Below are 90,500 nucleotides of genomic sequence, written 5' to 3' on the forward strand. Positions count from 1 at the left end.
GTGCTCTTGGTGCGGGCCCTGAACCACCAGTCCATCCCCATGCCGCAACGCTTGTCCCCCGAACCCTGGCCAACGACACCGCCATACCATCCCGAAAGAAACGAACGTCATGACGCTCCCTCGGCCCGTGAATAAAAAAACCTACCCCCAAAAGGGCCCCTGGCCCCCGGCCCTGTAGGGGCACCCCTTGCGGGTGCCCTGGTGGGGTGCATACACGGAAGATGCAATCGCCCTGTGGGGGGCGTGAGACAGAGACCGGGCCGCTTTGAACGCAGAGGGGCGTGAGGCATGTGCCGCCTGCTTGCCCGCTCGGTTTGACGCAGAGGCGCAAAGGGTCATTGCGATCTTTGCGCCTTCGCGCCTTTGCGCCAAACTAACTACCGTGGGTCGATCCCCTGACCCGGCGTGATATACGATAAAGCCCGCTGGAAGCCGATGGATCCCATCCACTGGCACGGTGGGAAGTCTGTGTCGCGAAGCAGCGGATCTTTTCTTTACGCTGGTTCAAGCAAGGCTTCAACTTCGCTGACGGTAGGCAGGTTGCCGCGCCCGCCCAGGCCCTGGCAACTCAGGGCGGCGGCGGCGCTGGCAAACCGAATCGCTAGGCGAATCGGGTCATCACGGAGCAATGCATAGAGCAGCGCGCCATGAAAGACATCGCCGGCCCCTGTGGTGTCAAGTGGCTCGATCTCGAAAGCTGGGGTGTGAAAGAGTTCGCCCTTGTTGGCGCACCAACTTCCCTCGGCCCCGCAGGTCACAATCACTAGTTGTTCTTCGTAGCGACTGTGCAGGACACGGGCGGCTTCCCAGGGTTCAACAACGCCGGTGGCCTGGCGGGCAAATTCGGCTGAGACAACGATCAGATTGCAGAGCGGCAGCAGCTCGAGCGTATGCTCACGGACGCGCTCGGCGTCGATCATGACGAGGCCCCCGGTGGCCTGCATGGTACGCGCTGCGTGCAACGCTACCTGGGGCATGTGCGTGTCAATAAGCAGCGCCCGTGCCGAGCGGATCAATTCGTGCTCGAGCGGTACTTGTTCCAATACCGTGGGATCATTGTGCCACCAGACGGTACGACGGTCACGACCTGGCTCGGCCAGCACAAAGCTGACGTGCGAAGTCCCTGGCCGCACATGCATCGCCTGCGTATCGATCCCGACGGTTTGCAGATCGGCGAGAATCCGTTGCCCATACCCGTCATTGCCCACGGCCCCCGTCATTGCGACTCGCGCCCCCATGCGCGCCAACGTTGCCAGGGCCGTCGCAACTGGCCCCCCGCCCATTTCGTGCCAACCGGTCAGCGACTGCTTTGCCCCAAAGAGCGGTTGCTCTTCAGTCACCCCAATCAGATCGAGTGAGGCGATGCCCAAGCCTACCACATCGTAGCGCATACTGCTGCCTTCTCTCTTAGCTTACCCAATGACGGTGCCGTGTCCGTCGAGTGCGAGTGAGACCGAATTGGCTCGCCGCGCATCACCAATGATGACCCGTCCAACACCGGCGGCCAGGGCTTCCTGCGCCCCAAGAATCTTCTTTTTCATGCGCCCCTCGGCATAGGGAAGCACGGTTTCAATCTCATCAGGTGCGATCTGAGTGATGAGCGACGTTTCGTCGGGGAAATTGCGGAGCAGACCAGGGATATTCGAGAGCAAGAGGAGTGTCGTTGCGCCGAGGGCGGCGGCAATCGCGGCGGCGGCGCGATCACCGTCAACATTCAGCGCCTCGCCTGCCTCAGAGCAAGCCAGGGGCGCAATCACCGGCAGATAACCGCCCTCGAGCAGTGACCGCAGCAGGGTCACATTTGTCTGCTCGATCGTCCCGGTCCAGTCATCACGCAAGAGTTTCTGGCGTCCCTGTTCAAGAATCCGAATCGTCGCCTTGCGTCGCCCTTCGAGCAGGCGTCCATCGAGTCCACTCAGACCAACGGCATTGCATCCACGGGCTTGCAGGCGTTCGACCAGCCCTTTGTTGACGAGGCCACCGGTCGCCATCATAAAGAGTTCGAGCGTGCGTCGGTCGGTATAGCGACTGGTGTACCCACTCGGTGAGGTGACAAAGCGGGCCGGATGGCCTACCGCATCGCCCAGGCGATTTGTCTCGTGGGAACCGCCGTGAACGAGCACCAGACTTTCGCCTTGTTTGTAGTGTGCGGCGAGATCATCACAGAGGGCGTCGTAGTTATTGCCAGCGCTTCCCCCGACTTTAATAACAATCATCGAATCCTCATCTTTTGCAAGGCTTTTGTGTGTTATAACCACTGTTATGGTACGCTATTATAGCAGGCCTGCTTGGATTGTATCCATAAAGGTTGGCGTATGAAGCTTCATTAAACCTTAGCGCCTCTGCGCCTTTGCGTCAAATAATCCGTCTGCTTGGCAAGGTATTGCTTCTAGTCCGCAAAGGTTACATAACATGCTACGTTCGGTTCGTCTGTTGCCGCTGGTTCTTCTTTCTATCGTGCTCCTTGCGGCCTGTACTCCCGTTTATGCGTTGGCGCCGACGCCGACGGCCGTGGTGCCTGATCCCTCACCGGTGGCGCGTGCGGCGCCGATCCTTGCGGCACCAACGCCGCCGCAAGCCGTGCGTTCGTTTGATCCGGCTCCAACGAGTGCGGTAGTTCCCTCACCGGTCTCCCCCACTGCCGACGCCGCTGATGAGCAAGCGCCGACTGAGGAGGCTGCGGAGGTGCCGGCACCTGAGGATGCGCCAGGTGCAACGGGGGTTCCTACGCCGACTCCACGCGATCCCGCAACCCCGCCCCGGGTTGGCCTCCAGGTGGGCCACCTGCGTTCCAATGAATTGCCCGACGAACTGGCGCGTCTGCGCACCTCGACCGGTGCACGCTGGGGGCGGATTACCGAAGCCGAGTTGAATCTCGAGATTGTCAATCGGATCACGCCCTTGCTCGAAGCTGAAGGCGTAGTCGTAGACATTATTCCTGCGACGGTGCCACCTGGATATGATGCCGATGCGTTCCTTGCCATTCATGCCGATGGTTCGACCAGTGGCGGGCCGCGTGGCTGGAAGCTCGCCACGCCCTGGCGCGCCTCTGAGGCGAGCAAGGCCCTGATGGCTGCTGTTGGATCCGCGTATGGCCCAGGGACAGGCATGCCAGAAGATGTTGGCGGCGTGACCTTCAATATGAAGGGCTACTATGCGTTTAGTTGGCGGCGCTACACCCACGCGATCACGTCAACGACGCCAGCGATCATTGTCGAGATGGGCTTTATGACCAACGCCGCCGACCGCGAGATCCTCTTTGGGCAACCTGATCGCATTGCCAACGCTATTGCCACCGGCATTCTCGACTACTTGAAGGCGCGTGATCCCAATGATGGCGCGGCGCTCTTGCCGCCTGATTATCCCGTCATGCGGGCGCTCGCCGACGGTACGATCATCCGCGCTATCCCGCAGGATAACGGGCGCATCCTGGCCCGTGTTGGCCCCGAGGCGCGCATTGTGCCCTTCGATCTTCAGGATGGTTGGTACCAGGTCTTTACCCGCGTCGGCGATCAGCGCATCGTTGGTTGGGTACGCGAAGATCAGGTCGCGCCCACCAATGAACAATCTGTCTTCCCTACCCCCACCAATCCCTAACGTATCTGACCAGTTGTTGTGTGCGCAAAAAAAGCCAGCTAGGCTGGCTTTTTTTGCGCACACAACTCACCTCCCCACCACGGGTAAAAAGATCGCGCCCGCTTCCTGGTGGATCTGCAGGATCGTGAGTGGATCACCAAGCAAGACAAACGTGCGCAGTGACGCCTGGCAGCAGCGGGTGGTGCCAAAGAGTTCGAGCGATCCGGCGAGCGTCAGGCGCCCGAGTGAAGCCTGCTGCGGTGCCGCCCAGAGCGCCCGATAGAAGCCGCGTTGCAGCGCGTCGTGTCCATACAGTACCCCTAATCCAGTTGAACTCCACGCGGCAATGGCACCGCCATCAGCCTGGATCACCAGGCGTTCGTCAATCGAGGTGCCCCGCGAGGCCGGGATCTGGAAGGAACCGGTGAGACAACTCATACTCAGTACCACCGGCAACCGCGTCTGATTGCCGAGGCTGTCTACGTCAAAGAGGCCAAGCAAATACTGGTGCTGATCGGGTTCGCCCGGGTTCAGCGGTGGCCCGGTGTAGGCCCATTGGTATTGGAGCCCATGCCCAATGTAGTGGACAATGGCAGCCCCGTCGCGGAAGGCTTGCATCGTGCGGTCACGGGCTACGAGCGGATCGCGTTCGCGCCACGGATCACCAGGCGGGGCTGCGGGATCATAGAGCATGCGCGTAAGCCGAAGGCCCGCCGGGTGCAGCGCGGCACTCTCGGCAACGGCTTGCGCAAAATTACCAGCGAAGTCGTTGTTATCGGCAATGTAGGCAATCGTGCGCTGCCACGGTTCATTTGAGAGTGTCTGTTCGTACGTCAAGATTTTGTTGACGACGTCTTCTACTTCAACTCCACTCTTTGCTGGAATGCGCCCGATCCACATATCTTGCAAACTGTCGCTCTGCGGATCATTGCCGTGTAACTGGACATAACATGTGTCGCAAGCGGTTTCGCCGAGCCATGGGTCAACAAAGGCGAGGTAGGGCGGGACGCGGATCGGCTGGTTGAAGCCAAAGTAGTTGCGGGGATCGCTGCTGCCGTCACCCACGAGGGTCACACTGGTTGGCGCAACCGCCCAGGTCTCGGCGGCATAGCGCAGGAAGCTCCGGATTGCTTCAGGATCAAGCTGGCCGTGGCTCCAGGTTGCATAGATCGCCTCGGTTGCCACGGCGGCCACTGTGTGTCCCTGGCTGCGACGGTGCGCAAGCAGCGGTTCAAGCGCGGCGATAAACTCTTGCGGGGCAAGGTAGAGGGCTTCAGCATTCAGGGGTTGTGCCAGGTCAACTGGGATTGTACGCCGTAGTTCGGGCGTGTGCAGGGTGCCTTCGCCGGTGACAAGGTAGTGCCCAGGCGTGCTTGCCTCATGCACAAAACGTGGCCCGGCAAAGTGCAGGCGCACCGGGCGGGTGCGATCGTCAACGAGATAGATCGCAGATGACGTGGGCCGTTCCTGGAGATGATAAATAAATTTTCCGGTCTCACCAAGAAAAGTCGCCCCGCGTTGCGCCAGATCCAGGGTGACAGGGGCTTGCCAACTGACCGCATCAACATGGACGCGATCAGATCGAATACCTGGCAAAAGCGCCACCGTCACCGTAGGCCCACGGGTTGGCATCAGCGTCTCGACCGCCCAGAGGCCGCTGCCTGACCATTGTTGGCGAACAGTATGGTCGGCGAGCCGTACTTCGAGGGTATGCTGCTCACGCGAAAAGGTGTCGCCCTCAACCGTCAGCTTAACCGGGCCTGGTGCGGCAGGCAGTTGCGTGGACAGCGGAACCTCATACACCGGTGGGACAGGTTTGGTATCACTTGCGTCCACCCGCAGATCCCGACTGAAAAAGTGATCGCCATCATGCCCTGGCAAACGCGACTCATAGACCCTATTCTCGCGCCATGTTCCTTGTTCCAAGGCGGTGGTGCGGATCGGGATCAACAGACTGGCCGGGCCTGGCTGGGCCTCAAGGTGGGCCATCCGCAGACCGGGGGTGGCACCACTGGTCAGCCAGAAGATCGCCGTGTCTGACCAACGATCACCTGGCTCGGCATAAAAGCGCAGTTCAACCAGGGTGCCCTGCGCATCGCGCACCTCTTCCAGGGCGACCGCGTTGCCACGATGCATCAGGTGGGCATTGGCGACTGCCTCAAGCGGGAAACCTGCGGCAACGAGCGAAGCGACGGGAAGGCGCTGCATCCCCGTGGCCGTGACATGCACATGCCAGGCTGGCTGCGTGGCAGCAGGGTCTGGGGGCGGTGCGCCCGTGGCAAACGGTGTTGTCGTCAGCGTGGCGAGCTCGTGCAGATCGGTCACGCGACCAGCTCCAACCACTTCAACTTCCAACGCCCCATTCCCGGCATCAAATACGCGCACCTGCTGACCACGGAGCCAGCCCTCACGGACGAGGGTGTTGGTCGGGTTGACGTACGTAGCCGAAGCAGTGGTGCCAGTGAGGAACAGAACGAAGAAGCTGAACCAGGCAAGTGAGCGGAGGGCTGTGGCATGGCGAAACCAGGCCACAGCACCCCACCAGGTAATGCGAGCACGCCTTCCTCTACGCTGCACGGCGACGCACAAGGAAACTCGCGGTAATCAGCGCAAAGCCAAGGATCAGCGCAAGCAGCGGCGCAAAAGCCGAGGACGCCACCCCAGTTTCGGGCAGCGTTGCGGGAACCTCAACAACCACCAGTTCAACGCTCGACTCATTATTATTGGGATCGCCATCGGGCGACGTGCTTGAGACAACGGCGAGATTCGTATTGTTAGGCGGCGACACCATCGCCGTGACCGTCGCAGTCACCGTGATCGTCACCGTCTCACCGGGATCGAGCGTCCCGATCACCACGCGCACCCGCTGACCATCAACCGTCACCTCACCACGGCTCGCCACGACTTCGACTGGGGTCACGAAAGTCGGCAACACATCTTCCACGACCACATCAACCGCCTGCAAACCACCGCGATTTGTCACCAGGATCGTATAGACAACCTGGGAACCAACGGTTGCTACGGGCGGTTCAACACTCTTGGTCACCGCAGGATCGGCGGGCATACCAGGGACTGGTGTCGGGCTCGGCGTCGGCGTCCGCGTCGGTTGTGCGGGCGGCGGAAGCTCTCCACCAGGGGTAGGCGTGTTGGTAGGCAATGGGGGGGCAGTGGAGACGGGGGTATTCGTAGGCGTATTTGTTGGTGCCGGTGTGTCGGTTGGTACCGGTGTGTCGGTTGGTGCCGGTGTGTCGGTTGGTACCGGTGTGTCGGTTGGCGTAGGCGGCTCAACCGTAGGAACCTCGGTGACCAACAGCGTAGATGACGCCTGTACCGGTGTCAAACCAACGGGCAAGATACCCCATGCAATCAGCAACAGACCCATTGAGAGCAATAAGATGCGCAGACTCACAGCCTTCATCGTTGGCTCCTGGCAATAGTTGAGATAGACTTAGCTACTATAGAAGCCTATCATATCATAGATCGGGTGTTTTTTGCGCATAAAACAGTGGATGGGCAGGGCTGCCTTATGACGCAAAGGCTCAAAGCTTCGCATAAAGTTTCCTCAAACCTTTGCGCCTCTGCGCCTTTGTGTCAAAACATCAACCTTCTGGGCATGGTATGGCACCGAGGTACAGGCTTGCCCCTTCGTCATGAATCAGGTAGACTAAAAAGAAAGCTTTATCATGCAATAAGGAAAGCAGATGACTGACAAACAATCCGAAGTCGTTACCCTTGGTGGGGGATGCTTCTGGTGTCTTGAGGCCGTTTTTGATCAACTGGTCGGCGTTGAAGATGTTGTTTCGGGGTATATGGGCGGGCATGTGACCAACCCGACCTACGAACAGGTCTGTGGCGGGCGGACTGGCCATGCCGAAGTTGTGCAGGTACGCTTTGATCCTGCGCAGCTCAGCTTTCGCGAGGTACTCGATGTCTTCTTCACTATTCATGATCCGACGACCCTGAATCGTCAGGGCAATGACGTCGGTCCTCAGTATCGGTCGGCGATCTTCTACCATTCATCCGAACAGCAGGCGACGGCGACCGAAGTGATCAATGACCTGAATCAGCAGCGGCTCTGGCCGCGTCCGATTGTCACCGAAGTCGCGGCTGCGAGTCATTTCTACGTTGCCGAGAACTATCACCAGGAGTATTTTGCCCTTAACGGCAGCCAGCCGTACTGCCAATGGGTAATTGTGCCCAAGGTCGCCAAATTTCGCAAACAGTACGCCGCAAAACTTAAGTAAGCGACGTCATAGCATGGAAGCTTGGCGCGCCAAGCTTCCATGAAACTCAATACCTTTGCGCCTTTGCGCCTTTGCGTCAAAAAAATCGTGCCTACACGTGTTTGCCCAGTGCAGCGGCGACTGCGGCGACCTGCGGCATCAGTTTCGCGAAATTCTCGAGGCTCAGCGACTGGCCGCCGTCCGAACGAGCGCGGTCGGGGTCGGGATGGGCTTCGATGATGATCCCGTCGGCACCGGCGGCAATGCTCGCCAGGGCCAGCGGTGGCACGAGGTACCACTTGCCGGTTCCGTGGCTCGGGTCGGCAATGACGGGCAGGTGCGTGCGGCGCTTTGCCAGCGCGACAGCATTGAGATCCATCGTATTGCGGGTCGCCGTCTCGAAGGTGCGAATGCCCCGCTCGCAGAGGATCACATTGGGGTTGCCCTGGGCGGTGACATACTCAGCTGAAAGCAGCCACTCCTCGATCGTCGCCGAGAGGCCGCGTTTGAGCAGGACGGGCATGCCGGTGCGCCCGACTTCTTCGAGCAACTGGTAATTCTGCATATTGCGGGCACCGATCTGCAGCACATCGGCATAGCGGGCAACGAGGTCAACATCATTGATCGTCATCACCTCGGTGACAATCGGCAACCCAGTCTCGTCGCGGGCCTGGGCCAGCAATTTCAAGCCCTGTTCACCGAGCCCGCGGAAGGTGTAGGGCGACGAGCGTGGCTTGAAGGCCCCACCACGCAACATCGACGCCCCGGCCTCGCGGACAGCGCGTGCTGTTGCCATAATCTGCTCTTCGCTTTCGACCGAACACGGGCCAGCGATGACGACACAACGCTCGCCGCCAACCTTGACCCCCCGCACATCAACAATGGTGTCCATCGGGCGCAGTTCACGCGACACCAGTTTGTAGGGCTGCGTAATACGCAACGTCTCTTTGACCCCGGTGAAATGTTCGAGTTCCTCTTTGAGCGTGGGCGGAATCGCCGCTCCCACCACCCCGATCACCGTCCGCTCGGCGCCATAGACCATATGGCCGCGCAAATCATATTCGGCCAAGCGTTCCAGCACACTCTCGATCTGCTCCTGAGTTGACCCCGTCTGCATCACCACAATCATTGCTTCGACTCCTTCTCCCTGAACTATCGGTGGATGGTATACGGCCTGCTGTGGCGGGGCGACCAGGCGCAGCGCCACGGATGGATCGGTTGGTTGCGCACTCATGCTTTACGCTTCCCCATTGGTTGCCCGAAAAGCCGCCAGAGCAGCAGTCCGGTCGGGGCGCAAGTTGGTTGCCCCACGGACATAGACATGAACGACTTCCTCGGCACTGCGGGTGGTATTCCAGTGGATCAGCACCCGAATACAGTGGGGCAGACCGCCAGGCACCTTCATCTCGTGGCCGCAGAGCAGGGCGGTATTGGTCCAACCAATGGCGCGGGCTGCGACAGCGGGATATTCGGCATCAAGATCGGGCGTAGTCGAAAAGATCGCACTCGCAATATCCTCGGGCTCCATCCGATTCGCCTCAATAATCATCTCCAGCAACTCGCGGGTCGCCTCAAGGATGGCCTCGCGGGTATTTGCCTCACATGTCGTCGCGCCACGGATCCCTCGACACCTGACCGTCATTTAGAGCCTCCCTGACTGGGGCAAACAGACAGAGAGGGCGTGAAGCCTGGTGCTTCACGCCCTCTTGATGAGTTGTCTGTTGACCGAGGTTTCTAGACAATGCGAAGCGACCAGCCCGTATGTGGGTGGGTAAAATAGGAAGCAAAAAAGAAGTTGTTGTGATGAACTTTCACGCGCCAGACTTCCTTTGCAAACCTTTGCTCGCAGTGGTGGGGAATATATCACAGGTGCAGGGATCTGTCAACTGGGTTGTCCTGCTGGGGTGCGGAGCAGACCAATATTCGGCACAAGCGGTACTTGTTCGTATATTTCGGCAAGCGGTATATGGGCATCTAATGCCTTCAGCGGCAACGATGCTTCCATACCGACAAAATCTGACAAAACCCATTCACTCGTATCTTGGCGGATAAAGCGTTCGATATGATATGTACGTTGTGAAACGAGAATATATTCTTGTAGGGTTTCAATCGTACGATAGTGTTGGAACTTTTCGCCGCGGTCATAACTTTCGGTTGAAGGCGAGAGGATTTCAATAATAACCGTCGGGTTAAGCAACGTGTCACGTTTTTCAGGATGAACAAATTGGGCTTGGCCGCACACAATAGTGAAATCAGGATATGTGTTTAAGCCAGTGTGAGTTACTTTGACCCGCATATCACTTGGATAGGCGCGGCAATTGCTTCCGCGTACAAGAGCACGAAGGATAGCAGCAAGATTCATCGCAATTAAATTATGTTCTTCACTTGCGCCGGCCATGGCATAAACGCGACCACCATAATATTCATGTTTTGTTGTGCTTACTCGTTCATGCTGAAGATAGGCTTCTTCAGTGACATATATATTGGGCTGAGCAGTCATAAAGCCCCCTTGTATGTGCAATTTCTATGCGTATTTTAGCAGGTAGAGGAAGTAGATGCAAGTACAAATGTACGCATGCAGGATGCATCTTTTGCTGCGCCCCTGTTATCCCCTGGATGCACCCGGAGGGAGCGATGCCCTCCAACGCATGCATCTCTGGCGACCCGCTGCACGGCGACGTTTGCCGCATGCACGCTGGGCTGCATGAACGACGTTGCCCTCATAGGCTCGCCGCTGGGTGCCGTCGCGTGGCGGTGGCGGAACGGATGACCGAACCCGGTCAGCGACGCCATATGCGCAGGGGATGATGAGCGCAGGCGGGTGGAGGTGGCAAAAGCGCCGCGTAGAATGGGTACGGCAACGGCATGCATCAGGGCGATTGCATCTTCTTCCGTGCATGCACCCCACCAGGGCACCCGCAAGGGGTGCCCGTACACCCGGTCCGGCCCCGCCGGGTTGCGCCAGGGCCGCGCACACCACCACGACGGCCCGGACGACCCGTAGGGGCACCCCTTGCGGGTGCCCTGATAGAGCGTATTTTTATCCGATTTCGTATGATGCAAGCGCCCTAGCAACGGCATCGGTACTGTTTGCATATGCCGAACAACCCTACTATAATGTTCTTGCTTCCTTGCATGGACAACTTCGGCGCAAGCCATGTCGCGTCTACCCAAGCGATATGCGGGTAAAAGTCCTGCGGAGATGTAGATGATCTTCCCCTTGATCCTCCAGCAGAGTACTTCTATCAAATCCGCAGTTTGTTGTGAGGCACGTGCGATGCAACTCCGTAACCTTGGTGCGTCTGGGTTAGCTGTGACGCCATTGGGTCTTGGTCTCGCCGCGCTCGGGCGCCCCGGCTATCTTAATCTGGGCCATGCCGAGGATCTTGCGGCGAATTATGATGTGGCGGTGATGCGGCAGCGGGCCTATGCGGTGCTCGATGCGGCCTGGGCCGCGGGGGTGCGTTATTTCGATGCGGCCCGTTCGTATGGGCGCGCTGAGGAGTTTCTCGGTGGCTGGTTGCACGAGCGCCAGTTTGATCCGGCAGCGGTGACGGTTGGCTCGAAGTGGGGCTATACCTATACCGCCGGTTGGCAGGTTGTGGCCGAGGCCCACGAGGTGAAGGCGCATGAGCTTGATGTTTTTGAGCGCCAATTGATCGAGAGTCAGGTTCTGCTCACGCCCTACTTCAATCTTTATCAGATCCATTCGGCAACCCTCGAAAGTGGCGTGCTCGATAACCTTCCGGTGCTCACTGCCCTGGCTCGGCTCAAAGCTCAGGGGGTGGCAATCGGGCTGTCGGTGAGTGGGCCGCGTCAGGCCGAGGTGATCCGTCGGGCGCTGGCGGTGATGATCGATGGGGTGCGCCTCTTTGATTGTGTCCAGGCGACCTGGAATCTGCTCGAGACTTCGGCCGGGCCGGCGCTCGCCGAGGCGCACGCCGCCGGGGTGGGCGTGATTGTCAAAGAGGCACTCGCCAATGGGCGGCTCACGGATCGCAATGCCGATCCTGCGCTTGCTGCGCTCGATCGGGTCTGTGCCGAGCGTAGCGCGACCCGTGATGCGCTGGCGCTCGCCGTCGCCATGGCGCAGCCCTGGGCGGATGTGGTGCTCAGTGGGGCCGCTTCGGTGGCCCATCTGCAGGCAAATCTGCGGGCAGGTGAAGTGGCCGATGCGGAGACTGCCGCCTCCGCCCTGGCCGCCCTGGTCGAGTCGCCCGCAGCGTATTGGGCGACTCGTGCCAGGTTGGCCTGGAATTAGTTGCTCCCTTGCCAGACCGGTTTGCCATCAGGGGTGCGCAGGTCGAGCCGTTCACCCGTGGTCAGGTTTTCGATCCAGTTGAGTTCCATGTGGCCTTCGCCTTCAAAGCCCTCAAGCGCAATGCGATCACCAGGCCGCAACGCAATGGCGTTGGGTTCCCACCACCAGGGTGGCCCGAGCATTGCTTCGAGGTTGCTCCGGCTGGCCTCGTCGTAGAAGGTCAGGGCGTTGCTTTCGACGCTGACGACAGTACCGCGATAGGTGGTGCTCGGCGCACTCTGCTGTGGCGTTTGCCCATTCTGGCCCTGTTGTCCCTGGCCTGATTGGGTCTCGCCACGTGCCCAGGCGGGGCCGCGGCCCTGCCCCTGCCCCTGGCCTCTGGGCTGGATGGGATTCGCGGGGTCAGGCGTTGCTTGCAACCACGGAGGCCCGCCGCCACCCTGTTGCGTGCCGCGTGGATTGGCGACGACGGGGGCGTTCTCCTCCAACGAACGAATATAGCTCACGAGTGCGGCAATCTCGACCGAGGTGAGCCGCTCGCCAAACGCGGGCATGGCCGAATTGGGGCGGTGCCCGCCTTCGGTGATCGCCTGCGTGATCGCCGCATCGTCCTGACGACTGAGGAATTGCTGGCTGTTGATCGCCGGGCCAAGGCCGCCTGTCCCATTGTCACCGTGACAACTGGTACAAGTTGAGACAAAGAGCCGCTCGCCGAGCGCGAGGATCGCCTCGGGATCGTCGAGATCGATCATTTGCGGGGCGGGCATCTCGAGCGCAATGCCTTGGGCTTCGAGTTGATCCCAGTGCTGTAGGAAGGCAACCAGCGCGTCCAGTTCGCTCGCTTCGAGCAGGGTGCCCCACGCGGCCATCATTGTGCCCGGCACGCCCTCGACAATGGTCTGGGTGAGACTCGCCGCATCTTGCGCCCGCACTTCGGGTGTGTTCAGGGGCACGCCGAGCGTTGAACCTTCGCCGTTGGCCCCGTGGCAGGTCACACAGGTATTGGCATAGAGCTGAAACCCCTCTGACCAGAGCTGGCCTTCGGGGCCGAGGGCGCTGATCTGGGCGAGTTGGGCCTCGGTGACATCGGGAACCGCCAGGGTTGCCGGGATCATGCCTCGTTGCGCCGCCAGTTCGCGAATCTGACCCCAATCGGCATACCGGATCTGGGCCACGAGCTGATCAATCTGATAATCGGTCAGAATCCCGCCCTCGTCCTGGTGCCAGGCGGCCATGGGTGTATTGTAAAGCCCACGGGCAATAATCTTGAAGAGCGCATCGTACTCCATCGTACGCAACGCCTCGCTATCGAGCGGCGGGATCGAGCCAAGCCCTTCGCCTGAGGCGCCGTGACAGACAGCGCAGTTTTCGACATAGATCACCGCCGCGTCACTCACCGCCTGTTGCCGCAAGGTTGCCTGGGCGTCAGACAAACGCCCCGCTTCACGCGACGAATAGACCCCGAGGCCGACTACCAGGACCAATAAAGCAACAAAACCTATAATCAAATAGCGTTGCATATGCTTCTTTCTTTTTGCTGAGCGTATAACCCTTTGCGCCTTTGCGTCAAATCAACTGAAGACCTACGCTCCAGCCGGATAGACAACCTGTGTCGCATCAAACGCATCACGCTGGCGTGGCTCGGCGGTGTCAACGATGACAGTGCCATCGGTGATCGTGATTGCAAAAGTGTCAAGTGCTCGTGGCGCCGGCGGATTCTCTACATCGCCCTCCTGGTCAAAATAGGAACCATGGCACGGGCAGGCAAACCGGTTCTCGGCAGCTTGCCAACTGACGGCGCAGCCGAGGTGGGTACAGCGGCGATAGACAGCCAAAAAGCCGCCGTCGGCCAGGCGCACGAGGAAAAAGCGTCCATCGGGAAATTCGGTGACTGAACCAGGCGGGAAACTCTCGACCAGACCGGCTTGCACGACGCCCCCAAATTCACCGTCAACGCGACGTGGCCCCAAAAACTGCACGGTCATCACCCCGGTCTGCAAGAGGCCGACCAGACCGAGGGCGCCCAGGCCAAGACTCAGGAAATTGCGTCGACTCATCGTTGTCTCGGGTGCAGAAGGCACAGGTGGTGGTGTCATCATTGTTCCTTACCAGGGCCAGACGAGGGCCATATTGGGGCCGCGAAAGAAGATGCCAATCAGCGTCAGCACCACAAGGGCGTTCATCGTAAAGCTAAAGAGGCCAACCAGGGCTTCGTTGTGGCGGGTGCGCAGAGCAAGCCGGATCAGCCAGTAGATGCCGGCGAGACCAGCGAGGGTCAGGCCGAGTGGGATCAAGCCATTGGAGACAAGGGTGGGGAGACCGGGCAAAAGCGCAGGCAGATCAAGCCACCATTCATCAATCACCACGAGCAGCGGCGTGAGGAGCAGACTAAGTGCGACGCCGAGCCAAGCGGCCTTGCGGCCACGCGCCGAGCGCCCGCCGATCCCGATGGCGCTATCGTCGCGATCCCAGAAGGGCACTGCGGCAAGCCCGAGCAACCCGATGGCCGACAAGGTGAGCGCTGCCAGGGGATGCATATGCAGCAACAACTCTTGCACCCCAAGGAAATACCAGGCCGCCTTGGCCGGATTCGGCGGATGCGCCGGATTTGCCATTGCCTCCAGTGGTGCCGGGACAAGCATCGCAAAGAGCATCACTGCGGTGAGGGTGACCAGTGCGATGCCGAGCTCGATGCCAACGAGATGCGGGATCGTGGTCAACTTCTCGATGGGGCCGGTCTGGTCGGGTAGCGCTACCCCGCCATCTTTGCGCACCCGCCAGAAATGGTACGAGAGCGCCAGCATCAAAACGACCGGCAAGACAGCAACGTGCAGCGCGTAAAAATTCCGCAGCGCCGCCTGCCCAACCTCGCGCCCACCGAGCAGAAAATTGGCGACCAGCACCCCGACCACCGGGACATAATCAAGCAAGCCCGTGCCCACCGTGATCGCCCAGAACGCCAGTTGATCCCACGGCAGCAGATAGCCGGTAAAATTGAACGCGAGCACGATCAGCAGCAGGAAGAGCCCGAAGATCCAGTTGCCTCGGCGATCACGGAAAAAGCCGCCGGTCAGGAAGACCCGGACAAGATGGAGCAGCACCGTAATCACGAGCAGATTGGCCGACCAGTGATGAACATTGCGCAACAACGCCCCAAAAGGCACCACCGTCTCAAGTGTCTGGATCGAGGCATAGGCTCGCTCGACACTCGCATCATAGCGAAACATCAGCAGTACCCCGGTGATTACCAGGATCACCGTCAGCAACGCCGAAATCCCACCGAGCCCCCAGGTATGCGTGAAACGCAATGCTGGTGCGGGGACACGGGTGGGATGCAGGTGCAAAATCAGATTGTTGGCGACCGCACGCATCCGGCTGCGATCATCGACAGGTGGACGAGCACGAAACCGCAGACGGTCAAATGCATTGCTCAACCATGACATACGCTACTCTCCCACTATCGTTCCAGGTGACATCGTTCTGTGTCTGGATCTACGATAGCAAGAGAGTATGGAGGAGTTGTGGAGAAATGGTAGAAGAGTTCGCGAGATGCCGACGCTATACCATCGGGTAAAAGACATAGCCATACGAGGATGCATACCGCCGATAGAGTTCGATCTCGGCCTGTTCAAGATCGAGGATGCGCTGAGCCTCGGCGTTGTCGTGGTATTGCGTGCGGAGTAGGGCAATCCGTGCGGCCATCGGGCGGTAGTAGTTCGTCCACCACGCTTCTTCGGGGAGCACGAAATGGCCCAGCGACCGGTAGCCTGCCGCTTCGAGACGGCTCACGTTTGCTTCGATCGTTGCCATGCCCGGATAGGCCTCTTGCCAGAATTGTTGCGCTTCAGTGGGCGGATCAGGCTGCAACCACGCGAGCTCGCTGACGACGATGTATCCACCTGGTTTGAGGTGCCGTCGCCAGGCCGTAAGGCCCTCGGTGAAACCCATGATATAGATCGCGCCTTCAGACCAGATCAGGTCAAACGGCTCCTCAAAGGGCAGATCAAACATCGAGGCTTGCACCGGCGTGATCTGTTCGTCCACCCCCGCTATGGCGGCGCGGCAGGCCAGTTCATCGAGGAATGGCTGATAGGTGTCAACCGCAGTGATGTGCGCCTGGCTGGCCTTGGCAAGAGCCAACGTCTGTGCCCCCGGGCCACACCCAACATCAAGGATGCGTGCGTTTGTGGGGAGATCCGGCAGCATCGCGAGCGCTTGCAGGGTCGCTGCATCGCTGCCCGGTGCTTCGCGGGGCAGATCGCGGTGAATCTTCCAGAAGACGTCGTGTTCAAGGGGATTGGTCATTGGTTGTTCCTTTGCTCGTATTACTCTTTGCGCCTTTGCGTCAAATCATCAGCCCTGCATGCACCCCACCAGGGCACCCCTTGCGGGTGCCCCACCAGGGACGGGGGCCGGGCCCGGTGTAGGGGCACCCGCAAGGGGTGCCCCACCAGGGACGGGGGCCGGATCCGGTGTAGGGGCACCCCTTGCGGGTGCCCCACCAGGGACGGGGGCCGGGCCCGGTGTAGGGGCACCCCTTGCGGGTGCCCCACCAGGGCACCCGCAAGGGGTGCCCCTACTCGTCTGCGAACGATGTAAGATCTAGTGTAAGATGATGGTTACGCTGCTATTTGATTGAATCAGTTAAGGATAACACGCTATGGCTTCGCTTGCATCCGGGTTGGCTCGTATGGGCCTGATGATGGTTCTGTTTGCTTTGCTCGCCGCCTGCGCCGCTTCGCCCGCGCCGACCCCAACCCCCACGCCTGCTCCCCCGACCGAGCCTCCGGCGGCGGTGCCGATGACGGCCCGCCCCTACGCGCTTGGTACGACCGATGTGCAGGTCGATGTTGGTTTTGGCGCAACTGAGTTGCTCGAATTGCGTGGCACGGTCGCCTCCCCGGCGAACCCTGGGCGCTACCCGCTTGCTCTGGTGCTGCACGGGAGCCACACGGTTTGTCCGACGCCGCCCGATCAAGAGGAAGAGCCGTTTAGCTGTTCACAGGTCGTGCAGCAACGCAATGATCCGGGTTTTGCGTACCTGCTTGAGGCGCTGGCCGAGCGTGGTTTTATCGCGCTTGCGCCTGATCTCAATATGGCCTTCCGGAGTCCATTCGATGGCGAAGCCAATGCCTTGGATACGTCACGGGTGCAGTTGATTCTGGACCGTCAGTTGGAGGCGTTGCGCACCGGGGATCAGGCTTTTGCGTTGGCGAATGAGGTTGAGGCCGATCTCACCCAGCGCTATTTGATTGGTCATTCACGGGGTGGCATGGCCGCCTATGGGGTGGGCGTCACATGGGATGCTGACGAAGCCACCGAGGTTCGCGGTCTTTTGCTGCTTGCTCCAATGATTGAAACACCGCTTTTCCAGCCGGTGCCCTTTACAACCGCGCCAGCGGTTGATCTGCCCCTGGCCGTGGTTTTGCCTTCGTGCGATGGCGATGTTGGGAACCTCGATGGTCAACACTATGTGGAAGCCGCCCGCATCGACCCGCAGCGCCAGCAACCCGCAATCAGCATCTTGCTCCCTGGAGCCAACCATAATTTCTTCAATGATGGCCTGACCGTCGATGACTCACGCTCGGCGTTTGGTTTTTGCGACCCTGAGACGCCGCGCATGCCGCGTGCCGATCAGCGGGGCTTTCTTGAGGCTTTTGCGCCTGCCCTGTTTGAGGCCTGGCGCACCGAGACGATCTTTGATCTTGAACTCGTTGCGCCTGCGCAACCAGTGCCCGCAACGATCGCCGGTGTGCCAACCCAGAGCTTCGTTGTCTACCCGGCGGCGCAGCGCCGTCCGGTGCTCTCTGCGTTGCGTAGCACGGAACTTGACGTTGGGCCACTGGGTGGCGCAGTGACTGTGCAAGATGCGACCCTCGAATTTTGCGCCTATCAGAGTTTTGGTGCGGGCATCCTGTGTCGTCCCTTTGTCCAGATCCCCGGCGGCCCTGCCCAGATGCATTTTGCTTGGGAAAGCGCTCAGGCACGCTTACGGGTTGACCTCCCGCCAACGGCAGGCGATACGCGGGACGCAACGGCTTTGCAATTGCGGTTGGCCCTTGACCCGACCGACCTGCGTATGCCCACGGGTGAGGCGCAACGTGTGCGTGTTGTACTCCAGGATCAAGCGGGCGCAATGGCGGAACAGGTGGTCAGCATCGCTTTGCCGACGGGCCGCCTGGGCACAAATCGTTGGAGCGATCCGGTCTATCTTAGCAGCGTGCGTCTGCCGTTGAGCCAATTCGATGGCGTTGATCGGGCGCAACTCGCGGCGATCGAACTCTATCCCGAAAGCGCGGGCGGCGCGCTCTTCCTGGCTGATCTTGAACTCGTTAGCGCCACCGAAGTGATTGAAATCGCTGCGTTGCCGGAACCCTTTGGTACCCTGGATGTTCAACTCACTGGCGCGAACACAGACCCGTTCCCGCCTGAAAGTCAACTCTTTGTGCGCTTGCGGATGGCTGGCGTTGCCGAAGAGGAACCGGATCTTGTGGTTGTTCAGACCTATGATGTCAGTGACCAGAGCTTACCGCTTGAGGTGTCGGTTCCATACAACCGTGCGACGCTTGACGGACGAAACGACTATGAACTTGAAGCAGGGATCCTCGTGCCCGACGGCACCCAATACAACACTCCTCAACCTGTGCTCGCGATCAGGGCTGGCGAGATCCAGACACCTCTGGAGTTGATCGTGGAACCGATCGTCATTGTCGAGGCACCAACGCCAACCCCCGACGCAACCCTGCGTGTTGTCATTCGTGCCCCAGAGGGGCAACCCTTCGTGCCGGGGCTTGATCTCTCGGTGGTGCTGCTTGAACGCGAGACAGGTGCGCCGCTTGCTGGTGCAACTGAAGTAACCACCGAAGCCACGGTCGAGACGTTCGAGCTTGAACTGGCCTACAATACTGCCGACGTCAAAGAGGGTGGAGTCTACGCCCTCAGCGTCCAGGTCTTCCAAGATCTTTTCACCGTCATCGCGTCGAATGACGACCTGGAACCGATTGATCTCAACGCAGACGTCGTTGAACTGCAACTGAAGGTCGTTCAGCCCTAAAACCCGTGTCGTAGCAGGTCAAAAACGCCAGCATTGCTGGCGTTTTTGACCTGCTACGACACAATGCTTGGGGGCCGCAGGCCATATTTGGCAAAGCCCCTCCCCTCCTTTATAATCGGGGCCATCATGGTGAAGAAGTAGCAAGCGCAAGCCAAAGAAGGTAGAACGATGAGCAATGAATCTTTTCGTGCCCTGGTCGTCGAGGAAGACGCTGGTACGCGCCGCGTTGAGTTGCGCGACATGCAGGTGGCCGATCTGCCTCCCGGTGAAGTCCTGGTGAAGGTTGCCTATTCGACCTTGAATTACAAAGATGGGCTAGCGGTGACCGGGAAGGGCAAGATTTTGCGGGTCAATCCGATGGCCCCGGGGATTGATTTTGCCGGTACCGTGGTCGAGTCGCAGTCACCCGCGTATAAGCCTGGTGACGAGGTGGTGCTGACGGGGTGGGGCGTCGGCGAACGCCACTGGGGTGGCTTCAGTCAGTTCAACCGGGTCAAGGCCGGCTGGTTGGTGCCTTTGCCCAAAGGGCTGACGCTGCAACAGGCGATGGCAATCGGCACGGCCGGTTTCACAGCGATGCTCTGTGTGCTGGCGCTGGAACGCCACGGCTTGACCAACGATGGCCGCGAGGTCGTGGTTACCGGGGCCGCTGGCGGCGTGGGCAGCGTTGCCGTTGCGCTGCTGGCCCGTGCTGGCTACAAGGTTGTCGCTTCGACCGGTCGCCCCGAAGAGGCAGATTACCTCCGTGACCTGGGGGCCGCTGATATTCTTGACCGTTCATTCTTTACCAATCCTGGCCGCCCGCTCGAAAGCGAGCGCTGGGCTGGCGCGGTTGATACCGTTGGTGGGCCAACCCTGGGCGGCATCTTCCGCACCGTTGCCTCGCATGGCGTCGTTGCGGCCTGTGGCAACGCTGGCGGCGTTGAGTTTACCTCCTCGGTCTTCCCCTTTATTCTGCGGAGCGTCAAGCTCGTCGGGGTCGAGTCGGTTATGGTGCCCTTGCCCGAACGCCTTGCCGCGTGGGAACGCCTTGCCCGTGATTTGCCGACCGACGTGCTTGATCGCATGACCAGCGTGATTCCGCTTGCCGCCGTGCCCGAGTATAGCGAAACGATTACTCAGGCACAGGTGCGCGGGCGCATTGTGGTTGATGTGCAGGCGTAACCGCTTGCTGGCCTATCCGTAAACAAGCCAAAAAGCCAGCAAACGCTGGCTTTTCGGCTTGTTCACGACTATCCTTTGCGCCTTTGCGTCAAATCATCGGGAGACTTCGTTCCCAGAATAATAAGCGTGCCTCTCAGCGATCCTGCAGCGCCGCAACTCCAGGCAACTTCTTGCCTTCGAGCAATTCGAGCGAAGCACCGCCCCCGGTCGAGACGTGCGACATCTGGGCGGCGAGACCGGCCTGTTCCACCGCAGCGACCGAGTCCCCGCCACCAACAATCGTGATGGCACCACCGGCGGCAGCCTCGGCCATGGCACTGGCAATCGCCCGTGTTCCACTCGCAAATGGGTCAAGCTCGAAGACACCCATGGGGCCGTTCCAGATGACCAGTTGCGCGGCGGCGACTTCACTGCGATACTGCTTGGTTGTCTCGGGGCCAATATCGAGCATGCGCCAGCCTGCGGGGATGGCATCAACACTGACCACCTTCGTGTTAGCCTCGGCGCTGAACGCATCGGCAATCACGGCATCAACGGGCAGCAAGAGACGCACATTGGCTGCCTTGGCCTTGGCGATCAATGTCCGCGCCGTCTCAACGCTCTCAGGTTCGATGAGCGAGTCGCCCATCTCCTTGCCTTCGGCCAGGAGGAACGTATTAGCCATGCCACCGCCGATCAGCAGCGCATCAACCTTGCCAAGCAGATTGTCAATGACGCCGATCTTATCACTGATCTTGGCCCCACCGATGATCGTTACAAAGGGGCGTTTTGGTTGTTCCAGCGCCCCGCCGATATACTCTAGTTCCTTCTCCATCAGGAAGCCGGCGACGGCAGGCAAGTGGTGCGCCACCCCTTCGGTGGAGGCATTGGCACGATGGGCTGCACCAAAGGCGTCGTTGACAAACACATCACCCAGGCGGGCCAGTTCGGCGGACATCCCGGCGTCATTCGCCTCTTCACGTGGGTCAAACCGCGTATTCTCTAGCATCAAGACCGTCCCAGGCTGCAGTGCCGCAGCGGCAGCCTCGGCGGCCTCGCCCGTCGTAACTTCGGTTTTGCGTACTTCGTGAGCCTCGGGCAGCAACTCAAAGAGGCGCTCAACAACTGGGCGCATACTGTACTTTGCATTGACCTTGCCTTTGGGGCGTCCCAGGTGTGACATCAACACCACCCCATTGGCACCCTGTTCTAACAGGTACCGAATTGTCGGCAACGCGGCGCGAATGCGGGTATCATCAGTGACACTGCCCTCACTATCCTGTGGCACATTAAAGTCTACGCGTACCAGGGCACGCTTGCCATTCCATTCGATATCACGGACGGTCTTTTTATTCATCAGGGAAGCTCCTTCTGCGGTTTCTCCCAACGGTGAGTATTGTAGCATATCTGTGATGGTTTTCGAGGGCGTACGCCCTCGAAAACCATCGTGGCGAAGGCTAGTGGTCTTCTTTGTTGCACAGTAGATCCCGCAGATCGGCGACGCTGTGGACGAGGGCGTGAGGGTTGGCTTCGGTCAGTTCGTCCAGCGTGCCGTAGCCGTAGGTGACGGCAATACATGGCAGGCTGTGCGCGCGTGCGCCTTCGATGTCATAGACCGTGTCGCCAATCATGAGGCTCGCGCTGCGTTCGGTTGGGCTGAGTAGATCGAGCACCGCGCCAATGACTTCGGCTTTGGTGCCAATGCGATCGTCAGGGGTCGAGCCAATGATGGCGACGAAGAAGCGCGTTAGGCCAAAATGATCGAGAATGCCCTGCGCCGGGACAATGAATTTCGAGGTTGCAACATAGAGGCGGATGCCGCTTGCTTGCAATTCGGCGAGCAACTCGGGGATGCCTTCGTAGAGCTGGTTCTCGTACATCCCGATAGATAGATACCGCTCGCGATAGATGGTGACGGCCTCTTCCGCCAGCGTGTCATCGCCAAGATACGCCCGTAAACTGGCGCGCAGGGGTGGGCCGATCCAACTGCGCAGCGTCTCAGCGTCAGGAAGGGGCTTCCCCAGGGTGTTGAGCGTATGGCGAAAGGTGCGGGTAATGCCCTCGTAGGGATCGGTCAGGGTTCCGTCAAGGTCAAAGAGCAGGGCTGGGTGGCGGGGCTGTCGCATAACTGTCTATTTCTCGAAAACGGGACCAGGTCTGGTCGAAGTTCAGCACACGCACGATGTGTGCGACTCATCCTTCTCACTATACCACCCGTTTTTCCAGGTGACAATCCTGTTGTTCCGATAGGCATCGTGGTATACTGAAAGTGTTCCCCCTCGATTTCTAGCTCTTCCATGCTCGCCAGGGTTGCCCTGCGAGTGGTGATCCCAACAGAAAGGCGGCGTTGCGCATGCTCAATTCGATAACCGATGTGCGTGAGATCCTCGCGACCCAGCAATATATTGCTTCCGACGAGATTTGTACGGCGATGTTTCTGGCTGATAAACTCGGCAAGCCGTTGCTCGCCGAAGGCCCCGCCGGGGTCGGCAAGACTGAACTGGCCAAGAGTTGGGCGCTCGCGAACGGCCGCGAGTTGATCCGTTTGCAGTGCTACGAAGGCCTCGATGAGACCAAGGCGCTCTATGAGTGGGAATATGCCAAGCAGTTGCTCTATACGCAGTTGCTGCGTGAGAAGCTGAGCGATCTGCTCGGTGATTCGCGTACCCTGCGCGAGGCCGCTGATCGCCTGGCAAGCGAAGAAGATGTCTTCTTCTCCGAGCGTTTCCTCTTGCCGCGTCCGTTGCTTCGCGCCATTACGAGCGACCAGCCGGTGGTGCTGCTGATCGATGAGATCGACCGCGCTGATGCCGAGTTTGAAGCTTTTCTGCTTGAGGTGTTGAGCGATTTTCAGGTCAGTGTCCCGGAACTTGGTACCCTCAAAGCCAAACATCAACCGACCGTTTTGCTCACCTCAAATAATACCCGCGAGTTGAGCGAGGCCCTCAAGCGGCGCTGTCTCTATATTCATATTGATTATCCTGACCTTGAAGCCGAGTTGCGCGTGATCCAGTTGAAGGTGCCCGGCCTTTCGCCCAAATTGGCCCGCCAGGCCATTGAATATGTGCAACGTCTCCGCAAAATGGATCTAAAAAAACACCCGAGTGTCAGTGAAACGATCGACTGGGCCCGGGCTTTGCTTGAGCTCAACAGTCGGCAGATCGACAAGACAACCCTCGATACGACGCTGAGTGTGCTGTTGAAGTATGAGAGCGATATTCAGCGGGCCAAACGTGCGCTGCAAGGCGGTGAGCGTGGTGACCGCCCCGAGCGCCCCGAGCGCGGTGATCGCCCGGATCGCCCGCGGAACCGTTATCCGGGTGGTGAATGGAATAACTAAGTATGGATCGACGTATCACTGAATTTATTGCCGCCCTGCGGGCCGCTGGTATTCGGGTCAGCCTCGCTGAAACGGCTGATGCGATGCGGGCGATTGAGCAGGCAGGGATTACCGATCGCCGCCTCTTTGAACTGGTTATGCAGACGAGCCTGATCAAGGATGCGAAAGATTTTACGACCTTCCGCGAGCTCTTTCCGCTCTATTTTGGCAAAGAAGCACCCCCCCCGATGCAACAACCCGGCGGTGGTCAGCTTTCTGAGGAAGAGCGTGAACAGTTGATGGAGCAACTCGCCCAGATGCTGGCGCAGATGAGCCCGGAACAATTGGCGCAACTCTTTCGCTCGATGATGACTGGTCAGCCCCTCTCGGCCCAAGAGATGGGCCAATTGATGGATGGCATTGCGCCGCCGCATGTCTCGAATCCACGCTATCGCGATTGGATGACCCGGCAGGCGTTGCGTGAGTTGAATTTCAACCAGTTGAATAAGGCGCTCCGCGAATTGCTCGATGCCCTGCGTGCCGAGGGCATGTCGGAAGAGGCGCTGCAGGCGATCGAGCAGGCTGCCCGTGAGAACCAGGCCGCGCTCGCTGAACAGATCGGCCAGCAGGTCGCCCAGCAAATGGCCGAGCAGTCGCGTGGCGATGGGCAGGCGATTCCGCGTCAACGCTCCGAAAGCGAGTTGCTCGACCGGCCCTTCGATCAGTTGAATGAGCGCGACGCGGAAGATATGCGCAAGATTGTCAATCGCCTCGCGGCCCGTTTGCGCACACGCCTTGCGTTGCGCCAGCGTCGGGGCAAAACAGGTACCCTTGATGCCAAGACGACGATCCGCGCCAATCAGCGTTTTGGAGGGGTGCCGATGGTTGTTCGCCATCGCAAGCGCCATCTCAAACCAAAACTTGTGGTGCTCTGTGACCGTAGTGTCTCGACCGAACGAGTGATGACCTTTATGTTGCTGATGGTCTATTCACTCCACGACCAACTGAGTCGCACTCGTTCCTTCGCCTTCATTGATCGCCTGCACGATATGAGCCGCTACTTTAACGAGGCTCGCCCCGAAGCTGCGCTTGCTCAGGTAATGGACGAGATCCGTCCAACCCGCAGTTACAGTACAGATCTTGGCTATGCCCTCAATGAGTTTGTCCGCGATCACCTGAGTTGCATTGATCAACGCACGACCGTGATTCTGCTCGGTGATGGGCGCAATAATGAAAATGATCCGGGGCTTGCCGCGTTTGCCCAGATCTGCCGCCGCGCCCGACGGGTGGTCTGGTTTGCGACCGAAGAACAGCGGAAGTGGGGCGTCTACGATCCTGGCTCATTGAGCAGCGACATCTATAAGTATGCCCCGATGTGCGATGCCATGCACGAGGTGACCAACCTGCGCCAACTTGCCGACGCGATTGACCGCCTCTTTGTCCGGGCGTAGCTCAGGTAATGGTAAGATAGGTGCGGTGACAAAGCGGTGCAACCGCTTTGTCACCGCACCTATCTTGCCATTTTTGTAATAGGATCGCGCCCATGTTTTTTTTGGTGACAGAGGTGCATAACTTTGGCGGCTTTTTTGGTGGTGATACGGTCTCGTTGAGCGGCAAAGCCTGGCGCGATCCTGAGGCTGCCGAGCAGACCTTGACGATTGACGAGGCGGCCCTGGTCAACCTCACGGATCGGCACCTGGTGGCGGCGGGGATGTTGCTCGAACTAACCTTTGCCGGTGCGCGGGTCGAAGCAGCGGTTGTGCGGGGCGCTTCTGAGCATGCGACGTTGCGGCGCGCTCTTGGTGAACCTGAACTGCCTCCTACGCTGAGCGAGTTGGTGCTTCTGAGTTGCCGTTGTGCGGCGTGCAAGCTCTGGGTTACGCCCGTGCGACGCGACGACACCGAGCTTTGCGCCCTGTGCGGGCGAGGGGTCGCGCTGCGCTAGCGTGTCTACATACGATACGTATCGACTTCGCCCCGCACGGGTGCGCCGCACGGCGCACCCGTGCAGGGCAACAAACCCTTGACACCTGCAAGACGCGACTCGTATAATGCAGGCGAAGGGAAAGAAGCTTATGCGTCGTCGCGTCTCATTCGTCTCGTTGCTCCTGGGTCTCCTCTATCTGACCGCACTTGGCCTGGCAGGTGTGCTGATCTGGCAAACCCTGATGCTGGCCCGTGCTTTGCCGGAGGTTCAGGCGGCTGCCGCAGAAATTGCGCTGGCAACGGCAACCCCGGTGCCGACAGCCGTGCCCATGATTGTCTTGCCAACCCCGGTGCCGCCAACCCCGATGCCAACAGTTGAAGTGCCTGATCCAGGCCCGGTCAATTATCATCCCAAGAGTGGCCGCTATATTGTTGCCTGGTTGCCGCCCCTCTTTGAAGGTGGCGCACGTGACTCCTTCTTTGCGAATGCCGATATTATTGATGATATTAGTCCGTTCTGGTACTCGACGGATGCCAGTGGCCGCCTTTTTGGCACCCGCAATGATGACCTGGTGCGCATTGCCCACGAGCATAATATCCGCATCATTCCGTCGATCCATAATGTAACAGCAACGCCTGGTGTCGTCGCCGGGGTGCTGCGCAATCCGGCTATCCGCGCCCGTCATGTCCAGCATATTGTTGATGAAGTCCTTGCCCGCGGCTACGATGGCATTGATATCGACTACGAAAGTCTCGATCCTTCGCTGCGCGCTGATTATACGGCGTTTATTGTCGAGTTGAGTACGGCCTTACGCCAGCACGAGAAGCTCTTGACCGTGGCTGTCCATGCCAAGTCAAGTGATTTCGGTGGACTTGGTGGCTTTCAAGATTGGGTCGCCATTGGACCCTATATTGACCAGTTGCGCATCATGACCTACGATTATCACTGGCGTGGCAGTGGTCCCGGGCCGGTTGCCCCAGCCTACTGGATCAATGCAGTGGCTGAGTATGCGCAGTCGGTCATTGATCCGGCCAAAGTCTTGATCGGGGTCCATTTTTATGGCTATGACTGGCCCCCATCTGGGCGGGCGACCGCACGTACCTGGCGGGTGATCGAAGAGATTATTAATTCCCAGGGGTCAACCGTCAATTTTATGGAACGCAATAGCTCCGGGCCGGTCGAAGAGAGCTATTTTTCGTATCGCAGCGCCGAAGGTACGCGCCAGGTCTGGTTTATGACCGAGACCGGGCTTGGCTCCAAGATCCAGACGATCCAGGCGATGGATCTGGCCGGCATCGCGATTTGGCAACTCGGTTATGAAAAACCTGAATACTGGCGCATTGTGCGCGAGAGTATGGTCAAAGATACGGCGCACGTTCAGCGGGCGTTGACCCCACTGATCCCCGATCATTAAGCTATGGCACCTATTGTGGAACCTGAAGTTAAGGTTGATGTTACTGAAGCGCACCTCCTCTATGAGCGTGGTGTGGCGGCGGCTCGTGCCGATAATCGGCGGGTTGCCGCTGGCTTCTTGACCCGCGCGTTGCGCCTCGATCCCCGCAACGAGTCGGCCTGGCTCTGGTTGAGTGGCGTGCTTGATGATCCCCACGAGCGCGCTTTTTGTCTACGCTCGGTTCTTACGCTGAATCCGCACAATACCCACGCGCAGCGCGGCCTACGCTTGCTGGAAACACGGGGCCTCCTTAACGGGCAGGCTGATAAAGCGCCTGCTATGACGCTCCCTTCACTTCCCGTGGAAACCAAAGAGCGCCCGGTTGACCGTGATGCCTGGTGGATCAATTGGCGTCGCTCGAACCGTGAGTGGAGCCGGAGCCGCCTCCTCTTTTGGATCTTTCCGATTCTTCTGCTCGTTGTTGCTATTGGTCTCTACCAGAGTTTTGTGGTGGCTGTCGAGCGGAGTGCGGCCGTGATTGTTGCGCCTACTGAAGATTTGGCAAGCGTGGCACTGTTTGTGCCGCCACTCGTGCCAACCATTGAACCAGTGCTCGAGGCCGAGCCACTAGCCGTCGTTGAAGGCCTGACTATCGGCTACCTGGGGGCACTCGAAAGCCTGCGTGCCGATCTCCGGGTTGCCACCGAGACCTATCGCGAGGCGACGACTATGCTTGCGGGCGGCTCGGTCGGGGCTGTTGCGGCGACGCAACGTCTGCGTGCGACCGTAGCTTCTTCACGTGAGGCCATGAGCCAGTTGCGACCCCCGGGCACGTTGCAGCCTGCCCACGATGATTATCTGACCGGGCTTAACCTGCAACTCGAAGGTCTCGATGCCGTGCTCGATTTTTATAGTGGCTACGATGTAGCCTACGCGAACCGCGCCGCGCAGCGCTTCCAGGAAGCCCGCGCGTACCTCGAACGTGCGCAGGCCACCTTTGCCACCGAAGCACGCCAACTCGCCGACCTCAGCAGCACCACCGCCCAAACCCCACGGTAGGTACACGGTGGCGCCGTGCCCCTACCCCCTAGGGCAATTGCATCATACAAAACCGGATACAACAAGACGCTCTATCAGGGCACCCGCAAGGGGTGCCCCTCCAGGCCGAGGGCCGGATCCGGTGTACGGGCACCCCTTGCGGGTGCCCTCGCGGGGTGCATACACGGAAGATGCAATCACCGTGTCCCTACCCCCCGACGGGAAACCGTACAGCTGCGAGCCGTTCACCTGCGGCACGCAGCGTTTCCAGCTTTTTGGCAAAGCAGAAACGGGCGAGCAGCGGCAACGGTTGACTGCTCCCTTCCGATTCCCTCGGCGCATAAAAAGCCGAAGGCGGGATCGCCGCAACCCCAATCTCGCGCGTCAACCAGCGACAAAAGGCTCCATCATCGGCAAAGCCAGTCTCCCTCAGATCAGCCATCACAAAATAACTGCCTTCGGTCGGTAACGTTGGGAGACCAGCCTCGTGCAACAGCGTTCGCAAGAGCGCGTAACGCTCAAGGTACTCGGCCCGCAGGACCTCGTAATAGTCATTCGTGAGGGCCGCTTCAAGTGCCGCCGCCGCCGCATCTTGCAAAGGCGTGGCGGTCGCAAACGTAATCCACTGATGCGCGGCCCGCAACGCATCGTTGAGCGCCGCCGGCCCAACGGCATACCCGATCTTCCACCCAGTGACACTGAAGGTCTTGCCAATGCTGTTGATCGTCAGGGTACGCTCCCACATCCCCGGTAGGCTCGCAATATCCTGATGCACAGCATCGCCAAAAACCAATTGATCATAGACCTCATCGGCAATCACGGTTACATCATACTCAATGCAGAGCGATGCAATGAGCTCGAGTTCAGCCATGCGAAAGACTTTGCCGGTTGGATTATGGGGCGTATTGAGCATCAAGATCCGTGTGTGTGGGGAGAAAGCCGCCCGCAACGCCTCAGGATCAAACCACCACGCATGTTCAGGCACCCCGGTGAGCGGCGAAGCTTGCCCTTCCCCCGGGGGATGCAGCCGTACATAACGGGGCACTCCACCTGCCATTGTTACCGCAGGCACATACGCATCATAGAATGGCTCAAAGATAATGACCTCGTCCCCAGGATTGACAAGCGCTTGTATTGCGCCAAAGAGCGCCTCGGTGGCCCCACTGGTCACGGTGATCTCGCGCGCGGGATCAACTGACGTGCGCCCCTGGGCCTGCCAGGTTGCCGCCACCGCCTCACGCAGCCGGGGTAAGCCCTGATAGGGCGCATACTGGTTCAAATCGGCCGCGACCGCCGCGACCGCCGCTGCTTTTACCCAGGCTGGACCCGCAAAATCCGGGAACCCCTGCCCCAGATTGACCGCACCACACTGCACGGCCAGCGCACTGATTTCGGCAAAAATCGTGGTTCCAAAGCCACGCACACGCTCGGCGGGGTGACGACTGCTCATAGATAGGCTCCTGCTCTTGAGGGTGATGAATTGTGCTGTATGGTACCATATCCGCAAATCCCAGTTTTTGGTTCGTTTTGGCGGCGAAGCCGCCAAAACGAACCAAAATACCTCGGTGAGCGGCGAAGCCGCTCTACCATAGGGTAGCGGTTTGACCAACTGCTACCCTGTGGTATTATCATAGCCATGAATACACAAACTTATCCTCATGGAGTCCTGACCCTCGATACACTCCATCTTGGACGGCCAGGTGTTGTCGCGACGTATCTGCTGCTTGGTGACGAACTGGCGCTCGTTGACCCAGGGCCTGCCGGTACGTTACCTACTGTCGAGGCCGCGCTTGCCCAGCATGATCTGAGTTTGCAAGATCTGCGCCATGTCATTCTGACGCACGTTCATCTTGATCACGCTGGGGCTACGGGCACGATCCTCGCGCAGAACCCCCACGTTCAGGTGCATGTTCACGAGCGTGGTGCGCCACACTTGATCGATCCGTCGCGCCTGGTCAAGAGTGCTGGCCAACTCTGGGGCGACCAGCTCGAGATGCTCTGGGGGCAGACGATCCCTGTGCCGCCAACGGCGATCACGACCCTGGTCGGCGGCGAACGGCTCCAGCTTGGCACGCGTGTGTTGCATGCCTACGATGCTCCTGGGCATGCCAAACATCACCTCGTCTGGTACGACGAAGAGAGTGAGGCGGCCTTTGTCGGCGATAACACCGGTGTCCGCCGTCAGTTGCAGCCCTTTACGCGCCCAGCAACTCCGCCACCCGATGTTGATCTAGTCGCCTGGCAGAGCACGCTTGATCTGATTAAAGGCCTGCGCCCGCAGTGGCTGATGTTGACCCATTTTGGGGCCTATCATGATGTCGAGTTCCACCTGGCCGATGTTCGTGAACGGTTGCTGCGCTGGGGTGAGTTAGTGCGCACCGGCTTGACCAGTGGCAAGAGTGAGGCCGAGCAACTTGCGGCCCTTGAAGCACAGGCGCTTGCCGAAGCGGCGAGCCTTGATGAAACAGAACTGGCCGCTCTGACGCAGCAGTCGGGCGCGGTCGAGTTAAGTTGGCGTGGTCTGGTGCGCTATTGGCAGAAACAGGCTGCCTCTTGAGGGGGGACCGTGGCTATCGTGATTGTTGGCGGTGGAGCTATTGGCCTTCAGGTGGCCGGACGGTTGGCGCTGTCCGGCCGTGAGTGTGCTGTGCTGGCACGCCCTCAGACGGTTGATGCCTTGCTCGATCGTTCGTTGAGTATCACCCTCGAAGGCGAAACCCGTCGTGTGCGCCTTGATGCGGCTGCATTACCCGACGATCTGCTGGGATCGTATCACAGGCCCGAGTTGGCGATTGTGTGTGTCAAGGGCTACGATACGCCGGGGGTGATTCCAACGCTGCGTGCGCTCAAACCCGGTCGTATCCTGACCCTTCAGAATGGGATTGGCAACGAAGAATTGCTTGCCGAGGCCTTTGGTCAGCAACAGATCATTGCGGGCAGCATTACCACCTCGGTGGAACTCCCCGGGCCAACCGAGGTGGTCGTGACCAAAGCCGGAGGGATTAGTCTGGCTGGCATGACCCCGGCAACGCGCGTCAAGCAGTGGGCCGAGATCTTTACGCAGGCCGAGTTTCCCGTTGAATTGCACCCTGACTACCGCTCGATGAAATGGTCGAAAGCACTGCTCAACATGCTTGGCAATGCACAGGCCGCCATTCTCGATATGCCGGTACCCGAGATCTACGCAAATTCGCGTCTGGTTCATGTTGACCTGACCGTTGCGTATGAGACGCTGGCTGTGATGGGGAAACTGGGCATCCATCCCGTGAACCTCCCAGGGTATCCGGCGGCAACCATTGCGCGGTTTGCGCCGTTCACACCGGGTCCGATCCTGCGGATCCTGATGCGTCGCATGGTTGGCGGTGGGCGCGGAGGCAAAGATCCTTCGCTCTTGCGCGATTTGCGGGCTGGACGAACGCGTTCCGAGGGTGAACAACTCTATGGTGCGGTGGCGGCGGCAGCAACGACAACCGGGATGTCGGTTCCTGTTACGGCGGGCCTCTGGCGGATTCTCGGGGCGATTGTCCGGGGTGAACGACCGTGGCAAGAGTTTCGTCGTCAACCCGAACGCCTACTCGCCGAGCTCGGGCTTTAGCAAGTGAAGGTTCCAGGCTGTCTTATGGTGTTCTGAATCATGAAACCTTGTCGAAGCCAACTTCGCGTATAATGCATTGATATGCTACCATCTGTGCTATCGGAGCCTGACATATGTATCGCCAGCATAGCTATTGCTCATTTTGCGGACGCCCCTTCCTTGACGGTCAGCGCTGGCCACGTGTCTGTGCACACTGTAGCAGCACGACCTATCGTAATCCACTGCCGGTAGTCTTGATCCTGCAGCCCGTTGATGATGGCATTCTGGTCATTCGCCGTGCGGCAGCACCTCGGCAAGGGCAACTTGCCTTGCCAGGTGGCTTTATCGAGATGGGCGAGAGTTGGCAAAATGCAGCGGCCCGCGAACTTCGCGAAGAGGCTGGCATTACGATTGCGCCGGAACAGATTACTGACTTTGGTACCCGCAGTACCCCAGACGGGTATCTCCTCGTCTTTGGCCTGGGGCCTCAACTCCACAATAGCGATCTATCACCCTTCCGGAGCAATCGCGAAGCCGAAGCCCGCCTGATCATCACCAATCCGGTCGAACTGGCTTTTCCCTTGCACACCGAAATGGTGCATCGTTTTTTTGCCCGTCGTTCATAGTAGTGACACGGCGCCGCCGTGCCCTCGCCCATCCCCCCACGGCCTTGAGCACGAAGGATCCTTCCAGAGTCTCATCCAAGGCTCAACTATCACGAAGCGCGCGTACCAATCCAGGATCGCGACCACGGAGAGCTAGTTGCTCCGGAGACGAAGCGACGTGATATCGGAGCCCCACCTCGCGTTCGGGGTGCGTGCGGTCGCTCCGCAGAACAGGTTGGGATAGATGTGATGCTGTGCGACCTGCTTGCTCATTGCTCAGTGGGTATGTGCGCGGCCCGGGGCGCTGAGCCAAGGGGGGCAGGGGCTTTGGAGCGCAAGCGTGGCTTGACCAGCCACCTCACCCGGTTCAAACAACGGGAGGACAAAGAAGCTCAGCGCATCGCCGGCGCTCAACGCCGCGGGGAGCCTGCTCGCGCTAGAGGCGACGGCGTAGCGGGGAGCCAACGCTTTTCAGTGCAACCCACAGGGCCGGACGGTGCTGGCCCTGTGGGTTGCTCATCGATACGTTCTTGACCTCATCTTGAACATGACCATACGTCATCTTGAGCTAGTGTATGTATACTGCGCTTTAGACTGTCTTTTTCAAGCAAAGGATGAACTTCGATGCGCCTCAAAACACTCTTGGTCTCATGGATACTTCTCGTTGCAGCGGTGCTGACCGTCGCGTGCGGTGCGGCCCCGTCGACCATCGCGCCTTCCGCCACCGGCACGCCGGATATGGCCGGAATGGATCACGCCACGATGCAGAACACCGGCGATACGCCCTATGATGCGCTTTTCATCGATAGCATGATTGTCCATCACGAGGGTGCAATTGTTATGGCGCAACAGGCGCTTGAATCGTCCGAACGCCCGGAAATTCGGCAATTGGCCGAGGCAATTGTCAGCGCACAGCAAACCGAGATCACGCAGATGCGCGACTGGCGATCCGCCTGGTATCCCGATCTGGCACCAACCAGTGGCATGCAGATGGACATGGGGCCAATGACGGTTGCCGCAGGAAGTACGCCTTTCGACCAGCGGTTTATTGAAGCGATGATCCCGCATCACGAAGGCGCGATCTTGATGGCCGAAGACGCCTTGCAGAACGCGGAACGCCAAGAGATCAAGAACCTCGCTCAGGCGATCATCACGGCGCAGGAAGCCGAAATCGCCCAGATGCGCCAATGGTTGCAGGAATGGTACAGCATCACGCAATAGCATATAGCAACCCTAACGGGTTTGCAAAAGCGGTTGTATGCTTGCTCGCGGCGTAGCCGCGAGCAAGCATACAGCACCTTCACAAATGAGTTAGGGTTGCTATAGTATCATACCTGTATGATGCTCGCAGCTGTTTCGATTGATGAGGTAACGTGACGTGACGGCGACTGCGCGAACGATCCTGATTGTTGACGATGAAGTACGACTTGGCACCCTGATCATCGATCTTGCCCGCCATGAAGTCATACTCGAGGATGTGCCGCTCGGACTGACGAACCTGGAATACGAACTGCTCACGGTCCTGGCGTCAGCGCCGGGGCGCACCTTCACCCGCACGCAACTGCTCGACCGGGTCTGGGGCACCGATTACTTCGGCGACGATCATGTCGTCGATGTCCATATCGCCAACCTGCGCAAGAAACTCGGCGAAGACTCCACGCAGCCCCGCTTTATCAGTACCGTCCGTGGCGTGGGCTATCGGTTTGGAGATCGACGATGATCCCCACCACACATCGGGGGAGCCTGTATACCCGGCTCTTCCTCGCCCACCTGCTGGTGATCGTCGCCGGCACGGCGACCCTCCTGGCAGTGACATTGCTCACCGCGCACACCCTGCACGACCGACTGATGATTGCCATGCTCGGCCCGGAGCTAGCGCTCGCGGCTGACCCTGCCATGGACGCAATGGAGCGGGCGACGAACGATGTCTTTGAAGCGGCCATGATACAGGCGCTGTTGATCAGCAGCGGCGCGGCCAGCCTTGTGGCCGTGGTGGTCAGCCTGCTCCTCTCACGGCGGATTGTATGGCCGATCCAGCGTCTGCTCGACGCCAGCCGCCGCATCGCCATGGGGCACTACAGCGAGCGGGTGCCCGCCGCCGGCAATGATGAACTGGCCGCGCTTGCCAGCCAGTTCAACACCATGGCTGACGCCCTTGAGTCAGCCGAACGACGGCGTGTTGCGCTGATCGGCGATGTAGCCCACGAGTTGCGCACGCCCCTGGCAACGATCGAAGGCTATGCCGAAGGTGCGATCGATGGGGTGGTTGCAACCAATGATGCGACCTGGGCGCTGATTCTGGATGAGGCTGGTCGGCTGCGGCGCCTAGTGACCGACCTCCAGGAGCTCTCGCGTGCGGAGGCGCGGCAACTGCCGCTTCACCCCACCTTGATCCCACCGGCAGCCTTGGTCGAGCGTGTCCTCGCCCGGCTCGCACCGCAGTTTGCCGAGAAGGGCGTCATTCTACGGCAGGAACTGTCGGCATCCGCCCCAGCGATCCTGGTCGACCCGGATCGCATCACACAGGTGCTGATCAATCTATTGGGCAATGCCCTGCAGCACACGCCGCCCGGCGGGATCGTCACCATCAGCGTCATTCCTGAGCCGTACGCCATGCGCTTTCAAATTCAGGACACCGGCAGCGGAATTGCTGCCGAGCACGTGCCCCATCTCTTTGAGCGCTTCTACCGGGTTGACAAAGCGCGTGCGCGTACGACTGGCGGCAGCGGGATCGGCCTGACCATCAGCAAGGCACTGATCGAGGCCCATGGCGGCACAATCTGGGTGGAGAGTGCTGGGTTGGGTCAGGGCACGGTTGTTCGTTTCATCCTACCCACGCAGCATGCTTGACCAGATCTTGGACGTGCGGTTGCTCTTCGTAACCCCCGACATCCCTCGAAAACGGGCCAGGTCATCCTGCGTCGTGCGTGAGGTCGACGCCCAGCGGCGTTGGCGGTGATGTGAGTACCATCGACGGCGCTGGTTGAACCACACCTGAGTGAGCGCCCGAGCATCCACCCGAGCGCACGCATACAGGCATGTCGTCTCGGCAGTTGGACTGAAATTGGGCCAGAGAGCGAACTGGTCGAGAGCGAATTTGGCGACTATAGCTACTGTGCGGGCGACAACCAGATTATCTATGCTACGATTGGGCGCTTCTGCTCGATCGCCTCGCATGTGCGGATCAATCCTGGCAACCACCCGGTCGAGCGGGTGACTCAGCATCATCTGACCTACCGGCGTGCCCAGTACGGCTTTGCCGAGCGCGATTATACCGACTTCTTCGCCTGGCGGCGGGCGCACCACTGCCTGGTTGGCCACGATGTCTGGATCGGCCACGGCGCGATCATTTTGCCGGGGGTTACGGTTGGCATCGGGGCCGTGATTGGCGCAGGTGCGGTGGTGAGCCGCGATGTCGAGGCGTACATGATTGTGGGAGGCGTCCCGGCTCGTCCCATCCGGCGACGTCTTCCCGAGGCGATCGCGGCGCGGTTGCTCGCGATCGCCTGGTGGGATTGGGATCGCGCTGGAGTGGTTTGCCACCCGGCTGAAGGGAGGCTTAGGGGCACGCGTGTGATCAGGATGCGACGAAGTCATCGCCAATCCGAACGTGGGGAAAGTTCGCCATTACGTGCGTTCTCCTCATTGAGATGCAAAGACTCGCCCCTTGACAACCGAGCATCCTCTCGGTCGCAATACCTGCCGCCCCATCCACTGTCGCTGGCATCCCAAGAGCCTGCTCCAGGCGCGCACCCGAGAAGGTCGAAGCACTGACCTTCGTGTGACAGCGCCAGTACACCTCACGCCCGGAGACGTGAAGATCGTCGAGCACGGTCTGGAGCGCCAGCAAACGTTGCTGTGCCGCCTCATCGGGCACGGTGGGCAAAAACGCCACCGATAACGCATCCTCGGTGCCGTCTGGCTCGGTCGGTGGTGCTCCCGGCAGGTCTGAGTCGGCCCCTACCGCACGGGCCGAACACCGCTGATGCTCGGCAGCAGCTATTTGTGCTTTCATGATGACCTCATGTGTTGCCACCGGGCCAGTAAAGCCAACCCTACCAGCGGCATACTGGCGGCCAGATAATACCAGGGTATTCCCAACGCCAATGCTGCCGGTGTCGCGCCGGTGATGTCGAAGGCGGCCAGCCCGTTCAGCGGGCCGAGGTACCAGAAGCTGAGCAGCAGGATTTGCAACGGCCGTTCCGATCTTCCTACCGCGCCTAACCCCAAGGCCAGTGCCGGAATAAACCACGCCCCAGCCCAAAAGCCGGGCAGTAACGCCGGTTCCGCTAGGAACCGGCGCAGTACCCCGCCGCCCAGGATCACGTAGAGCACCATCCCGGCCGTCCAGGCAGCAGGCAGCTGCCGCCAGAGCGGGGCAGGGGCGCTAAAGAGCAGTTGTTCCACCCCATATTTGCGCTCGCGCACGCCCAATTCCGACCAGAGCGGTAGCGACCAGAGCCAGATAATCGGCAGCAGCCAGCGCTGCACGGTGGTCAATTCGGCTAGCAAACTCGCCAACATCAGGCCAGCGGCGACGACGTACCAGAGCAACGGACGTCCCTTGAGCAGCAATTTCAATTCGGTGGCGACCACGCGGGCAAAGAGGCCCAACGGATTCGTCGCGGTCGTAACTGGCGTTAATTGCGCAGCCCGCGCTGGCCCGTCACCTGGCCGAGCCAGGCGTGCGGTGCGGCCAAACCCCGGCCAGAGCGTCGCCAAGCGTGCTGGGAGTCGGCTTCTCGCGCGCTGCTTTGCACGGGGCGCGTGCCCCCGCGACGGATCAAAGCGGTCAAAGGGCAGGGCCGCGATGGCTGCCAACAACAGAGCTCCAACGCCTACCAACAGGCGTGGTCCGGCGACGGCCCGCCAATCAAACCCCGTCCACACAAACGTCTGCAAGGTGGCCAACTCTGCCGTACCCAGGACAATACCGCCGCTGTAACTCGCCCCCTGCGCTTGGAGCGCGGCCGTCATTTCGCGCTCAATGGCCGTAAAGCCGATGACCTGACCGCCCAGCAAGGGTAGGGTAAACAGCCAGAGGAAGAAGTAGAGGACATTGCCAGCCGTTTCCTGCAGCCAGGGGATGCAGTCGAACAACACGGCCAAAGCGGCCACCAGCAACGCGACCGGCGCGGCGAACAGGAGGAAAGGCATGAGCAGGTGTGTCAGGTTGAGGCTTTTATCCTCGCCGTGAATCAACAGCATCGCCACGGACGCCAACACCAACACGCCGACGATGACCAGCAGGACGGCCGTATTGCTGACGAATTTGCCCAGGGTGTAGGCCGCTTTGTGCAGCGGCGTAGCGGCCAGAATCTGACCGACGCCGGTCTGCCGGTCTAAGGTCACATTGCCCCGCGTGACATAGAAGCCGATCAGTGAGAGAAAAAAGGCCAGCGTGACAGCCATCAGCATCCCAATCCAGGCGGCGTTGTAGACGCCCCGGTAGGCACCCAAGCGCAACATGAAGAAGCCGTCCAGCACCTGGTAGCCGAGCAGGACGGCCAGGGTGATGATCATCACAAAACTAAAGCGGCGCGTCCGCTCACGGAAGTCGGCCAGGGCCAGGTGGGCAAGAGCGCTCATACGGTTGTCTCCGGTCGCTGGGCTACGCAATAGAGATACGCGTCCTCCAGGCTAGGCGGAAGCGCGGCGGCGTCGGGGTGGGGCGGGCTGTCGCTGACGATGCGGGCCAAAGCGCCATCCGGGCGGCGGACAATGTTGACGACGCGGTGGGTTTGGCGAACAGCCGTCAACGCGTCGCTCGGCAGCAGCCAACCCCAGACCTTGCCGGCCACCGCTTGCAGGAGTTCCTCTGGCAGGGCGTGGCGTAGCAGACGGCCACCCGCAATCAAGGCAATGCTCGTAGCCGTCGCTTCCACATCGGAGACAATGTGGGTCGAGAGCATCACAATCCGCTCGCCGGCTAAATCGGCGATCAGGTTGCGGAAACGGGCGCGTTCCTCGGGATCGAGGCCGACGGTCGGCTCGTCCACAATCAGCAGATGCGGGTCGTTGAGCAGCGCCTGGGCGATGCCTACCCGCTGCCGCATCCCGCCGGAAAAGCCGCCAATCGGTCGGTAGGCGACCTCGCTCAGATTAAGTAGTTGCAGCAGTTCGTCAATGCGGCGGCGCGCCTGTTTGCGTTCCAGCCCCTTCACCGCCGCCAGGTAGCTGAGAAATTCCACCGCATTCAGGTTCGGATAGACGCCAAAATCCTGGGGCAGGTAGCCCAACACCCGGCGCAAAGCGTCAGGCTGGCGGGCGATGTCGGCCCCGTTCCAGGCAATCGCGCCGCTGGTGGGTTGGGTAATGGTGGCGATCATGCGCATCACCGTGGATTTGCCCGCGCCATTTGGTCCCAGCAATCCCACGATGCCCGGCCCCAGGTGCAAGCTGAAATCGCGCAGCGCCCAAACACCGCCCCGATACTGTTTGCTGACATGCTCAAGCTGTAACTGCATCATGCGCTCCTTGCAATGTTTTCCAGCGCCAACTGGCCTGGCACGCACACCACGTCTACGGCTGGCCGTAATGACGGGCAATGGCGCGGAAGACCTCAACGGTTTCGTGACAGACCCAACACCCCTTACTGAGCGAGCCGGCTCACATAAAAATCCACCAAAGGTATAGCTATCCAGAACATCACCGTCCATGCGCCGATGGCATAGGCCAGGGGAATACTTAGCAAGCACAGCAGCACGGAGATCGCAGTCCGCCATTTCTCTATCCTGAGATGAGGTATGGGCAAGGCAACACGCAAGAGCTTTTTCCGATGCGCATGCCAGAACACGATACCATCAAGTGCATTGATTGCTCCAATGACCACCGCATAAAGCGCATAGGCCATTGGTTCGGTTGAATAGTCGCTCAGTACCGCTTGAAAAAAAGGTATTAATGCCACTAATGCCAAATAAGGGATATTAAGCGCCAGCAAGGTACCATCAAGCCGCTGAATAAGACTCAATTGCCGATTTGGTTGTGTCCATCTGTTACCTCGTATCTTCGCGATGGGCTAAGCGTCGATAAATTGCTCAGTCTCTTCCGCGCTACGCAACCCGTGAGTTCTGTCAGTGGTGACAGCCATAGCGCTAGTTGGCAATGGCACCGATTTGATGTCGGCCACTCGCAGGCCAATTGCTTTCATCACGCCGATTTCGCGGTAGTCATCCTCGATTTTCGCCAGTAAGGTGAAGCGAATGCACAAGAACGCAATCGCAAGCACCAGGACACTGACCAGCAGGATCACCGCGATCATCAATCCATCGGAGAGCCCATTGAGTAATCTGAAGAGCGGATACGTGATCGTCGGACCATTGGCATCAAGGGCTGCGGCAGTGTACGCGGTTTCGAATGCGCCAAGGGTGGCGAGATCGTGTAACCGGAACTCAATCAGGTATTCGATACTGCCATGCTCCCTGAGTTGCGCAAAGTCGCTCGGACTCACGAGAAAGCGCTTTGATGAGGCGAGCAGCGGCTGCATCTGTGAGTCGCGGAGCGCTCCTGCGATCAGAAATGCTGTACCAGCCACCTCAACCGTGTCGCCGATCCTGGCGCTGCCATCTTGTACATAGCTGATGGGAACATAGATCTCCCCATCGGATGGCTGGATGATGTTTCCATCAAGATCGAGCAAGAAGTCGAAGGTTTTGCTTTGTACCGCGAGGCCGTTATCCTGAACGCTCCCCGCAAGCGAACGCTCGGCAAACCTGAACTGCGCGCCCTCGATGTTGAGAAATTCGAGCACCTGAGACTCCGCGATGAGGTCGTTTTGCGCCGCAAACGTTGCCAGACGTGCTGTATCCAATTCGCCTGTGTGCATTTGCATAAAATGCGGTGTTTTCGCCCGCGTCATGAGTGTGTCGATGGCCCCGGCAAGGTTCACGACCAGGATGGCTGCCAGGGCAACCAGCAGCGCCGCCGCCGCGATAAAGAGCATGGTCGTCAGCGTAATCGCTTTACGCTTGAGCATATCGTTGCGGATGGCCCGGTAATACATTGCGTCCCTCGGTATTTCTGTAGCGCGATCCGAAGACCCTCCAGATCGTCAGTTTGCTGAACTACGGGCTGAGCGCTCACTTCTCACGTCATTGGGAACGCCAGTAGGTTCCAGTAGCCTAGCACCGCCAGTGTCGCCAGCCCCAGCAGGGTCAGGCCGGTGTAGTGCAATCGTCCCGGCAGGCTCCAGTAGGCGTTGCCCGCGTTCCCTGTACCGCGCCAGGCCATGCCGGTGAAGAGCACCATGCCTAGGCCGAGCAGGGCCAGGAGCCAGGGGATGGTCAGCATCACCTGCAGTAGCGGCGTGGGGCCGAAGAAGACGCGCGGCATGACATTCGCCGGGTCGCTGTCGGTTAATGTGCCGACGAACGTCACCACAAAGCCCAGTAACCCAAGGCCGAAGGCACCGGCGTTCCAGCGCGCCAGCCGCGCCGCAAGCGGCTGTGCCTGTTTGCGCCGCCAGGCGCCAATTAGCCAGCCGACGCCCGACAGGAGGCAGAGCAAGATCGTGCCGAGCAGCAGCAGCGCCGTCACCGGCGTTGTGGCGTACCAGGGCGCACGAAACGCCGCTGTGCCGGTGAGGCCGACGAAGGCTGGGTTACCGTCGAGGCTGAACCAGGTACGCCCATCGGGGCCGCTGAAGAAGGCCAGGTACGCGGCGCGCTCGCTGTGGCGGAACAGCCCCGGCGCAACAGCGAGGTACGCCTCCGTCGCGCCTTCGACCATGAGCTGCAGTTCGCCCGCCGGACCAGCGCTGACGTGAACTGCTTCGAGCAGACGCAACACCTTGCCGCCCCCGCTAACCTCGGCGCGGGCCAGGTGATACTCGCCGGCATAGGCGCTGATGAGCGCGGCGGTATCGGCCGACGGCGTTGGGGCGGGTGCAGGCGAAGTCGGGTAATAGCGATCCATAAAGGCGTTCCAGAGTTCGTCCGTCGCTGCTGCGCCGCCCGGCGCATTGTAGGCCACATACAGGCCCAGACGTTCCTCGGGCAGCAGATACATGCCGGCGCTGAAATGCACGATCGCGCCGCGATGGTAGAGCACCCGCCGACCGTTGCTCGTACGCTCCATCCACCCGTGGGCTATGCCGTCGATGCGTGGATCGGGTGTATAGAGCCGCTGCTGCATCTGTTGCACCGTCGTCGGCTGCAAGATGCTCGTCGGACTGTCGGGCAAGTGCGCCAGCATGAATCGCGCCATATCGGTGGCGGTCGTGCTCATCGATCCGGCTGGATACGGCCCGACGAAAACGAAGTTGCCGCGCAGGATATCGCCGTTGTATGGCGCGTAGCCCCCGGCGAGATCATCGGCAAAGTGTGCGGGCGGCGGCTGATCCAGCGTACTGCGCTCCATGCCGAGCGGCGCAAAGATCTGTTCCGCGACGTACTGATCGAACGGGATGCCGCTGACGCGCTCGACCAGATACGCCGCGAGCGCCGTGCCATAGTTCGAGTAGGCCTGCACCTGGCCGGGTGGGAAGACACGCACCGGCTGTCGGGTGATCAGGTAGTCGCGCAGTGGTAGGGTCGCTTCCGGCGTCAGCACGAACAACCCCTCGCCGACATCTTCAAAGCCCGGCGTGTGGCTCAGCAGGTGGGCCGGCGTGATTGGCTCCGCAAATGTCGCTGGAATGCTGAAGTCGAGATAGGTGTTCACGTCGGCGTGGCGATCGATCCGCCCCTGTTCGACGAGTTGCATCAGCGCCGTCCAGGTCACCGGTTTGGCTGCCGAACCAGTGCGGAAGAGCGTCTGCGCCGGATCGACCGGCCGGCGCGTCTCCAGATCGGCGTAGCCGTAGCCCTGCGCAAACTGCACCTCGCCGTCTTTCACCACTGCCAGCGCCGCGCCGGGGATCTGCGCTTGGGCAAGCTGTTCAGTCACTACTTCGTCGAAGAACGTCACCAGATCCGCCGGATCGACCAGATTGGAGCGGGCCGCTGTTACGATCGGCGGGCTGAACAGGCTGAGCAGGAATGCGACCAGTGCGACCCCTGCGTAGCCACGAGCGGAGCGCCGCGAGCCGAGAGTTGCGATCTGCTGCATTTCGTTGCTCCTGCATTCGTCCGGATGGCCTGCCTCCACCATACCGCCCATTCCCGGCTAGATCGATACGCAGAAGCGCGGATCGTGCCGGTGCGCAAGACCGGGGTGTACTACGTACCGCGCTACGCGCTTGTGCGTATGACATGTGCGAGCGCACCGTGCTAGGCTGGGGGCAGGGCAAGCGCACTGAGCAACGGGAGGGAACGATGACAACTTGAACTGCTCTCGCTGGGCGTCGTCATCGCCACGACGGTCGCCGTATGCCTGGCCTTCCCGCAGACATCAGCGCGCTCGTCTGGCGCACTTGCAGACCACGAACAGCTAATCTAAGGCCGACAGAAGCAGTAGAAGCGGGGAGGATGTATGAACACGATGTGGCAGAACTGGCTTGCCGTCAGCCGTCTCGCGGCACGGTTAGGCTATCGACGTGGTGAACCGCTCCAGTTCTTGAACCAGCGTCTCTGTGGCCTCTGGCTGATCTGGATCGGGGCGGTGATCCTGGTCAGTACGGCGCTGGGCGGCGCATGGTTGATCAACCCGATCATCTTTGGCCTGGGCTATGTCGGCGGCATGGCGGTGATCTTCGGCATGCCGGCAGTGACGCAGCGTTTCTCGGATGGGCCAGAGTCGCGCTTTCAGGCGAATATGGGTACGCTCGCCATCGTGCTGATGTTCGTCTTGATGGCGCTGATCGCTGGGAGGTCGTTCGCGACGCTCGATTTCCGCACGATCTGGCTCGGTGCACTGCTGGCGACGGCATTGCACTTCATTCCATTCGCCGCAGTCCACGGGCCGCCGATGTTCCGACTGGCGATCCCGCTGACAATCAATGCACTGGTCGGGTTGCTCGTGCCCGCCGTTCCGTTTATGCTCATCGCCGTGATCGACGGCCTGATCAAGCTCGGTTTTGGTGTAGCGCTGGTTCGTCGAAAGTGAAGAAAAGCCCCGTGGTAGAGCGTCAACCCGCCGGGTCGGCGCTTCACCACCCCCAATACGCACCGTCATACGCGAAAGTCTGAAGGCGTACGCGCCGCCAACCCGGTACGCTAGGGATAGCGGAGAGACTGTGGGCTGCGATACGGCAAAACAGTCTTGCAGCACACCAAGGAGAATGCCCCAATGCGCGGATCACAGACCCTCCCCGCCATACCGTCCGATGCGCCATCTAACCGCTTCTGGCGCCCATTCCTCGCGCTCGCCGCGCTGGGCCTGGCCGGCTTGCTCGGCCTGCCGCTGATCCTGGCGCCGCAGATCGAGGCCATGATTGCAAGCGGCCTTCTGCCGCCCGACTCCAGCGTGCGCGTGCGCGTGCTGGCACTTACGGCACTCTCGCTCGTCGGGCCGGGGTTACTGCTGCTTATCGCCGTAGCGGTGGGTGTGCGCCTTGCGCCGCGCGTGGGGTTACGCTCCCATCTGGCCGCCCGCTTTGGCGCCGGTGAACCTTCAGCGCAGAGCCTACGGAGCGAAGCGCCACTGGCGATCGGCTTGGGGCTGGGCGCGGCGCTGGTGATTGCCGCCATCGATGCGGCATTGATGCCGTTCATGCCTGGTCTGGAGTCATTGCAAACCGCACAACCGCCGCTGCTCGCGCGCCTTGTCGCCGGCATGCTCTATGGCGGCATCGTCGAAGAGTTGCTGTTGCGTTGGGGCGTCATGACCCTACTCGTCTGGCTCGGCTGGCGGCTGCTTCAGGGTGGGCGCAATGCGCCGCGGGCGAGCCTGTTTCTTGCTGCGGCGTTGATCAGCGCGGTGCTGTTCGGCGCATTGCACCTGCCGGCGCTGGCCGGCCAGATCGTGCTCACACCCCTGCTCATTGCCCGCACAATCGGGCTGAACGCCCTGGGCGGCATCGTCTTCGGATGGCTTTACTGGCGGCGCAGCCTGGAAGCGGCAATGCTGGCCCACGCTGCTACACATCTCGGCTTTGCGCTGGTGGAACTGGCGCTGCTGGGGCGCGCATAGTTACAAACTCGGAAGGAAACGTATGACCCCCTTAGTCATTGACCAGATCGCCAAATCGTTTGCCCAGACCGTCGCCGTACGCGACGTCAGTTTTCAGGTGAACGCCGGGGAGATCTTCGCCTTGCTTGGCCCCAATGGGGCAGGGAAGACGACGACTATTCGCATGGCGCTCGACTTCTTCAAGCCCGACCATGGTGAGATTCGCCTGTTCGGCGAACCGCCCGGCGCGCACACCTTCGACCGGATCGGCTATCTGCCTGAGGAGCGTGGACTGTATCGCAACCTTAATCTGCTTGATTGTCTGGTCTATCTCGCCGGCCTCAAGGGGCTGCGTACCGCCGAAGCGCGCCGGCGTCTGCAGCACTGGCTGGAGCGCTTTGACCTTGCCGCTCATACCGGGAAGAAGGTCGGCGACCTGAGCCGTGGCATGCAGCAGAAGGCTCAGTTTATCGCCGCGCTCGTCCACGAGCCAGATCTCTTGATCGTCGATGAGCCGTTTGCCGCACTTGATCCGGTGAATACGCGCTTGATCAAGACCGTCCTGGTCGAACTGGCTGCGCAAGGGAAGACCGTGATCATGTCCACGCACCAGATGCACCTAGTGGAAGAATTGGCCGAGCGGATGGTGATGATCAACCGCGGCGAAGTGGTGCTCTACGGCACAGTTGCCGACGTCCGGCGCCAATTTGCCGCCAATGCCGTCGTGGTTGAAGGGCGCGGTCAGCTCGACTGTCTGCCGGGTGTCGCCGCAATCGAACCGGCGGCAGGTAACGATACGCTGTTATTGCGCCTGGAGGAGTACGTGACGCCGCAGGAGGCGTTGCGCAGCTTGGTCGCGCAACCAGCGTTTACAGTGGAACGTTTCGCCGTTGCCGTACCGAGCCTGGACGATATTTTTGTGCGCGTCGCTTCCGGCGAGCAGATGGAGGGGGTCGCGTAATGCGCAGATTGATCTGGATCGCCCGCCACGAGTACTGGCACCATGTGCGCCGGCGAGGTTTTCTCCTCGCCACCCTTGGTTTGCCGATCCTCGTCATCGGCGGTATAGCGGTGTTGATTCTGGTGCTCGCCAATACGGTTCGCTCGGAGGAGGCGATCGGCTATATTGATGAGGCCGGTTTCCTGGTGGGCGCAATCCCATCTGCCGAAGCTGAGCGCACGACCGTACCACTGCTGGCGTTTCCCGACGCGGATGCGGCGCAGGCCGCTCTGGACGCTGAAACGATCGCGGCGTATGTTGTGCTGCCGACCGATGATCCGTTGCTTCGCGAGGTGGCGCTGTACGGCAAGGAAACCCTCTCGCCTGAGGGTCGGCGCAGCCTCGAAGCGGTGCTGAACCGCAGCTTGCTGGTGCGCGAAGATCCGCCGCATGCAGTTGTGGATCGTGCGCTCGACCCGCTTGGTGCGCTGGAGACGCGCACGCTCACCGGGGAAGTCGTTCGGCCTGAAGCTCAGATCGACGCAGTTGCTGTGGCGATCCTCGGCAGCCTGCTGTTTGCGCTGACGGTCTTCTCGGCGGCTAGTTATCTGCTTCAGGCGCTGGTCGAGGAGAAAGAGAACCGCACAATGGAGATCGTCACTACGTCGGTGACGCCCTGGCAATTGATTGGCGGCAAGACGCTCGGCCTGGGTCTGATCGGGTTGACGATAGCCATGGCCTGGTTTGCTGTGCTAACGCTGGCTTATGTGATCGGGCTAACCCGCTTTGCGCCGCTGCGTGAAGTGCCGTTGCCGCTGGGTCTGCTGGGGCCGGCCATGCTCTTCCTGGTGCTCGGTTTTCTCCTCTTCGCGGGAATTATGGTTGCGATCAGCGCTGTTGTGACGACGGCGCAAGAAGGACAACAGTTCGCCGGGGTCCTTACCCTTGCGGCGGTTGCGCCGCTCATGTTCAACTGGCTGTTTTTCAGTAATCCTGACGGCCCGTTTGCAACGACGCTCAGCCTCTTCCCGCCATCGGCGCCGATCGCGATGCTGTTGCGCCTGGCGGTTGGCACGGTTCCCGTCTGGCAGTTGGTGTTGAGCGTGACGCTGCTCACGGCGACGGCGCTCCTTACCGTGTGGAGCGCAACCCGCCTGTTTCGCCAGGGAATGCTGCGCTATGGCAAACGCTTGCACCTGCGCGACATACTCGGCGCACTTCGCGCCGCTGGAGGGCGAGTCTGATGCGTAAGACGTTGCTTGTGATGGTCCATGAGTTCTTCCGCCATGTGCGCCGGCCCAGCTTTTTGCTCACCACTGTGATGGTGCCGCTGATTCTCGGCGCAATTGTCCTGATCCCATCGATCGCTACCGACCGGTTGGGGAGGGAAGATGCGAGCGTACGTGATGCGCCGGCGCTGATCGGCTATGTTGATGCGAGTGGGGTGCTGCCAACAGACGCATCCTCACCCAACATGCGCGCCTTCGCGACGACCGAGGATGCCGAACGTGCGTTGCAGGAGGGTGTGGTCGTGGGCTTTTACCACTTCCCGCCCGACTACCTGGACGGCGGCGTGGTAACGTGGGTCGCTGCTGACGGGTCAGGATCAGGCCCGCAAGGCCGCTCGGCGATGACGGATCTGGTGCGCACTGGTCTGCTTGAGGCCGAGCCGGCACTGGCCGAACGCCTTGCAACGCCGCTTGCGCTGCGGTATGTTCCTGTCGAACCAGTTGCACCCGAGGTGCCCGCCGAATCCGGCGATGAAACTGGGGTGCTCATCTCCCTGGATTTCGCTCTGCCGTACGTCCTTGCCCTGTTGCTCTACATAACGATCTTTTCGTCGGCAAGCTTTCTCCTGCAAAGCGTGACCGAGGAGAAAGAAAACCGCACGATTGAGATCATCCTCAATGCCTTGCCGCCATCCCAGTTGCTTATCGGCAAGGTTGTCGGACTGGGCTTGCTCGGCGTGGTGCAGGTGGTGGTCTGGATCGGCTTCGGCGCCCTGTTCCTGACGCTGAGCGGTGCAGCGCCGGCTACCGCCGGGTTAACCATTTCGTGGGGGCTCGTCGGTCTGGCGCTTGTCTACTACAGCTTGGGCTTCCTGGTGTACGGCAGTTTGCTGGCGGCGATCGGCGCAACCGTAACGAACATGCGCGAGGGTTCGCAGCTATTGGCCGTGCTGATCATTCCCTGCTTGCTCCCGCTCTGGATGATGGGCGCGATTGTCGCTACGCCGCATAGCCTCCTGGCAACAACCTTGAGCCTCTTCCCGCTTACCGCGCCGGTAACGATGATGATCCGAGCGCCCCTGACCACAATTGCGCCCTGGGAGATCGCCCTGAGCATCATCACGCTGACGCTGGGCGCCGGACTAGCGCTGTGGTTGGCGGCGCGGCTCTTTCGGGCTGGCACGCTGCTGGCGGGGCAGCGATTAAGCATGAAAGCCGTATTCGCGGCATTACGAACAGGTTAGCCTGCAGGAGAAGACCATGGATCATCCGCTCACGACCCTCCGTGCCGATTTCGATGCTCAGGCCGGTCGTTCGCTCGCTTTGCCGCTTGCCGGCGCGATCGTCTGGGCAGTGATCGGGTTGGCTGCGCTGTTGCTACCGCAGCGCCCGGCAACCCTCTTGCTCCTGTTCGGTTCAGGCGCGATCTTCCCGCTCGGCCTTGCGCTTGCGGCGCTTCTGCGCGAACGTCTGCTGGACAATACGAACCCGCTCGCAAAGCTCATGGGCCTGTGCGTCCTGATGGTCAACCTGCTCTGGGCATTACATCTCACCCTGCTGAGCCGCGATCCTGCGCTGCTGCCGTTGAGCCTCGGCATCGGGCTGGGCTTGCATTGGATCGTGTTTTCGTGGATCATTCAGCACCCGCTGGGGATTGTGCACACGGTGCTGCGGACAGTGCTGGCAACCGGGCTCTGGTGGCTCTTTCCAGTGCATCCGATCACCGCTGTTGCGGCAGCTGTCGTGCTCGCTTACCTCTATTCCATCGTCGCATTAGCAACGCGTCGGCGCAACAATCAGCCCGCTGGGCAAGCGCAACCCGTATAAACCAGGATCCAGTCAATGCTCTTTCCTACGCTCAGAACCAAGCGCCTCGTGTTGCGTCCAATCGCGCGCACCGATACGCCCTTCATCGTGCGCCACTTTCTCGATCCGCAGGTGCAACGCTACCTGCTCGACGAAGAGCCCTTCACGACGGAAGCCCAAGCTGCAGCGATCATCGATTTCTACCTGGAGCGCCCCGACCTGCCCTACAACCGCTGGATCGTCGTGCGGAAGAGCGATGGTGAGCCGCTGGGCACCTGCGGCTTCCACCGTTGGAACCCACAGCATCGGCGGGCCGAGATTGGCTACGACCTCAGCCCGGCTTCCTGGGGGCACGGCTATATGCGCGAAGCCGTGCGGGCGATGCTGGCCCACGGCTTCGGTACGCTCGAACTCCACCGCATTGAGGCGATCGTGGCTGTGGCGAATGCCCCTTCAGCCAACCTTCTGTGCCGCCTTGGCTTCCAGCGCGAAGCTATCCTGCGCGACTACTACTTCCGCGACGGCGTGTTCCACGATCATCAGTTGTTCGCCTGTTTGCGCGGGGAAGAGCGCTGACAGGCGAGCGGAGCGCGGGAGAACGGGAAAGCGGAGGGCGGACAAACCTTGCAAATCGGGTGCGCCCAACGAAGGAACAGCTATGACCAACCCTACACCAAAAGCCACCCATCTGTGCTACCGTATCCGTGTACGTGGGCACCTACCGCCCGACTGGGGCGACTGGTTTGATGGCTTCAGTCTGGCGCACACCGCCGATGACGCTACGCTGCTCACGAGCCCACTACTCGACCAGGCCGCCCTCCACGGCGCGCTGGCGACGATCCGCGACCTCGGGCTATTCCTTGAGGCGGTCATCCCCATACCGTCGGAAACACCCGGCCCGCCCCGCAATGGAGGTTGACAGGGTATGCTATTCTGAGAGAACATACATGTGTCCAGGCTACATCGCAACCTCTCAACGACGCAACAGCGACGCGGAGGTTATTCGTGTCTGAAGGAAACAGGGCGCCGCGCATGGCGCTTGATACGATTGTCCAAACCAAGCTCCACATCCCCGCAGTCCCCCATAGCTACGTTGCCCGTGCGCGGTTGCTGGTTCAGCTTGAAAGTGCCCAGCATGCCCGCCTGACCCTCATCACTGCCCCCGCTGGCTCTGGCAAGACGACCCTGGCGAGCAGTTGGGCTCACCAACAGGCCGATGCGGTTGTCTGGCTGGGGCTCGACCCTACCGACAATGATCCCGCCCGTTTCTGGTCATATGTGTTGCACGCCCTGCATGGCCTCGATCCCACCGGTGTCGCACCATTGCTCGCCGCGCTGCGCTCGCCGCAGCCCTCGCCTATCGAGGCTATTCTTGCGGCACTACTCAATGCCCTCGCAGCCCGTCCCGCACCCCTGGCCATTGTGCTCGACGACTACCATACGATCGAGACGCCGGCCATCCACCGCGCCCTGACCTGGCTGATCGACCACCTGCCGCCCCAGGTACACCTGCTCATCGCCAGCCGCGCCGACCCGCCCCTGCCGCTCGGCCGCTGGCGGGTTCGCGGTCAACTCTGTGAACTACGCGCCCACGACCTGCGCTTCACCCACACAGAGGCGGCCACGTTTCTGACCGACGCTATGGGCCTGGCTCTTGGCCCCGCCGAGGTGGCCGCGCTCGATGACCGGGTCGAGGGCTGGGCCGCCGGTTTGCAACTCGCTGCCCTGGCGCTGCGCGGCCACGCCGATCCGATTGCGCGCATTGCTGTCTTCAGCGGGCGGCATGCGTATGTGCTGGCCTACCTCGTGGACGATGTACTCGCAGGCCAGCCGGAATACGTGCAACACTTCCTGCTGTGTACCGCCATTCTCGACCAGATGAGCGCGCCGCTCTGCGATGCCGTGCTGGGGGCGGTGGTGAGCAACGCAAGCGCTGCGATCCCGACCTCGCGCTTTACCCTCGACTACCTCCGCGAGTGTAACCTGTTCCTCGTGCCGCTCGACGACGAGGGCAACTGGTTCCGCTACCACCATCTGTTCCGCGATGTGCTGCGTCATCGCCTGCGCCAGACCAACCCGGCCCACATCCCCGAACTGCACTGCCGCGCTGCCGCGTGGTTCGCCGCGCAAGGGCTGATCGACGCGGCGATCCAGCATGCGCTCGCCGCCGGCGATCATCTCCTCGCCGCCCGCTGGATCGAGCGAGCCGTGGATGTGGCGCTGCGTAGCGGCGACATCGCCCCCCTGCGCGGCTGGCTCGCCACCCTTCCCGAGGCGCTTGTCCGGGCCCGGCCGCAGCTCGCAGTCGGCCAACTCTGGCTCCTCTTCATTACGGGCCAGGAAGATCTGGTGCCGACCTGGATCGACGCACTTGCGGCGGCTCTGACTGCTGAGCCCGACGGTGACGCGGTGCGCTCGGCTGAGGATCAGGCTCGGCTGCGGGCCGAGCTCGCGGCGCTCCGCGCCCAACAGGCCATCCACATGGGTGAACTGGACGAGGCAGTGGCGCAGTGCCGCGCTGGTCTGTCCATCGCCCCCAGCGGGGCGCTGCGTACCCGCGGAGCACTGGAGCTCCTTCAGGGAACGGTGATCCGCCTAATGGGGGATTTCACAGCGGCGGTGGCCCACTTCACCGCCGCACGCCGTCTGGCGGAGCAAGGCGGCGAAGAGCTTCTTCTGCTCCATGTGGCGGAAAGCCTCGCCAATCTGGCCGAAATACGTGGGCAACTCGCTGCCATGGTCACCGAATATGCGCGCATGCGTCGCTTGACCGTTGATGCCTCTGGACAACCCATGCCCCTGGCGGGGATGGCGCTGATCGGCATGGGCAAGGTCGCCCGCGAACGCAACGATCTGGAGGCCGCGGCAGCGCTGCTCGCCGAAGGAATCGACATCGCGAGGCGCAGTGCGATCAGTGGGGTCGCCATCGATGGACTGATGGTTCTGGCGCTGGTAGAGATCGCAAAGGGCAACCAGGCCGGTGCAGCGCTGCACCTTCAAGAGGCGGCAGCCCTCGCCGAGCGTTGGCACTCGGCAATGGTCGAAGCGCGGGTGGCCGTGTTCCGGGCGCGCCTGGCCCTCGCCGCCGGAAACGTGAAGGACGCGGTACGTTGGGCGATAACAACGTCGGAGCAACCCGCTGCATCATACTCCGACCAGGGCGAAATTGAGCAACTAACCCTGGTGCGGGTCTGGATCGCTCAAGGTCGCACCCGCCAGGCGCGGACGTTGCTCACACGGCTAGAGCAGAGCGCTCGTGCGGGCCTTCGCCACGGGCGGCTGATCGAAATCCTGGCCCTGCGAGCACTTGTCGCCCAAGCCGTCGGCGATGATGCCACCGCGTCCGCAACGCTGGCTGAGGCGCTTGCCCTAGGACAGGCCGAGGGCTATGTGCGTGTCTTCGCCGACGAGGGTGTGGCCATGGGCAACCTGGTACGGCGGGTGGCGGCGCAGCGCGGCGGAGGACAGGCATTCGGGCTGCGGGCCGACTACCTGGCCGCAGTGCAGGAGGCATGCACGGGGCCGCAGAGCCCACCTGTAACCACGAATGAGCAACTGGTCGAGCCGCTGAGCGTCCGCGAGCAGGAGGTGCTGGCCCTGATCGCGGCGGGTTGCTCGAACCGGGAGATCGCCGATTGCCTGATCATTTCGGTGGCCACGGTGCGCAAACACGTCGAGAACATTCACGGCAAGCTCGGTGTGCAAAGCCGTACCCAGGCCGCCGCGCGCGCGCGTGAGTTCGGCCTGGCATAGCTGGCGAGGTGCGTGCGGCGCGGCGTGAGCATCCGGGTGTAAAGGGATGCGCTACAGGAGTATCGTCGAGGAGTTGCTGCTGCGCTGGGGCTTCTTGCCATACGGCTGTAGGCAACGCAGACGGCTACCGACAGCAACGCGTCAAGGCCGATCGCTCGCGTTGAATGCCTCAAGCCAGTTCCTTAGCGCTGCCTTGGCACCCTCATCCGTCAGGAGCCCAATGTGGGTCACGCCCGGCAGCACGATGTAACTGCCGGTGCCGGTATGAGCGGTGATCGTTGGCTCATACTGTGCAGCGATGAACGTCTCATCGGCGTCACCGGCGATCACCAGAAGGGGCTGCCGGATCGCGGCCAGGTCGGCACCGTAATTGGGGCGCGGCGCATACGCGGTGTTCAGCCGGTAGCTGTAGGCCGTGGTTACACTCGCGCCTAATGGCCCTGCGAGCACTGTTTCAGGCATCGCGAACTGGATGACCGTCAGGTGGTTCAATTGAGTCAGGCCGAAGGCGTTGAGCATGCTCAGCCCGACGATCCGCCGAACGAGAGGACGTGCCCAACCGCCCGCATTGGGCCGCGTGGTTGGCGCATCGTGCTTGAGGAATGGCGCCAGCAGCACGTATCCGTCGGCGAGGGTGCCGTGTGGGCCGCCGGCGAAGCGCACTGCCAGTCCGCCGCCCAGCGAGTGGCCACCCACAACCACGCGTGCCCCCGGGAACCGTGTCTGGGCCCGTTCGATCAAGTCGGCCAGATCGTCCTCGAACTGGCCAATGTAGTCCACGTCACCACGTCGGGTCGGGGTGAAGCCGTGGCCGCGCAGATCCGGCGTGACCACATGCGCCAGTCCTTGTTCGCTGATCGCCCCGGCCAGCGGAGCAAACTGGAGGCTGTGCCACGCCGAGCCATGGAGCAGCAGCAGCACCGTGTCGGCCTCGGCGTTGCTCTCGTACAGCCGGAAAGCCAGTTGCGTGCCGTCGCGGGTGGTGTAGAATTGGAGCACCGGTACCGCCGTGGTGCCGGTGCCCTCCAGCGCCGAAAGATCCAGGTCGGCTGGTTGCGCCGCTGCTGTAGGCAGGTTCGTGGCGACCAGAGCCAAGGCGAGGGTCAGGTAGATTCCCAGACCGATCAGCACCAGCCGACTAACGCGCCAGATCGGTGCTATGAACGCCTCCATGTTCAAGCCAGATCGTGAATGGAAGGGATGGTTCATGCTGCCTCCTTCTGAAATCGCGGTGGAGCGGCCTTGCACCGTGTCTGTCATCGGTTCTTCTTCGTCGGCAGGCGTACCCCGTCGTGATCCGTGTGCAGCCGGCGCAACGCCAAGGCTGTGATCGCAAATCGTCTGCATCACGTTCCCAAAGGCGCTCACGGAACTAGCATAGCGCCACTGCCGGTGGCGCGCATACGACAAAGCGCGTAGCCGTGGGCGTAGCTGCACCTATGGCCCTTACGCATCACAATACGCGCTTCCGCGCAGGCGTCACCTGGTACGCTCGATTACTCTGGCGATAGCACTGGCACTGCTGAGGAGATTAAGGGAAAGGGTGGGAGACTCTTGCCGAATGAGCGTTTTTGTATGATCAGACCAAAAGGCATGACGACCGGGCCGCACGGGCCGTGCCCGCTTCTCGCCGTGCTATTGAGTGGGTTTGCGGTTGGCTGTCTCGTAAAGCTCGCGGACGAGTCTGCGCTTGCCAATCAACTTGGACTGAACGACCTCGGCACCTTCTTAGGGCTCTGGGTTGTCATCGTTGCTGCGCTCGCCGCCTGGAGTCCGTCGGCAAGACAGGCGGCGCTGCGTGTCTCAGGCTTTTTGGTGACCATGGTGGCGGCCTACTACGTCGTTACGTGGCAACTCTTCGGCGTTTTTCCCGTCTTCTTCTGGCTTGCCTGGACGGCAGTCGCCCTCAGCGCGGCGCCGCTGCTGGCGATCCTTGTCTGGCAAGCGCAGGGGAGGCAAGGTGGGTGGCTAGGCGCCCTCGGTGCGGCGCTCCCAGTTGGGTTGCTGCTGTGGGAGGCCTACAGCCTGCGTTTCGTCGCAACACGCTACCTCGTCCAGATCATCTTTGATCTCGTGGCGGCGGTGATGCTGGTTGCGCTGCTCCCTGGCGATCGTACAGAGCGAGCGCGGGCAGTGTTGCTTACGCCGCTTGTGGTATTCGCAGCGGGAGTGGGTTTCACGCGCATCCTGCCACGCCTCCTCGCATTGCTGCTAGGGCGGATCATGGCGCCACTCTAAGGTGGGCCTATCTGCCGGCCCAAAGCCTCGCCAAAATTCCGCAACCGCCTGCATCGCCACCGTACCCGCCTCAAAAAAGCGCACACCGACAAGCAGTTCGTTCAGCGCACCCGGATAGTTGTTGCAGATCGTCACGATGCTGAGCACATCGGCCCGGCTCTGGGCGTGGCGAGGGATGGCATTGCGCACGTGGGCCTCAAGAAAGGCGAGCACACTTCCCGCGCTGGTGGCTATCTTGCATCGCGGGGCAGGCCAGCAAAAGCTCAACGAGCTGGCCGCACTCTTGGATCGTCAGTTGACGCATGCCTTCTCCTTTGGGTGAAAGGTCGCCCCCGCGTGCTTGCAGGCACCGGCCAACGAATAGCTTTGCCCCATCCGCGTCATGGTTTTTCAGTACATGATCCGCTATGCACCCGATGCCGTCGGGCTAAAGCCCTCGGCTAGGGAATGCGAAGGCCACCTTCGTGGCCTGGAGCGGATTCATTTCTGAAAGACCATAACACCATCGGCGTCAACGCCGTCGGCTACCGTATGCGAAGCCGGCCTACGCCGGCTGGATCAAAGCTTCGCGCCTTTGCGCCTTTGCGTCAAAAAAGGGTGGCACCCACCTGGCACTACCGCAATGAGGGCCGCCCGCATACAGCAATCAGCAATCAGGATTCAGCACCGGGCAGCGGAGAATGACTGGCGACCCGCAAGCCGACGTAGTCGTAGCGGGAGCGCGGGTAGACGTCGTAGTAGCGGTACGAAGCCCGGACGAATTTCTGTACGCCCCCATAACTTCCGCCGCGCAGCCGTCGAAAGAAATCTCGTTCCACATAGGCCTCGGCCCACTCATCTTCTTGTTGGTAGGGGTAGTTCTTGCCGTCCTGCGTCGCGCACCACTCCCAGACGTTGCCGGCCATATCAAAAGCCCCATATGGGCTGGCTCCGGATGGGTACTGATTGATAGGTGTCGTTCGACCAGTAAAGGCTCGGCCAACCGAAGAAAAGAAATCCTTCGCACTGTTACAACGCCCAGCTTCCCAAGTATTGCCCCAGGGCCAGATGCGCCCATCCGTCCCCCGTGCCGCCTTTTCCCACTCCGCCTCGCTGGGCAAACGGAACGGGTGGCCGGTCTGGGCACTGAGCCAGCGGCAGTAGGCGACTGCCTCGAACCAGCTCACCCCAACCACCGGGTAGTCGTTGCCGTTCCGCTTCGCATCGTCCCAGTACCCTGGCTTGACAATGCTCTCCTTCTCGCGCCACGCCCATCCCACCTCAGTCCAGTAGGCCCGGTTGCGATAGCCATCGCCCTCGACGAAGGGTCGAAACTGCGCGTTGGTCACCGGGGTTTTGCCGATCCAGTAGTCGGGCAAGGTCAGCGTGTGCTGGGGTTTCTCGTTCGCTGTAGCCATCGTATCAGCGTCGCTGCTGCCCATCAGGAAGGGGCCGGCGGGTACTTTGACCAGCGCGGGAACCCAAGGCGGCAAGGCGGCCCTCGTTGCCTGGCCCTGAGGCCTGGGCGCGGGCTTTTTCGCGCCAGGCTCAGGTGGTTGCGTTGGTTGCTCGTGTGGTTTCGAGATAGGCGGCGTTGGGGCGGGTGGTAGTGGCTCTGCTACCGCGGGCGGTGCGCGATCCGCCGGCGTCGGCGCGGCCTCCGAGCTTGCTGCGCCAGGATGGGCCGTCGATGCTTGCCCGGCGCGGCGCAGGTCCTCGATTTCCCGGTGCAGGTCTTCGATCTCGATCGTGATGTGGGGCGGCGTATCAATGCCGTAGCGCGCCGCCGTGAGCTCAAGCGCGTGCAGACGGCGACGTTTCTCGGCGAGGATAAGCTGATCCGCCGTTGGAGGATCATCGGGTGCAACGGTCGCCGGGCGCGCCTGCTCGGGCGTCGGCGCGGCCACCCCAAGCAATTGGTGAAATACCGCCGCGAGCAACGGGTTGCGCGGTGCCCAGTACGTGCCGTCACGTTTCGCGAGGCCAATCAGTTCCAGGCGCACCATGTCGTCGTCGAGGCGGCTGAAGGGCGGGCGGTCGCGCAGCAGGCGTCGGGCGGCCTCCTCCAACTGGTGCGCACGCAGGTCGTCGCGGATGCGGCGCAGCAATGGCGGCGCGTCGGCGACAATCTCGGTCGCGGCAAGCTCCACGTTAGCCACGCTCAGCGCGGTGCCTGCCGCGTGGGCGCTTGCCAGCAACTCGCCCATGCGCTGGGTCAGGTACGGGTGGCCGGCCACCTGCGCGTAGACCGCCCGGCCAAGCGTTTCACTCAGGGCAGCTTCGACGCCTGCCGCCTGGAGGCCGTCGGCGATCAGCGTGACCGCCTCAGGCGCGGGCAGATCGGGCAGGTAGATCTCTTCGCACACACTATGCAGCGACGATACCTCGCTCACGACCATGGTGTAGAGCTCGACGCCGCCGCTGAAGATTATCTGCAACTTCTGGAGCGGCGGCGAGACCAGTCGGTCGTGGAAGAACGAGCGCACCGCGTTGCCCAGGGCTTCACGCGAGGCTGGCGGCAGCGCACCGAGCTCGTCGAGCATCAACACGAGCCGCCCGACCTCGGGCCGCGCCAGCGCCTCATTGAGCCGGGCCTTCAGCCGTGGCGCACTGACGATCAGCCCGAGGTCACGACCAAGCGGCACGACCGTGTCGATCTGCTCGGCCAGATAGGCAAACACCTGCTCCGGTCGTGCGCCCTGGATCGCCTGAAAATCGATCCGACACAACCGCGTCGGCTGCTCCACCGCGCCCAGCAACTGGAAGAGCAAACTCGTCTTGCCATTCTGACGCCCGCCATAGACCACGCCGTAGCGCGTCACCTCCTCGCGGCAGAGGCGCACCAGGCGTGCCAACTCGGCGGCGCGCCCGCGAAACACGGGGCTACCCGGGCCAAGGACGGTGGTTGAGAACAAGACCATACGTGCCGCGCTGCTCCATGAACCGTGTCCGGAGGATATGACTCCATTGTAACAGACGAATCCGTGCGTGCGTACGGATCAGCGAGGGAAAGAGGAAAGCTGAAAGAGGAAAGCTGAAAAGGCGTCGACACAGCCTGGGATAACTGTGTCAGCACCTTATGCCGGGTCTCGCGGTCAGAAGCACCCAATGTTCAGCCCGATCACCGCGGTTCGTTCGGGGTCGCCGCAACGACGGCATCAGCCACGCCGTCGTTATGCCAGCGATCGCGTTTCTCTGCTTCTGGACGAAGGATAGTAGTTTCGTGCGTGCGCGAGATAAATTGACAAATTCGCGGGGGCGGTGTATGCTTTTTTGCATAGATCTTATACACGCCGATATCTGCACGTATCGTCTCGCCACCCCGATTCCGGCGCAAAATGTTTTACATGTTGTGGTGTGACACGGCCCAACGCCGGGCCAGCCTCACCGACGGGTGATCACATGGCGACGATCGATGAGGTTGCGCAGCTCGAAAGGGTCTCGCCTGCGACCGTATCAGACGTACTCAACCAGCACCTTTACTTGAGTACGGCGACCCGGGCCAGGGTCGCGTGCGTGACCGCCGCGATGGGTTGCGCGCCCGGATCGTGGGCGCGGTTGCGCGGCCCGCGCCGCTCGTGCATGCCCGGTCTGCTCATCACTTCCTCCTCAGACCGCTTCTTTGCCGATCCGCACCTGTTCGCGATCATACGCGGCATTGAGGCGGCGGCCACCTGTCATAGCTACAACCGGCTATTCTCGACCGCACACGGCACGAGCGGCGGCGCCGCTCGGCTTGATTGCCCGCTCTCGCCCCCTGCCATTCTGGCCCTGAATGAGCGTATCATCAGCAGTGAGGTGTGGGCGACGCAATCGCGGCGTGACGGTTCCCGAAAGGAGGTGGTTGAAATATAGAGCGTAAAATACCGAACACAGAGCACCGGGCAGGACGATGGACCGCCTGATGTGCTTGGCACACGTTCTCCCTTCCCACACCGATGTTCAGTTCTCAAGGTGCGTTCCAACCGTCTCCACCGGCGAGCCAGTTTCGTGCCTTCGCACAAGAACAATTGTACCATATATTGCGGTTTAGCGCAACTCAATGGGCGAAAGCCGCTCAAGCAGGGCGCTTCCTCCCAGCCGTAAACGTGCTGGGCTTCCGCGCCTAAAGGCAAGCACCTGTGAAAGGACACAACCTCATGCAGCGTATGCAACGCAGATTTTCGTGGATCAGTCTGATCGCGATTCTTACCCTGGCTCTTGCGGCCTGTGGCGGCGGAACTACCGCGCAGCCTACCACCGCCCCGGCGCCTACGGAAGCGTCCGCCGCCACGGAAGCCCCGGCACCTACGGAAGCGGCTGCCGCCACGGAGGCCCCGGTGGCCATGGACGAGGTCGCCCTTCGCTGGCGCACTCGCCCCGACAACCAGGCCGAGATCGACGTGTATAGCCAGATCTCCAGCGAAATCGACGCCCAACTCGACAACATCAGCCTGACCTACGAGCCCGGCGGATCTGAGACATCGTCGTACCAGGATGTGCTCAAGACCGAATTATCGGCCGGCACTGCCCCCGACGTCTTCTGGATCCCCGGCACCGACATCGCCGACTTCGCCACTCGCGGCCTTATCCTCGATCTCCGCGACCTGGCCGATGCCGACTATAACGACAGCGACTTCTATCCTGGCCCGATGTTCCACTTAACCTTCAATCCCGAGACCGGCATGACCGGCGAGACGCTCTGGGGCCTGCCCCGCGACGTCTCGACCTTCGCGCTCTACCTCAACAACGACCTGATCGAGCAGGCCGGCGCCGAGGATCCGCGCGTGCTGGCGGCTAACGGCGAGTGGACCTGGGACAAGTTCCTTGAGACGGCCATAGCGGTCAACAACCTGGGCGGCGACGTCAAGGGCTTTGGTATGAACGCATGGTGGGCCAACCCCGGTCTGTTCATCAACTCGGCCGGCGGCGGCTTCTTCAACGAGGATCGCACCGCCTGTGCGCTCGATAGCGATGCATCGGTGGCGGGCATGGAGTTCGCCTCGCGGCTCTACAACGAATTCGGCGTGGCCGTGCCCTACGGCGAAGACTCCGAGCCACCCTTCCTAGCCGGCAATGTCGGCATGTTCCTCAACGGCCGCTGGGCCACACCCGGCACCCGCGCAAGCGCCGAGTTCGACTGGGACGTTGTCGACGTGCCGATCGGCCCCGGCGGCGCTCGCAGCTGGCTCTTCTGGGGCGCCTATGTGGTCAATGCCAACACCGCGCATCCCGAGGAGGCCTGGCAGCTCGTTCGCGCCCTGACCACTGCCGAGACCCAGAGCAAGATCGCCGAGTTGGGCGCCAACATTCCTTCGCGTGTCTCCGATGCGGCGATCCAGGCCTTCCTGACCTACACCCCACCGGCCAATAATCAGGCGTTCATCAACAACCTCGCGAACGACCCGGCCATTGAAGGCCCACTATGGGCCGGCTCGTGGCCTGAGTTCGACGCCGCCACAGGCTCGAAATTTACCGCATTGCTCAATGGCGACCTGACTCTCGAGGACTACCAGGCTACCGTCTGTGAGGAGGCTAACCAGGCCTTTGATCAGTAGCGGTTCATGCGTGAGGGGTCGCAAGGTGAGCCCGGCTCACCTTGCGACCCCATAAAAGGGAAGCCCATGGCAACCACGACCGCACGGAAGCCGGCCACAACGGCCGGCGCGGCCCTTGTGATCAGGCTTGGCGCGGCCTGGCACGCCCTGCTCGCTTTCGGACTCGTCGCCGCGGCCTGGGCGCTGCTTCAGGCCCGCTGGGTGCAGCGCGACGGCCTGCGCCTCTATGTTGCGGGCCTGATCTTGCTCGGCGCGGTCGCCAGTGTTATCGCGCTCGTACTGCTGCTCCGTCGCGACGGGCGGGGCCGTGCGATCAGCCTTGGCCTCAACTATATTTTTGGGGTCGGGTCATTGCTCAGCCTGCTCGGCGTGCTGGGCCTCTACATCAGCCTTGACGAAGTCGCCGCAAGTTTCAACCGCTGGGTCTGGCTCCTGCTCGGGGTGCTGGTGGGCTTTCTGATCGGGTCCGTCGGCGATCGCTTCACCCACGCGCCGACAACACAGGCTGCCTTCCACCGTGCCGGCGGCTGGGTCATGGGTGCCAGCGCGATCATCCTGCTGCTGGCGATGGGGCTGATCCAGGGCGTGATCGGGCTGCTCAGCGGGCTCGGCAACCCATTGGCGCTGGTGCTCCTTTCGGCCACGGTGCTCTTCGGCCTGTTCTTCTGGCTGATGCTGCGGCCACAGATTGCCGTCGCTTTCGGGGCAGGCGAGCGCGATGCCGAGGCAGTCAGCGGCTTCCTGTTCATCGCGCCGAACCTGCTTGGCTTCATGCTCTTCTTCGCCGGGCCGCTGCTCTTCTCGCTCTACCTCAGCTTCACCAACTCCGACTCGTTTACGGCCGAGTTCGTAGGCCTGCGCAACTATATCGAGATCTTCAGCCTACAGTTTGCCCAGGTGCCGCCCGGTCAGCGCTCGGGTGCGGTCTTGAGCAGCGGCTATATCGAGCTCGTGCGCCTGGGTGACTTTGTGGTCGGGGCGAAGGATCGTATCTTCTGGATCGCACTCTGGAATACGATCGTCTACTGCTTCTGGGTGACCATGCTGAGCGTCGTACCGGCCCTGCTGGTGGCCACGATCCTCAACAGCAAGATCCCCGGGATGCAGTTCTTCCGTGCGATCTATTTCATCCCCAGCATCGCCGGCGTGGTCGGCGTCGCGGTGATCTGGAAATGGCTCTACAACTCGAATATCGGCTTCCTGAACTATGGCATCAACCAGGTGCTCGGTCTGTTCAACCGGCTGCCTTTCGTCGAGATTGCGCCCGTCCAGATCGCCTGGTTGGCCAGCCAGCAGACCGCCCTGGCCTCGATTATTATTATGGCGGCATGGCAACTGCTGGGGTTCAACACGATTCTGTTCCTGGCCGGACTCCAGGGCATTCCCGGCGAGATCTACGAGGCCGCGACGATCGACGGGGCGAGCAACCTGCAGCGCTTTCGCTATATGACGCTGCCGCTTCTGGCGCCCACAACCTTCTTCGTTGTGACGACGACCCTGATCACCACCCTCCAGGTCTTCAGTGAGCCGTTCGTGATGACGCCGCCCCCCGGCGGCGGCCCGAACAACTCGACGATGACCGCCGTGCTCTACCTCTACCAGCGCGGCTTCAACCGCTTCGAGCAGGGCTATGCCGCGGCAGTGGCCTGGGTGGTCTTCCTGTTCATCTTCGCCGTCACCCTGGTGCAGTTCCGGCTCCAGCGCCGCTACGGCGACATGTAGGGGAACATCATGAAGCGTGCCCGATCATACCAGACCCAGAAGTGGCTCACCTATATCGCCGCCTACGCCGTGCTGACCATGTTCGGGTTGTTGATCATCTTCCCGTTCATGTTCATGTTTTTTACCTCGTTCAAGGCTTCAGGCGATGTCTTCCGCTCGCCGCCCCAGTTGCTGCCTTACAGCGTTCAGACGGCCAGTGTCAATGGTGAGACGGTGCCGCTCTACCGGGTTGAGACGCCGGAAGGCTTGCGTACTTTGGCCCTGGTCGATCAGGGCGCTCTGCTGGTGATCTTTGCCAGCGTCGATGATCCGAGCCGGACGTTTGAACGAGCCCCTCGTGACGCGAAACCCGTCGGCGGCTTCACTGCTCAGGAGCAGATCACGGTCGACGGAGAGACGAAGCTGCTGTGGGAAATCGAGGAGGGCGGCCAGACCCTGCCGGTTTTCGAGTTGAGTCGTGGGCGCATGGGCGTTTTCGTCGACCCGGACGACCCGCAAGTCACTTTCGATGCGAGCCTTACTGATGCGACACCGGTCGAGCGGATCGATCTGCAAATCCAGAATTACCAGCGTGTGCTTGAGTTGCAGAACATCGATCGTAGTTTGACCAATACCATGCTGGTGACGATCCTGGTGGTGATCGGGCAGGTAGTGACCTCGGTGCTGGGCGGCTACGCCTTTGCCCGGTTGCGCTTCCCCGGGCGCGACAGCCTGTTCGTGGTCTACCTGGGGACGATCATGATCCCCTTTGTGGTGTTGATCATCCCTATGTACCAGTTGATGGTGATCGTCGGCTGGGTCGACCGCATCGCGGCCCTGGTGATGCCCTGGATCTTCACTGCCTACGGCACCTTCCTGATGCGCCAGTTCTTCATCAGCATTCCAAAAGATCTGGAGGAGGCGGCGCTGATGGATGGGGCCTCGCGGTTGCGCATTCTCTGGCAGATCTTCGTGCCGCTGGCCGGCCCGGCCATCGCGACCCAGGCCACCTTCACCTTCCTCTATGCCTGGAATAGCTTTGTCTGGCCTTTGATCGTGATCAATACGGGCAACTTCGGCAATCAGGTACTGACCCTCTCGCTGATGGTGCTACAGGGTCGCGCCGCCGAAAGCCCGAATCTGGTAATGGCCGGCACGACTATCGCCGTAAGCGTGCCGCTGCTGATCTTCGTGCTCGCTCAGCGCTATTTTGTCGAGGGCATTGCAACGACCGGGATCAAGTAGAGGCGTCGTGCGCATTATACGTCGATCGTAACCACATCACGCTCGCCGGTGACGCGATCCTCGATGGAAAAGCTGGTGCTGGAGAACTCCTGTGGGCTCATGCGATGCAGCTGCATCCTGACGCGCAGGCGGAGTTCCATTGCCAGCCGCAACAATAGCCGCGCATCGTCTTTCGTCATCTCGCCTGCCGGGAAGATGAGCTTGGTCAAGCCAGAGAAGGTGCGGTTGATACTGCGCCGATCGCGAGCGCTCCACTCACCCGAAGGGGTCGTAAACCATTGCTCCCATAGGGTGCCATAGTGCCCGATCCGGCGCAGTTCGCGGTGGAAGATCTCACTGGTGTAGTCGAGGATGAACCCCACATGGCTGGTGATGACTTCGGGCGTGAGCTTCGGCATCTCCCAGCCAGGCAGATAGGCAGCCCAACGATCATGGAAGGCCGTGTCATCGGCTATCCCCATGGGCAGTGGTTTGAAGAGGTGCTCTGCTAACGTCGCTTGCCGGGGATCGTAGTTAATATTGCCGTTGAAGACAAAGCCGGCCTCGCCGGGCACGGTGATGGTGCCCCGGTTGATCTGGCCGCTCTCCATATAACTCTTATAGAGATTCTTATCCTGCTCGGCATCAAAGGCACCACCGGCGATCTCATCAAACCCAATGACATCGCGCTGGGCGATCAATCCGAGTCGCGGTGGGTTCGTATTGGTCACAAACAGTTTGGGCACACTGACGGCACCACCAGCGAGCAGCGTGCCATAGGGGCTAAACTCGGTGAAACAGAATGACTTGCCGGTCTGACGTGGGCCAAGCTCGATCATGTGGTAGTTGCTCTCGACCAGGCTGATCATCCGAGTGAGATAGAGCAACTTGATCCGCTCGGTCATCACGGGGTGCTGCGGTTCATAGCCCATGGTGCGGATGAGCGCATCAATCCATTCATCACGGGTAAACTGTGCTCGCCCAGCCTGATACTCGGCCAGATCAACATGACCAACCTGCACGGGCTCCAAACGTTGCACCACGAAGGGATAGGTGCGATTGCCAAGCTTGAAGCTGTCGTCGTAGTCCACGCGCACATTGCACCACGCACCGGCCATAAGCAGTCGATCATATTTGGTCACAATATCGGTTGAAATGCGTACCCGGTTGATATTGGCGGTGATCAGGGTCGCCCAATAGACACCATCATCGAGTTTTTCATCAAGCTCGACCTTGACCAGATCGATCACGCGGCGGGGTGGACGTTCGCGGATTGCGGATTTGATGACTTCGGTTTCGTCACCGCGCGGAATATACTCGGCGACTTCCTGCTGAACGAGTTGCAGCCCTTCACGCACTTCTTCATCATCAAACAGGTTGGCGCAGTACCGACCCAGCATGAACTCGATCACATAAGATGGCGCTTTGCTGGTGCCACGAATGGCCTGCGTCAGGTCTTTGCGCATGACCAGGCCGGGAAAGGCCGCAAACAACTTGCGATCCAGGGCATCTGGGGTAAAGGCGGCTCGTGAGAGTGCGGTATGGGTCATTGATCGATTTCTCTCTGATGATCGTCGGACGCCAGCAGTCATGCGCGTACGAATGTTCCTATTTTACCACTCATCCAGGCGAACGCGGAGGAGGCTAGGTGTTTCATCAAGGGTTTCTTCGGTCGAGACATCGCGGACTTCGATCCGCAGCGGCGCGTCCCACTCGGCCGTCGCGCCCGCCTGTTGCTTGAGCGTCACCGAGCGCTGCTCCTGGTTGGGTGTGAGTTCCACCTGGGATGAGCGAAACAGAATCGCCCGATTGCTGGCATGTCGAATCAGCACTTCGACATGGCGACTGAGCCAATCCTCAGCAAACAGGCTGGTGCGGGCCATCAGCAGCACGATCTTTGGTTGCGCAGAGAGCACAAAAGCCAGTGGCTGAAGACGAGCGCCCACCGGCTGCGCTGTCCCGGGCCAACCCACCTGGACACATGGAATGATCCATTCCTGGAGTGCTGCGCCGCCATGGAAATAGCCCAGACCACCATAGGCACTCCAACTCGATGCACCGCGTGCGGTCAGAATCCGCCAGTCGCCGCCAGGTGCAAGCGCGTGTGGTTCGGCCAGGGTGAGCTTGGCGGGATAGGCCAGGGCGCGCCGGGAGCGATAGAGCGCACCGGGAAGCGGTGGCGGTTGGCGCTTCTCGGTACTGCCCGACCATGTGATGTAGCCATGGTCGGTGACGATGCAGATATGCCGCCAGTTGGCATCGCGCAGTTGCCCGATCAGATCGCGATAGCGTGTGAGGGCGATCCCGGCTCCCAACCCTTCCAACTCATCATCGTGGCCCAGCCGGTCAATGATCGCATCGGTGATCAGGAGACGCTGGAGGGTGCCACCTGGTTTCGGAATGCGCCCCTGGAGGGCATCCGTGAGATTCAGCAATCCTTCTGCTGGCACGATCCCACGATCCCGCAGCCACGCCCGCCGATTCTCTGCGATGCTCAAGTTGATGGATGTGCTTGTCTCGGTGACGCGCCATTCGCTGCCGACGAACTCGGCGCGCAGGTGCTCTTCGGCAATTGGCAAGGCACATGGCATGCCAAGCGCGGTAATGGATGGCAGCGGTGCGCGGGCGGCCACGACCGTTGCCCGCGGTATGCCCTCCTGCTCGTTGATCTGCTCAGCCAGCCGTGCGGCCAGGTCATAGCGAAAGGCATCGATGACGATGATGGCAATTGGATGCGCCATGGCAAGCTGGGCTGCCAGCCAGGTTCCTGCGGTGGGCAGTGCTGGTATGGGACAGCCAGCGGACGTCCAGAGATCCGACCATTGGATCAGCGATTGTTCCCAGCGTGCCCGGTAGGCCTCGCGCAGGGGGGTGATCAGTGCCAGCAGTTCGGGTGTTGAGCGGCTGAGTTGGCGCAGCAGTTCATCACCGGCCTGATCGAGCCGCCAGCCACCACCAGTTGTAAACCACGTTATGGCCTCAGCAATGGTCGACCAACTGCGCTCTGGGGCCGCGCTCAACAAGTGCTGCGCAGCGTGACTGAGCCGCAGCAGTTCATCCCAGGGGATCGTCAAGGCGGGAGCGACTGCGCCATAGGCCTGACCCCAGAAGCCGTGGACATGCGGCTCAAGATCGGGCTGGAGGGCAACCAGTGCATGTAATAGCTCCTTGCCGCTCTTCTTGGCCAGGCGGGTACAGGTGTTAGCGAAAACAACCGCCTCGGCGGCCCGAGAAAGCAAGGGCGCCAGTTTGCAGGTGGACTCACTGAGCAGGCTGGCAAGGGTGGCGATCTTGTCGGCATCGAGAATCGCACCAGGCAGTTTTTTACTGAGGCGCAAACTGTCCTGCCAGCGCATCAGGAGTTCGAGTGCCGCACCACGTTGGCCTTCGGCAATCAACAGCTCATGCTGTGCGGCAATTAGGCGCGGTGCGACGGAGTGGGCCTGGGTGACGAGCAGGCGGGCAAGTGCGCGGGCGCGCCAGCGATCCAGTGCCTCGTTCTGCAGTGCAGGAAGCCCGGTTTGCTCAATGGTCAGATCGAGCACATACTGCTCATCGGCACTTGGCACGGCCCCACCAGCGAGCACTTCTAACAACAGGGGCAGATCTGGCTGAAGCCCGCCACCACCCCAGGTTGCCGGATCGTGTTGGAGGCCCTGGCGCGCCAGGAATGCGATCTCGTCTTCACTGGTCGTCGGGCTTTGTGGTCGCCAGCCCCATTCCAACAACTGTTCACGGAGTGATTTGTGATAGCGTTGTTCGGCCAACAAGGCATGCCCCCACAGCCACCCAAGCTGATCAGGGGATGTCTGGGCAACCACCACGAATGATTCGCCCGCATCAATATGGGCCTGGATGGATTGGCGGGCCTGCAAGCCACCGATCGCCTGGCTCAGGTGTTCCGTCACCAGCACGAGCGGAAAGCCGCCCATGCGCTCATCGCCCGCAACCCGCTCTAGCAGTGGACGCCAATCGCCACGCGGATCGCACCAGAACAGCCATGCGCCAGGATAACGCGCAAACACCTGGCGTACCAGGGTGTCAATGCGCTTTTGCAGAGTGAGGCTGGGCATAGAGGTCTCCCGATTTCGGCGATTGGCCCACGGTGGTGCGCTGAAAGCATCGACGCAGAAGCCTGAAGATGGCGCGTTGTTAGGGCACCAGGGGCACAACCTCGATCAGGTGGTTGTAGCGTTCAAAGTCACGGGCGTTGTGGGTGAGTACACGGTGAACACTATGGGCGAGCATGGTGGCAACGATATTGGTATCGTGGATCTGGCGACCAGCAACGACGGTTGTACGAATCAGATCAACGAGATGGTCAAGTACGAGTGGTGTGTCATCGAGAACATCGAATGTGGCACGAAATACCGCAATATTCTGAAGAAGATCGTCTTTCGAGATGTTGCTGCCATTGAGTGCAGCGCGTGTCGCTGCCGCCAGAAACTCGCGCAGAATCTGCTGGCTGATGCACAGCCGCTGCCCACCAGATCTTGCACGGTCGAGCGCTGCCTCCGCAGTGGTTTGCCATGGCGAGAGTGGATCGGTCAGATAGATCAAGATATTCGTATCGATGAATAACGCATTAGCGGCCACTGTCGTCATAGAGCTCCTCCCGTCTGAAGGTGCTGTCCGCAGGCCAGGCCGACCAATCGAGCATCTTCAGCTTGAGTGGCACCACAGGTTCACGAGAAGGTATCGGGTGCTCCTCGATCACCAATACCACACGATGCTCACCTGGGAGAAGATCGGGACGTGGCGGTATCTGAATACTCCCGTTTGGTAGCACCGTGATCGTTGTTTCAATTGTTTTCATTGTCATACCTCCCCCCGCAGCGTTATCATGGCCCATGTGCCATTGCGTTCTCTGCCGATCAATCAGACTGATGCACACTATTGTACCATCAAGACAGTCGCGTTCCCTCTTCTGTCGCTACTCCCTGCCGGGTTGATGCAAACTCATTTCGATCATCCGCAGATTACGCAGATTACGCAGATGCGGAAGCGGTAATCTGCGTAATCTGCGTAATCTGCGGACTTTATCTAACCCTCCTGAGACGTTGCATCAGCCCTGGCTACGCCCTGCCCACCGCGCTCCACGACGGCCCGACGCTTTTCTGCGAGCTTCGCCTGCTCAGCTTCGCGCTGTGGGGCCAGCACCGTCCACTGCGGGCTTTCGGGGATGTCGTCGGGCATCCAGCCGCAGCGCGGCAGTTTGCCCTGGCGCACCCAACGCCGCTCGTCCGAGCGCCAGCGCGCCCGGTCGGCAAGCGCCTTTTTGGCGTCGGCAGCTTTGAGTACATCAGCAACCAGGAGGCCGGCCTGCTGGATGGGGGCGATATTGACCCGCACGCCGTCGTTGAGGTCAACGCGCCAGCTCTGTTCCTGGCGCAGCAGATCCGCGTGGTCGGGCAAGGCGATCAGTCCGTCGCTGCTCCAGCGATCAAGCGGTTCGTCGGCCAGGCTCTTTTCCAGTTCGGGGGTGGCAAAGCCCTGCTCGGCCACGCTCTGCAGGCGACGGTTGAACTCTTCCAACTCCTGGATACGCGCCTGCGCCTGGGCACCCTCGGTCTCCTGGTTGCTGCGGCGGGCGGCATCGAGGCGCTGGCGCTCGGCGCGCAAGAATGGCTCGACATATTGGGTGCGGATACGCGCCAAAAGATCGCTGCTACAGGCATGATAATAGACCAGGCACTCGAAGGCGGGTTGGGTGCGTCGGGCGGATCGCGCTCCGCCACTACCGCCCTTGCCGCGCCCTTTGCCGCCCGTGGCGGTGGTCGGGTCGCTGGCGAGGTGCCAGGCGATCGGGCGGTATTTGAACTGGCGCATGTGCCGTTTGAAGAATTCGCGCCGGAGCCATTCCTCTAGGCTCAGTCCGGTCAGTTCGGCCAGCAGCGCCTCGGCCTGCTGTGCGCCGGTTGCGCCATCTTCTGCGCGTAAACGCAGGCGCAAGCGTTCGGCAAGCGTTGGCTGGCCGACGCCAGCAGTGAGCGGGATGATGCCATCTTCATCGGCCCACGCGGGCAACGGCTCACCCGCTTCGATCTGTTTTGGCCAGCGGTGGCCGAGCAGGCGCAGGATCAGCACCGACAAGCGATCTTCGAGCAGGCGCTGTTCTTCGGGTTTGCAGCGTGTACCCTCAGCACGTAGCTGCTCGAGCAGCCAGTAGACCGCGATCGGGTGGAGTTCGAGCTTGACCGACAGTTCCTCCAGGAAGGTTTCGGTGGGGATGGGAATGTGTGCGCCCGAAACAGCCACATCCTCATCGCCCTCGCCACCTTCCGCTGCCTCGGTCGCTTGCTCGCTCTCTTTGACGCCCGGTCCGGCCTCGTACAGCCCGCGGAGCCGCTGCTTGATGCGCTGCAATTCCGCCGCCGATGGCACAATGCGTTCGTGGGCGGCCAGGTAGTCGCGCACTTCGGGTGGCAGCGGTGGCAAGTCGAGGTCGGCGGGCAGATCGGGCAGGGTATCGTAGCCAGCGATCAGCGGGTGGAAGCCGGCGGGGATGCCGGTTTCATCCAGTACCGCCTGCATATCATCGCCAGCAACTTCATAGGCCGCAAAGACCTCGCGCTCGTTGAGGCCTTCCAGCGTGTGGAGCACTGCGGCCACAGCATCGAGCTGGGATAGATCGCCGATGACCCCGCTGAAGCTGCGCTCGGTCGCGTCGGTGGCGACGAGGTGGCGTTTGAGGGTGAGGCAATCAGCTTCGATCTGTGGTAAGAGGAGAGGAATATTTTCCGGGAATGGAACGCGTGCAACGTAACTTTCTGTAAGCTGAATCTTTGCACTAATTGAGCGAATTACAGAGCTTGCAAAGCGAGCGTTAAGAACTGCCGCAGTGCCGAGTAGAGGCGAAAAAACAGCTGAAGCTAGGTGAGAGAAAAAACCTTCTATTTCTAGTCTGCGTAATCCCAGGCTTCCTCGCGCCATATAGCTATAAGTCCAGCCGCTACTGAAATAATGATATTCGTTACGAATTGCTGACCCCGGGTGAAGTTTAATAAGGATACCGTGATACTTCCAATTCACAACCCAAAACTGATGACCAAACCATTTTCCGTATCCCCCACCTTTCTCGAATGGCACCCAACGAGATGTATCAAACGTCTCCCATTGAAACCGCACAAATCGACTATCATCGGCTGTAGCCAGTCCCTGGCACACATCAGCAACATCTCCAAGCAATCGACCTGTTAGCAACTCAAAAAACTTCGGCCTGAGCCAATACACCACCGGACTCTCCGGGATCGCCAGGAAATCGCTCTGTTTAGGCGTTGAGACGGCGGGGTGGTTCATGGTTGGTGGTCGCTCCTCAGGGGTGCAGGTTCGGGTTCTCGGCGGCAAGGCCCTCAGCGCGAGCGGCGGCGAGCAGATCATCGTCGGCGGCGACGAATGTCAGGGGGGAAAAGCCAGCAGCCAGGGCAGTCGTATGCATATCCAGCGCTGTCGCAAGCTGCACGGCGTCATAGCCGCGCAGCCGGTGAGTCTGTGTGAGCCGCACGGCCTGATCGATAATGAGATTGCTCAGTGACGAGATCACATATTCTGCATCAAAATGATACAGCAACAGCCCTACCAACGCATCTCGCTCATCGCGTGAGATGCCGCGTACGGTTCGATGCCGCGCTGCGATTGCCGCAGATACCTCGACGCGTGTGATATCGGCAACCACGATTGAATTTCCAGCGGCAGGGTCAGTCAGTGATCCGATCCAGGCACTGCCGATCTCGGTCAGATACCGTTTCACAAGGGCACTTGAGTCGAGGAAGAACAGCATCATTCTTTGGGTCCGCGCATTTCAAGGACAACCTCGCTCAGGGGCTTGCCCTCGGCGCGGTCGAGAATCGTGCGGGCCTCCTCCAGAGTAAGCGTCGATTGGGCCGCACGCTGCTTTTCCTCCGGGCTGAGTTCGCCCAACCTGCCGGATGCCCGTAGAACTTCTCGTAGCCGCTCGCGCTCGCTCATCAGTGTACTCGCCGATTTCTCTGTCAGCCATTCCTGAGCGACCGCTTCGATTGCCACCTGCTTCTGCTCGGCTACGGAGCGCAGCCGTTCATAGACCTTCGCTGGTAGATCAAGCGTAAGAGTTGTCATGGCAGGGTGTCTCCTTTCGTGCCGTCATTGTAGCATGCTGCCTCCCGCAATACCTTCGCCTTTTCTTGCGGACTCTTCAACCCGACCAGGCGGAAGGCGACGATCCGGTGCGTGGATGTCGGGCGGGCGTTGCCCAACATGGCGTGCTGGACCTGTTGCTGCGCGGCAAAGGCGGCGAAATCCAGGCCGGCGCTGTACTGCTCGATGGCCTCGATAGCTGCGAGCATATCGCGGAGCCGCACGATATCACTGCGTGGGCTACTCATATGATGATCACCTCAGCCAGGATGCGCTCACCGATCCCCGGTTTGAGGTCGGGCCGATGCACCAGATCGACCGGCACCCGAAGCAACTCAGACAGCCGTTCCTGTAACTCAACATACGTAAACAGCCCGGGCATCTGCTCGAACTCAACAAGCACATCCAGATCGCTGTTCGGTTTTTGTTCCTGCCGCGCATAGGAGCCGAACAGCCCGAGTGATCGAATATGGTAGCGCCGCGCCAACTCGGGCAAATGCTGGCGCAAAATCTCGAGTAGTGAAGAAAGCTCACCAGGCGCGCTTGCCTGCGCAGAAACGTTGCTCATGCCTACACCTCCTGGCTCTCTAGTATAGCAGCCCGCGCTGCCTCGCGCAGCACACGCGCCTTTTCTTGCAGGGCTGATGCAATGTCATTTCGATCGTCCGCAGATGACGCAGATTACGCAGATGCGGAAGCGGTAATCTGCGTCATCTGCGGACTTTATCTAACCCTCCTGAGACGTTGCATCAGCCCTGGCTACGCCCTGCCCACCGCGCTCCACGACGGCCCGACGCTTTTCTGCGAGCTTCGCCTGCTCAGCTTCGCGCTGTGGGGCCAGCACCGTCCACTGCGGGCTTTCGGGGATGTCGTCGGGCATCCAGCCGCAGCGCGGCAGTTTGCCCTGGCGCACCCAACGCCGCTCGTCCGAGCGCCAGCGCGCCCGGTCGGCAAGCGCCTTTTTGGCGTCGGCAGCTTTGAGTACATCAGCAACCAGGAGGCCGGCCTGCTGGATGGGGGCGATATTGACCCGCACGCCGTCGTTGAGGTCAACGCGCCAGCTCTGTTCCTGGCGCAGCAGATCCGCGTGGTCGGGCAAGGCGATCAGTCCGTCGCTGCTCCAGCGATCAAGCGGTTCGTCGGCCAGGCTCTTTTCCAGTTCGGGGGTGGCAAAGCCCTGCTCGGCCACGCTCTGCAGGCGACGGTTGAACTCTTCCAACTCCTGGATACGCGCCTGCGCCTGGGCACCCTCGGTCTCCTGGTTGCTGCGGCGGGCGGCATCGAGGCGCTGGCGCTCGGCGCGCAAGAATGGCTCGACATATTGGGTGCGGATACGCGCCAAAAGATCGCTGCTACAGGCATGATAATAGACCAGGCACTCGAAGGCGGGTTGGGTGCGTCGGGCGGATCGCGCTCCGCCACTACCGCCCTTGCCGCGCCCTTTGCCGCCCGTGGCGGTGGTCGGGTCGCTGGCGAGGTGCCAGGCGATCGGGCGGTATTTGAACTGGCGCATGTGCCGTTTGAAGAATTCGCGCCGGAGCCATTCCTCTAGGCTCAGTCCGGTCAGTTCGGCCAGCAGCGCCTCGGCCTGCTGTGCGCCGGTTGCGCCATCTTCTGCGCGTAAACGCAGGCGCAAGCGTTCGGCAAGCGTTGACTGGCCGACGCCAGCGGTGAGCGGGATGATGCCATCTTCATCGGCCCAGGGCGGCAACGGCTCCCCCGCTTCGATCTGCTTCGGCCAGCGGTGGCCGAGCAGCCGCAGGATCAGCACCGACAAGCGATCTTCGAGCAGGCGCTGTTCTTCGGGTTTGCAGCGTGTACCCTCGGCACGTAGCTGCTCGAGCAGCCAGTAGACCGCGATCGGGTGGAGTTTGAGCTTGACCGACAGTTCCTCCAGGAAGGTTTCGGTGGGGATCGGGATGTGTGCGCCCGAAACAGCCACATCCTCATCGCCCTCGCCACCTTCTGCTGCCTCGGTCACTTGCTCGCTCTCTTTGACGCCCGGCCCGGCCTCGTACAACCCGCGCAGCCGCTGCTTGATGCGCTGCAATTCCGCCGCCGATGGCACAATGCGTTCGTGGACGGCAAGGTAGTCGAGCACTTCGGGTGGCAGCGGTGGCAAGTCGAGATCGGCGGGCAGATCGGGCAGGGTATCGTAGCCGGTGATCAGCGGGTGGAAGCCAGCAGGATAGCCCACCTCGTTATACATGGTAAGTTCGTCTTCAATTTGTAGACCAAAAGCTCTATTTACTCCATCTTCGAGGAATTTCTCAGCAGTTAGCAACATTGCTATCAATATAGATTTGGTCTTACAACTGCCTTCGCCAGCATACCAATAGAATATAAGTTCATATTTGCAAAGGGTTTCCTTAATTTGGAAGCAAAACTTGGATGTGCTATATAAGTTGAGAACTGAGTGTACTGGTGGTACCGGAAGCCTACGAACATAATTCTCAGTGAAATGGAAATTTGGAGTAAGAAAACGAAGAAAGTACGTGAACACCCTTGAATTCAGAACACCTCCCAATAAGAAGGTTGCCCATTCTCTGCTTATCGGTCTTACAATTGGGCCCATATGTCCATAGAGCTCATCTTTGTATAGACGGCGCAATCCAAAAGAGCTCATTCCGACTTCACTAAACGTGAGGCCATCTGTAAAGTAAAATTCCGGACTGGCAACAACAGATGTGGGATAGTTTTTAATCCTTGCTCCTCCATGATCCCACCTGCTAACAGACGATAGAAAGCCACTCCATTTGGAATAACCTCCTCCTTTATGATACGGAAGCCATCCGCTACCACCAGGAGCTTCCCAAAAAAATACAACAAATTGATCATTTCTACCAGTCATGAAACCTTTTCTAACTTCAGCAATAGATCGCACTGTAGCTGCAGATCTGAGAAGTGCTGCAAACCTTTGAGATATCCAGTACACTAGAGGACTTTCTGGAATATTCAAGAAGTCATTTTGTTTGAACTCACTTATACCAATATCTTTGCTCGCATCCAATAATGCCAAAGCTTTCTCTGTATGGCTATTTATGCTTACGAGTCTCACTGTCAATAAATGATGATTCGCTGTAGCATATCGGTTTACGAAGGTGAATAAGACTGTGTTTACCACCTCTCCGCTGATCTCTTCAAATGCATGTGAGCCAAGATGCACTAAACATTCGATCCCGGTGGATTTAAGAAGACCTGTGAAATGCTTTTCATTCTTTGATAATACTGTTTCTTGATATTGGCCACGGAGCTCAACATAGCTCTTCATAAACATCCACGACTGTTGTGTTACCATCGCAACACGCCCGTTAAGGCGACACAGCTCCAGACATCGCATTATGAACGCTGCATACAGGTCACGTTTCCCGGCTTTATAGTGCTGCTCGACATATTTCTTGAGCGGCGTTTCCATATTCTTGCTACCCATATACGGCGGGTTCGTCACCACCACCGCATACGTGCGGTCGAGCAGTTGCAGCAGGCGCACGCCACCCTCGGCCTCGCGCCCAAACAGCCGTGCGGCCACGTCGTCATCACCGGCTTCGGCGGCAAAGCTGTGCGCCACGCGGTCGAGCAGTTGTTTCTTGAGTTCGGATGGGTCGCTGTTCGCCAGCGCGGTGACGGTTCGGCGCAGGGTGGCATCGTCGGCGTCAAAATCCATCTGGATGGTGTGCGGCTGCTGGAGCGCCTTGATCGCCGCATCGACATGCTCAGCCGGGCGCAACAGGCTGCCCAGGATGTCGGCCTGTTCCAGCGCGGCGAACACCCCTTCCAGGAGCGGTTTGAGCACCCGGTCACCAGGGTGGCGGCGCAGATGGCGCTGTAACGCACCAGTGCTCAGGCCAGTCGGGGTGCTGGCAATATTCAGGGTGGGCGGGCGGTAAACAATCGTTGATAGCCGCTGGCCGATCCTCTTTTTGCTCTCGGCGCGCACAAACTCCCATGCGCGTAGGTAGAGCGTGAGTGCCGCCAACTGCGCCGCACGCGGGTCCAGGTCGATCCCATGCAGATGCCGCTCCAGGATGCGGTCGGCAATGGCGGTTGCGCTCATGTCGGGGTAACGCTCGCGGTACATTGCCGCAAACATGTCGAACGCCTCGCGCAGGAAGTGACCACTGCCACAGCATGGATCGATCAGGTCAAGCGATTCCAGCGGGCGCGGGTGCGCGGGTGGCTCCTGGCCCTCGGGCCGATTACCGATAAAGTAGGCCCAGGTCGCAGGCAACTGCGCATCCGGATAGGCCTCGTGGTAGGAGCGGCCCAGGCTGTTCTGCAAGAGCCACTGCACCATATAGGGTTCCGTGAACAACTGGGTCGCAGCGGCGATCTCGCTGCGGGTCGCGGCCTTGCCACCACTCCCCAACTTGACATAAACGCGTGCCTTGGCGGCTTCCTGGTAGAACTGGTAGCACCACCCGATCGCATCCGGGTCGGCAAAGGCCGCATCGGCCTCCTCGATAGTGTAGCCCTGCGGCGCGCCGCCAACCAGCGCCACACAGCGCAGCAGCGCCGCCACCGAAGGCCGCAGGGCCGCCGCTGGATCGCGGGGGTCGAACAGGCCCGGCAAGGCCGCCGCCTGGGCAAGGCAGGCATCATCGATCACCGCCCACCAGCCGCCGTCGGCCCCGCTCGTGCGGGCGGGAGCTTCGTGGCGCAACGCATACAGCGCCTCTGAAAGCCGGTCATACTCCGGGTTAGCGCGCAGCGTCTCATCGATCAGGCCGCGCGTCTCCATCGCCCGCAGCGCCAGCAGCCGGTTGATCCAGGTATAGGCCGCCCGCTCGACCACCTCGGCGCGCGCCAGTTTGCGCTTCTGCTCGGCCTCGCTGCCCTTGCTGCCATTCACCGCGGCCTCAATGAACGCCTCGGCGGCAAGCCGCGCCGGCATCGAGGCAGGGTCACGCACGACATCATACGGCGCAAGGCGGCCATCCTCAGCAACCCCCAATCGCTCCAGTTCGCGATCCAGGTCACCGCGCTGCCATGCGCCCGCGCTATCGGTAGAACCGGCGAGTATGGCGCGCAGCGACGAAACCAGTGGGCGGAGCAGATCTTTCTGGCGCTTGAGCATGGTGATTATTCTCCCTGTGGCTGCACCGCAGGTAATTGCCGAAAGGCGCGGATGAGTGTCTCAAAGGTAGTGGAGGAGAGTGTCATGGGATGTGTATGCCTACATTTTTGAATGCTTATCTGCGTGATGTGGCGCGTGCTATCACCATCACTCTAACACAACAATCTGCTGTTTCTCAATGACAGCTAACCATTGCTCACGAAGCTCTGCCAGCACCTGCTCAACATCGGCTGGTGTGCTCAGTCTGCGTCCACCCACGTGATCGCTGAGCGCCATGTGTACCTCACCGGTCGGCGGTTTCACTGGTGCATAGCGTTCACGGAGTTCTGCAATCTGCTGCTGCAACTCAAAGGTCACATTGTTGAGTGCGGTGAGTGCGCCACGAGCCTCGCTCAAGTTCAGCTCGGCGGTAGTGAGGCGCGTTTGGAGGGGCGCGTAGATCTGCTGCAAGGCATGCAGCTCCTGATCAACCTGCTCCGCTGGCACACCGGCACGACGCACCCGATCGGGCAGCGTCTGCTCCAGTTCGCTCAGGGCTACCTGGGCTTGCTGCCGCCATGCCGCCGCCTGATTGGTGAGCGCCTGGCGTGCCGCCTGGTAAGCACGGTTGATCTCATTCCAGCGTGCGGAATCAGTAATGCTGCGCTCTTGGGTCACCACCCGCCAGTCACTTAGGAAGCGATTGACCTCGGTCAGGCCGATTTCGGCATTGACCATACTGGTGTAGAAGTCGCGGATATTGGCAAATTCGCTCCCATGGTCACGCTGGTACTCGCTCAGTTGATGCAGCAGATTATGGTAGCTGGCCAGCGTCTCAGCCTGTTCGCGAAAGCGCGGCAGCCGGGCCTGTGGTGCGGCGGTGTTGAGCAGTTCGGCAATCAGGCTGCGGCCCGACTCGAAGGTCGGTGGCAGCGGGCAGCGTGCGGTCGCGGCCCAGCGCTGTACGTCTGCGGCTTGCTGATCACTCAGTTGGAGCTTCTCACCCAGGGCGGTGTTCAGGCTGGCTTGCACCAGCGCTGGTCGAGCGCCAAACAGCGCTTCAAGATAGCCGCGAATCTCGCGCAACTCCTCCATCGTCAGATCGGAGCGCACACCCTGGACGCGCAAACTGCGGAAGCGGGTCTCTTTGGTCAGCACCTGGACCACCTCGGGATCAGCGGGATCGCTGAGCGTGCGACTGTTATCAATCAAGCGACAGGCCGATGCACGGATCAGCAGAGCCAACCCGACCTTGACCGCATTGGGATCCCAGCCAAAGGGTGGCCGCTCCAGATCGCTGCGGAGCGCCTCGGCCTGGACGAACTGCTGATACTGATCGTCTACCGGTAGCCGGGAGCGCAGCGCACTCAGCAGCGGATGGGCATCGTTGAGGGTACCATCGCTGCGATACACCCCCAGTTCGCGCAGATCGGCATTGGATGGGTTATTGGCCAGTGCCGCCTTGACCGCCGTTTCCTCATTCGTAATCCGATAGGGCATATCGCTGAAGCGCGCATAGATCTGCGGCAGGATCTCAGCCAGGGTGTTGCGAATGGCGCTACTCGCGCTGTCACCCGCAATTGGATCGTAGCTGGTGCCACGGAAGAATAGCCGTGCCCCGCGCACCGCCTGGGCGAGCAAGCGGCGCACCTCGGCCCGATGGCTGGCCAGATCAACCTGTCGCGCCTGACGGGCCACATCCTTCTCGGTCTCATTCGACGTGGTTGCGGACAGCAACTCCTGTGAGACCTGCTCGGTCGCCAGCGCCAGGGCCAGCATGGAGCGCAAGCCCTGGACATCATCGAGGCGGATCAGAATGGCATGCGGGCTCTCATTCGAGCGCTGCTTCATAGCGGTGTCATTGCTCAGTTGCGTATCGATCGCCCGCTGGAATGGACTAGAGATCTTCAGGGTGACATGGGCGGTGGCATTCCGAACCACACGGTTGTCGATCTCCAGTTTGAGCGTCAGTTCCCGTCCTTCGATCGGCACCCGATCAAAGCGCAAGGCCTCCTCGCTATCATAGCTCTTGAGCGCTTCGATCAGTTCGTGAGTCTCAATCTGGATGCGCTCCTGTTTATCGCGTACCTTATCCTGAAAGCTGCGCTGCTGGGTATTCAGGAACACATACAGCTCGCCAACGCGCTTGGCATAGCGCGCCTCAACCAGCCGATCCAGTTCGACCCTGGCCCATGATCGCACGCTGGTCAGATCGGTATCAATGCTATCAGCCAGCGCCCGCGCAACATGGTCCAGGGTCGTGGGAATATACTCCGCCTCGCCCAGCAGATAGAGCGCCTTGGCCACCCGTGGCGTGCGCTCGGTCGCGCCCGGTACGCTCTCGCGAATGCGATTCAGATCCGTTTTGGTTTCGATGGGTGCATCGGTGGCCAGTTGATCATACAGATCGGCCAGGCAGAGCAACCGACCGATTGATCCCTCTAACAGGCCGGGGGTCTCAATAATCGCACCCTGCACGACACCGATCATGGTGCGGTTTGAGCCCGTCAGTGCCTCATCGCGCCCAGCTGCCTGAGCAATGCCTTTGACCACATCCGGGATGACCGTCACCGTCCAGGGCATATACGGATAGAACAGCGCAAATTGCTCGGCATTCGGCGCAGGATATTGGCGCTGGCCCTGAATCGTGCCCATATCGGTCAGATCGCCGCTGCGATCCTGAAAGCGTTGCTCAAGCAGCGTGCGCGCCTGCTGGGTCTTGAGCAACAAGCGTTGCTCGACCACCAGGCTGATGTCTTCATTGCTGAGCTTGCATTTGCTGGCGAAGCGCTGGTTGATCTTGGCGTACTCCTCCTGTTGGAGACTCGATTGGAGCGCCTGGACATCGCCGTGGGCGGTCACGGCAATCCAGATCCGGCCAGCACCCGTCGCGGCGGCGGTCTCGATCAGCGCCTGCACCTGCTGGGCACGCTCGGTGCGCTGGCCACCGGCGATCCACTGGCCTAACTCATCAAGCTGAATAAAGAGTTTGTGGCGACGGCCACCGCCATCGCGAACCTCACACCAGCGCCGGAAGCGAGCAATCAGATCGGTGGGGGTGATACCACGCTGCGCGACCATCGTCACGGCGCGTTCAACGGAAGCCGGGCCATCACGGAAGTTCTCGGGCAGGAGGGTGGCAGCAACCTGGTAGAGCCCTTCAAGATAGAACTCGGGATCGGCGCGCACTTCTTCCCAGCTTGTGCCAGTCTGCTGGGCCACCTGCGCCCGAAAATCGCTGGTCAGGCTGCGCTCATCGATCTGGTATTCAATGGCCCAGGCCAACGGCCAGTTCTGGGTGTAGCCTCGGTCGTTGGCAAACAGCTTGAAGGTAATCAGGGCTAACGTGTCATCCCGCGAGGCCACCAGCGCGTGCAGGTTGCCACCCACCACCGTGGTGGTCAGTTTGCGCTTCAGGATGGTCAGGTAGCGACTCAGTGCCGCCCGGTCGGGACTTATCGAGGGTAAACGGGTCAAGAAGATTTCGTGGATGGGCTGATCGTTGAGATCCTGGCCTTCGAGCAGCGTCCCGATCACTTTGACCAGCAGGGATTTGCCGGATCCAAAGAAGCCGCTGATCCACATACCAATGCCCTGCTCATCCACACGATCGGCCGACTCGGCGTAGACATCCAGGAAGCTCCGCAGATAGCGCTCCCACTGAGGGGTCACCACCAGATTGCGGATCTCATCCAGAAGAACGGTTGGTCGCCGATCAACAACCTTGACGACCGGTTCAATCCGCTCCTGAATCGTGGTTGCAAAGGTATCACGAATGCGCATAAACTATCCCTCTAAACGGCATGACAAACGAGATCGATCTTACACCTCTTCGCCACGATAGAAACTCTGCCGAAGCCGCTCTTGCCCAAGAAACAGGTAGGTGCGACTCGATTGCGCCGGGCGAACACCCGGAACCAGCAACACAATCGGGATAACCTTGTTGGTTCGCGGATCGCGAGGCTCCTGCTCCGCCAGCGCCTCCATCATACTGGTCGGCGTCCCAAGGGGATGCAGCGCTGCCAAACCCCGTAACACGATGACCGGGCGGCCGCTCTGCTCAGGCTGCAGCGTGGTGGTGATCGCATCAGCCACTCGGCGTGCCCAGAGCCGCATGATCGAGTCCGCCGCACCGGCTCCTTTGACCGGATCAGCCAGGAGTTGTTCACGGCGCGCCTCCTGACCGGCGGTGCTCTGCAACACAATGGACAGGACATCCAGGTGGCAGAACGTCAGCGATGCTTCGTTGCGCAACTCCTCATCAACCAGTCGCCGCACCGTGCGCTCCTGCTCGGGTGGATAGACAAAGTAGACGTACGGTCGACCATGGCTATGTCCGATTCCATCGTAGGCCTGTTGCAGGCGCTGTTTGAGGAACAGCATTCGATCAGCGAGATCGCTCATGGAGCACCTCCTCATCGAGTATGGCACGAACGATCTTCTGGGCACGCGCAGCATCCCATAACCAGATCTGCCAATCGGGATGGCGGGCCAGATCAGCGTTGGCAATCCCTTCGGCACGCAGCAACCGGATCAAGTGTTCGGCAGCAGATAACGGGACGAGTGGCTCAATAATCCGCTTCGATGCGCGTCCGATCAGCAGGCCATAGTCACGCAGAATCGAGAGTACATTTCCCGCGAGCTTTTCTCGAGTCGAGTGGCTCCAACTCAACAGTTCAGCGTGCTCGGACTCGCGTTGATCGAGGAAGCGCTGCACATCTGCGCGTACCAGCACATGGTCACCCTGCTGCCAGCGTGGCACAAGCTCGTGTTGGATGAACTCATACATGAGGGTATCCTGGCGCGCCGTATGGAGCAGCAAGACCGATGGCAGTGCGGCCTCTCGGCTAGTGGCCGCAAATCCCACTAGGTCGTCCAGCACCCATGCGGGAGGCGACCAGCGCGTCAGGCGGCGTTGGATAACTTCAACAATCGTGACCCGAGTCGCACGCGCACGCTGCGGAAGCTCACCGTCAACGAGCGCCCGTCGCGCAGCAGCGAGGCTCTGGAGACGCTGATAGGTCAAGAGAAATTGCCGGGTCTCATCGAGCAGACCCGCCTTTGACGCATTTGTAGGGAGATAGTCGCCGGAAACACGCCAGCGCACCAACGGCTCGATGCTCGTCGTCACGGTACTCTCAATAGGTTATTCCAAGTGATCTACATATACGCCAGTATAGCATGCTCAGGTTCGGCATTTCCAGCATGCAATCGTAACGATTCCGCAAGCGGAACTCATATGGACTTCTACCGTTCATATACCCCGCCAGACCTTCGGATTTCGTCCATACGCCCGCACCATTGGCGTCAACGCCTCAGCTACAGCATACGAAACTGGCCTGCCCTGTCTGGATCAGGCCGCGAAGGCGATCTGTGCGAGCCAGCAGCCGAACCGTTCACGGCGATGACCGTAGATGCCATCGCTCTCCCCTACTCCCCAAACGGGTCATCCCCTGCGTCAGCATTGCCATACCAACTGTAGGCCAACCGCCGGGCCGGGTCGCTGAAACGCACCGCGGCGGGGTCGAAGCGGGCCGGGTCATACCCCTGCGGCAGCCAGGTGCGGAGATCTTCGTCCAACGTGTCATCGGCGAGGTCACGGAGGATCTCCGCAAAGCGATACATGCCTCCACAATCCTCGGGTGGGCAGGCCCGCGCACCCCCAACGCAGCGCGGATACCTGGCGGTGAAATCACGGCGAAGCACGTCGACCAGCCGGACGGTGTGCTGCCAGTTGTCGCCGAAGTCGTACTCATACCGGGCCGTGTCGTTGCGGAGGGTGAACATCGACGCAACCTGAGACGCCCAACTCGGCGGGTCGTCGCAATCTTGGCTCAGGTTGTGGATACCGAAGACCCGTTCCTGCTTCGTGCGTGGATGGGGGATGGTGAAACGGTGCAAATGATAGTCGAGCCAGCCCATCGCATCCTGAATCGCGACGTGCAGATCCCAAAAGGTAGCGTCGCCGGGCACCTCAATTTCACGCCAGATCAGCGGCTCCGATCGCTGAAGCTCAAGGCGAAAGCGGAGCACCAGCGCCTGGGTCGGCATCAGCAGTTCGCGCCCGCCACGCTGCAGTTTCGAGCGTCCATCGGTGGTCGTCATCATTGCTCCTGTCGTTTGGGAACACGCAGATTATGCTGTTGCCACCCATGATACCTCATGCCCACGCCAACCGCCGCAGCGAGGGCAGCGTTCCAGCAGTCCACCGTGCTCCCAGGCCCCACAACTCCCTCCAGTGTTCCAGCGAACTGGCCTCGTCGCCGAGCCATCCTACCGTGCAACGAAGCTCACGCGAAGGCGCGAAGGCGCGAAGGCGCGAAGGGTTCGCGCACCTCCGCGAAAACCTTTGCGCCTTTGCGTCAAAAGAACCGCCTTCGTTGCAAGGTATTGGAGCATAGACAACACGTAGTTGCCTGAACGATGATTGGTGTGTCGGTACATGTGTGCGTGTGGTATCCTATCGGCAGATGACGATGAACGAAAGGTCTACCCCGATGACGATGTATGTCTTGATTGAACACCACCCTGAAGGTACGATCACGGCCTCGCTGATCGGCTGGCCTGCGATCACCGCCCAGGGTGGCACGGAGGCGGAGGCCTTGCATGCGCTCCGGCGTTCATTTGCTGCGCAGCTTGGTGATGCGAAAATCTTCCCGCTTGAGTTTGAGGAAGCACGACCGTGGCTCCAGACGGCAGGCATGTTTCACGACGATCCTTAGCGTAGCGGCGATCCAGCGCGTTTCAGTGCATCACACAGGGCCAGCGCCAGGCGGCGCTGGCCCTGTGGTGTTTTGTCACTAAAGTACGATCGATATCTCCGGCCTTATAAAGGGGGACGCTGAAATGCTCCACGGACGGCGTTGAGCGCTGGTATCATGTCGTTATCTTCAAGATGACGCTTGCTACTCAAGGTACGATAGGTCACCTCACTGCTTCCGCTATGGAAGCGGCTCAGAATACCATAAGCCCGTTGAAGCATCGTGCGTTGGGTTCCTCGGAGCGCTTTACCCGTCGCGATGAGGGTTGCACCTTGCTTGACGAGACTGCCCAGACTGTCAATTTGCAAGGCTGTCCAGACGAGATTGCGGTGATAACATCCCAACGAGGCACGTGTTTGCGTCTGCATAAAGTGTCGAGGCATCCAGATCGCTCGGCTGCGCGCATGACCATAAAGAACATCACCAGCCTGCACGTCGGCCGTTCCAAGCGGTATGCGAGTCTGCGCCAGGTCGGTCAGTCGGCGATTGTCCGGGGGGCTTTGCCAGCGGGTCAAGGCTTCGAGGGCGCTGTGGATGGCACCGCCTTCAATTGCAGGTAATGTTGTCATCGCACCTGTACCACGAATGATCGTGGCGATACTGAATGGATCAAGAGCCACCCCATGCCCCCGTGCGGTTGCCACCCCAGTGCGGAGTTGGGTCAATCTGCTCAAGGTCATTTCCGCGAGATCAGTCAATGTAGAGCTGCTCAGATTGCCGGATTGTCGAAGGGTAACAATGCTAGCACGTCGCAGCATTGGGGCAAACTGGATAAGCTCAGACAAGTTGAGTTGCTCGGTGCAGCTGAGACTGATGATGCAGGCGACTCCGTGAGGATAACAAAATCCTTCAAGCTCAAGAGTGCCATCGAAACCGGTGATCGCAAGCCCCCACCCGGCTCACGCACCCGGCCAGGCGGCGCAACAACGGGTACGATCTTTCGTGAGTATGGTACGCTTTTTCGTGAGGCAACGAGTCCGCCAAAGTAAGATTCTCTTGTGAGGCAGAACGGGCGGCAAATCTAGTTGACATTCAACAGCCGAAACCGCACCCAAGGTCTGCAGGGCACGCAGGCTCTGGGCGCGCTGCTGGTAGGCGTCGATCGCGCAACGCGCTACCACATCGTCACGAAGATCGTTCGCTGTCTGCTCGAACCGCTGGAAGACCGTCGTTTCACGCAGCGCGGCAGCGAAGGCCTGCGTCGCCGCGTGGACATCCGTGGTCTGCGCCACGGCGTGGGCTTGATCAACACTCACTGGGCGTACTCCTTTAGACAAGGTTCAAACGGACTTGACCGTCTAGCAAGGCTCGTAGGAGGGGCTTCAGCCCCGTATGGGCGTAGTAACGGGGCTGAAGCTCCTCCTACGAACGGTCAAGCTCAAAGGCTCTTTCGGAAACCTTATTATTCGTGCTCATTTGCGGCGACGATGCCCGTGCCGTACAACTGCTCACCCAGATCGCTTAGGAACTCCAGCCCGCGCACTTCCTGGGCCAGCAGCGGGATGGGCAGCACCGGGGCGGCAAAGCGGCTGGGCAGTTCGCTCAGGTAGCGCCCCTGCATCGCCCGCCGGGCCTGTCCAAAGGGCGTCGTGGCGGCGGCTTCCGTCAAGACGTAGTTGGCAACGATCAGCCCCGGCGCAATGCCGAGCGAACTCAGTTCCTCGACCGCCCGCGCCGCCTCAAGGATTGGGGTGGCCTCGGGGTAGAGCACAAACGCGAAGGTACTCTGGCGCGGGTCGCGCATTAGGTCAATCACTCCGCCGAAGCGGGCCTTGGCGACCTCATCGGCCTGCGCTCCATCCACACTCGCAAAGACCTTCACATCGATCTGCTGGCTCCAGTCCATGGGCAGTTCGAGCATGCGCAGGGTGTGGCCAGTTGGGGCCGTATCAAAGACAATGACCTCCCAATCGGCCTGGGCGGCGTACTCAATGAACAGATCGAAGGCCGCGATCTCCTCGGTACACGGCGAGTCCAGCTCCTCTTGCATCACGGCGATTGACTCGGGGCTGCGCCCACGGGCCTGGGCATCCGCGAGAATGCGCGTTTTGTAGGCTTCGCCGGCGGCTTTGGGGTCGATTTTGGTGGCAAACAGGCCCGGTACGCCGGCGACGGGGGCAATCGTATCGCCGACCGGCACGCCCAGAACATCACCCAGGTGTGCCGCCGGGTCGGTGGTCAGCAGCAGGGTCTTGAGGCCCTGATGCGCCAACCAGACGGCGGTCAGGCACGAGGTAACGGTCTTGCCGACGCCGCCCTTGCCCGCAAAGAAGATCGTGCGCCGTCCCTGATCGGGCAGCAGGCGCGGCAGAATCGCGGCGAGATCCGCCTCGAACGCGGGCAGCGTGGCCCCGTCGCTGACCTGGGCCACCAGCGCGGACGCATCACCGTAGAAGAGTAAGCGCCCCACCGCACGCAACCGCGCCATGCCCGTAATCTCGCCCGCCAGCAACGGCATCTGGCGCGTCGGCAGTGGCAACTCGCGGGCGATTTGGGCCAAGTAGCCCTGCTGCATCGTGCGCCGCGCCGCAAAGAGCGGGTTCGCGGCCTCTTCAGCGGGAATGATCGCGTTGACAATCAAGTGCTGGCTGGCAATCCCAAGCTTGCTCAGTTCATCCATGGCCCGCCGGGTCTCTTTGAGCGAGGTGGCTTCGGGTTGGAGCACGAAGGTAAAACTGGTCGCTGCCGGGTCGCGCATGGCGGCAACGGCGTGTTCGTATTTGTGCTTGGCATCCTGGATCGCCGCCGACGGGCCGATGCAGGTCTGCCCGCTGCCCTGATCCGCCGCATCAATCGCCCGGCTCCATTCGACCGGCAGTTCAATCAGGCGCAGGGTGTGACCGGTCGGCGCCGTATCGAAAATCACCACATCGAACTGGCCCTGGGCGTCGTGCGGGGCCACAATAAAGTCGGTGAAGCGATCAAAGGCGGCGACCTCAGCGGTACACGGGCCGCTCATCTGCTCCTCCATCACCGCGACCATAGCTGGCGGAAAGGCGGCGCGAATGGGGGCCAAGGCGCGATCTTTGTACTCCTCGGTCGCCTGGTCGGCGTCAATCTCCATCGCAAAGAGGTTTGGCGCGGCGTGGATGGGCGTAATCGCGTGACCAATCGCCTGCTCAAAGACATCGCTCAGGTTCGAGGCCGGGTCGGTCGTGACGATGAGGGTGCGGAGGCCGGCATCGGCGTGATGAACGGCGGTGGTGCAGGCCATGCTGGTCTTGCCGACGCCGCCCTTGCCCGAAAAGAAATGAAACTGGGTCACGCGGGCACTCCTTCCAGGGCCTTCTCAATCTCAACGACGGTGGGATAGCCCCCGCTCTTGATCACCGTCCCGCGCACCGCCGTAATCGGCAGTGCATCCATGTTATGGGCACGCACTAGGCGCATCACCTCGGCGTTGCCAATGAAAGCCTGCGGCGCACTCGCCATTTGGTAGCGCTCGACGCGCAGCCCACGGGCCTTGAGCGTGACGACCAGTTCATTGGTATCGAGCAGGGTCTGATCAATCGCAGGGCCACACAGCCCCGTCGAGCAGCACATCGGCGGGTCGTAGATCGCCACATCGGCCTGGGCGGTGGGCGCGGGTGGGGTGGTATCGAACAGTGAAATGGAACTCATAAAGCGGACTCCTCTTCTGGGCGATGGCGGCGCAGCAACGCGCACACGCGATGCTGAACCTCGTCCTGGGGTGCATCCGCCAGCGCCCCATCAGCGTAGCCCAGCATGTGCAGCTTGGCGATGCCGAGCACGGCGGCAGCGGCGCGTAACTCGGCCTGGCGGATGGCGACGACCTGGACGGGGTCACCACCCGCAATCCCCTGCTGACCATCGGTGGCCGTTACCAGGGTCAGAACCGCGCCCTGGGCCGCGTAGGCCGCCAGGGTGCCGCCAATCGGGAAACTCTCATCATCGGGATGAGCCAAAATGACCATCAGAGAACGGCGCGTCATTGCGAAACTCCCGCTAGCTTGGGTAGCTACCCATGATCAGCTCGTCGGACACAAACGTCGCCTGCGGGCCGCAACTGGGCTGGCGGGGCAAAATGCGGGCCGGATCAAAGAAGCTGGCAAAGGCAGCGGTGAGCGCCTCCAAGTTCGGGCGATTGATCGCGTAGTAGACCCAGCGCGCATCCCCGCCATCGCGCTCCACCTCGACCAATCCGGCTTTGCGCAGCACGCTCAGGTGGTGCGAGATCAGATTGGGGGCCAGATCCAGATGTGCGCCAAGCTCACAGTTGCACTGCACTCCGGCCATCAGTAGGTTCAGGATCTGCAAACGGCGCGGCTCGGCAAGGACTTTGAGCCAATCGGCGAGTTGGTGGGTGGTGGGCGATTCGGTTGCCGTCATTGGAGCCTCAGGATAATACTTCAACCACGATTGAAGTATATCTGATCGTCAGCGCCAGATCAAGGGCAACGGAGTTACCATCACGCAACCGAACCAGGGCATGCCTCACGCAACCAGGAGCAACCAGACCCGCTGGAGCGCAAGCGGGTACGCTTCGGCCTTGTTGACCCTGCGGCTGGGCTGGCCGGTCGAGCTCGCGATCCTGGCTGCCGGGCTGATCACTGCGGGCCTCGGGGTGCTCTTGGTGTTCCCAGCCTTTCGCCTGCGCGGCCACTACGTCGCCATTGCCACGCTCGGCATGGGCGAGATCGTGACCCTGGTCATTCTCAACTGGGCGGCCCTGACCAACGGCCCGATCGGGCTGCCTGGCGTCCCGCCGCTCAGCCTCTTCGGTGCGGAATTGGGCTCGACCCAAGCGATCTATTGGCTCAGCCTGGGGGTATTGCTGGTTATCCTGCTGCTCCAACTGCGCCTTGACCGCTCGTACCTCGGACGCACCTTCCGCGCCATTCGCGAAGATGAGGTGGCCGCCCAGAGCTACGGGATCAGCCTGAACCGCTATAAGGGGCTGGCCTTCGCCTTCGGCGGCTTCGCGGCGGGGCTGAGTGGGGCGATCACGGCCCATATGTACTCGTACATTAACCACGAGACCTTTGGCAACACGATCTCGATCCTCGGCCTGACCATGGCGATCCTCGGCGGGATGGGCAACGCAGTCGGCGCGGTTCTGGGCGCGGCGGTGCTGATCATCGCCCCTGAGTTGCTACGCTTCCTCGGTGACAGCCGCATGCTCTTCTATGGACTGGCCCTCGTCCTGCTAGTACGCTTCCGCCCCCAGGGCTTGTTGGGGAGCGTGTAAGTGCTGATGCGGATAACCTGATTATCCACTTACTTTTTGGGAAGGTGAGGGAAAGCAGAGCGCTGAAAAATGAAAGCAGAAATTTCTGCTTTTCGCTTTCCCTGGCCCTCCCAAACTCTCGCGAAGGAGTGAGAAGGAAGCCATGCCACTGCTTGAGATTACGGGACTGACGCGCCGCTTTGGGGGTCTGACCGCTGTTGATGCAGTCAGTTTGCACCTGACTGCGGGCGAAACGCTGAGCATTATCGGGCCGAACGGTGCTGGCAAGACAACGCTTTTCAACCTGATCAGCGGCATCGACATACCCGACACTGGCACGGTGTGTCTGGGCGGGCATAGCCTCGGCGGGCTAACCCCAGAGCGCATCGCCGCCCTTGGCCTAGCTCGCACGTTTCAGCACGGGCGGGTCTTCGGCAATCTGAGCGTGCGCGATAATGTACTGATTGGCGCGCATGCACGCCTACGAGCCGCACGCCCTGGCTTGCCGCTGGTTGGTCCACTGGTTGAACTGGCTCTCGCTCTGGTGCGCCCTGCTGCCGTGGCCGCTGAAGAGCAGGCGCTCGCCGACGAGGTAACCGCTATCCTGGGTCGCTTTGGTGAGCGGCTGCTCCCACGGATCGACCAGCCAGCCCATAGCCTCTCCTACGCCAATCGGCGTCGCCTGGAGATCGCCCGTGCCTTGATGTTGCGCCCACGCCTGTTGTTGCTCGACGAGCCGACCGCTGGCATGAACCCGACCGAGACCGCTGAAATGCTCGAGGTCATTCGCGGGCTCAAAGATGACGGGCTGAGCATGCTGCTGATCGAGCATAAGCTTGAGTTGGTCATGGCGCTCTCTGACCGGGTGATGGTGCTCGACGGCGGAGCCGTGATCGCCGAGGGGATGCCGGCAGCGGTGCGCGCCGACCCGCGCGTGATCGAGGCATACCTCGGGCGGCGGCATAGCGCGGAGCGCGAGCCGCCACCGCTGGCAGCACAGCAATTTGCGCATCAATTGGAGGCAACATCATGACTCAGGCACCAACCGCCCGTTCTGGGCAAGCAGCGGAGAACACGGGTGGAGAACACCGTGCTTCCCCCGCTATCCTCGAGTTGCGCGGGATCGCGACCTTCTATGGGCCCGTGCAAGTCCATTTCGGCGTCGATCTGGAGGTACGCACGGGCCAGATCGTCTGTCTGCTCGGCGGCAACGCCAGCGGCAAGAGCACGACGATGAAGGTCATTCTGGGCCTGGTGCGCCCGCAGGCGGGCCAGGTACGCTTCGATGGGCACGAGCTTACAGGCCAGCCAACGCCGCAGATTATCCGGCGCGGCATCGGCTCGGTGCCCGAGGCCCGCCGCATCTTTCCCACCATGAGCGTACGCGAGAACTTGCTGATGGGGGCCTACATCCGCCGCGACCGTGCCGCCGTCGGCGAAGATCTGGAACGTGTGCTGGAGCTATTCCCGCGCCTGGGCGAGCGGCTGGCCCAACGCGGCGGGACGCTTTCGGGTGGCGAGCAGCAGATGCTGGCGATGGCCCGCGCCCTGATGGGCCGCCCACGTCTGATCGTCATGGACGAGCCGACCATGGGCCTCTCGCCGCTCTATGTCGAGAAGGTGCTGGAGCTGATCCAGGTAATCAACCGGCAGGGCGTGACGGTGTTCATGGTCGAGCAGAGTGCCAACCTGGCCCTCCAGATCGCCGACTACGGCTACGTACTCCAGACCGGGCGGATTGCGCTGCACGGCTCCGCCGAGGCGCTCCGCCATAATCCGCAGATCCAGGACGCCTATCTTGGCGGGGCCAGAGCCGTCTGATTGCTCCGTGTGTGGCTGGTACGGTACTAGCCAGCAGATGGAGATAGGTGTGCCGTGCTGACCGCATCGAGTTGGCGCAGCAGCCTGGTTTCGTCGGCAAAACCCTGATTGAGCGCACGCACGGCCCCTTCCGGGTCGAGGATCGCGGTCGCCGGGACGGTCATAATCCCCAGGCGTTCGACGAGCGTCGCGTGGGCGTCCGCTGACAGCGTGGTGATCTGAACCGTCGTGCCAAGCTGCTGGCGTAAGCGCTCGAGCGCTGGCGTTTGGCGGGCGCGACACTCAGCACAGGTTGGCAGGGTAAAAGCCACAATCGCGGGGCACCCTATGGGAACGAGCCCGGCGAAGGGGCGTTGGCTGGCCAGCACAGCGAGTCGCCGTGCCTGGTGCTGGCGCAGCAGCACCCAGATCACACCAAGCACTGCCGTGAGGGCTACGAGGATGAGCAGACGTTCAAGCATCGCCTAGCCCTCGCGCCGCAGCCGGGCCAGTTGGAAATAGACGAAGCAGCCAGCACAGAAACCGAAGAGCAGGTTGACCGCGGCAAGCGCCACGACCAGCAGGGTCAGCGCCCAACCGAGCAGACTCAACCCGGCGAAGAGAGCGAGCGCAGCGACGACGAGCACACTTCCACCCATACCCTGCGCGAAACGGTGCGGGGCAGGCTCTTCGACGTGCAGATCAGGTTTCAACCACCCGGCGGGCTTCAGTATCGCGTGGTAGAGCCGCTGGAATAGGGCCAGCTGCGGGTTGATGGTACCAACAACCATCACGGCGGCGACGAGCGCGACCAGCCAGGTCAGGTTGCCGACAAAGGCGATCAGCAGCAGCGTGATGATCGCGGCTTGGTTGACCTTCAAGGCGGTACGGTCGACACGGGCTACCGTGTCGGCAGGTGAATGGTGAGCAGTGACAGCCATAGGGCTTCCTTCTCATTGGAGTGTGACCAAATGTTTTGTGGGGCTGCGCCCCATGCGCATGAACGTAAGGGCTGCCGCCCTTAAACCCGCTTATATGGTAGTGCTTTTTGCCAGCGAAGCTGGCAAAAAGCACT

The 90,500-nt window shown here is 60.9% G+C and carries 79 protein-coding genes and 1 pseudogene; 35 read left to right on the forward strand and 45 right to left on the reverse strand.

What is annotated here, in order from left to right; all coding sequences use genetic code 11:
- Positions 1 to 494 precede the first annotated feature (494 nt).
- Together A9Q02_RS04430 and A9Q02_RS04435 are read right to left on the reverse strand one after the other, a co-directional pair.
- Complete coding sequence (locus A9Q02_RS04430; RefSeq protein WP_097651153.1) at positions 495 to 1,391, reverse strand: PfkB family carbohydrate kinase; 897 nt, start codon at positions 1,389 to 1,391, stop codon at positions 495 to 497.
- Positions 1,392 to 1,412: 21 nt separating this feature from the next.
- The gene (locus A9Q02_RS04435) at positions 1,413 to 2,216 is read right to left on the reverse strand and encodes a [LysW]-aminoadipate kinase (RefSeq protein ID WP_097651154.1); all 804 of its coding nucleotides are present in this window, start codon (positions 2,214 to 2,216) and stop codon (positions 1,413 to 1,415) included.
- Positions 2,217 to 2,412: 196 nt separating this feature from the next.
- Between A9Q02_RS04435 and A9Q02_RS04440 the strand changes: the two genes are divergently transcribed.
- A complete protein-coding gene (locus tag A9Q02_RS04440) occupies positions 2,413 to 3,597 on the forward strand; it encodes an N-acetylmuramoyl-L-alanine amidase (RefSeq protein WP_097651155.1) in 1,185 nt (394 codons plus the stop codon).
- A 66-nt stretch (positions 3,598 to 3,663) separates the two neighbouring features.
- Here A9Q02_RS04440 and A9Q02_RS04445 read toward each other — a convergent pair whose 3' ends face one another.
- Entirely contained in the window at positions 3,664 to 6,108 is a 2,445-nt protein-coding gene (locus A9Q02_RS04445; protein ID WP_097651156.1) for a C25 family cysteine peptidase, read from the reverse strand.
- A 34-nt stretch (positions 6,109 to 6,142) separates the two neighbouring features.
- On the reverse strand, positions 6,143 to 6,994 hold the full coding sequence (locus A9Q02_RS04450; RefSeq protein ID WP_097651157.1) for a DUF7507 domain-containing protein: 852 nt from the start codon (positions 6,992 to 6,994) through the stop codon (positions 6,143 to 6,145).
- A gap of 283 nt (positions 6,995 to 7,277) precedes the next feature.
- Between A9Q02_RS04450 and msrA the strand changes: the two genes are divergently transcribed.
- A complete protein-coding gene (gene msrA / locus A9Q02_RS04455) occupies positions 7,278 to 7,820 on the forward strand; it encodes a peptide-methionine (S)-S-oxide reductase MsrA (RefSeq protein WP_097651158.1) in 543 nt (180 codons plus the stop codon).
- A gap of 91 nt (positions 7,821 to 7,911) precedes the next feature.
- Here the strand turns inward: msrA and aroF are convergent, their stop codons facing one another.
- The 3 genes from aroF to A9Q02_RS04470 all read right to left on the reverse strand — a co-directional run bounded on the left by aroF (position 7,912) and on the right by A9Q02_RS04470 (position 10,299).
- The gene (gene aroF, locus A9Q02_RS04460; RefSeq protein WP_245860343.1) at positions 7,912 to 9,033 is read right to left on the reverse strand and encodes a 3-deoxy-7-phosphoheptulonate synthase; all 1,122 of its coding nucleotides are present in this window, start codon (positions 9,031 to 9,033) and stop codon (positions 7,912 to 7,914) included.
- A gap of 3 nt (positions 9,034 to 9,036) precedes the next feature.
- A complete protein-coding gene (gene aroH, locus A9Q02_RS04465) occupies positions 9,037 to 9,441 on the reverse strand; it encodes a chorismate mutase (protein WP_097651160.1) in 405 nt (134 codons plus the stop codon).
- 240 nt (positions 9,442 to 9,681) lie between these two features.
- Positions 9,682 to 10,299 carry a Uma2 family endonuclease gene (locus A9Q02_RS04470; RefSeq protein WP_097651161.1) on the reverse strand — a complete coding sequence of 206 codons (618 nt, stop codon included), beginning with the start codon at positions 10,297 to 10,299 and terminating at the stop codon, positions 9,682 to 9,684.
- A gap of 777 nt (positions 10,300 to 11,076) precedes the next feature.
- Between A9Q02_RS04470 and A9Q02_RS04475 the strand changes: the two genes are divergently transcribed.
- The gene (locus A9Q02_RS04475) at positions 11,077 to 12,060 is read left to right on the forward strand and encodes an aldo/keto reductase (RefSeq protein ID WP_097651162.1); all 984 of its coding nucleotides are present in this window, start codon (positions 11,077 to 11,079) and stop codon (positions 12,058 to 12,060) included.
- On the opposite strand, the gene A9Q02_RS04480 is transcribed toward A9Q02_RS04475, so the two are convergent.
- From A9Q02_RS04480 to A9Q02_RS04495, 4 genes are all read right to left on the reverse strand, one after another.
- Entirely contained in the window at positions 12,057 to 13,580 is a 1,524-nt protein-coding gene (locus A9Q02_RS04480) for a c-type cytochrome (protein WP_097651163.1), read from the reverse strand. The two genes, A9Q02_RS04475 and A9Q02_RS04480, sit on opposite strands and share 4 nt — an antisense overlap.
- Positions 13,581 to 13,643: 63 nt before the next feature.
- On the reverse strand, positions 13,644 to 14,159 hold the full coding sequence (locus tag A9Q02_RS04485) for a QcrA and Rieske domain-containing protein (protein WP_097651164.1): 516 nt from the start codon (positions 14,157 to 14,159) through the stop codon (positions 13,644 to 13,646).
- 6 nt (positions 14,160 to 14,165) lie between these two features.
- Positions 14,166 to 15,503: a cytochrome b N-terminal domain-containing protein gene (locus tag A9Q02_RS04490; RefSeq protein ID WP_097651165.1), complete on the reverse strand. Its 1,338-nt coding sequence runs from the start codon at positions 15,501 to 15,503 to the stop codon at positions 14,166 to 14,168.
- A gap of 115 nt (positions 15,504 to 15,618) precedes the next feature.
- Positions 15,619 to 16,365: an SAM-dependent methyltransferase gene (locus A9Q02_RS04495; RefSeq protein ID WP_097651166.1), complete on the reverse strand. Its 747-nt coding sequence runs from the start codon at positions 16,363 to 16,365 to the stop codon at positions 15,619 to 15,621.
- Between the two features lie 355 nt (positions 16,366 to 16,720).
- Here A9Q02_RS04495 and A9Q02_RS04505 point away from each other — a divergent pair, with 355 nt between their 5' ends.
- Complete coding sequence (locus tag A9Q02_RS04505; RefSeq protein ID WP_097651167.1) at positions 16,721 to 19,114, forward strand: YbaY family lipoprotein; 2,394 nt, start codon at positions 16,721 to 16,723, stop codon at positions 19,112 to 19,114.
- A 168-nt stretch (positions 19,115 to 19,282) separates the two neighbouring features.
- On the forward strand, positions 19,283 to 20,278 hold the full coding sequence (gene acuI, locus A9Q02_RS04510) for an acrylyl-CoA reductase (NADPH) (protein ID WP_097651168.1): 996 nt from the start codon (positions 19,283 to 19,285) through the stop codon (positions 20,276 to 20,278).
- 133 nt (positions 20,279 to 20,411) lie between these two features.
- On the opposite strand, the gene A9Q02_RS04515 is transcribed toward acuI, so the two are convergent.
- Both A9Q02_RS04515 and A9Q02_RS04520 read right to left on the reverse strand, forming a co-directional pair.
- Positions 20,412 to 21,614 carry a phosphoglycerate kinase gene (locus A9Q02_RS04515; RefSeq protein ID WP_097651169.1) on the reverse strand — a complete coding sequence of 401 codons (1,203 nt, stop codon included), beginning with the start codon at positions 21,612 to 21,614 and terminating at the stop codon, positions 20,412 to 20,414.
- 100 nt (positions 21,615 to 21,714) lie between these two features.
- Positions 21,715 to 22,383: an HAD hydrolase-like protein gene (locus A9Q02_RS04520; protein ID WP_097651170.1), complete on the reverse strand. Its 669-nt coding sequence runs from the start codon at positions 22,381 to 22,383 to the stop codon at positions 21,715 to 21,717.
- Between the two features lie 227 nt (positions 22,384 to 22,610).
- On the opposite strand from A9Q02_RS04520, the gene A9Q02_RS04525 reads away from it, so the two are divergent.
- The 5 genes from A9Q02_RS04525 (at position 22,611) to A9Q02_RS04545 (ending at position 27,955) form a co-directional block, all read left to right on the forward strand.
- Positions 22,611 to 23,597, forward strand: a complete 987-nt coding sequence (locus A9Q02_RS04525; protein ID WP_172450631.1) for an AAA family ATPase — start codon at positions 22,611 to 22,613, stop codon at positions 23,595 to 23,597.
- 2 nt (positions 23,598 to 23,599) lie between these two features.
- Positions 23,600 to 25,027, forward strand: coding sequence for a VWA domain-containing protein (locus A9Q02_RS04530; RefSeq protein ID WP_097651171.1), 1,428 nt, complete (start codon positions 23,600 to 23,602; stop codon positions 25,025 to 25,027).
- Positions 25,028 to 25,119: 92 nt separating this feature from the next.
- Positions 25,120 to 25,521 carry a hypothetical protein gene (locus A9Q02_RS04535; protein ID WP_097651172.1) on the forward strand — a complete coding sequence of 134 codons (402 nt, stop codon included), beginning with the start codon at positions 25,120 to 25,122 and terminating at the stop codon, positions 25,519 to 25,521.
- A 130-nt stretch (positions 25,522 to 25,651) separates the two neighbouring features.
- On the forward strand, positions 25,652 to 26,917 hold the full coding sequence (locus A9Q02_RS04540; RefSeq protein ID WP_097651173.1) for a glycosyl hydrolase family 18 protein: 1,266 nt from the start codon (positions 25,652 to 25,654) through the stop codon (positions 26,915 to 26,917).
- 15 nt (positions 26,918 to 26,932) lie between these two features.
- Positions 26,933 to 27,955 carry a hypothetical protein gene (locus A9Q02_RS04545; RefSeq protein ID WP_245860345.1) on the forward strand — a complete coding sequence of 341 codons (1,023 nt, stop codon included), beginning with the start codon at positions 26,933 to 26,935 and terminating at the stop codon, positions 27,953 to 27,955.
- Between the two features lie 187 nt (positions 27,956 to 28,142).
- Here the strand turns inward: A9Q02_RS04545 and A9Q02_RS04550 are convergent, their stop codons facing one another.
- Positions 28,143 to 29,384 (reverse strand): aminotransferase class I/II-fold pyridoxal phosphate-dependent enzyme, encoded by a 1,242-nt coding sequence (locus A9Q02_RS04550; RefSeq protein WP_097651175.1) that lies wholly within the window; start codon positions 29,382 to 29,384, stop codon positions 28,143 to 28,145.
- A gap of 186 nt (positions 29,385 to 29,570) precedes the next feature.
- Here A9Q02_RS04550 and A9Q02_RS04555 point away from each other — a divergent pair, with 186 nt between their 5' ends.
- The 7 genes and pseudogenes from A9Q02_RS04555 to A9Q02_RS04585 all read left to right on the forward strand — a co-directional run.
- Positions 29,571 to 30,491: an MBL fold metallo-hydrolase gene (locus tag A9Q02_RS04555; protein WP_097651176.1), complete on the forward strand. Its 921-nt coding sequence runs from the start codon at positions 29,571 to 29,573 to the stop codon at positions 30,489 to 30,491.
- A 9-nt stretch (positions 30,492 to 30,500) separates the two neighbouring features.
- A complete protein-coding gene (locus A9Q02_RS04560) occupies positions 30,501 to 31,529 on the forward strand; it encodes a ketopantoate reductase family protein (RefSeq protein ID WP_097651177.1) in 1,029 nt (342 codons plus the stop codon).
- A gap of 113 nt (positions 31,530 to 31,642) precedes the next feature.
- A complete protein-coding gene (locus A9Q02_RS04565) occupies positions 31,643 to 32,134 on the forward strand; it encodes an NUDIX domain-containing protein (protein ID WP_097651178.1) in 492 nt (163 codons plus the stop codon).
- Between the two features lie 603 nt (positions 32,135 to 32,737).
- The gene (locus tag A9Q02_RS04570) at positions 32,738 to 33,334 is read left to right on the forward strand and encodes a DUF305 domain-containing protein (RefSeq protein WP_097651179.1); all 597 of its coding nucleotides are present in this window, start codon (positions 32,738 to 32,740) and stop codon (positions 33,332 to 33,334) included.
- Between the two features lie 157 nt (positions 33,335 to 33,491).
- Positions 33,492 to 33,833, forward strand: coding sequence for a winged helix-turn-helix domain-containing protein (locus tag A9Q02_RS04575; RefSeq protein ID WP_097651180.1), 342 nt, complete (start codon positions 33,492 to 33,494; stop codon positions 33,831 to 33,833).
- On the forward strand, positions 33,830 to 34,963 hold the full coding sequence (locus A9Q02_RS04580; protein ID WP_097651181.1) for a sensor histidine kinase: 1,134 nt from the start codon (positions 33,830 to 33,832) through the stop codon (positions 34,961 to 34,963). Before A9Q02_RS04575 ends, A9Q02_RS04580 begins: the two co-directional genes overlap by 4 nt.
- A 180-nt stretch (positions 34,964 to 35,143) precedes the next feature.
- A pseudogene (locus A9Q02_RS04585) lies at positions 35,144 to 35,581 on the forward strand (LbetaH domain-containing protein); the annotation flags it as partial.
- A 109-nt stretch (positions 35,582 to 35,690) separates the two neighbouring features.
- On the opposite strand, the gene A9Q02_RS24805 reads toward A9Q02_RS04585, so the two are convergent.
- The 6 genes from A9Q02_RS24805 to A9Q02_RS04610 form a co-directional block, all read right to left on the reverse strand.
- Positions 35,691 to 36,128, reverse strand: coding sequence for a hypothetical protein (locus A9Q02_RS24805; protein ID WP_245860348.1), 438 nt, complete (start codon positions 36,126 to 36,128; stop codon positions 35,691 to 35,693).
- Positions 36,125 to 37,702, reverse strand: a complete 1,578-nt coding sequence (locus tag A9Q02_RS04590; protein ID WP_097651183.1) for a hypothetical protein — start codon at positions 37,700 to 37,702, stop codon at positions 36,125 to 36,127. Before A9Q02_RS04590 ends, A9Q02_RS24805 begins: the two co-directional genes overlap by 4 nt.
- Positions 37,699 to 38,583 carry an ABC transporter ATP-binding protein gene (locus tag A9Q02_RS04595; protein WP_216361442.1) on the reverse strand — a complete coding sequence of 295 codons (885 nt, stop codon included), beginning with the start codon at positions 38,581 to 38,583 and terminating at the stop codon, positions 37,699 to 37,701. Before A9Q02_RS04595 ends, A9Q02_RS04590 begins: the two co-directional genes overlap by 4 nt.
- 122 nt (positions 38,584 to 38,705) lie before the next feature.
- Entirely contained in the window at positions 38,706 to 39,083 is a 378-nt protein-coding gene (locus tag A9Q02_RS04600; protein WP_097651185.1) for a hypothetical protein, read from the reverse strand.
- Positions 39,084 to 39,131: 48 nt separating this feature from the next.
- The gene (locus A9Q02_RS04605; RefSeq protein ID WP_216361443.1) at positions 39,132 to 40,115 is read right to left on the reverse strand and encodes an FtsX-like permease family protein; all 984 of its coding nucleotides are present in this window, start codon (positions 40,113 to 40,115) and stop codon (positions 39,132 to 39,134) included.
- 83 nt (positions 40,116 to 40,198) lie between these two features.
- Positions 40,199 to 42,160, reverse strand: a complete 1,962-nt coding sequence (locus A9Q02_RS04610) for a serine hydrolase domain-containing protein (protein ID WP_172450633.1) — start codon at positions 42,158 to 42,160, stop codon at positions 40,199 to 40,201.
- Between the two features lie 363 nt (positions 42,161 to 42,523).
- Here A9Q02_RS04610 and A9Q02_RS04615 point away from each other — a divergent pair, with 363 nt between their 5' ends.
- The 9 genes from A9Q02_RS04615 to A9Q02_RS04655 all read left to right on the forward strand — a co-directional run bounded on the left by A9Q02_RS04615 (position 42,524) and on the right by A9Q02_RS04655 (position 51,829).
- Positions 42,524 to 43,096, forward strand: coding sequence for a DUF6609 family protein (locus tag A9Q02_RS04615; protein ID WP_141508702.1), 573 nt, complete (start codon positions 42,524 to 42,526; stop codon positions 43,094 to 43,096).
- Between the two features lie 183 nt (positions 43,097 to 43,279).
- The gene (locus A9Q02_RS04620) at positions 43,280 to 44,122 is read left to right on the forward strand and encodes a CPBP family intramembrane glutamic endopeptidase (protein WP_097651188.1); all 843 of its coding nucleotides are present in this window, start codon (positions 43,280 to 43,282) and stop codon (positions 44,120 to 44,122) included.
- A gap of 22 nt (positions 44,123 to 44,144) precedes the next feature.
- The gene (locus tag A9Q02_RS04625; protein WP_097651189.1) at positions 44,145 to 45,062 is read left to right on the forward strand and encodes an ABC transporter ATP-binding protein; all 918 of its coding nucleotides are present in this window, start codon (positions 44,145 to 44,147) and stop codon (positions 45,060 to 45,062) included.
- Complete coding sequence (locus A9Q02_RS04630) at positions 45,062 to 46,285, forward strand: ABC transporter permease (RefSeq protein ID WP_097651190.1); 1,224 nt, start codon at positions 45,062 to 45,064, stop codon at positions 46,283 to 46,285. Before A9Q02_RS04625 ends, A9Q02_RS04630 begins: the two co-directional genes overlap by 1 nt.
- Positions 46,285 to 47,514 carry an ABC transporter permease gene (locus A9Q02_RS04635; RefSeq protein ID WP_097651191.1) on the forward strand — a complete coding sequence of 410 codons (1,230 nt, stop codon included), beginning with the start codon at positions 46,285 to 46,287 and terminating at the stop codon, positions 47,512 to 47,514. The genes A9Q02_RS04630 and A9Q02_RS04635 overlap by 1 nt, the downstream gene beginning before the upstream one ends.
- Positions 47,515 to 47,530: 16 nt before the next feature.
- Positions 47,531 to 48,097 (forward strand): DUF7010 family protein, encoded by a 567-nt coding sequence (locus A9Q02_RS04640; protein ID WP_097651192.1) that lies wholly within the window; start codon positions 47,531 to 47,533, stop codon positions 48,095 to 48,097.
- Between the two features lie 15 nt (positions 48,098 to 48,112).
- Positions 48,113 to 48,652: a GNAT family N-acetyltransferase gene (locus A9Q02_RS04645; protein WP_097651193.1), complete on the forward strand. Its 540-nt coding sequence runs from the start codon at positions 48,113 to 48,115 to the stop codon at positions 48,650 to 48,652.
- Between the two features lie 82 nt (positions 48,653 to 48,734).
- Positions 48,735 to 48,995: a hypothetical protein gene (locus A9Q02_RS04650; RefSeq protein WP_097651194.1), complete on the forward strand. Its 261-nt coding sequence runs from the start codon at positions 48,735 to 48,737 to the stop codon at positions 48,993 to 48,995.
- 113 nt (positions 48,996 to 49,108) lie between these two features.
- Complete coding sequence (locus A9Q02_RS04655; RefSeq protein WP_097651195.1) at positions 49,109 to 51,829, forward strand: winged helix-turn-helix domain-containing protein; 2,721 nt, start codon at positions 49,109 to 49,111, stop codon at positions 51,827 to 51,829.
- A 141-nt stretch (positions 51,830 to 51,970) separates the two neighbouring features.
- Here A9Q02_RS04655 and A9Q02_RS24580 read toward each other — a convergent pair whose 3' ends face one another.
- Complete coding sequence (locus A9Q02_RS24580) at positions 51,971 to 53,266, reverse strand: alpha/beta hydrolase (protein ID WP_216361444.1); 1,296 nt, start codon at positions 53,264 to 53,266, stop codon at positions 51,971 to 51,973.
- A gap of 138 nt (positions 53,267 to 53,404) precedes the next feature.
- Here A9Q02_RS24580 and A9Q02_RS04665 point away from each other — a divergent pair, with 138 nt between their 5' ends.
- Complete coding sequence (locus tag A9Q02_RS04665) at positions 53,405 to 54,067, forward strand: DUF6518 family protein (RefSeq protein ID WP_141508705.1); 663 nt, start codon at positions 53,405 to 53,407, stop codon at positions 54,065 to 54,067.
- On the opposite strand, the gene A9Q02_RS04670 is transcribed toward A9Q02_RS04665, so the two are convergent.
- Positions 54,041 to 54,280 carry an effector-associated domain 2-containing protein gene (locus A9Q02_RS04670; protein ID WP_097651197.1) on the reverse strand — a complete coding sequence of 80 codons (240 nt, stop codon included), beginning with the start codon at positions 54,278 to 54,280 and terminating at the stop codon, positions 54,041 to 54,043. The genes A9Q02_RS04665 and A9Q02_RS04670 overlap by 27 nt on opposite strands.
- Before the next feature lie 440 nt (positions 54,281 to 54,720).
- The gene (locus A9Q02_RS04675; protein ID WP_097651198.1) at positions 54,721 to 56,967 is read right to left on the reverse strand and encodes an SUMF1/EgtB/PvdO family nonheme iron enzyme; all 2,247 of its coding nucleotides are present in this window, start codon (positions 56,965 to 56,967) and stop codon (positions 54,721 to 54,723) included.
- 481 nt (positions 56,968 to 57,448) lie between these two features.
- On the opposite strand from A9Q02_RS04675, the gene A9Q02_RS04680 reads away from it, so the two are divergent.
- From A9Q02_RS04680 to A9Q02_RS24810, 4 genes are all read left to right on the forward strand, one after another.
- Positions 57,449 to 57,901, forward strand: coding sequence for a LacI family DNA-binding transcriptional regulator (locus A9Q02_RS04680; RefSeq protein WP_097651199.1), 453 nt, complete (start codon positions 57,449 to 57,451; stop codon positions 57,899 to 57,901).
- A gap of 470 nt (positions 57,902 to 58,371) precedes the next feature.
- Entirely contained in the window at positions 58,372 to 59,583 is a 1,212-nt protein-coding gene (locus A9Q02_RS04685) for an ABC transporter substrate-binding protein (protein ID WP_135478268.1), read from the forward strand.
- 66 nt (positions 59,584 to 59,649) lie between these two features.
- Positions 59,650 to 61,305, forward strand: coding sequence for a carbohydrate ABC transporter permease (locus tag A9Q02_RS04690; protein WP_135478267.1), 1,656 nt, complete (start codon positions 59,650 to 59,652; stop codon positions 61,303 to 61,305).
- Between the two features lie 9 nt (positions 61,306 to 61,314).
- A complete protein-coding gene (locus A9Q02_RS24810) occupies positions 61,315 to 62,529 on the forward strand; it encodes a carbohydrate ABC transporter permease (protein WP_245860354.1) in 1,215 nt (404 codons plus the stop codon).
- 14 nt (positions 62,530 to 62,543) lie between these two features.
- Here the strand turns inward: A9Q02_RS24810 and brxL are convergent, their stop codons facing one another.
- The 14 genes from brxL to A9Q02_RS04765 form a co-directional block, all read right to left on the reverse strand.
- On the reverse strand, positions 62,544 to 64,058 hold the full coding sequence (brxL, locus tag A9Q02_RS04700) for a BREX system Lon protease-like protein BrxL (protein ID WP_172450636.1): 1,515 nt from the start codon (positions 64,056 to 64,058) through the stop codon (positions 62,544 to 62,546).
- Between the two features lie 63 nt (positions 64,059 to 64,121).
- Positions 64,122 to 66,581 (reverse strand): PglZ domain-containing protein, encoded by a 2,460-nt coding sequence (locus tag A9Q02_RS04705; protein WP_097651203.1) that lies wholly within the window; start codon positions 66,579 to 66,581, stop codon positions 64,122 to 64,124.
- 79 nt (positions 66,582 to 66,660) lie between these two features.
- Positions 66,661 to 67,113 carry a type II toxin-antitoxin system VapC family toxin gene (locus A9Q02_RS04710; RefSeq protein WP_097651204.1) on the reverse strand — a complete coding sequence of 151 codons (453 nt, stop codon included), beginning with the start codon at positions 67,111 to 67,113 and terminating at the stop codon, positions 66,661 to 66,663.
- The gene (locus tag A9Q02_RS04715; RefSeq protein ID WP_097651205.1) at positions 67,094 to 67,324 is read right to left on the reverse strand and encodes a hypothetical protein; all 231 of its coding nucleotides are present in this window, start codon (positions 67,322 to 67,324) and stop codon (positions 67,094 to 67,096) included. Before A9Q02_RS04715 ends, A9Q02_RS04710 begins: the two co-directional genes overlap by 20 nt.
- Positions 67,325 to 67,551: 227 nt before the next feature.
- Positions 67,552 to 69,111: a hypothetical protein gene (locus A9Q02_RS04720; protein ID WP_141508707.1), complete on the reverse strand. Its 1,560-nt coding sequence runs from the start codon at positions 69,109 to 69,111 to the stop codon at positions 67,552 to 67,554.
- Between the two features lie 712 nt (positions 69,112 to 69,823).
- Positions 69,824 to 70,291, reverse strand: a complete 468-nt coding sequence (locus A9Q02_RS04725; RefSeq protein WP_141508709.1) for a type II toxin-antitoxin system VapC family toxin — start codon at positions 70,289 to 70,291, stop codon at positions 69,824 to 69,826.
- Entirely contained in the window at positions 70,288 to 70,605 is a 318-nt protein-coding gene (locus tag A9Q02_RS04730) for a hypothetical protein (RefSeq protein WP_097651208.1), read from the reverse strand. Before A9Q02_RS04730 ends, A9Q02_RS04725 begins: the two co-directional genes overlap by 4 nt.
- Positions 70,602 to 70,871: a ribonuclease HepT family protein gene (locus tag A9Q02_RS04735; RefSeq protein WP_097651209.1), complete on the reverse strand. Its 270-nt coding sequence runs from the start codon at positions 70,869 to 70,871 to the stop codon at positions 70,602 to 70,604. Before A9Q02_RS04735 ends, A9Q02_RS04730 begins: the two co-directional genes overlap by 4 nt.
- Entirely contained in the window at positions 70,868 to 71,191 is a 324-nt protein-coding gene (locus A9Q02_RS04740; RefSeq protein WP_097651210.1) for a nucleotidyltransferase family protein, read from the reverse strand. Before A9Q02_RS04740 ends, A9Q02_RS04735 begins: the two co-directional genes overlap by 4 nt.
- A 159-nt stretch (positions 71,192 to 71,350) precedes the next feature.
- Entirely contained in the window at positions 71,351 to 75,697 is a 4,347-nt protein-coding gene (gene pglX, locus A9Q02_RS04745) for a BREX-1 system adenine-specific DNA-methyltransferase PglX (RefSeq protein WP_097651211.1), read from the reverse strand.
- Positions 75,698 to 75,844: 147 nt separating this feature from the next.
- On the reverse strand, positions 75,845 to 79,459 hold the full coding sequence (gene brxC / locus A9Q02_RS04750; RefSeq protein WP_097651212.1) for a BREX system P-loop protein BrxC: 3,615 nt from the start codon (positions 79,457 to 79,459) through the stop codon (positions 75,845 to 75,847).
- A gap of 39 nt (positions 79,460 to 79,498) precedes the next feature.
- Positions 79,499 to 80,080: a hypothetical protein gene (locus tag A9Q02_RS04755; protein ID WP_097651213.1), complete on the reverse strand. Its 582-nt coding sequence runs from the start codon at positions 80,078 to 80,080 to the stop codon at positions 79,499 to 79,501.
- Entirely contained in the window at positions 80,064 to 80,807 is a 744-nt protein-coding gene (locus tag A9Q02_RS04760) for a BrxA family protein (RefSeq protein ID WP_172450639.1), read from the reverse strand. The genes A9Q02_RS04755 and A9Q02_RS04760 overlap by 17 nt, the downstream gene beginning before the upstream one ends.
- Positions 80,808 to 81,106: 299 nt before the next feature.
- Positions 81,107 to 81,784, reverse strand: a complete 678-nt coding sequence (locus tag A9Q02_RS04765) for a plasmid pRiA4b ORF-3 family protein (RefSeq protein WP_097651215.1) — start codon at positions 81,782 to 81,784, stop codon at positions 81,107 to 81,109.
- Positions 81,785 to 82,152: 368 nt separating this feature from the next.
- On the opposite strand from A9Q02_RS04765, the gene A9Q02_RS04770 reads away from it, so the two are divergent.
- A complete protein-coding gene (locus A9Q02_RS04770; protein ID WP_141508712.1) occupies positions 82,153 to 82,398 on the forward strand; it encodes a hypothetical protein in 246 nt (81 codons plus the stop codon).
- Between the two features lie 104 nt (positions 82,399 to 82,502).
- On the opposite strand, the gene A9Q02_RS04775 is transcribed toward A9Q02_RS04770, so the two are convergent.
- The 6 genes from A9Q02_RS04775 to A9Q02_RS04800 all read right to left on the reverse strand — a co-directional run bounded on the left by A9Q02_RS04775 (position 82,503) and on the right by A9Q02_RS04800 (position 86,787).
- Positions 82,503 to 83,135, reverse strand: coding sequence for a hypothetical protein (locus A9Q02_RS04775; RefSeq protein ID WP_141508714.1), 633 nt, complete (start codon positions 83,133 to 83,135; stop codon positions 82,503 to 82,505).
- Positions 83,136 to 83,336: 201 nt separating this feature from the next.
- On the reverse strand, positions 83,337 to 83,693 hold the full coding sequence (locus A9Q02_RS04780; RefSeq protein WP_097651218.1) for a hypothetical protein: 357 nt from the start codon (positions 83,691 to 83,693) through the stop codon (positions 83,337 to 83,339).
- Positions 83,694 to 83,839: 146 nt separating this feature from the next.
- Positions 83,840 to 85,702 carry a TRC40/GET3/ArsA family transport-energizing ATPase gene (locus tag A9Q02_RS04785; protein WP_097651219.1) on the reverse strand — a complete coding sequence of 621 codons (1,863 nt, stop codon included), beginning with the start codon at positions 85,700 to 85,702 and terminating at the stop codon, positions 83,840 to 83,842.
- A complete protein-coding gene (gene arsD / locus A9Q02_RS04790; protein WP_097651220.1) occupies positions 85,699 to 86,058 on the reverse strand; it encodes an arsenite efflux transporter metallochaperone ArsD in 360 nt (119 codons plus the stop codon). Before arsD ends, A9Q02_RS04785 begins: the two co-directional genes overlap by 4 nt.
- Positions 86,055 to 86,390: a PIG-L deacetylase family protein gene (locus A9Q02_RS04795; protein ID WP_097651221.1), complete on the reverse strand. Its 336-nt coding sequence runs from the start codon at positions 86,388 to 86,390 to the stop codon at positions 86,055 to 86,057. The genes arsD and A9Q02_RS04795 overlap by 4 nt, the downstream gene beginning before the upstream one ends.
- A 13-nt stretch (positions 86,391 to 86,403) precedes the next feature.
- The gene (locus A9Q02_RS04800) at positions 86,404 to 86,787 is read right to left on the reverse strand and encodes an ArsR/SmtB family transcription factor (protein WP_097651222.1); all 384 of its coding nucleotides are present in this window, start codon (positions 86,785 to 86,787) and stop codon (positions 86,404 to 86,406) included.
- 100 nt (positions 86,788 to 86,887) lie between these two features.
- On the opposite strand from A9Q02_RS04800, the gene A9Q02_RS04805 reads away from it, so the two are divergent.
- The 3 genes from A9Q02_RS04805 (at position 86,888) to A9Q02_RS04815 (ending at position 89,446) form a co-directional block, all read left to right on the forward strand.
- Positions 86,888 to 87,646 carry a branched-chain amino acid ABC transporter permease gene (locus A9Q02_RS04805; RefSeq protein WP_097651223.1) on the forward strand — a complete coding sequence of 253 codons (759 nt, stop codon included), beginning with the start codon at positions 86,888 to 86,890 and terminating at the stop codon, positions 87,644 to 87,646.
- 142 nt (positions 87,647 to 87,788) lie between these two features.
- The gene (locus tag A9Q02_RS04810; protein ID WP_097651224.1) at positions 87,789 to 88,658 is read left to right on the forward strand and encodes an ABC transporter ATP-binding protein; all 870 of its coding nucleotides are present in this window, start codon (positions 87,789 to 87,791) and stop codon (positions 88,656 to 88,658) included.
- Complete coding sequence (locus A9Q02_RS04815; RefSeq protein WP_097651225.1) at positions 88,655 to 89,446, forward strand: ABC transporter ATP-binding protein; 792 nt, start codon at positions 88,655 to 88,657, stop codon at positions 89,444 to 89,446. The genes A9Q02_RS04810 and A9Q02_RS04815 overlap by 4 nt, the downstream gene beginning before the upstream one ends.
- Positions 89,447 to 89,472: 26 nt before the next feature.
- Here A9Q02_RS04815 and A9Q02_RS04820 read toward each other — a convergent pair whose 3' ends face one another.
- Together A9Q02_RS04820 and A9Q02_RS04825 are read right to left on the reverse strand one after the other, a co-directional pair.
- Positions 89,473 to 89,907 carry a thioredoxin family protein gene (locus A9Q02_RS04820; protein ID WP_097651226.1) on the reverse strand — a complete coding sequence of 145 codons (435 nt, stop codon included), beginning with the start codon at positions 89,905 to 89,907 and terminating at the stop codon, positions 89,473 to 89,475.
- Positions 89,908 to 89,910: 3 nt separating this feature from the next.
- The gene (locus A9Q02_RS04825; RefSeq protein WP_097651227.1) at positions 89,911 to 90,366 is read right to left on the reverse strand and encodes a DUF4395 domain-containing protein; all 456 of its coding nucleotides are present in this window, start codon (positions 90,364 to 90,366) and stop codon (positions 89,911 to 89,913) included.
- Positions 90,367 to 90,500: the final 134 nt, after the last annotated feature.

Source organism: Candidatus Chloroploca asiatica (genome assembly GCF_002532075.1).
Lineage (GTDB): Bacteria > Chloroflexota > Chloroflexia > Chloroflexales > Chloroflexaceae > Chloroploca > Chloroploca asiatica.

Excerpts from the sequence above, each read along its gene's own strand:
- A9Q02_RS04430 (WP_097651153.1), bottom strand. The coding sequence starts at position 1,391 with ATGCGCTACGATGTGGTAGGCTTGGGCATCGCCTCACTCGATCTGATT.
- A9Q02_RS04435 (WP_097651154.1), bottom strand. The coding sequence starts at position 2,216 with ATGATTGTTATTAAAGTCGGGGGAAGCGCTGGCAATAACTACGACGCC.
- A9Q02_RS04440 (WP_097651155.1), top strand. The coding sequence starts at position 2,413 with ATGCTACGTTCGGTTCGTCTGTTGCCGCTGGTTCTTCTTTCTATCGTG.
- A9Q02_RS04450 (WP_097651157.1), bottom strand. The coding sequence starts at position 6,994 with ATGAAGGCTGTGAGTCTGCGCATCTTATTGCTCTCAATGGGTCTGTTG.
- msrA (WP_097651158.1), top strand. The coding sequence starts at position 7,278 with ATGACTGACAAACAATCCGAAGTCGTTACCCTTGGTGGGGGATGCTTC.
- aroF (WP_245860343.1), bottom strand. The coding sequence starts at position 9,033 with ATGAGTGCGCAACCAACCGATCCATCCGTGGCGCTGCGCCTGGTCGCC.
- aroH (WP_097651160.1), bottom strand. The coding sequence starts at position 9,441 with ATGACGGTCAGGTGTCGAGGGATCCGTGGCGCGACGACATGTGAGGCA.
- A9Q02_RS04470 (WP_097651161.1), bottom strand. The coding sequence starts at position 10,299 with ATGACTGCTCAGCCCAATATATATGTCACTGAAGAAGCCTATCTTCAG.
- A9Q02_RS04475 (WP_097651162.1), top strand. The coding sequence starts at position 11,077 with ATGCAACTCCGTAACCTTGGTGCGTCTGGGTTAGCTGTGACGCCATTG.
- A9Q02_RS04480 (WP_097651163.1), bottom strand. The coding sequence starts at position 13,580 with ATGCAACGCTATTTGATTATAGGTTTTGTTGCTTTATTGGTCCTGGTA.
- A9Q02_RS04485 (WP_097651164.1), bottom strand. The coding sequence starts at position 14,159 with ATGATGACACCACCACCTGTGCCTTCTGCACCCGAGACAACGATGAGT.
- A9Q02_RS04490 (WP_097651165.1), bottom strand. The coding sequence starts at position 15,503 with ATGTCATGGTTGAGCAATGCATTTGACCGTCTGCGGTTTCGTGCTCGT.
- A9Q02_RS04495 (WP_097651166.1), bottom strand. The coding sequence starts at position 16,365 with ATGACCAATCCCCTTGAACACGACGTCTTCTGGAAGATTCACCGCGAT.
- A9Q02_RS04505 (WP_097651167.1), top strand. The coding sequence starts at position 16,721 with ATGGCTTCGCTTGCATCCGGGTTGGCTCGTATGGGCCTGATGATGGTT.
- acuI (WP_097651168.1), top strand. The coding sequence starts at position 19,283 with ATGAGCAATGAATCTTTTCGTGCCCTGGTCGTCGAGGAAGACGCTGGT.
- A9Q02_RS04515 (WP_097651169.1), bottom strand. The coding sequence starts at position 21,614 with ATGAATAAAAAGACCGTCCGTGATATCGAATGGAATGGCAAGCGTGCC.
- A9Q02_RS04520 (WP_097651170.1), bottom strand. The coding sequence starts at position 22,383 with ATGCGACAGCCCCGCCACCCAGCCCTGCTCTTTGACCTTGACGGAACC.
- A9Q02_RS04525 (WP_172450631.1), top strand. The coding sequence starts at position 22,611 with ATGCTCAATTCGATAACCGATGTGCGTGAGATCCTCGCGACCCAGCAA.
- A9Q02_RS04530 (WP_097651171.1), top strand. The coding sequence starts at position 23,600 with ATGGATCGACGTATCACTGAATTTATTGCCGCCCTGCGGGCCGCTGGT.
- A9Q02_RS04535 (WP_097651172.1), top strand. The coding sequence starts at position 25,120 with ATGTTTTTTTTGGTGACAGAGGTGCATAACTTTGGCGGCTTTTTTGGT.
- A9Q02_RS04540 (WP_097651173.1), top strand. The coding sequence starts at position 25,652 with ATGCGTCGTCGCGTCTCATTCGTCTCGTTGCTCCTGGGTCTCCTCTAT.
- A9Q02_RS04550 (WP_097651175.1), bottom strand. The coding sequence starts at position 29,384 with ATGAGCAGTCGTCACCCCGCCGAGCGTGTGCGTGGCTTTGGAACCACG.
- A9Q02_RS04555 (WP_097651176.1), top strand. The coding sequence starts at position 29,571 with ATGAATACACAAACTTATCCTCATGGAGTCCTGACCCTCGATACACTC.
- A9Q02_RS04565 (WP_097651178.1), top strand. The coding sequence starts at position 31,643 with ATGTATCGCCAGCATAGCTATTGCTCATTTTGCGGACGCCCCTTCCTT.
- A9Q02_RS04570 (WP_097651179.1), top strand. The coding sequence starts at position 32,738 with ATGCGCCTCAAAACACTCTTGGTCTCATGGATACTTCTCGTTGCAGCG.
- A9Q02_RS04580 (WP_097651181.1), top strand. The coding sequence starts at position 33,830 with ATGATCCCCACCACACATCGGGGGAGCCTGTATACCCGGCTCTTCCTC.
- A9Q02_RS24805 (WP_245860348.1), bottom strand. The coding sequence starts at position 36,128 with ATGAAAGCACAAATAGCTGCTGCCGAGCATCAGCGGTGTTCGGCCCGT.
- A9Q02_RS04590 (WP_097651183.1), bottom strand. The coding sequence starts at position 37,702 with ATGAGCGCTCTTGCCCACCTGGCCCTGGCCGACTTCCGTGAGCGGACG.
- A9Q02_RS04595 (WP_216361442.1), bottom strand. The coding sequence starts at position 38,583 with ATGATGCAGTTACAGCTTGAGCATGTCAGCAAACAGTATCGGGGCGGT.
- A9Q02_RS04605 (WP_216361443.1), bottom strand. The coding sequence starts at position 40,115 with ATGTATTACCGGGCCATCCGCAACGATATGCTCAAGCGTAAAGCGATT.
- A9Q02_RS04610 (WP_172450633.1), bottom strand. The coding sequence starts at position 42,160 with ATGCAGCAGATCGCAACTCTCGGCTCGCGGCGCTCCGCTCGTGGCTAC.
- A9Q02_RS04615 (WP_141508702.1), top strand. The coding sequence starts at position 42,524 with ATGAACACGATGTGGCAGAACTGGCTTGCCGTCAGCCGTCTCGCGGCA.
- A9Q02_RS04620 (WP_097651188.1), top strand. The coding sequence starts at position 43,280 with ATGCGCGGATCACAGACCCTCCCCGCCATACCGTCCGATGCGCCATCT.
- A9Q02_RS04625 (WP_097651189.1), top strand. The coding sequence starts at position 44,145 with ATGACCCCCTTAGTCATTGACCAGATCGCCAAATCGTTTGCCCAGACC.
- A9Q02_RS04630 (WP_097651190.1), top strand. The coding sequence starts at position 45,062 with ATGCGCAGATTGATCTGGATCGCCCGCCACGAGTACTGGCACCATGTG.
- A9Q02_RS04635 (WP_097651191.1), top strand. The coding sequence starts at position 46,285 with ATGCGTAAGACGTTGCTTGTGATGGTCCATGAGTTCTTCCGCCATGTG.
- A9Q02_RS04640 (WP_097651192.1), top strand. The coding sequence starts at position 47,531 with ATGGATCATCCGCTCACGACCCTCCGTGCCGATTTCGATGCTCAGGCC.
- A9Q02_RS04645 (WP_097651193.1), top strand. The coding sequence starts at position 48,113 with ATGCTCTTTCCTACGCTCAGAACCAAGCGCCTCGTGTTGCGTCCAATC.
- A9Q02_RS04650 (WP_097651194.1), top strand. The coding sequence starts at position 48,735 with ATGACCAACCCTACACCAAAAGCCACCCATCTGTGCTACCGTATCCGT.
- A9Q02_RS04655 (WP_097651195.1), top strand. The coding sequence starts at position 49,109 with ATGGCGCTTGATACGATTGTCCAAACCAAGCTCCACATCCCCGCAGTC.
- A9Q02_RS04665 (WP_141508705.1), top strand. The coding sequence starts at position 53,405 with ATGATCAGACCAAAAGGCATGACGACCGGGCCGCACGGGCCGTGCCCG.
- A9Q02_RS04675 (WP_097651198.1), bottom strand. The coding sequence starts at position 56,967 with ATGGTCTTGTTCTCAACCACCGTCCTTGGCCCGGGTAGCCCCGTGTTT.
- A9Q02_RS04680 (WP_097651199.1), top strand. The coding sequence starts at position 57,449 with ATGGCGACGATCGATGAGGTTGCGCAGCTCGAAAGGGTCTCGCCTGCG.
- A9Q02_RS04685 (WP_135478268.1), top strand. The coding sequence starts at position 58,372 with ATGGACGAGGTCGCCCTTCGCTGGCGCACTCGCCCCGACAACCAGGCC.
- A9Q02_RS04690 (WP_135478267.1), top strand. The coding sequence starts at position 59,650 with ATGGCAACCACGACCGCACGGAAGCCGGCCACAACGGCCGGCGCGGCC.
- A9Q02_RS24810 (WP_245860354.1), top strand. The coding sequence starts at position 61,315 with ATGAAGCGTGCCCGATCATACCAGACCCAGAAGTGGCTCACCTATATC.
- brxL (WP_172450636.1), bottom strand. The coding sequence starts at position 64,058 with ATGACCCATACCGCACTCTCACGAGCCGCCTTTACCCCAGATGCCCTG.
- A9Q02_RS04705 (WP_097651203.1), bottom strand. The coding sequence starts at position 66,581 with ATGCCCAGCCTCACTCTGCAAAAGCGCATTGACACCCTGGTACGCCAG.
- A9Q02_RS04710 (WP_097651204.1), bottom strand. The coding sequence starts at position 67,113 with ATGACGACAGTGGCCGCTAATGCGTTATTCATCGATACGAATATCTTG.
- A9Q02_RS04715 (WP_097651205.1), bottom strand. The coding sequence starts at position 67,324 with ATGAAAACAATTGAAACAACGATCACGGTGCTACCAAACGGGAGTATT.
- A9Q02_RS04725 (WP_141508709.1), bottom strand. The coding sequence starts at position 70,291 with ATGATGCTGTTCTTCCTCGACTCAAGTGCCCTTGTGAAACGGTATCTG.
- A9Q02_RS04730 (WP_097651208.1), bottom strand. The coding sequence starts at position 70,605 with ATGACAACTCTTACGCTTGATCTACCAGCGAAGGTCTATGAACGGCTG.
- A9Q02_RS04735 (WP_097651209.1), bottom strand. The coding sequence starts at position 70,871 with ATGAGTAGCCCACGCAGTGATATCGTGCGGCTCCGCGATATGCTCGCA.
- A9Q02_RS04740 (WP_097651210.1), bottom strand. The coding sequence starts at position 71,191 with ATGAGCAACGTTTCTGCGCAGGCAAGCGCGCCTGGTGAGCTTTCTTCA.
- pglX (WP_097651211.1), bottom strand. The coding sequence starts at position 75,697 with ATGCTCAAGCGCCAGAAAGATCTGCTCCGCCCACTGGTTTCGTCGCTG.
- brxC (WP_097651212.1), bottom strand. The coding sequence starts at position 79,459 with ATGCGCATTCGTGATACCTTTGCAACCACGATTCAGGAGCGGATTGAA.
- A9Q02_RS04755 (WP_097651213.1), bottom strand. The coding sequence starts at position 80,080 with ATGAGCGATCTCGCTGATCGAATGCTGTTCCTCAAACAGCGCCTGCAA.
- A9Q02_RS04765 (WP_097651215.1), bottom strand. The coding sequence starts at position 81,784 with ATGATGACGACCACCGATGGACGCTCGAAACTGCAGCGTGGCGGGCGC.
- A9Q02_RS04770 (WP_141508712.1), top strand. The coding sequence starts at position 82,153 with ATGAACGAAAGGTCTACCCCGATGACGATGTATGTCTTGATTGAACAC.
- arsD (WP_097651220.1), bottom strand. The coding sequence starts at position 86,058 with ATGAGTTCCATTTCACTGTTCGATACCACCCCACCCGCGCCCACCGCC.
- A9Q02_RS04795 (WP_097651221.1), bottom strand. The coding sequence starts at position 86,390 with ATGACGCGCCGTTCTCTGATGGTCATTTTGGCTCATCCCGATGATGAG.
- A9Q02_RS04800 (WP_097651222.1), bottom strand. The coding sequence starts at position 86,787 with ATGACGGCAACCGAATCGCCCACCACCCACCAACTCGCCGATTGGCTC.
- A9Q02_RS04805 (WP_097651223.1), top strand. The coding sequence starts at position 86,888 with ATGCCTCACGCAACCAGGAGCAACCAGACCCGCTGGAGCGCAAGCGGG.
- A9Q02_RS04810 (WP_097651224.1), top strand. The coding sequence starts at position 87,789 with ATGCCACTGCTTGAGATTACGGGACTGACGCGCCGCTTTGGGGGTCTG.
- A9Q02_RS04815 (WP_097651225.1), top strand. The coding sequence starts at position 88,655 with ATGACTCAGGCACCAACCGCCCGTTCTGGGCAAGCAGCGGAGAACACG.
- A9Q02_RS04820 (WP_097651226.1), bottom strand. The coding sequence starts at position 89,907 with ATGCTTGAACGTCTGCTCATCCTCGTAGCCCTCACGGCAGTGCTTGGT.
- A9Q02_RS04825 (WP_097651227.1), bottom strand. The coding sequence starts at position 90,366 with ATGGCTGTCACTGCTCACCATTCACCTGCCGACACGGTAGCCCGTGTC.